Genomic DNA, 94,856 nt, shown 5'->3' on the forward strand with positions numbered 1-94,856 from the left:
GCACCGCCCGCTCTCGCACCTCCGCTGGATACCGTCCCGGTCGTGTCATGGCTTCCTCCCCTCAAGGATAATAGCCTCCACTTTTCCCGGGGCGGTTCATTATTTCTAGGGCTTGGTAGTTCCTTGTTTCTATGGGGGCGTTGCACTTTTCCTTGTAGGTCTTGTTGATCTTCTGTTTGCGTTAGCAGATTTAGACGGAGATTAGCTCAGACTGGGGACTTACCTTCCTTCGTCATGATTTTTTGCTATACTTTTTGCCTGTTTTCGACACATTCCCCACACCTATGCGTTATCGAAAAGTTACAGTTCGCGTGCCTGCGACCACGGCGAATCTCGGCCCTGGCTACGATTGCATGGGGATGGCGCTCGGCCTCGCCTCGACCTTCAGCATGGAGCGCGCAGGCGCTTTCTCGATAGAGATCACGGGCGCTGGGGCCAAGCGGCTGAGCCGCGGGCAGGACAACCTGGTCTGGACTTCCGCCCTGCGGCTCTACAAGGCCATCGGGGTGAAGGCCCCGGCGGTGCGCCTTCGCTGTGCCAACGCCATCCCCCTGAACCGGGGACTCGGCTCATCGTCTTCGGCCATCGTCGGCGGGCTCGTCGCCGCCAACGCGCTGGAAGGAGCGCCCCTGGACAGCGAGGCGCTCCTTCAACTGGCGACGGAGATCGAAGGGCATCCGGACAATGTGGCGCCTGCGCTCTTAGGCGGCCTGCAGATCGTGGTGACTGCAGAGTCACCCTCTCCTCTCGGGCTGCGCTCGAGTTCCTCTCCCATCGAGGGCGAGGAGACGCGGAAAAGCCGCTCACCCGAGCCTCGTTTCTCCCTCGGCGGGAGAGAAGCAAAGAGAGGCGGATCCGTTGTTTCAATCTCTTCACCTGTACGGAAGGGGCTGAAGGCCGTTCTCTTTATCCCTGACTTGGAAGTGCCGACGAAGAAGGCGCGGGCCATCCTGCCGCCGACGGTGAGCCGGGCCGACGCCGTCTTCAACGCAGGCAGAACGGCGCTCTTGGCCAGCGCCTTTGCCCAGGGCCGCTGGGAGCTTCTGCGCATCGCGACGCAGGACCGCCTGCACCAGCCCCAGCGCGCGGCGATCATCCCGGGGATGACGCCGCTCATCCAGGCCTCGCTTGAGGCTGGGGCGCACGGCGCATTCCTCTCCGGCGCGGGGCCCACCATCCTGGCCCTCGCCTCCGGCGAGACGAAGGGGATCGAAGCGGCGATGGCGAAGGCGGCGCGCGGGGAAGGCCTCGGCGGAAGCACGCGAACGGCCGCGATCGCGGTCCCAGGGGCCCGCGTGACCCAGAAGGAGTAAGGCTGTGGCAAGAATCGTGCAGAAGTACGGCGGCACCTCCGTCGGCGATGCCGACCGCATCAGGAGCGTCGCCCAGCGCATCCTCTCCACGCGGGCCAAGGGGAATGACGTGGTGGTGGTGGTCTCCGCCATGGGCGATACCACGGACCACCTGATAGACCTGGCGCACCAGATCACCAAAAATCCCGATGAGCGGGAGATGGACCTCCTGCTCTCCACCGGCGAGCTCGTCTCCAGCGCGCTCCTGGCGATGGCCTTGCGCAACGTGGGACAGGAGGCGGTGAGCCTCAGCGGCCTCCAGGCGGGCATCCGCACGGAGGCGCGGTTCGGCCGGGCGCGCATCACGGACATTGACCCCAAGCGCATCGTGAAGGAGCTGGACAAGGGGCGCGTCGTCATCGTCGCCGGCTTCCAGGGCTTCACCGATGAGCTGGATGTAACGACGCTCGGCAGAGGGGGCTCCGACACGACGGCCGTGGCCCTGGCGGCGAGCCTGAAGGCGGCGCGCTGCGAGCGCTTCACGGATGTGGAGGGCGTCTACACGGCGGACCCGCGCCTGGTGCCGGAGGCGCGGAAGCTGAAGGACATCAGCTACGACGAGATGCTGGAGCTGGCGAGCTACGGCGCGAAGGTCATGCACCCCAGGGCCGTGGAATTGGGCGGCGTCTACAATGTCCCCATCTTCGTCGCCTCCAGCTTCACCAGCGCCCCCGGCACGCTGATCCACGGCGACGCGCTGATGGAGCCGGGGAACAAGCTGCGGGGCATCGCGCACGATACCGATATGGCGAAGGTGACTATCCTGGGCGTGCCCGATAGGCCGGGAGTAGCCGCCGCCCTCTTCGAGCCGATCTGCACAACCCATATCCGCATTGACTCCATCGTGCAGAATACCAGCGCAGGCGGCGTGACGGACATGACCTTCACCGTGGCCCTGGGCGACCTGAACAAGGCGGTGCAGAAGATCGAGCCGGCCATCAAGAGCCTGGGAGCGAAGGGCTGGAGCGCCGATGAGAAGCTGGCGAAGATCAGCATCGTGGGCTCGGCGATGAAGAAGACGCCGGGCTATGCGGCGCGGGCCTTCCAGGCGCTCTACGAGGCGGGAATCAACATTGATATGCTGACAACCTCGGAGATCCGCATCACGGCGATCATCGAGAAGTCGCACTTGGCCGCTGCGGCGAGGGCGCTGCATAAGGCCTTCGGCCTGGACTCGCTCGACAAGGACCAGGGATAAGCTCTAGGATAGTCCCCCTCTCTTTTGTTCTCCCCCACCAGGGGAGAGAAGGGATAGGAGAGTCCTTGAGCCCTCCCTGCGAGGGAAGGGGCGCTTGGTTCTTTCCAAGTGAGACGTTTGCCCTTACCCTAGATGCCTTCCCGCTACCCAACAGGGAAGAGATGAACGGGAAAGACCAGAACGGCTTTGCAAGAGACTTTCCTCAGCATCGTGATACCGGCCTATAACGAGGAGCACCGCCTGCCCGGGAGCCTGAAGGCCATCCTGGACTACCTGGGACGGCAGAGCTACACCGCCGAGGTGATCGTGGCCGACGACGGCAGCGCCGACGGCACGGCGAAGGCGGCGGAGGCCTTTGCCGGAGGCGCGACGCCGGTACGGGTGCTGCGCCTGGCGCACCGGGGCAAGGGCCACGCGGTGAAGAAAGGGATGCTTGCCGCAAAGGGGCAGTGGCGCTTCCAGTGCGACGCCGACCTGGCGATTCCCATCGAGCAGGCGGCGCGCTTCCTGCCCCCGGCGCTGACGGATGCGGAGATCGGCGTCGGCTCGCGGGAGGCGCCTGGGGCGAAGCGCTACAACGAGCCGTGGCACCGGCACGCGATGGGGCGCATCTTCAACGGCGTCATCCGGCTGACGGCGGTGCCGAAGGTGCAGGATACGCAGTGCGGCTTCAAGATCTACAAAGGAGAGGCCGCCGAGCGGCTCTTCACACTCCAGCGGCTGGACGGCTTCGCCTTTGACGTGGAGATCCTTTACCTGGCGCGGAAGATGAAACTGCGCATGAAGGATGTGGCGATAGACTGGCGGCACAACCGGGATAGCCGCATCCGCGCGGTGCACGATACGCTGGGGATGCTGAGCGATATCGCGCGCATCAGGTGGAGCAGCCTGCGGGGGAGATACCGCATCAAAGGATAAGACGGCGAAGCGCCGGAGCAACCGAGGAGGAGCAGACCCTTCAGCCTCGGATAAAGACTCCGGGGCTTCAGGGTGACAATGCAGCTATGAAAAGTCCAGACCTGAAGAAGCTATTCAAAGAGAACAAGGTCATCGTAGTGGTGGGGCTTTCGCCGAACCCGGCGCGCGATAGCCACCGTGTAGCGCTCTATATGCAGCGGCAAGGCTACCGCATCATCCCGGTGAACCCAACGGTGGATGAAGTGCTGGGCGAAAGATCGTACCCCAATCTGACCGCCATCCCCGAGAAGGTGGATGTGGTGGACGTCTTCCGGCGGCCGGAGGAGGTTGTGCCCATCGCGAAGGAGGCCGTGGCAATCAAGGCGAAGGTGCTGTGGCTCCAGGACGGCGTGGTGAACCACGAGGCGGCGGCCATCGCGGAGCAGGGCGGCCTGGACGTGGTGATGGACGATTGCATGCTGCGGCAGCACGGGCGGCTGATGCGGGAAGAGTAGGAGCAAGGGTCAAGGAGCAAGGAGCATGGGTGGGCACAGCAATGAATCCCCCTCACTCCCTCGGATAACCTTGCTCCCCGAACCGTGCTCCTAGTACCGTACTCTCATGCAGACCACAGTCGTCATCCCCACGTATAACGAAGCGGCGAACCTGCCGGAGCTGGTGCATCGCATCATGGCGCAAGGCATCCCGGACCTGCGCATCCTTTTTGTGGACGATAGCTCGCCGGACGGCACGGCTGAGCTGGCGGAGCGGCTTTCCCAGAAGCATGGCGGGCGCATCGGCGTGCTAAAGCGACCAGGGAAACAGGGGCTGGGGACGGCCTACATCGCGGGTTTTCGCGAGGCGCTGAAGCAAGGGGCGGACTACATCATCGAGATGGACGCCGACCTTTCGCACGCGCCAGAGGAGCTGCCGCGGATGCTGGAGGCGATCAAGGCGTGCGATGTGGTGGTGGGCTCGCGGTGGACCAGGGGCGGCGGCGCGGACAAGAGCTGGGGCGTTGGACGGAGGTTCGTGAGCAAGGGCGGCTCGCTCTTTGCCCGGGTGGTGCTGGGCCTGCGGGTAAAGGACACCACCACCGGGTTCAAGTGCTTCCGCCGGGCGGCGCTGGAGGCGATCTCCTGGGAGAAGGTGAAGAGCCAAGGGTTCGCCTTCCAGGTAGAGGTGGCATATGCCTGTGAGCGGCGCGGCTTCAAGGTGGTGGAGCTGCCCATCACCTTCGCGAACCGGGCCAGAGGGAAGTCCAAGATGTCCATGGGGATCGTGGTGGAGGCGCTGCGGCGGGTGGTCGCGATACGGTTGAAGAGCCACGCATAGAGTCGGGAAGGTCTGATTTTCCTTCTGTTGCCCCTTTTGAACTCCCTTCAGACGGCTGCGCATCGCTCCATATTTTAAACTTAGTTCAAAATTCAACCAAAAACCTATTGCATTTTGGTTATTGACAATGCACAATTACGACAAGTAGATTCCAACAGGAGTGCGAAAGAGAGGGAAAGCCGCCCACCATACCGGATTGCGAAGGAATCCTAGCAACGGAATAGGCATCCTATCGTTATCTAGGCAGCAGGGGTACGTAACGAATACGTTAGGTCGGCGGACGATGGGGCTTGACGAATTCCGTCGCTGGCTTTACACTTCCGCACTCGGAGGATAGGTATCAGACATGGTTGCAGAAAGAACAGAAGAGAAGATTCGAGTCAAGCGAGAGCGGGCGAAGCAAGCCATTGACCTGGCGATGGCCAGCAAGTGGGATGAGGCCATCGCCGTGAATCGGGCGATCCTTTCCGACTTTCACGATGACATCGAGGCGCTGAACCGCCTGGGGAAGGCCCTGAGCGAGACGGGCAAGCTGGGCGAGGCGCGCGAGTGCTTCAACAAGGTGCTGGCGCACTCTCCCGGGAACAGCATCGCCAAGAAGAACCTTGAGCGGCTGGGCCTGGTGAAACAAAGCAAGGCCGTGGCGAAGACGCAGCAGACGCGGGTGCCCCCGAGCTTCTTCATCGAAGAGACGGGGAAGACGGGCGTGACGACGCTGATGGACAAGGCCGCCGCCGGCATCCTGGCGCAGATCTCCGCCGGGGAGCAGGTGACGCTGGAGCGCGACGGGAACCGCCTGACGGTGACGAACGCGAACGGCGAGTACCTGGGAACGGTGAACCCGAAGATCGGCCTGCGCCTGGTGAACATGATGAAGGGCGGGAACCGCTACGCCGCCGCCATCGCGGGGATCACGGGGCAGGAGATCAAGGTCTTCATCAAGGAGAGCTACCAGCACCCGAACCTGCGGGGGAAGCCTTCGTTCTCTCGCAAGGGGATGGAGGAGATCCGCCCGTTCATGCTGGAGAACGACAGCCGGAGCGACGAGGACGACGCGGCCGAGTTCGGCACGGCTGAGAACTGGAAGAGCGATCTGCGGGAAGAGATCGAAGAGGTGGCGGCCATCGCAAGGACGGCCCGCCGGATGCACGCGGACGACGAGACGGAATAACCCCGGCTCCCGGACCAACGCACGCTCGAGGCCCCGGCAGTCTTGCCGGGGCCTCTTTCATTTCCAGAGGTACGGATGCGCTATAATGCGCGGGCCATGGGCATCGTGACCAAGACGGGCGACACGGGCGAGACGGGGCTGCTCTACGGCGGCCGGGTGCCGAAGAGCGACCCGCGGCTGGAGGCGTACGGGACGATTGACGAGGCGGTTTCGGCGCTGGGGCTGGCGCGGGCCCTTTCGCGGTACGCAAAGGTAAAGGGGTGGATCCTGCGGCTCCAGAAGGAGCTCTTTGCCGTGGCGGCGGAGCTGGCGATTGACGTGAAGGAGTACGGGACGTTCGATAAGCACTTCAAGCGGGTGTCCAAGGAGATGGTGGAGGGCTTGGAGCGGCTCATCGAGGAGGTGGAGCAGGAGGTGGCGATGCCGCCGACCTTCATCGTGCCCGGGGCGACGGCGGCATCGGGCGCGTTAGACCTGGCGAGGACGATCGTGCGGCGGGCGGAGCGGCGGATCATCGAGCTGAAGGGACAGGGGCTCGTACAGAACCCGGAAATCATCCGGTACATCAACCGGCTTTCGGACACCATCTATGCGCTGGCACGCTATGAGAACAAAGAGACAGACCCGGAGATCCTTGTTGGACGCCGCTCGTAGGCGCCTCGTCATCCTGGCATCGCTGCTGGCGGCGCTGGCGCTGGCCGTGAGCGCGTGCTCTTCCGGCGGCGGGGGCGGGAGCTCGGGGCAGTCCATCTTCATCACCGCCGACGACGGGCTTGTGCTTCGGGGGAAGTATTACGCCAGCGGGCTGACGACGCACTCGATCATCCTGGCGCACGCGTATGACTCGAGCCAGAAATCATGGGGAGCGTTCAAGGACAGCCTAGTCGCGCGGGGGTACGCCGTCTTCGCGATAGATTTCCGTGGGCACGGCGATTCGCCTGGGAAGAAGGAGCCGGGGATCGCGGACGCGGACCTGACGGCGGCCTATCGCTATGTGCGCAGAATCACCAATAACCAAGGGAAGGTCTTCCTGATCGGCGCGAGTCTGGGCGGAACGGCGGCGCTGAAGGTGGCGGCGAGGGAGGAGACGCAGGGCGTCATCGCGCTTTCGGCGCCGACGACGATCCGCGGCCTGGAGGCAGGGGCGGACGTGCCGCGGATCGCGGAGGCGAAGCTCTTCATCGCGGCGCAGAGCGACGGCAGGTACGCCACGGACGCCCAGGCGATGTTCGACGCGGCGCGGGAGCCGAAGCAGATCCAACTGGTTTCCGGCAGCGCCCACGGGACGGACCTGCTGAAAGGCTCAAACGCCGACCGGGTGCGCAGCCTGATCTTCGATTTCCTCGACAAGAACAAGTAGCCCGCCATGGCAGCGCCAAGGATCGCCATTATTGATTATGGGGCGGGCAACCTTCGCAGCGTCGCCAAGGCGTTTGAGGCGGTAGGCTTCCCCGGCAAAGTGACCACGGACCCGGCAGAGGCGCTGAAGGCGGACGCTGTTGTGCTGCCCGGAGTGGGCGCCGCCGGGGATACGATGACGAGCCTTGGCGCGCGGGGGATGATTCCCGCCATTAAGGAGACCATCGCCAAGGGGAAGCCGTTCTTCGGCGTGTGCCTGGGCCTGCAGCTGCTCTTCGATAGCTCGGAAGAGGGGAGCACAGAGTGCCTGGGCGTCCTGCACGGCAGGGTGCGGCACTTCCCCAAGTCAGTGAAGGCGCCGCATATGGGGTGGAACCAGGTGCGGGTGAAGGGGTCGCAGGCGCTCTTTGAGGGCGTGCCGAACGATTCGAACTTCTATTTCGTCCACAGCTATTACGCGGAGCTGGCGGAGAAGAAGCATGTCATCGGAGAGACGGATTACGGGGTGACGTTCTGCAGCGTCTACGCCAAGGGCAACCTGGTGGCGACGCAGTTTCACCCGGAGAAGAGCGGCGGCCCTGGGGTGCGGCTCTACCGGAACTTCGTCACGAACATCGTGGGGGCGAAGGGAAGAGGCAGGGCCTAGGAGCAAGCAACAAGGGCCACGATGAGCTGCATCCAACCGCCCTTCGCCAAGGCCGGAAGTCCGCAACCAAGAGATGCCATCTGTGCCAGAGCGCCGAAAGCATGTTTGACGTTATCCCCGCAATAGATATCCGCGATGGGAAGGCTGTCCGCCTCTTCCAAGGAGACTTTGCCAAGGAGACGGTCTTTTCCGAGGACCCGGTGAGCGTCGCGCGTGGGTGGGAGGAGGCAGGGGCGCCGCGCATCCACGTGGTGGACCTAGACGGCGCAAAGAGCGGCCAGCCGGCGCATACGCGCCTCATCCGGGAGATCGTGCGCGGCGTGGGGCGGCCCGTCCAGGTGGGCGGGGGACTGCGCACCATCGAAGCGATGCGGGAACTCCTCGAGATCGGCGTGGCGCGCACCATCCTGGGGACGGCAGCGGCGGAGGACCCATCGCTGGTGAAGGAGGCGGTGGCGGCCTTCGGCGACGCGGTGGTGGTGGGCGTGGATGCGAAGGACGGCATCGTGGCGACCCACGGGTGGCGGCAGGCGCAACGGCTGACGGCAGTAAATCTTATCAAGTCCATGGACTGGCTTGGGGTGAAGCGCTTTGTCTATACGGATATCGCCAGGGACGGCGCGCTGACGGGGCCGAACTTCAAGGCGTTGGAAGAGATCCTCAGCATCACCAAGGCAAAGATCGTCGCGTCCGGGGGCGTTTCGTCCATCCACCAGCTGAAGCAGCTCGCTGAGATCGGGGCTGAGGGGGCCATCGTGGGGCGGGCGGTCTACACGGGCGAGGTGGACCTGCGCGCGGCGGTGCAGGCGATGGGAGAAGGGCACCATGGACATGGGAAGCGCCATTCGCACAAGTTCAAGCCGGAACGGATGGCAATCCTGACGGCTCCCGAGCGAAAGAGCTCGCTGGACCCGGAGCGCGTCCTTTCCCTGCTACCGCTGCACGAGCGGCAGACGATGGCGGACGTGGGCTGCGGGCCAGGGTATTTCACCATCCCCCTAGCCAGACGGCTAGTGAAGGGGAAGGTCTACGCCTTCGACGTGCAGGAGGCGATGCTGGAGGCGGCGCGGAAGAGCGTAGCGGCCGCAGGGGTGAAAAACGTCGAGGTGGCGCGGACGGAGGAGACGGAGCTTCCCGTGCCTTCGGAAAGCCTGGACGGGGCCTTCTTGGCCTTCATCCTGCACGAGGTGGAGGGCTCGCTGACGGACTATATGGCGATGCTGAAGCGAAAGGTGACGCCCGGCGGCTGGGTGGCCATCCTGGACTGGAAGAAGGAATCGATGGAGGATGGGCCGCCGCTTCATGAGCGGCTGACGGAGGCCGAGGTGCGCGCCCTGGGCGAGGCGGGCGGCCTGGGGTTCGCGCGAGAGGTCGCGGTGAACGCGAAGCAGTACCTCGTGCTCTTCACGAGGGCGTGATGGAGACGGAGACGCGACTGGCGCGGAAGCTGGGATTGCGGGAGGCGGTCTTCATCGGGCTTGGCTCGATGATCGGCGCGGGGATCTTCACGGCGCTCAACCCGGCAGCGGAGGCGGCAGGGGAGGGCCTGCTCATGGGACTTGGACTGGCGGGGATCGTGGCATTCTGCAATGCCAGCTCATCGGCGCAACTGGCGCGGCTGTATCCGAAATCGGGCGGCACGTATGTCTACGCCACCAGGCAGATCAACAGCTTCTCCGGGTGGATCGCCGGGTGGGCGTTCATCGTGGGGAAGCTGGCGAGCTGCGCCGCGGCAGCGCTGACGTTCGGGTATTACGTCCGGCAGGACCAGGCGCACCTCCTGGCGATGCTGACGGTGATCGCGCTGACGGCCATCACGTACCACAGCATCACGAAGACGGCGCTGGCAACGACAGTGATGGTGCTCATCGTGCTCGGGGCGCTGGGGGCCGTAGTCGTCACGGCGCTGGCGGGAGAGCGCCGGGCGGAGCTTGGGCCGCTGACGACGGAGCACGGCTGGTACGGCGTCTTGCAATCGGGAGGCATCCTCTTCTTCGCCTTCGCGGGCTATGCGCGCATAGGGACGCTGGGCGAAGAGGTGCGCGAGCCGAAGCGCTCCATCCCCCTGGCGATCATGATCGCATTCGGCATCACGTTCGCGGTCTACTTTGCCATCGCGATCAGCGGGCTGCTGGTGATCGGCGCGGAGGGGCTGGCGGCAACGAACGCTCCCCTGGTGGAGGTGGTGAAGGAGGCCGGGGGCTCAGGGGTCGCGCCGCTGGTCCGCATCGGCGCGGCGGTGGCGGCGCTGGGCGTACTGCTTTCGCTCATCGCGGGCATCAGCCGGACGACGTTCTCGATGGCCTCCGATGGGCGATTGCCGGGCAGGCTGGCGGCGGTCCATCCCCGGCACAAGGTGCCGCATGTCGCGGCCCTGGCGATCGGGGCGATCTTGCTGGTAGTGGTCAGCTTCGCCGACCTGCGCGGGGCGATCGGCTTCAGCGCGTTCACGGTGCTGTTGTACTACGCCATCACGAACGCCTCCGCCTTTACCCTGGAGCGGGAGCGGCGATTCTATCCAAGAGCCTTCCCGATCCTCGGCTTCATCGGGTGCGTTGTGCTGGCCTTCACCTTGCCGACGCAATCGCTCATCGTGGGAGGCGGCGTCATGATCGCCGGGGCGCTCGTCTACGCCCTCCAACGGCGCACACCGGCGAATCAGGCCGGGAACGTGCATAATTAGGGCCGGACTATGCTTACGAAACGCATCATCCCCTGTTTAGACGTTGACCGCGGGCGCGTGGTGAAGGGCGTCAGCTTTGTGAACCTGCGCGACGCGGGAGACCCTGCGGACCTGGCGGAGTTCTACAACCGCGAAGGGGCGGACGAGCTGGTCTTCCTGGATATCACGGCCAGCTCCGATAACCGGGAGACGATGGTGGATGTGGTGAAGCGCGTCTCCGAGAAGGTCTTTATCCCGCTGACCGTGGGCGGCGGGATACGGAGCGTGGAGGATATGCGGCGGATGCTGGAGTCCGGGGCGGACAAGGTCTCCGTCAACTCGGCGGCGGTGCAGCGGCCGGGGCTCATCAGCGAAGGGGCGAAGCGCTTCGGGAACCAGTGCATCGTGCTGGCGATAGATGCGAAGCGCATTGACCGAAAGCATCCCTCGGGCGTGAAGGGCGCGCCCGCGATCGGGCCGCAGTCCAAGTGGGAGGTCTACACACACGGGGGGCGGAAGCCGACGGGAATAGACGCGGTGCGATGGGCGAAGCTGGGAACGGAGCTTGGGGCAGGAGAAATCCTGTTGACGAGCATGGACGCCGACGGGCAGAAGACGGGCTACGACCTGGAGCTGACGCGGGCCGTTTCAGAGGCGGTGAATGTGCCGGTCATCGCGAGCGGCGGCGGGGGCGAGCTGGCGCACTTCTACGACGGGCTAACGACCGGCAAGGCCGACGCGGCCCTGGCGGCGAGCGTCTTCCACTACGGGACGTTCCGCATCAGCGAGGTGAAGCGGTACCTGGCGAAGCGGGGCGTGCCGGTGCGGATGACGGCAACGGAGCCGCCGAGGGGCAAGAGCGCCACAGCGGCCACGGCACGGAAGGCGCAGGCTTAACGCTTCCCGGCCGGGCGGAACTTCGGCACGGTCACCTCATCAGAGAGCTTCACGTAGGTGACTTCCACGGGCAAGCCGATCTTGATCTCGCTGTTCTTGCATTCGATCAAGTTCGTCTCCACTAGCGGGCCTTCCTCCAGCTTCACAACGGTGAGGTTATAGGGGACCTCCTTCGCGAAGGCAGGGTGGTAGACGTAGTGCATGAGTGCGAAGTTGTAGACCTCGCCTCTGCCGCTGGCCTGCTGCCAGACGAGGTTCGGCGAGAGGCAGTCGTCACAGTAGGTTCGCACGGGGTGATGCCAAGCGCCGCAGTTCTTACAGCGCTGCATCATGAGCCTGCCCTGCTTTGCGCCATCGAAGAAGGGCGCGGAGGAGGCATCGGGAACGGGGATGGGTCTCTGTTCTTGTTGGGTGGTCATTTTTTCACCTGGGCGACCATGCGGGGGCGCCCCTCCATCTTTGGTTAGTTGGCGTGGGGGCTGAGGACAAGGGTGGAATGGTGCTGCATCCAGCCGCCGTTGCCGGTGATGAGGACGACGTTGTGGTCCTTGACCTGGCGATCGCCGCCCTGGCCTCTGGCCTGGATGACGCCTTCCGAGAGGGGGGTGTGGCCGCGCATGTAGTAGCCGGAGAGCTCACCGCCGCCGGTGTTGGTGGGCAACCGGCCCCCCGGGCCCAGGCTTCCATCGGCAACGAAGGGGCCGCCCTCGCCTTTGCCGCAGAAGCCGTAGTCTTCCAGGGTGATGAGGACAGTGATGGTGTAGCAATCGTAGATCTGGGCGACATCCACATCTTCCACGGTGATGCCTGCCATGCGGAAGGCGGTCTCCTTGGAGCGGGCGCCTGGGGATTCGATGAAATCGCCGGGCATGGCGCGGGTGTTATCGCCACGGTGAGCCTGGCCCATGCCCCAGATGTAGGCCGGCGGCTGGCGCAGGGCGCGGGCGCGATCGGCGGTGGTGACGATAACGGCGACGCCGCCGTTGGAGACGAGGCAGCAATCGAGAAGGTGGAGGGGCTCGACGATGAATCGGGAGGCCTGGTGATCAGCGATGGTGATGGGCGATCGCATCTGGGCGAGGGGGTTCTTCACAGCCCACTGACGCTGGGAGACGGCGATAGCGCCGAGCTGTCGGCTGGTGGTGCCGTAGAGGTGGGCGTGGCGTTGCATGGCGAGGGCGTACCAGGTGTTGGCGCCGAAGAAGCCGTTGTGGAGCTTGAGGCCGAGCATACCGGGAGGCATGGGACGCCTGCCGCCGCCGAAGGAGGCGCCAGCCGAGACCTTGGGGTCGCGCAGGGGGGCATCGGCGAAGACGCAGGCGACGTAGTTGGCCATGCCGTTGGCGACGGCGAGGGCGGCGTACTGAACCATGCTGGAGGCGGTGGAGCCCATGCCATCCATGTAGGAGAAGAGGCGCAGGTTACGCAGGCCCATCTGATTCTGGATGAAGACGCTAGAGTAGTCGTTGGAGCCGCCGGTGGAGTTGCCCATATAGACGAGGAGGCCATCGAGCTCGTCCTTTGGGAGACCGGCGTCCTTGAGGGCCATGTCTATGGACTCAATGGCGAACTGGGTAGCAGTCCTGCCGTAGACCTTGCCCATCTCCGTGATGCCAAGGCCGCAGATAGCGGTTTTGCCTTTGACGGTCATGAAAGGACCTCCTAGGGATACGCGGGCTGGAAGCCGCGTCGAAAGTAGCACGCGCCCCGGGGAGTGTCAAGAATGAGCGGGGCGCGAAGTGCGGACAGTGTCACGCGGCATATCTGCTGGAAGAGACAGAGCTGCTGGAGCCCCGGCTCCTCTACTACGAACTTAGCAACGCCGCACAGAAAAAGGTCCTCAGAAAGCTTGGAGGCCTAGGGGAAGTCCTTGACGGCTTACGGCTCATCCGACAACTCAATATCAGGTGGATAGCACCTGACCGCACGGAATCACTTGCTTCACTTGCTCTCAAGCTCAACATCAGCGCGTATGACGCAAGTTACATCCAGGTGGCGCTGGCAATGGATGCAGAGCTGGTCACTTTTGATGAGCGGCTTGCCGCCGTCTACCGTGCTCTGAAGCGCTCCGGCTAATATTCCCCGAACTTGAGGAAGGTATCCGGGGTAAGGATACGCACTTTGAACTCAGCGCCGACCTCCGGAGCGACGAGGAGGAGGGGCTTGGACCAGGTGAGAAAGTAGTCGCGGCCCTGGATGGAGTGGACGTGGAGGAGGAGCCAATCGGCCGCGCGCAGGGGCTGGGCGGCGCCGCGATCCCTGGCAAGCTCGAGGGCCAGCGAAAAGTAGTCGAGAAAGGCGTCTTCCCCAGGAATCAGGCTGCCATTGGGAGTCAGCAGGCGCTGGAAGTCCGTCGTTTCAAGGGCGGGCCAGGCGCACAGGGCCTGGGTTAAGGGATCACGGGGAGACGCGGCATCGAATCGCTCTGAAAGAACACCTTCCACGTGCCGCTGGTTGACCGCCGCAGCGAGTCGCTCCAACGTTACCCGCTTGCGCGGCTCCTGGAGCGCCTGAGCAAGCGCAGTCGCATCCAGCGTCACCCGGACCAAGTCCACGATCAGGCCTTCCTCAGAGCAGGGACAAGGCTCCCGGCGATGAGGTCCATGGTCTGAATATAGCCCTCCACCCCTGGGCCCAACGCCCGGGGACTAAGGCAGAGATGGCCGACGCCGAGACGCTTGAAGGTGGTGTAATCGGCGGTGACCTGGGTGAGATCGCCAGCGATAGGACGAGCGCGCTCAGCCTGGGAGAGGGGCTTGTCCGTGATCTGCACCTGGGAGCGCAGGGAGATTGCCATTTCGCTCACGGGACGCCCCGTCTCCTTGCAGATGGCTTTGAAGAGGGCGATGTCCTGCTCAAGCTCGGCGGGGGTGCGATCTATGAAGTGGATGCCATCGCCCAGGATGGCGGCCCTGCGCATGGCGAGCCTGGTATTGCCGCCGATCCATAAGGGGATACGGCGCTGAACGGGCTTGGGCTGAACGCCCATGCCCGAGAGCCGATAGTAGTCGCCGGTGACGTTCGGATCGTCCTTGGACCAGACTTCGCGGAAGTAGCGGAGCTGTTCATCCGTCACCTTGCCGCGCGCGGCGAAGTCGGCGTCGAGGGCTTCGAACTCCTCCGGGATCCAACCGACGCCTGCGCCAAGGATGACGCGGCCGTTGGAGAGTTCGTCTATCGTGGCGAGGAGCTTGGCCGTGACCATAGGATGGCGATAGGGAAGGATGAGGACGCTGGTACCGATCTTGATGCGCTTGGTGCGAGCGGCGATAGCGGCCATGAGGGCGAGGGGATCGAGGATGGGCGTGTCTGCCTGAAGGTAGTGCGGCATGCCACGGGAATAGGGATAGGCGAGCTTCGGCTTTCTGGGCAGAGTCAGGTGGTCGCCGAACCAGAGGCTATCGAAGCCGAGGCGTTCGGCGGCATCGGCAATGGCGAACATCGCATCGCGGGTAGCCAGTGGGCCGATGTTGGGAAGGGCGATGCCGATTTCCAATGACCACCTCCTGAGAAAATCGCACAGGCAAGTCTACCGGGGGCGCGAAGAGGAGACAAGAGAAGGCGCTGCTTGGGTCAAAAAGAAATTTCCATAGGGAGGCGCATCGCGTCGCACTCTGGAGACCTCGGCAGGGCTCGGGCGGCCCCTTGGAAGATGCGACGCGCAGACCAAAGGCAGGCGAGGGCGTCGAGGATATCGTCAGGGAGGAGGCCAGGGTAATGAAGGGGCGCTTTCGCTGCAAAAGGGCCAAGATATCGGGCGAGAAGGGCGCGCCTCCGGCGCTCTCCGGAAGGGGTCCGCTTCGAGGAGACAAGGGGCACCCCGGCGTTCATCGCCACGAAGGCAAGCTCGGGGTGGCACTCGCGGATGGCGCAGGCGGGTCGGCTCAAAAGCACCGCTTCGACCTCGCGAATCTTGGGCATCAGAAAGAAGGCCTGTTTGGAGAGGCCCAGGCCGGACAACCGCCTACTCAACGCGTTGGCCTTGGCATAGTCGCCAAGGGCAACGACTTCGCGAAGAGGCGGGCTGAAGATGGAGGAGCGGCGAGGGCCGAGGAGCTTCCTGGCCTCGGCATCGCAGGCACGGCGAGGGGCGGAGACGGAGGGGAGGCCGATAGGCATATCCACCGCGATGACGGCGGGGCGATAGGAAGAGGAGACGATGGCGGCGAAGGCGGGATGGAGTTCCAGGCGAAGAGCGCCTGAGCGTGTGTTCAAGAGGGCGGCGACCCAGCCGGCCTTGCAGCCGTCCACACCAGCGAGCCAGGGCATGTGCCGCCTCCACGACGCACGGGATGCACTTGTCAGCGGGAAAATAGCATAGCTATACTCGCGGTGCATCCCTCCAGGAGCTACCGCCGTGGACTTTGCATGGACAGCAAAAGAGCAGGCCTTCCGCCAGGAGATCCGGGACTTCTTGAGAAAGGAGTTGCCCTCGGACTGGCTGCAGCGCGCCGGGGACGACGACGAGAGCGCGCGGGACGAGTTCGAGCGTGGGTTCGCGCAGAAGCTTGGGGAGCGCGGCTGGCTGACGTGCGCCTGGCCCAAGGAGTACGGCGGGCTAGGCTGGTCGCCGATGGAGCAGATGATCTTCAACGAGGAGATGGCGCTCCACAAGGCTCCGCGGAAGTACATGGGGAACGCCATCTCCCTGGCGGGGCCCGTAATCATGATCCACGGGACGGAGGAGCAGAAGCGGCGGCACCTGCCGAAGATCGCGCGGGCGGAGGTGATCTGGTGCCAGCTCTTCAGCGAGCCAAACGCGGGCTCGGACCTTGCCTCTTTGCAGACGTTCGCAGAGGACAAAGGCGACTATTTCCAGCTGAACGGGCAGAAGGTGTGGACGAGCCAGGGGATGGAGTCCCACTGGGGCATCCTGCTGGCGCGGACGGACAAGGACCTGCCCAAGCACAAGGGCATCAGCTATTTTCTGCTGGACCTAGCGCTGCCGGGGATCACGCGGCGGCCCATCGTGAACATGGCGGACGTGGTCCACTTCGGCGAGTTCTTCTTCGATAATGTGCGCGTGCCGAGGGACTGTCTAGTGGGCGAGAAGAACAAGGGCTGGTACCTGGCGACGACAACGCTGAACTTCGAGCGCTCCGGCATCAAGGTGACGGTGCCGGCGATGCAGCTCTTCGACGAGGTGCTGGGCCTGGCGAAGACGGGCATCAACGGCTATAGGCCGATCGAGCATAACCCCGCGCTGCGCATGAAGCTGGCGGATATGGCGATCCAGCTGCAAACTTCGCGGATGCTCTCCTACAAGGTGGGGTGGATGCAGAACGCCGGGAAGATCCCGAGCTACGAATCGTCCATCGCGCGGCTCTTCGCCACCGAGCTGACCCAGCGCCTTACGCAACTGTGCATGGAAGTGCTGGGGCACTGGGGCGAGTTGACACACGAGAGCAGGCTGACGGCGCTGCGGGGCAAGGTGCAAAAGCTCTACCGCGGCCAGCGAGCGATTACAATAGGGAGCGGCACTTCAGAGATCCAGCGCAACACCATCGCGATGCGAGGTCTAGGCCTGCCGCGAGGCTGAGAAAGAGCGACGGCACCCTGTGATCCCGCTTGCGGACGTCAACCACCGGAGCCGTGGAAAACCGTACGTCAACATCGGCCTCATCGCGATCAACACGGTCGTCTTTGTCTACACCCTCTTCCTGAACGACCTGGACCAGCAGCTCTTCTTTTTCAAGTTCGGGCTGATCCCGAAAGAACTGACGCAGGGCATCAACTACACTGACATCTCCACAGGCTTCGGAGATAGCCTGGACATTGACTCCCATATGCCCGCGTGGGGGACGGTGTTCACCTCCATGTTCATCCACGGCGGCGTGCTGCACTACCTGGGGAACATGGTCTTCCTGTGGGTCTTTGGCGATAACGTGGAGGACAAGCTAGGCCACGCCAAATACCTAGCTTTCTATCTGCTGGGAGGCATCGCAGCGGCGTGGACGCAGGTGGCGATCAACATAGATTCGGAGGTGCCGAACATCGGGGCGAGCGGCGCCATCGCGGGAGTGCTGGGAGCCTACCTGCTGCTCTACCCATTCCACCAGGTGCGGACGGCGGTCATCTTCTTTTTCATCGTCGTTGTCCGCATGCCGGCCATCTACCTGCTCGGCTTTTGGATCATCCTGCAGCTTTTCAGCGGCGTCGGCTCGCTGGATCCGTCCATCGAAAGCGGCGTGGCCTACTGGGCGCACATAGGGGGCTTTGCGGCGGGCTTTCTCGGCATCGCCCTGCTGAAGCTGCTCTACTGGAAGGAGCCGTTGTGGCGCAGGCCGAAACCGCCTTCCGACTTCTGGCAGGTCAGCCGCTGATGGACCCATCCACCCCTTGCAATGAGGGGTATACTATAGATGAAGAGTAGATGAAGGGAGGTCGGGAACCGATTAACAGAGGCAACGGCTCCTGGCCCTCCGGTTCGCGAGGCGCGGTGCGGGGAGTCGGGCGGGGTTCGGTGGAGCGCCAGGAGCACAGGAGTCCGCCCCGGTAGTTCGATGAAGGCGGGCGCAGGTTCCGCAGGGCGCGAGGCCCGGGAACGCACCCCTCCGGCTGGCAATGCCGGGACAAACGAACGGCCGAGGCGGATGTGATTTCCAGGCAACCCCGGGCAATGGCCTGGGGTTTTTGTTTGCCTTCGGCATGGTGACGGCCGTAGACAGCGATGAGATTAGACACGCCAGATTTGCCTCGCTATAATTTTGTGCCGGGTATAAAACCCTGAACGATAGAAAAGGCAGAGGCAGCATGGCCCACACCGTCGCGACGAGTTCCACCAAGCCTCTCTCGGTTGCGGAGCTGCAGGCGAAGGCCAAGGTCAACAGGCGACACATCGTGCAGATGACCCACTGGGCGGGCAGCGGCCACCCCGGCGGCTCCCTTTCCGCGATTGACATGATGACGGCGCTCTATTTCCGCATCCTGCGCCACAATAGCCAGGACCCGAAGTGGGCAGACCGCGACCGGTTCATCCTAAGCAAGGCGCACGATTGCCCGGCGCTCTATGCCTGTCTCGCAGAAGCGGGATATTTCCCCGTGGAAGAGCTGAAGACGTTCCGCAAGCTGAACAGCCGCATCCAGGGACATGCCCACATCAAGACGCCGGGCGTTGAGATGTCCGGCGGCTCCCTTGGGCAAGGGCTCTCCTTCGGCGTTGGGGTCGCGCTGGCGCTGCGGCTTGAGAAGCGCGAGAGCAAGGTCTATGTGATGGTAGGCGACGGCGAGTGCGATGAGGGCCAGGTGTGGGAGGCGGCAATGGCGGCGCGGCACTACAAGCTGAGCAATCTCATCGTGCTGCTGGACCGCAACCGCATCCAGAACGACCGCTCCACGAGCGAGGTGATGGAGCTGGAGCCGCTGCCGGACAAGTGGCGAGCCTTCGGCTTCTTGGTGCAGGAGATAGACGGCCACCATATGCAGGAAATCGTGGATGCGCTGGAGCGGGCGCGCGGCCTCACGGGGCCCATCGCCATCATCGCACATACGACCAAGGGCAAGGGCGTCAGCTTCATGGAGAACAACGCCGACTGGCACGGCAAGGCGCCGAACGCCGACCAACTGGCCCAGGCCCTGAAGGAGCTGGCATGACCACCACCATCGCAAAGGCGGCGATGCGGGACCGCTACGGAGAAGTCCTTGTCAAGCTGGGCGAGGAGAACCCGAACGTCGTCTTCGTGGGCGGCGACCTGAACAAGTCGGTGATGTCGGTGGCGTTCGGGAAGAAGTTCCCCGAGCGTTTCTTCGACCTGGGCGCCGCCGAGGCGAACATGATGAACGTGGCGGCGGGGCTCGCCGCCTCCGGCAAGATACCCTTTGTGAGCACGTTCGCCGTCTTCGCCACGGGGAACGCCTTCGAGCAGATTCGCGTGGGCATCGCGCAATCGAACCTCAACGTGAAGATCGTGGTGACACACGCCGGCATCGTGACCGGGGAGGACGGCATCTCGGCGCAGTCCATCGAAGATATCGCGCTGATGTGCTCTTTCCCCACATTCAATGTCGTGGTGCCGGCGGACGTGATCGAGACGGAGCAGGCGGTGCGCGCGGCGGCGAACACCCAGGGCCCCTTTTATATCCGGCTGGTGCGCCCGGCGACCAAGATCGTCCTGCCGCAGAGCTACCAGTTCCGCCTGGGCAAAGCGGCGACGCTGCGCGAGGGGAAAGACCTTACCATCATCGCCTGCGGCGTGATGGTGGCGGCGGCGCTGGAGGCAGCAGAGGCGCTGGCGAAGGCGGGCATCCAGGCGCGGGTGCTGAACATGGCCTCCCTGAGGCCGTTCGATGAGGCGGCGGTGCTGGCAGCGGCCAAGGAGACGGGAGCCATCGTGACGGCGGAAGAGCACCTGAAGCACGGCGGCCTCGGCGCGGCGGCTGCGCGGGCGCTGGCGGAGAAGGCGCCGACGCCGGTGGAGATGGTGGCGCTGCCGGACGGCTACTGCGAATCCGGGACACCGGACGAGCTGCTGGTAAAGTATCACCTGACGCCTGGAGACATCGAAGCGGCGGCGAAGCGGGCCATCGGGCGCAAAAGGTCCTAAGCCGTGGCCCGCAGCCCCCGGCAAGAGCAAGGCGGCTGGGCGTGAAGGGCAAGCGCTTCCTCTTTTCCGTTCTTCTTGCGGTGGCCGTGTACGTCGGCCTGTTTGCCTACGGCAACTTCTCCGATGTGGCGCACCAGTTGGGGGATTTCCGCTGGATCTTCCTGCCCGCGATCCTGGGTCTCACGCTCTTCAACTACGCCATGCGCTGGATGAAGTGGGAGTACTACCTCCGGGTGGCCAACGTCCGGGGCGTGCCGTGGAAGGAGAGCCTGAACATCTTCCTGGCTGGGCTGGCGATGACTCTGACGCCCGGGAAGGTGGGCGAGTGGATCAAGAGCTATTTCCTGAAGGAGTTTCACGGCGTCCCGGCAAGCAAATCGGCCCCCATCGTGCTAGCGGAGCGGGTGACGGACGCCTTCAGCATGGTGCTGCTCTCCCTGGGGGGGCTCTTCCTCTTCCGCCAGGAGTTCATCTATGTGATCGCCGTCGCGGTCTTCTTCTTGCTCTGCCTGGCGATGTTCCGCTTCAAGCCCGTCGCGACCTGGAGTGTTGCGCTGGCGCGCCGGATCCCGTTTCTGCACCGGCATGCCGAGTTCATCTACGAGTTCTATCAGAACGCGTACATCATCTTCTCACCCAAGGCGCTGCTGATCTCGATCGCGCTGGGCTTCATCTCATGGCTGGGCGAAGGGATCGCGATGTACTACGTGCTGTTGGGCCTAGGGGCGCAGAATTCGTGGGAGCTGGCGGTGCAGGGTGTCTTCATCCTCTCCATCGCCTCCCTGGCAGGGGCGGCGCTGCCGCTGCCAGGCGGCCTGGGCGCGGCGGAGGCAGTGACGTCCGGCCTCATCAAGGGGTTGGTGGGACTGCCGAAGGATGCGGCGGCGGCGGGGGTCCTGCTCATCCGCATCTGCACGCTCTGGTTCGGCGTGGCGATCGGCCTCATCTCGCTCTTCATCCTGACAAGGCGCGCGCAAAGGCGAACACCAGGAACAACGCGGGCAGCAGAGCCGGCCTGAGGCGAACGACTACCAGCCGGCCTTGCCTTCCGACTCTTCCTCTTCTTCCAGGTCCTGGGCGCTGAAGGTGCCGACTTCCCGGCCCTGGTAGACGACCACGACGAAGTCTTCGCAGGCGGCATCGGCCGACATCACCAGCTCTTCGTCGATGACCTCGATGAGGGACTTGATCTCTTCCTGGGTAATACTTTCGATAACAGTGAGCATGCCATGGACGACCGACGGCGTGAAATGCAGATCTATCCGGGCGACGGGCTGGTCGCCATCGAAGACCGCATAGGCCTCGGAGTGCGGGGTGCGGCACTCGCGCTCGAATCGGTAGTCGGCCATGGGGGCCTCCAGTGTCAACAAGGAGTACGGGATGAAGGACTGCTGGGGGAAGGTCGCGAAGTAGTATAGCAACCCGGTTGCGGGTTGCAATCGCGAGACTAGGGGCGCACCTGCCCATCGCCGAAGACGGTCCACTTGTAGGTGGTGATTTCACGCAGGCCCACAGGGCCGCGGGCGATGGTCTTTTGGGTGGAGTCAATGATTTCCGCGCCCAGGCCGAACTGCGCGCCATCCGTGAACTGGGTGGAGGCGTTGACATAGACGACTGCGGTGTCCACCTCATCCGTGAAGCGCGTGGCGGCGCTGTGGTCCTCGGTGATGATGGCGTCCGAATGGCCGGTGCCGTACTGGGCGATGTGGTCAAGGGCCTCATCCAGGGAGTTGACGACGCGGACGGCGGCCACCGGGGCAAGGAACTCCTTGCCGAAATCGCCCGGGGCGGCGGCAACGGCATTGACGCCCTGCTCTTTGGCGAGGGTGGCGCGGGCGCGCTCATCGCAGCGCAACTCGACGCCCTTTTCGGCAAGGGCGCGGCCGACGCGCGGCAGATAGGAGGCCGCGATGCTCTGATGGACAAGGAGCGTATCGAGGGCGTTGCAGATGGACCAGTTGCGCGTCTTAGCGTTGACGACGACGGCGACGGCCTTCTCCAGATCGGCCGAGGCGTCCACGTAGGTGTGGCAGACGCCGACGCCTCCGGTGAGGACGGGCATCTTGGCGTTTTCTGCGACGTTTCGGATCAGGTCAGCGCCGCCGCGCGGGACGACGATATCAATGTAGTCCTTGAGCGTGAGGAGATGGCCGATGAGAGCGCGATCCGTGTTGTCCACGAACTGCAAAGCCCCGGCAGGGACACCGGCCCTAGTCTCGGCCTCGGAGGCGACGCGGGCGAGGGCGGTATTGGAGTGTATCGCCTCCTTGCCGCCGCGAAGGATGCAGGCGTTGCCCGATTTGAGGCAGAGGGAGGCGATATCTATGGTGACGTTGGGGCGGCTTTCGAAGATGGCGGCGAGGACGCCGAGGGGAACGCGACGGCGGCTCACTTTGAGGCCGTTGGGAAGACGCCAGCCGTCTATGACCTCGCCGACGGGATCCGGGAGCATAGCGACTTTGCGAACATCGGCGGCGATGCCATCGAGCTTTTCAGGCGTCAGGCGCAGGCGGTTGAGGGGCGCATCGGCCAGGCCTGCGGCGCGCGCGGCTTCGATGTCCTTGGCGTTCGCCTCAAGGACTTCTTTCTCGTGACTCTTCAGCGCCCTGGCGATCTCCTCGAGGGCCTTGTTCTTGACCGTGGTGGAGAGGCCGGCAAGCTTGCGGGAAGCGGCCTTTGCCGCCTTAGCCTTCTTTTCTACGTCCTGCGCTGCGGATGTCATGGTTGCCATAGGCTCTTTCCTTGGTGGGGACTAACTCGCCTTCGCGCCGTCAACGAGGGCAAGGTCGTTCCGGTGCACGACTTCATCGCCGAAGCGATAGCCGAGGAGTTTCTGGACATCGGCGGAGCGCGCGCCTTTCACTTTATCGAGGTCGGCCGAGCTGTAGTTGGTGACGCCGCGAGCGATGCGGAGGCCACGGCCATCGCGGATGTCCACAAGGTCGCCTCGCTCGAACTTGCCTTCGACGGCGCGCACGCCAGCGGGGAGGAGGCTCTTGTTCTGGAGTGAGAGGGCCTTCGCCGCGCCATCATCCACAACGATGGCTCCCTTCGAACCGATGCCCGCGAGCATCCAACGATGTTTGCTATCAGCCCTGGCCGCAGCGGCGGCGAAGAGGGTGCCGACGGCTTCGCCGCGAACGAGCCTGGGGAGCACGTCCTTCTCATGACCATCGGCGATGATGACGGGAATGCCTGCGGCCGTGGCGACCTTGGCGGCTTGAATCTTGGTAATCATGCCGCCTCTGCCCCGGGCGCTCCCCGCGCCGCCGGCGAGATCTTCAATTGCGGCATCTATGCGCTCCACGCGAGGGAGGAGCTTGGCCTGGGCATCTTTGCGGGGGTCGGCGGTGTAGAGGCCAGCGATATCGGTGAGGATGACGAGCAGATCAGCGTGGACGACGGTGGCGACGACCGCCGAGAGGTTATCGTTATCGCCAAAGACGTCGTCGCGAATCTCCCGAACGTCCACCACGTCGTTCTCATTGATGATGGGAACGACGCCGAGGCTGACCAGGCCCTCTAAGGTGTTGCGAACGTTGAGGTAGCTTTCGCGGTTGTCCAAATCGCCCTTGGTGATAAGGGCCTGGGCCACGACGACTTTATGTCTATCAAACTGCTCCTGATAGCGGTGCATGAGCCTGCCCTGGCCGACGGCGGCCATCATCTGCTTTAGGGGGATGTCACGGCGGCTTTTGGGGAGGGCGAGGGCCTCCTGGCCTGCGGCGATGGCGCCGGAGGTAACTAGCAAAAGTTCGACGCCCTGCTTCCGCAGGCCCGCGATCTGGGCCACAAGGTCAGCAAGGAAGAAGGCGTCCAGCTTATCGCTGCCGCCTGTGAGGAGATTCGTGCCGACTTTGGCAACGACCCTCCGATATTTCAGAGAGACACCTGGTGCTGACATGGCTCTCCAACCCTGGCGGCAGGCATGCGCCGCATCTGAAAAGTATAGCACTTTCAGGGGTCGGCTCCGGCAGCAACCGCCTTGGTACAATGGTCTTACACGGGGTCGCTCGGCGAGCGAACCCCGGTTTCGTGTTGTCTTGAGGGATATGTCGAACCTTTTAGGGCTGCTGGATACGATCGGAGAGCTGCCCGGCTACCACGCCATGGAACAGGCGCTGGCGCGGCAGGGCGAGCCTGCTTCGGCCACAGTGATGGATGCGGCGAAGCCCTTCCTGCTGGCAGCGTTGTGGCGCAGGGGCCGCCGCCCCATGCTGGTGGTGACGGCACGGCCGGAGGCGGCGCGCGCGCTACAGGAGCAGGTGCTGAGCTATCTAGGTGAGATGGCTCCGGTCATCCTGCTCCCAGAGCCGGATGCGCTGCACTATGAGCGCCTGGCTTCAGAGCGGGTGACGATCCACCAGCGCCTGAGGGCCTTCAGCGCCCTGGCCGGGCTCACCATTGACGGCCCGCCGATGGTAATCGCTTCGGTATATGCGGCGGCAGTGCGCACGATCTCGCCAGGACTGCTCTGGGAGGCAACGCACCGCATCTCGCGCGGCTCCAAGGGAGACCCGGCGACGCTGATGCGCTCCTGGGCAGAGGCCGGGTACGTGACGGAGAGCGTGGCGGAGACGCCAGGCTCCATGAGCAAGCGCGGCGGCATCTTAGACATCTACCCGCCGACGAGCCCGCATCCTGTGCGGCTCGATTTCTTCGGGAACATCGTGGAGAGCATCCGCTACTTCGATCCGCTGACCCAGCGCTCCGAGGGCGAAGTGGAGGAGCTTGTCATCGGTCCGGCAACGGAGGTGCTTGCACCCCAGGGATGGAGAATGCCTTCGCTGAACGTCTCCGGGCTTAGCACGGCGGCGGCGGGTCGCCTGGCCGAGAGCCTTCGAAGGCTGGCAGAGCGCGAGCCGTTCGATGAATCGGAGATGTACCGAGGCCTGGTCAACGAGGCGATGGGCCTCGACTATCTCGGCGCTGAGGCCATCATTGTGGCGGACAATATCGCCAGGATGCACGAGGCGCTGGACGACATCGAATCCCAGGCGGCGGAGCTTCGCGAACGACTTATCAAGGACGGCGAACTGCCGCCGGATTTCCCACGCCCGTTTCCTACCTCCGCCGAGTTCACCCAGGCAGTGGAGAAGAGACGGCGGCGCTTGACGCTGGAACCCTTCGCCTCCACGGAAGCCTCGCTCCCGTTCACCACTGCGCCCGCTTACGCGGGGCGCAGCCGCGCCATGATGCAGGAGCTTGGCGTCATGGCGCGGAAGGGCGAGCGCATCGTGCTTGCGAGCCAGCAATCGCCGCGCCTGGCCGAGCTGTTGCAAGAGGCGGGCGTGCCGACAGCCACGGGACTCGATAGCGCCCCGGCGAAGGGTATCGTCTCCCTGGTACACACGAGCCTGGCGGAAGGCTGGTCGCTCGCCGAGGAGGGCATCACGCTCTTAACCGACGCGGAGATCTTCGGCATCGCGAAACAGCGGCGGTACATCCGACGCCGCCCGGTGCAGCGACAATCCATCATAACCGACCTAGCCGTGGGCGATCACGTGGTGCACATTGACTACGGCATCGGCAAGTTCATCGGCACGACGGTGCGGAAGGTGGACGACCGCGAGCGGGAATACCTCACGATCGAATATGCGGACGGCGACCGCTTGCTGACGCCGACGGACCAGCTGGACCGGCTCTCTCCCTACATCGGCGCGAGCGATAAGCCGCCGACGCTGACGCGGCTGGGCACGCAGGAGTGGACGCGCGCCAAGGAGCGGGTCAAAGAGTCGGCGGCAAAGGTGGCGAAGGAGCTGCTTGCCCTCTACGTAGCGCGGGAGATCGTGCAGGGGCATGCCTTCCCGCCGGACACGCCGTGGCAGAAGGAGATGGAGGCGGCCTTCCCCTACGTGGAGACGCCTGACCAGATGAAGGCCATCGTTGATGTGAAAAGCGATATGGAGAGGCCGAAGCCCATGGACCGCATCATCACGGGCGATGTGGGCTTTGGGAAGACAGAAGTGGCGATACGCGCCGCGTTCAAGACCGTCATGGACGGGATGCAGGCGGCGGTGCTGGTGCCGACGACGGTGCTGGCGCTCCAACACCTGGAGACCTTCCGCCAGCGCATGGCGGCCTTTCCCACGCGGATCGAGATGCTCTCGCGCTTCGTGAGCGACAAGCGGCAGACGGAGATCACGGATGACTTGGCGGAGGGCAAGATAGACATCGTCATCGGGACGCACCGCCTGCTGCAGAGGGATGTCTCGTTCAAGAACCTCGGCCTGGTGATCATTGACGAGGAGCAGCGCTTCGGCGTGGCCCACAAGGAGCGGCTGAAGGAGCTGCGGCGCGAGGTGGACGTTCTCTCCATGAGCGCGACGCCCATCCCGCGCACGCTCTACATGGCGCTGGCGGGGGTGCGCGACATGAGCGTGATGGAGACGCCGCCCGAAGAGCGCCAGCCCATCAAGACCTATGTGGCACAGTTCGACGAGCGGATGATCCGGGACGCGATTCTGCACGAGCTGGAGCGCGGCGGGCAGGTCTTCTTCGTCCACAACCGGGTCTACAACATCAGCGCCGTGGCCGAGCGCATCCAGCGGCTTGTCCCGGAGGCCCGCGTCATCGTGGGTCACGGCCAGATGCCCGAAGAGCTGCTGGAGCGGGTGATGCTGGACTTCCTGCAGGGCAAGGCCGACGTGCTGGTCTGCACCACCATCATCGAGTCGGGGCTGGATATGCCGAACGTGAACACGCTGATCGTGAACGACGCCGACCGGATGGGCCTTTCGCAACTGCACCAGCTGCGCGGGCGCGTGGGACGCTCGGCGAACCGGGCCTTCGCCTATTTCCTCTACAAGCCGGACCGCCAGCTGACGGAGACGGCGGAGAAGCGGCTGCGCACCATCATGACGGCGACGGAACTCGGCGCGGGCTTCAAGATTGCGCTGAAGGACCTGGAGATCCGCGGCGCAGGGAACCTCCTGGGCGTGGAACAGCACGGCTATATCAGCTCAGTGGGCTTTGAGCTGTACGTGCGGCTCCTGGGCGAAGCGGTGGAGGAGCTGAAGGCGCTGCGGGAAGACGACACGACAAAGCGGGAGCCGAAGCCGCCCGCGCCGATGATTGACCTGCCGGTGGCGGCGCACATCCCGGAGAGCTACATCGGCGATATGGGGACGCGGCTGACCATCTACACGCGCATGGCGCACCTGAAGGAGGCGACCGAGGTGGACGAAATCGCGGAGGAGCTGAAGGACCGCTTCGGCCCGTGGCCGGAATCGGTGGAGAATCTGCTCTTCATGCTGAAGGTGAAGCTGCTGGCGCAGAAGGCGGGCGTGCTGAACATCTCGACGGAGACGGGAGAGCTTGTCCTGACAGGCGACGAGAAGACATGGGCGAACCTGCTGGGCGTCCAGCGCCCCTACGGCGATGGGGTGCGGATCGGGCATACGCGGGTGCGGCTGGACATCAACAAGCTGGGCAGGCGCTGGCGCACGGTGCTGACGGCGATGCTGACGCAGGCGAAGGGGAGGGAGAAACAAAAATCGGCGGGAAACAGGCGGTGAGAAGCAGTCACCCTTGACAGAATTGTATCCTTCAGGATACAGTAAGCGCATGGCCGATATTCGCCAAACGGAGACCTACATCCGTTGGTTCTCACGACTCCGAGACGAGCAGGCACGGGCGAGGACCCTAGTGCGTATCCGGCGCCTTTCTCTCGGAAATCCAGGTGACGTCCGCCCAGTGGGAGAGGGCATCACTGAGATGCGGATTGATTATGGTCCCGGATACCGCATCTACTTCGTATACCGCGGGAACGAGGGCGCTATCTTACTTGCGGGCGGCGATAAGCGGACACAGGAAATGGATATCCGGGTTGCGCGTAATCTGGCAAGGAATCTCTAGTTAGAGGCATAGCACCAATGGCTAAGACACGAACCAAGCGCTGGGACCCTGCTACGTATCTCAAAAGTGATACCGCCGTGGCCGCCTATCTGCAAGCGGCCATCGAGGAAAGCGATCCCGCCCTGGTGACTGCGGCACTGGGCGATATCGCGCGCGCCAAAGGAATGACCGCCGTCGCCCGCCGAGCGGGACTTGGCCGCGAGAGCCTCTACAAGGCCCTCTCCCCAGGAGGGAATCCGGAATTCGCAACGGTCCTTAAGGTGGTAGAGGCGCTCGGCCTGAAGCTTCACGCAACGCCAAGGAAGCAGAAGCGGCAGCTAACCCCCGCTTAGGGCGCCGACGATCTGCACTTCGTCTTTCGGCTGAAGGGACAGGTTTAACGCGAAGGTCTGCTCGCCGTTCACGAAGATGCAAATGTGCTCGCGGATGCGGTCTTGCTCGTTGACGATGCGGAAGCGCAGGCCTGGGTAGCGCCTGTCCAGGTCGCGCAGGACGTCATCGAGCGTGGCGCCCGCCGCTTCGACGGACTTCACCTTGCCGGTGTAGGAGTGCAGCTGCGAAGGGATCAGGACTTTCATGGAGTCCCCGGGATGACCCTAGTTCATCCCCTACCGGGAGGGCCTACACTTCGGCGGTCTCTATCGCATAGACCTGGGGCAGGTTGCGGGCGATGCACTTCCACGCCTTGCCTTCGTTCACGCCGGCCCAGACTTCGCCTGTGGTGGTGCCGAAGTAGACGCCGACGCTGCTCTTTACGTCCGTCGCCATGGCCTGGCGGAAGACGGTCCACCAGGCTTTCTCCCTCGGCAGGCCGCTATCCTGCCGCTTCCAGGTCTTGCCTGCATTGCTCGTCATGTAGACGGCGGGCTTGCCATCGGGGCTGGTGCGCGGCCAGACGGAGGTGCCGTCCATCGGAAAGCCCCACGCCGTATCCGGGTCGCGCGGATGGACGGCGATGGGAAAGCCGATATCGCCGACGGCCTTGGGCATCTTGAGGCCGATGCGCTCCCAGCGGTCAGCGGGGCGATCAAGCTTATAGATGCCTGTGTGTGCCTGCATGTAGAGGCGGTCGGGCTTGGCCGGGTGCAGGACGACGCAGTGCGGGTCGTGGCTCGGGGCATCGTCGGCCTTGTCGTCCGGCAGGAAGGCGTGCTTCATGCCCTTGATGAGGGGCGACCATGTCTTGCCCTGGTCCTTCGTCTCGTGGACGCCGCCGCTGGACATGCCGATGTACATATGCCGCTTATCGCGCGGGTCAATGATGATGGAGTGCATCATCGGGCCATTTGGCGTCCCGTCCTGCGCGCCGCCGTTCCACCGACCCCAGCTCGGGTTGTCGTTGAAGCTGGGAAGGCCTTCCCAGGTGACGCCGCCGTCCTGAGAGCGGAAGATGCCCTGCGGCGATGTGCCTGCGTACCAGACGTCCGGCTCGCTGGAATGGCCGGGGGTAAGCCAAAAGGTGTGCTTCACAACATGCCCGGCAAAGCGGCACCACCACTGGTGGTCTATGCTGCCATCCTTCGGCTGGGCCAGGCAGGCCCCACACGGCTCCGTTGCGCGTTCGCCGCTCGCAACCTTCTTGAAGGCAGGCGGCTTGGCCGCCTCCTTCCACGTCTTGCCGCCATCCACGGAGCGGAAGACCGTGGGGCCCAGGTGGCCTGTGACGGCTGACATCAAAAGCGTCTTGCGATCACGGGGGTCCTGCACCATGTGATGGACGGTGGAGCCGAGCATGATAGGCCCGGTGAGTTTCCACGAGCGGCGAGCGTTATCGCCGCGGAGGATGAAGCCTCCCTTTTTGGTGCCGATGAGGAGGGAAGGGGAACCGCCGGAGGAGCTGCAAGGAGCTTTCTTTGCCATGTGCGACTCGTTTCTAGGCAGAGGCGTTGCTGCCAATGCTGGGGAGCATTGTACGCCGCAAGGCAAGTGAACGGAGGGCTACGGGCGGCTACTGCTCCGTGAGGCGCGGCAGCTCCGTGAGGGAGACGATGCGGTCAACATCCGTATGCTCGAGGAGCAAATGGTCACGATCCAGGAGGACGGGGCGGATGCCGACACCTCGGGCGCCCGCGACGTCACCGGCATACTGGTCGCCGACGTGCATCGCCTCATGGGGTTTCACACCGGCCTTGGCGAGGGCGGCAAGGAAGATTGGCGGGTGGGGCTTCTCCGCGCCAGCTGTCATGGAGCTGACGACGAAGTCCATGTACTGGGCGATGTCGAGGTCTTCGCAAAGCTGCTGGAGGTCGCGGTAGATGTTAGAGATAACGCCCAACTTGAGGCCGCGCGCGTCTAGAATCTCCAGGGTGGGAAGCACGTCGTCGTAGAGCGCCAGCTCGGAAGGAGCTTCGCGAACCTTGCGCCAGACCTTTTCCGCAACCTCCGCCGTGACCTCGATGCCCGCGCCTTTCAGGATGAGCCGCTCATATTCGGCGAAGAAGGCGTCGCGCTCCTCCTCGGATCGTTTCTGGACGTGGCGTATGGCGTTCTGCTCGGTCATAAACTTATCGGCGGCGTTGTAGCCCTTCACGATGCCATCCGGCGAAGGACGCAGGCCGAACTGGGCCGCCGCGGCGATCTGGATCTGCTCCCGCTGGGGGTAAAAGCGGCACAGGGTGTTATAGAGGTCGAAGAAGACGGCTTTAATCATGGGGTGCGGCGCTCGTGCTACGATGTCGCCGTTCATTCTAGCATAGGATTCCTGAGGTAGGAGGCGGCTGTGCCCTTCGCCCAAGCCATCACCCGGAGAGCGCGCGGCCTTCGGGAGCAGATGCTGGACTTTGTATTCACCCCCAGGTGCGTCCAGTGCGAGCGCGAGGGGTCGTACCTCTGCGCGCGCTGTCTCTCGCAGGCGCGCAGGCTTTCGGGCGCATATCAGCCCTCAGGCACGGTGACCACGGAGAGCGGCGCCTGCATCAGCGAGCGCATCGCCATCGAAGGGGTCTACGCCCCCTTCGCAATGGAGGGCGCGGTGCGCGAGGCGATCCACCAGCTGAAGTACAAGGGCCTGCGAGCCATCGCGCGGACGCTTGCAGAGCATATGGCGGAACATATGAAAAGTGAAGGTCTCACTGCTGACGCCATCATCCCTTTGCCATTGCATAAGCGCCGCTTCCGCGAGCGGGGCTATAACCAGGCGGAATTGCTTGCGGCTCACGTCTCACGCGCGAGCGGCATCCCATTGCGCACAGACCTTACAGCGCGCACGGCCTTCCTCGGCCCGCAGGCGCGCTCAGGCAGCCTGGCCGAGCGCTGGAGTCACGTTCACGGGGCCTTCACCGCGCGGCCGACGGCCTCCGGGCTGCGCATCCTCCTGGTGGACGATGTCTGCACCACCGGCGCGACGCTTAACGCCTGCGCCGCCGCCCTCAAGGAGGCCTGGGCGGCTTCTATCATCGGCCTCACGTGCGCGCGTGAAATCTAGGTTGCACGTCCTACAATAGAGACAGAGGCCGCCCCCTTATTACCTCACCTCTTCAGGAGGGTCTCATGGACATCCAGCTCGGCGCGAAGGGTTTCGAGCTTCGGGAGAACCTGGAAACGTACACCACGGAGAAGATCGAGCATCTCCAGAAATACCTGCCGGGCATCAGAACGGCCCGCGTAGAGCTGGTCAAAGAGAAGACCAGGGCCTCCGCCGACCAGAATATGGTGCAGGTGACGCTGAACGTCCAAGGGGCCACGCTCCGCGTGGAGGAGCGGGCCGCCACCTTCCAAGCGGCTGTGGATGCCGCGACGCTTGCCCTTCGCAAGCAGCTAGAGCGGTTCAAGGGCAAGGTCTACCGGGCTGAGCAGCGCGGGCGGCGCAAGATGAAGGAGGCGGGCCTGGTGATGGAGCGGGAGGAGAGGTCGCCCATCATGCGGAGGAAGAGCTTCTCCATGAAGCCGGTGACGCCGGAAGAGGCCATCGAAGAGATGGAGGGGCTGGATCACGCCTTCTACTTCTTCATGAACTTGGAGACGGGCACGTATAGCGTCGTCTATCGGCGTAAGGCTGGGGGATACGGGCTCATCGAACCGGCGAACCCGTGAAGGCCGTCTATAGGACCGGGGCAGATCTCGTTCTTTTTAGCCACTTTCTTTTTGCTCTGACTGCCGTTTTGGGCGGCTTCGGCGCCATCGCGGCCATCTGGTGGATGTGGATCCAGGTGCCGACGGTCATCTGGTCGTCCGCCATCAACCTCGTCGGATGGACCTGTCCGCTAACGCCTCTTGAAAAGCGGCTCCGCGTTGCGGGCGGAGGCGCCTCATACCAGGGAGGCTTCATCCACCACTACCTCGGCCCCCTGGTCTATCCTCGGGGCATGCCCCGCACGCTTTCCCTGGTGGCGGGGGTCTCCGTCCTCGTCGGAAACGCCATCGTCTACGGCATCGTCTTCCTGATTCGCTAAGGGAATCCGGCTCCTCTTGCCCCCTCTTGACCTGCCTGGTATAGTGATTCCGCTTAGACATCGACCCCTCGTGGCGATGAGCGAAGCAGCGGTCTAAACAGTAGTTTAGTAGTCGCTTGGATCGTGCAAACGACCGAGACGGCGGAAGCAATGGCTTGTTGCAAAGCCCTCTCGGTCTATGCGAGAGGGCTTTTTTCTTGCCCCCGCGAAGGCACATTACGAGAAGGATATGTGGAACGCCATCACGGACGTCGCAGGGATCCGGGTCGGGCACTGGACGGACGCCAAGGCGCTCACCGGCTGCACCGCAGTCCTCTGTGAACGGGGCGCAGTGGCGGGCGTAGACGTTCGCGGCGCCGCCCCAGGGACACGGGAGACCGACCTGATGCGACCGGGAACGCTCATCGAGCGCGTCCAGGGGATCCTCCTCACCGGCGGCAGCGCCTTCGGCCTGGATGCCGCAGGCGGCGTCATGGCATGGCTGGAGGAGCGCGGCGCCGGCTTTAAGATCGGCACGTGGAGCGTCCCGCTCGTCGGCGCGGCGGTCATCTTCGACCTCGCGCTGGGCGATGGCAGCGTCAGGCCGGGTGCAAAGCAAGGCTACGCAGCGGCCAAAGGGGCGAAGGACGGCCCGGTGGCCGAAGGAAACGTTGGCGCAGGGGCAGGAGCCACCGTGGCGAAGATGCTGGGGCCTGCTGCCCTGGTGAAGGGCGGCCTCGGAACGGCCAGCAAGCGGCTGGGCGACGGCACGGTAATCGGAGCGATCGTCGTGGTGAACGCAGGCGGCGAGATCGTTGACCCGAAGAGCGGGAAGACCGTCGCAGGGCCGCGGAAGGCGAAGAGCAAAGGGTTCGAAAGCACGATGGCGCTCCTGCAGGCGAAGCGGAGCGCCCCGCCCCCGGGCGGCAATACGACTATCGGAGTCATAGCAACAGACGCACAACTGACAAAAGAACAAGCGAATAAAGTAGCGCAGATGGCCCAGAACGGCCTTGCCATGGCGGTCCGCCCAGCCCACACGATGTTCGACGGCGACACCATCTTCGTGATGGCGACCGGGGAGCGGAAGCAGCGGACGAACCGCTCGGACGTCACGGTGATCGGCGCGACGGCCGCCGAAGTGACGGCTGAGGCAATCGTCAGAGCGGTTAAGGCTGCCAAATCGGTGCCCGGCGCGCCCGCGATACGGGACCTATAAAGAGCATATGCAGCAGTTCAACAACATAGGGTTCATCGGAGCAGGGAGGCTCGGCGGCACGCTGGCCGAGGCTCTTGCGCGGCGCGGTTATCGCATTGCGGCCGTCTCCTCACGCTCCCATGCCTCCGCCGCGCGCCTCGCCAACGGCACGGGTCAGGCGCCGCTCGTTTGCAACTCGCCCCAAGTCGTCGCAGATCGGTGCGACCTGGTCTTTATCACAACCCCGGATAACGTCATCAAGGAAGTCGCCGACTCCATCACCTGGCGCAAAGGTCAGAGCGTGGTGCATTGCAGCGGCGCATTGACCGTGCTCGCCCTGGATTCGGCGGCCCGCGCAGGCGCGAACGTCGCCGGCTTCCATCCCATGCAGACCTTCACCACGGCGAACCAGACCCTGGACGACGTTACCATCGCCATCGAAGGCGCAGACGAGATCGCCGGGGCGCTGGCCCGGGTGGCGCGGGACATCGGCTGCAAGCACGTTATCCTTGCATCGGGGGACAAGACCCTCTATCACATGAGCGGCGTCCTGGCGAGCAACTATGTGGTCACCCTCCTGAACCTCGCCGAAGAGCTCTGGGAGGCCCTTGGCATCTCCCGCGCAGCCGGACGGGAAGCCCTGCTGACTCTTCTCAAGGGAACCATCGCCAATATCGAGCAGGCCGGGAGCGTCCAGGCCCTCACCGGGCCCATAGCCCGGGGGGATGACGCCACCATCGCGGCGCACCTTGAGCGCCTTGCCACCGACGCCCCCGCACTGCTGGCCCTCTATCGAGAATTGGGCCAACTCACCATCCCCATCGCCCAGGCGAAGGGGACACTTGACGAACGAACCGCGCAAAGGCTGCGCGCTATCCTCAGCGGTCCGGACGACCGCTCTCTATCACCACGGAGCGCCACAGCTCCCAAGGAGGAACTGCGATGATGAGGAGAATGTTGAAGAGCAAGCTCCATCGCGGGACAGTAACCGAGGCGAACGTTGACTACGAAGGCAGTATCACGATTGATGCCGACCTTATGAAAAAGGCGGACATCCTGCCATACGAAGAGGTCCACGTCCTCAGTGTGGACAACGGCGCGCGCCTGACCACCTACGCCATCGAAGGGCCTCCCGGCTCCGGCGTCATCTGCGTCAATGGCGCGGCGGCGCGGCTCATCCACAAGGGCCACACGGTGATCATCCTCACCTACCAGACCTTGGGCGATCGGGACTCCCACGACATCCACCCGACGCTCTGCTACCTGGACAAGAAGAACCGCATCGAACGCATCGGCCATCAGGACCGCGCAACAGTCACGCTCGGAGTTTAGACAGCCGAGAATCCTCCAAGGAGGCAGACGATGCGCATCACCGTTGACCAGATCAAACAGATGAAGAAGAGCGGCGAGAAGATCGCCATGCTCACCGCCTACGACTATCCGACGGCCAAGCTCGCCGACGCTGCGGGCGTGCAGATGATCCTCGTCGGCGATAGCCTGGGCATGGTAGTCCTGGGGTACGAGTCAACGCTGCCAGTGACGATGGACGAGATGCTGCACCATGTCAAAGCAGTGGTCCGCGGCAGCAGCAAAGCGATGGTCGTCGGCGATATGCCCTTCATGTCGTACCAGGCCAGCCTGAGCGAAGCGATGCACAATGCAGGCCGCTTCCTCAAGGAGGCGAACTGCCAGGCGGTGAAGCTGGAGGGCGGCGAGCGGACGGCGGAGACGATCCGCCACATCGTGCAGGCGGGGATCCCCGTGGTGGGGCACATCGGCCTCACGCCGCAATCCGTCAACCAGCTGAGCGGCTACAAGCTCCAGGGCAAGACGCCCAAGGCCGCCGTCCAGCTCATCAAGGACGCCCACGCCCTAGAGGAGGCAGGCGCCTTCGCCATCGTGCTCGAGTCCATCCCTGCGCCCTTGGCGAAAGTCATCACCGAGCGCATCGGCATTCCCACCATCGGCATCGGCGCGGGCGTGGAGTGCGACGGCCAGGTGCAGGTCTTCCACGACATCATGGGCCTCTACCCCGATCTTTCGCCCAAGCACGCCAAGCGATACGCCTCCCTGGCGGGAGTGATGCAGAGCGCCATCGCCGCGTATGTGGATGAAGTGAAGCGGGGCACGTTCCCCACCGCCAAAGAGAGCTACGGCCTGGACAACACCGCGGTGCGCGAACTGACCGAGATCGCGGCGCGCTAACTTCGCCCGATGCACGTTGTTCACACCGTCGGCGAATGCCGGCGCATCCGCGCCATGCTCAAAGGCGGCCTGGGCTTTGTGCCCACCATGGGCTACCTCCACGAAGGGCACATGACCCTGGTGCGCCATGCCAGGGCTGCAAACGACCACGTGGCCGTCAGCATATTCGTCAACCCGGCGCAGTTCGGGCCGAACGAAGACTTCGCGGCCTACCCGCGCGACCTCAACCGCGACCTGGCAATGCTGGAGCAAGAGGGCGTGAGCTTCGTCTTCAACCCCTCGCCGGAGGTCGTCTATCCCAAGGGCTTCGAGACCTACATGGTCCCCGGCGAGGTGGCCGAGCCGCTAGAGGGGGCGCGACGGCCGGGCCACTTTCGCGGCGTGGACACCGTTGTGGCCAAGCTCTTCAACATCGTCCAGCCGCACCGCGCTTACTTTGGGGAGAAGGATGCCCAGCAGGTGCGGGTCATCAAGCGGATGGTGAAAGACCTGGACATCCCCGTGGAAATCGTCATCGTCCCCACCGTCCGAGAGCCGGACGGACTGGCGATGAGCAGCCGCAACATCTATCTGAACGAGCGCGAGCGCAAGGCCGCCCTCTGCCTCATCAAGGGGATGCGCCTCGCGCATTCCCACTGGCAGGAGGGGAAGCGCAACGCGGAGACCCTGCGCAAGCTGGTGGAAGAGACGATAGAGGCAGAGCCCCTTGCCGCGCTGGACTACGTCTCCCTGGCCGATTCCGAATCGCTCAACGAGCTGCACGGCACCGTTTCGGGCGCGGCGCTGCTCTCCCTCGCCGTCCGCATCGGCAAGACGCGTCTTATCGACAATATGACGCTGGAATAGCCGGGGCTCACGTGCGCTACAATGTCGTGAGCCCCTTGTCCCGGCATCGCGAGATTCCCAGGAGATGCGCGCTTGAACATCATCGTGACCAATGATGACGGCCTGCACACCCCAGGCATCTGGCACTTGGCCCAGGCCCTCACCGACCTGGGCAACGTCACCGTCGTCGCGCCCGATCGGGAACAGAGCGGCGTGGGCATGGGCATCACCTTCCATAATCCTGTCCGCATCTCAGAGGCGATGTCCCGGATTCCCGGCGTCAAGGCCTACATGGTTGAAGGCACCCCTGCAGACAGCGTTATCCTGGCTGTGCAGGCCGTGCCGCCGCTGCCGGTGGACCTGGTGGTCTCCGGCATCAACGAAGGGGCGAACACGGGGCACAACGTCCTGGTCTCGGGGACGGTGGGCGCCGCCTTTCAAGCCCACTTCTGGGACATCCCGTCCATCGCCGTCTCCGTAGCGGGGATCCGCGATTGGCGGTTCGATGTGGCGGCAAAGGCAGCGCAGACCCTCGCTAGGATGTTCAAGGACAAGACCCTCGCCGGGCCCATGGTGCTCAACGTCAATGTGCCGAACATCCCGATGGGCGACATCGAGGGCGTCAGCGTCACACGGCTGGCAAAGGGCCGTTTCACGGATACGCTCCAGCGCGTGGATAGCTTCAAGCAGGACGCATTCTATTTCTGGCTGGCGCGAGGCAAGGCTGAGTGGACGGAAGAACCGGATACGGACATCTGGGCCATCAAGAATAAACGGATCTCCATCAGCCCGCTGCACATTGATCTCTCGGCCGATGTCACCTCTCCCCTTCTGGCCGAATTCGCGCCCAGCATCTTCAGGGCGATCAAGCCGTAAGCGGCGATCATGGGCATCATGCAGAACATCCCGCTTTTCCCCCTGGGAACAGTCCTATTCCCCAAGCAATATCTGCCGCTCCACATCTTTGAGGAGCGCTACAACCTGATGATCGGCGAATGCCTCCGAGACAAATCGCACTTCGGCGTCGTCCTCATCCGTGCGGGGCGGGAAGCGGGCGGCCCGGCGATCCCCTTCGAGATGGGGACGACGGCGCGCATCGTGGACATGCAATCGCTGGAAGGCGGGCGCATGAACATCAAGACCATCGGCGAGCGCCCCTTCCGCATCACACGCATTACCCAGGAGCGTCCCTACATGCGTGCCGATGTGGAGTACATCGAATACACGGCCGGCGCCGCCAAAGACGTACAGGAGAGTGTCCGGGCGGTCCGTCAGGGCTTTGAGGTCCATCTGGACCTCCTTGCCGCACTCTCCAACCGGGAACGTGTGAACCTAGACCTGAACGTGGAGCCGGAGGGCCTTTCGCTGCTGGTCGCCAGCGTGATGGCCATTGACAACCAGGAGAAACAAGAGCTCTTGAAAATCACAAGCGCCGGGGAGCGCCTTACGAAAGAGGCGAGCATCCTGGCGAGAGAGAATCGCACCCTGCAGACCTTCCTCTTCCTCAAGCAGCGCGCCAAGAACGACAAGCCAAGCGACGGCGACACCACCATCCGCATCTCCCCGAACTAGGAGCGCACCGTGGCACAACGAGACATCATCCGCCTGGAAGGGCTCGTCTTCTTCGGCCGCCACGGCGCGCGCAGCGAAGAGCAGTCCCTGGGCCAGCAGTTCGAGGTGGACATCGAGATGCAGGCCGATCTCTCCAAAGCGCGCGCCTCCGACCGCCTGGCAGAGACGATTGACTACGGCAAGGTCTATGAGACGGTGCGCCAAATCATGGAAGGCCCCAGCCGCAACCTCCTTGAACGCTTAGCTGAAGAGGTCGCAACGACCATCATCGCCGCCTACAAGCCCGATGAGGTGAAGGTTGTCGTGCGCAAACCGCGCCTTCCCATCCTCAAAGGCGTGCTCAAGGGCGTTTCGGTAGAAGTGCGCAAGAGCCGGGCCTAAGCCCAGGCTGCGCAAGCTACTTGCTATTCGCTAGCCCCGCCTAGTATAGTGGCCCCATCGGGCGTTTCTTTTCCTGATACGGAGCCGATGTCGCGCCCCTCTTGCCGCCCGTCAGACCGATCGTAAACACAAGACGAGGTGTCCCCCATGCCAAAGACCTCTCGAGCGCGCACTCTTGGTGAACTGAAGAAATCAGGCTGGCAATCGCTGACCGTGAAGCAAGAGCTGCGCAGGAACCTCATCGAGAAGATGCGCAAGGGGCATGAGCTCTTCCCCGGCATCGTCGGCTATGAAGAGACTGTCATCCCGCAGATAGAGAACGCCATCATCGCGGGCCACGACCTCATCTTCCTTGGCGAGCGCGGCCAGGCAAAGTCGCGCCTCATCCGCGCCATGGTCAATCTCCTGGACGAATACATCCCGATGATTGACGGCAGCGAGGTGAACGATAACCCCCTGGCCCCCATCTCCAAGTCCGGGGCGGACATCATCAAGGAGAAAGGCGACGACACGCCGATCTCCTGGCTCAATCGGGAACTGCGCTACGCCGAGAAGCTCGCTACGCCCGATATCACCGTCGCGGACCTCATCGGAGAGATTGACCCCATCAAGGTGGCCCAAGGGCGCTACCTTTCGGACGAGCTGACCATCCACTACGGCATGATCCCCCGCAACAATCGCGGCATCTTCTGCATCAATGAACTGCCTGATCTCACGGAGCGCATCCAGGTGAGCCTCTTCAACCTCATGGAAGAGCGGGATATCCAGATCAAGGGCTATCGCGTGCGCCTCCCGCTGGACGTCTACGTGGTGGCCAGCGCCAACCCGGAGGACTACACCAACCGCGGGCGCATCATCACGCCGCTCAAGGACCGCTACGGCTCCCTGATCCGCACTCACTACCCTAAGCACATCGCCCATGAGATCGCCATCGTCGAGCAAGAGGCGCACACGACGGAGGACACGGGCATCAAGGTCTTTGCGCCCCGCTACATGAAGGAGGTCATCGCTGAACTGACCTCCCTGGCGCGGCGCAGCCCGGACATCAACCAGCGCTCGGGCGTCAGCGTCCGTGTCTCCATCTGCAATTACGAAAGCATGATCAGCAACGCCGTGCGCCGCGCCATCCGCGCCAAGGAAGGCATCGCCGTGCCGCGCGTCACCGATCTCCAATATCTCCTCGCCTCCACCAACGGCAAGATCGAGCTGGAGAGCGTGGAGGAGGGCCGCGAAGGCCGCCTCTTGGAAGAGCTCATCAAGAAGGCCGTCCTCAACGTCTTCAACAAGCGGTACACGATTCAAGACTTAGATAGCGTCATCGGGAAGTTCGATGGCGGGACGCAGGTGGAGGTCTCGGAGGTTCTGCCGTCTAGCGCCTACGTGAAAAAGCTCAACGATATCCCCGAGCTGCGCGAAGCGATGCGCAAGCTCGATATCCAGGAAGATGCTTCAAGCATCGCCTCCGCCATGGAGTTCATCCTGGAGGGCCTGCACCTCAACCGCAAGCTGAACCGGGATAAGGTCGAAGGAGCCTACCGCTACCGGGGCTAGGGTATGCCGCCCCTCTTTCGCTATAGCCGGTGGGACGGGGCGCAGCAGGCCCTCGCGCCTGATGAGAGCGCCGTCCTGGGCGAACTCTCCGACCAACTGCTGGCCCACGGCGACATCTCCAACGCCCTCCGCACGCTGACGCGCAAGGGACTCCCCACCGAGTTCTCCCACAGCCGCACCATGGGCACGCAGGAACTGCTGGAGCGGGTCCAGCAGCGGCGCCAGCAAGTGCTCTCTCAGCATGACCCCTCGTCCATCCTGCGCGATGTCCAGCAGAAGCTCGATGCCATCACCAGCCGGGAGCGCGCAGGGATCCAGCGCGAACTGCAGCGCGCCGTAGACGGCAAGGGAAATGACGGCTCAAGCGCAAAAGAGGAACTCGGGAAAGACCTCCAGGAAAAACTTCTGAAAGATCTGAAGCGGCGTGCCGAGCAGAACAGGGCGAAGCTAGAGGCCATCCCGAAGGACGACCCGGCAAGAGCCATCCAAGCCCTGCGCGATTATGAGTTCATGGATCCCCAGGCGAAGGCCGCCTTCGATGAGCTTTTGCGCTCGCTGGAGCAACAGGTGGCGCAGGCGCTCTTCAAGGATCTCACGCAGCACCTGAGCCGCATCACACCGGAACAGGTCAGGGCGATGAAAGAGATGCTCCGCGACCTGAACCGCCTTGCAGAGCAGAAGCTGCGCGGGGAGAAGCCGGACTTTGACGCCTTCGCCAAGCGCCACAGCGAGATGTTCGGCGATCGCCCGCCCGCAAGCCTGGACGACCTGCTGGCGCAGATGCAGCAGCAGATAGGCCAGATGCAGGCCCTGTTGAACAGCCTCCCGCCGGACCAGAGCAAACAGCTCCAAGAGCTGATGGACGGCGTCCTGGGCGACCCGGAGATGCAGCAGGAGCTTGCGCGGCTGGCCGCCAACCTGGAACAGCTACACCCATCGGCCTTTCAGTATGAAGAGCACACCTTCTACGGCGATCAAAAGCTCGATCTCCGCCACGCCCTCCAGTTCATGGACGACCTGCGGAAGATGGACACGCTGGAGCGGCAGCTCCGGCGCGCGCAGCAGGCGGGCGAGCCGAAGATGGTGGACCAGGAGATGGCGGGCGAGATCCTAGGCCCGGAGGCACGCAAAGCCCTGGAACAGCTTGCCAAGCTGACCGACCGCCTTGAGGAGGCGGGCTATATCCGCACTGTGAACGGGCGCATCGAGCTGACGCCGATGGGCATGCGCAAGATCGGCCAGCGCGCCATGCAGGAGATATTCGCCCTCATCAAGCGCGACCGCTCCGGCGGCCATAGCACCGATCAGCCCGGCCCAGGCGTGGACCTGGTGGAGGCCACAAAGCCCTACGAATTCGGAGACGCCTTTTCACCCCATCTCCAGCGGACGCTGATGAAGGCCGTGAAGCGCGGCGGGACGGGCGTTCCGGTGCGGCTGGAGGCCACAGATTTCGAAGTCCATCGCGCCGAGGAGTTGAGCCAATCGTCCACGGTCCTGATGCTCGATCTCAGCCTCTCCATGGCGATGCGCGGGAACTTCTCCGCCGCTAAGAAGGTGGCCCTGGCTCTGGACAACCTCATCCGGGCCAAGTTCCCTCGGGACAAGCTCTTTATGGTCGGCTTCTCCACCTACGCCCGCGAGGTAAAGGCGGATCGGCTGCCCTATCTCACCTGGGATGAGTTCGACCCATACACCAACATCCAGCACGGCCTGGCGCTCTCCCAGCGGCTCCTTTCCCGCATCAAGGTGGGAACGCGACAAATCATCATGATTTCCGATGGAGAACCCACGGCGCACATCGAAGGCGGTCAGCTCTTCCTGCAGTACCCACCGAGCCCGCGCACCTTGCGCTCCACCTTGGCAGAGGTGCGCCGATGCACGCAGCAAAACATCGTCATCAACACCTTCATGCTGGACCGCAACTCTCAGCTTGTGGACTTCGTCGAGCAGATGACACGGATCAACCGCGGGCGCGTCTTCTACACGACGGCAGATCGGCTGGGCCAGTACATCCTGGTGGACTATATGAACAGCCGTAAGCAGAAGATGCTTGCCTAGTTCGGAGCAGCCTTCGGCAAGATCCGGTAGGCGGGCCCTTCCAGTTGGAGGGTGAACTCCCCGCGCAAGAGCGGATCATAAATCAGCGTATATAGAGGCCGCGCACCGGCGTTGCGCTCCACAAAGCCGCGCAACACCGTTTGGAAATCACCCTCAAGCTCCTGCAATCCCAACTCCGGGTGACGCTCCCCAAAGGTCCTGCGATACCACTCAAATTGCAGGAGGTTCCGCGCGACGATGATACGCTCCGAATCCGGCTCCTCCACATATCGCTGGTACCAGAGCGTGAAGAGCCGCTGATCGCCATCTCCTAAGATGACGGCATCGGAGGGCGCCTGGGAAAAGACATGCTGCGGGTAATTCCGGGCAGCTACATCGCTGCGAAGGCTGTAGTCGTCAGCAAAGCGGATGAGGCTGAGCCCAGGGACAAGCAAAAAAGCGATAGAGGCCAAGACTGCGTCCGCTGCTATCCACCTACCTGTGTCTTGAACCAGCGCCTCCGCCTGTCGAAGAAGGAATTGGGCACCGAGGGCGATGCATAGCACCCCGATGACTACGCTGGGAATGAGAAAGACGTACGAATCAGCCGTTAGATAGAAGGTGGCGTAGATGGAGAGGACGATAAACGAAAGCGCCAAGGCTCCCGTGACCGCTCGATCGGCCCTCCAAAGGCGCCATAGGCCGATGAGGGTGAGCAGGACGCCGATGCCCTGGAACTGGTCAACCATCTGCTTGAACCAGTCAACAACCCGATCGCCGACGATGGAGGATTCAACGCCAAAGACGTAGCTCCGGTAGGGATTGCCGCTCACTTGCCACAGAAAGCCTGAAGCGGTGGAGGCGTCTCCCCAATTAATAGGCGGGTTCTGCGCCGCGGCGATGGGCAGATAGAGGTAGACGGCAAGGCCCAAGAGCAACGCTCCGGCCATGCTGCGCCAAGGGAGAGGCATAGGCCGTCGCTTTGTCCAAAGAACGACAGCGGCCACAGGCACCACAGCAATCGCCAGGGTGAAGTGGTTGCCCATCCCGAGGCCAAAGAGAAAGGCCGCGAAAAGCGGCTTGCGTGAGGGCGCGGTGCGGTGGATGTTCGGCTCCCAGAGCCAGGAGAGGAGCAGCCACAGGACGACTGTGACAAAGAAGGCGTTAAGTGTATAGACCTCGGGAACAAGGGCCTGGCCCCAGAAGATCGGTGAACAGCCCAGGGCGACCGCTCCGAGAATGGGGCCAAACTTTCTGCTGAGCCCTGCAAGCCGGAAGCCTCCACCGCCTTGAGTACGGGTCGTGTACCGCACCTCCCCTTTTTCAGGGAGCGAACAGAACAGGCGCCCCAAAAGGTAGGTTACGCTCACGGCGCAAGCGCCAAAGAAGGCCGACATCAAAGCCAGGCGATGGGCCGGGTCTCCTATTGGAACGAGTTCAAACACCTTTCCGAACAAGATATAAGTCGGGTAGCCGGAAGGGTGGGCAACCCCCCAGGTTCGGACCACCGTCGCCAACTCCGCACCATCGGCGGCGGCGTTGCTCCAGGTAATGCCAGGGGCGGCAAAGAAGGCGTACAGAGAGAAAAAGGTGACAAAAAGGAGGAGCACGCCCAGCCTTGGCGCAGAGCGCACTGACTGTAGAAGGCCGTTCATCGCCCTCTATCCTACCAGGAGCCGACAACAGATTGAAACCAGGAGGGCGCTCGTGGCTTCCTTGCGTCTGGCCCTGACTCATTGCTATAATGCCCCTGCTTAGCACGTTCCCGTGCGCACACGAAAGTGGGGTTCACCCCACTTTCTTTGTTCTCGGGGCATGGAAAGGTAGGTATAGCGGAGATGAAAAGCGAATTCATCATCGCCATCACGCAGCTCGCCGCCGAGCGCAACCTTCCCCGTGACGTTGTCTTGAACGCCGTTGAGGCGGCGCTGATCTCCGCCTTCAAGAAGGACTACCTGGCCGATATGGACCTGGCCGTGCGCATCTCCTTCACCACAGGAGAGGTGCATGTCTTTGCCAAACGCACCGTGGTGGCCGATGGCGCAGTGGAAGATGCCAACAGCCAGGTATCGCTGAGCGACGCACAGAAACTGAAGCCGGACGTCCAGTTGGGCTATGTCTTTGAAAAAGAGGTGACGCCCGCGAATGCCGGACGCATCGCCGCGCAAACAGCCAAGCAGGTCGTTATCCAGCGCCTTCGCGAGGCTGAGCGCGATATCGTCTTCTCCGAGTACGCCACCAAGGAGGGCGATGTTGTCTCCGCCGTCGTCCAGCGCTTCGATGGCCGCTCCGTCATCCTCGACCTAGGCCGCGCCGAGGCCGTGATGCCCCCAGCGGAGCAGACTCCTTCCGAGCGCTACCGACCCAGCCAGCGCCTCAAGGTCCTCATCCTCGAAGTCGGCAAATCCACCCGCGGGCCGCAAATCGTCGTCTCCCGCACCCATAAGAATCTCCTCAAGCGCCTTTTTGAGCTTGAGGTGCCGGAGGTCCTCAATAAGATCGTAGAGATCAAGGCCATCGCTCGCGAGCCAGGCTTCCGCTCCAAAGTCGCTGTCTCCTCCAACCAGGAGCGCGTGGACCCCGTGGGCGCCTGCGTGGGCCTTCGCGGTGTGCGAATCCAGAACATCGTGAACGAGCTCCACGGCGAGAAGATAGACGTTGTCGAATGGTCGGCGGATCCTGCCGCCTTCATCGCTCGCGCGCTGGCGCCTGCCCAGGTGATGCACGTTGCCGCCAAGCAGGGCGAAAATACGGCCATCGTCGTGGTGCCGGACAAGATGCTCTCCCTGGCCATCGGCCGAGAGGGGCAGAACGCGCGCCTAGCCGCCAAGCTCACCGGCTGGCGCATAGACATCAAGTCCGCCTCAGAGGCGGAGGCGCAGAAGATTGACCTCGGCAAGCCGCAAGCGCCGCCTGCGGAGATCGCAGAGCGCGCCAGAGCGGCCCAGCCAAAGCCGGTCCAACCGCCGCCCTCCGTTCCAACGTCCGTTACGGCCGAGGCTCCGCCCGTTCAGGCCGCAGCCCAAGCTACGCCTGCGGAGGCTCCCGCCTCTGCAGAGGCCCCTACGCTTGCCGAAGCGCTGGCCTCCGAGGCTACCTGGAAGGTGCCGCAGGCGGCTCCCTCCGCCTCCCAGATCCGCTTCGCGGAGGACATCGCCGAATTTCGCGGCGGCAAGGGCGGCAAAGGCGGCAAAAAGCGGGAAGGCGGGGACACCAAGCGCCGCAAGGGCGGCCGCATAGAAGACCTTGCCTACGAGGAAGAATAGCCCGTTCATCTTTGTCACAGAGGTGAGCGGCCATGCAGGCACCACGGCACGTTCCCCAGCGCCACTGCATCATCTGCGGTGAGCCCGGCGAAAAGAGAGGGTTGCTCCGCATCGTGCGCGAGCCTTCGGGCGCGGTAAGCGCAGACCCCACGGGCAAGCGCGCAGGACGCGGCGCGTATCTGTGCGAAAAGGCCTCCTGCCGGGAGGCAGTGCTGAAGAAGGGGAGACTGGAATCGGTATTGAAAGTGAAGCTTTCGCAGGAAGACATGACACGTTTAGCGGCCAGCCTGAGCCAAACGAGCGTCAGGTAGGAGACGACCGATGAGTCCACAACAGCGAAGGTTCGGCGGCAATGCTCCGCCACGTCCGCACGCGCCACCGCCTTCTCGAGCCAAGGCGCCTCCGCCTCAAGCCGCGCCGCCCGCCCAAGCTCCCACGGCTCCAGCGCCTGGAAGCCTTGGTCCTGTCCAGTTGCCTCAGACGATCACCGTTCAGGAGCTTGCGACACGCCTCAAGATCTCCGGCATAGACCTCATCAAGCAGCTCATGCGCATCGGCATCATGGCGAACCTCAGCCAAGCCGTGAACTTCGATACCGCCGCCACTATCGCCGCATCGCTCGGCTACCGGCCGATGCAGGAGACGGCCAAGGAGACGGCGACGGTACAAACAGCTTCCGGGGCGCAGGCCACCGGCAATCTACAGACCCGGCCGCCCATCGTCACGATCCTGGGCCACGTGGACCACGGCAAAACATCGCTCCTGGACGCCATCCGCAAGACCAAGGTCGCGGCATCAGAGGCGGGCGGCATCACCCAGCATATCGGCGCCTACCAGGTCGCGGCGCAGGGCAAGCCCATCACTTTCCTCGATACTCCGGGCCATGAGGCCTTCACCGCCATGCGCGCCCGCGGCGCAAAGGCCACTGACATCGCCATCCTCGTCGTCGCCGCGGACGATGGCGTCATGCCCCAAACCATTGAAGCGATGGACCACGCCAAAGCCGCCAACGTCCCTGTCATCGTCGCCATCAACAAGATCGACAAGCCGGAGGCCGACCCGAATCGCGTCAAGACGCAACTTTTGGAGAAGGGCCTGCTCCTTGAAGAGTTCGGCGGACAGGCCATCGGCGTTCCCGTCTCCGCCAAGACCGGCAAGGGCATCCAAGACCTGCTGGATACCATCCTCCTCGTCGCCGAAGTGGCCGATCTCAAGGCCGATCCGGACCAGCTCGCCACCGGTGTCATCATCGAAGCGCATGTGGACCGCTCGCGCGGCCCAGTCGCCTCCATCCTCGTGCAAAACGGCACCTTGAGCGTCGGCGACCCCGTTGTTGCCGGTGAAGCCAGCGGCAAGATCCGAGCCTTGCTGGATGATCAAGGCAAGCGCCTCAAATCGGCAGGGCCCTCCACCCCTGTGGAGGTTCTCGGCTTCACCTCCATCCCCAAAGCCGGCGACCCAGTGATTGCCTTTGCCTCTGACGCAGAGATGAAGGCCCACTTAGAGAAGCTTCAAGCCGGACGCAAACAGCCCATGCTCGCCAAAGGTCTCCTGCAAGAAGTGGGCGCGGGCACGACCCAGCACAAGGAGCTTCCGCTCATCATTAAGACGGATGTGCAAGGCTCGGTTGACCCAGTGCGCAACTCCGTTGAGCGCACATCCACGGAGAAGGCCAAGGTGCGCGTCCTGCACGCTGCCGCAGGCTCCATCAATGAGTCCGATGTCCTTCTGGCCGTCGCCTCAAAGGCCATGATCGTGGGCTTCAACAGCAAAGTGGAGCCTGGGGCCAAGCGCCTGGCGGAATCGGAAGGCGTCCCCGTCCGCACCTATGACATCATTTACACCATGGTTGAGGACATGAAAAAGGCTCTGGAAGGCATCCTGGAGCCGGTCTTCAAAGAGGTCATCGAAGGCCACGCCGAAGTTCGCGCCAGCTTCAAGGCACAGAAGCGTCTCATCGCCGGCTGCTACATCACAGACGGCAAGGCCGCTCGCGGCTCATCGGCCAAAGTTCTGCGCAAAAACAAAGTCATCGGCAAGGGAGCAATCGTCTCCCTGCGGCGCTTCAAGGATGACGTGCGCGAGGTGACCTCCGGCCTGGAATGCGGCGTCGGCGTAGAAGACATCCAGGATTTCCAAGAAGGCGACCGCCTGGAATTCTTCCGGCTCGAAAAGCAGGGCTAATCACTTCTCGCCTCCGCACGGGTGTGCGGAGGCTTGCATCCTACGGCCAGGAGCGCGCCTATGCCCAGCAGACGCCAGAGCCGCGTGAACGATTTGATCCGCGAAGAGCTGAGCGAACTCATCCGACGCGAGGTGCGGGACCCCCGCCTGGCCGAGGTCACCAGCATCACAGAAGTCGTCGTCAGCCCTGACCTTCTAAGCGCCCGCGTCTATGTCAGCGTTCTGGGCGATGAACAGCAGAAGAAACAGACCATCGAAGGCCTGCAAGCGGCGGCGGCCTTCCTCCACCACCGATTGAAAGACCGCCTCGTCATGCGCTACATCCCCAAACTGACCTTCGAGCGCGACGACTCCATCGAAGAGGGCGCGCGCCTCCTCTCTCTCATGAAGGAAGAGGCCGCCAATCTCAACACAGCTTCCAAGGGTCGCCGCAGGAAGTAGCCTTTCGCCCTTGGCATCGCCCATGGATGGCATCCTCAGCATCCTGAAGCCCGTCGGCCCCACCTCGCACGATATGGTGCGCCTGGTGAAGCGCCTCACCAACGCAGAGCGCGCCGGCCACGGCGGCACCCTCGATCCCCAGGCCTCAGGCGTCCTCCCCATCCTCCTCGGCCACGCCACCCGCGTCAGCGAATACCTGCTGGACGTGGCCAAGGTCTACCGAGCCACGATTTCCATGGGCGCCACCTCCAGCACCTATGACCGTGAGGGCGAAATCACGCCTGCAGGAGATGCTGGGCGCATAAGCCTGGAGGCGGTACGCGAGGCCCTGCCGCGCTTCCAGGGCTTCATCCTCCAGCGCCCGCCGATGTTCAGCGCCGTGAAACGCCACGGCCAGCCCCTCTACAAGATGGCGCGCGCCGGGAAAGAGGTTGAGCGCGCCGAGCGGACCGTTCACGTCAAGCGGATAGATCTGCTGGACTGGTCGCCGCCGCTTTTGACCCTGGACATCGAATGCGGGCGCGGGACCTACATCCGCTCCATCGCCCATGAGCTCGGCCAAGCGCTTGGCTGCGGCGCCTATCTCGCCTCCCTGGAACGCCGCCGGGTGGGACCTTTCTCGATTGAGGAAGCGCTCACCATCGAACAGCTCGAAGAGGCGGCCCGCGAAGGCTTCCTTGATCGACTCCTCTACCCCGCCGATCTCTTGCTTCTCCACCTCCCTGCCGCCATCGTCTCGGATGCCGATGTGCGCGCCATCGGGCAGGGGCAATACTTCCATAGCGTGGAGTTCGCGCCCACGTCGCACACCCAGTGCCGCGCCTATGACTTCGCAGGGGAGATGGTAGCCCTGCTCACTAAAGACAAGACGGGCGAAATGTGGAAGCCGTCAAAGGTTCTGCTCGGCTCCCGCATCGCGGAGACCCTTGGACCAGGGCCGGACCCCGAAGGCGTCATAGATGGATAAACTCCTCTTCCTCAAAACCCTGGTCTTCGCCGTGGGATGGCTTCCATCAGTCATCGGCTACCCCATCGCTCTCGCCTTCGGCCAGATCATGTACTGCTTCGGAGGGAAGAGCCGCCGCCTGGTCCGCGCCAACATGCGCCGCGCCCTTGGCCCCGCAGCGAGCGCCTCCCAGGTGGAGCGCGCCACCCGGCAGGCCTTTTGCTCCCTCACCGCCTACTACTATGACCTCGTCCGCATGCCGCGAACAAGCCCCGCCAAGCTCAACAAGCGCATCGTTTTAGAAGGCCTTCCCCATCTGGAGCAGGCCCTGCGGGAGGGTAAAGGAGTCGTGCTTGCCTCGGCGCATCTGGGGGTGCCGGACCTTGCCGCCCAACTCTCCCTTGCCCGCGGCGTCCCCCTCACCTTGATCGTAGAGCAGCTACAGCCGCCGCGCCTGCACGATTGGTTCACCCACAAACGCTCCATCCAGGGCCTTGCCATTGAAACGGCCACGTCCAGCGGCTTGCGCGCCGCCTTTCGCGCGCTGCAAAAAGGCGAAGCCGTCGCCGTCACCATAGATCGGGCTATCCAGGGCAACGGCATCGTCACCCCCCTCTTTGGAGAGCCCTCCCTGCTCCCCACCGGCGCGGCAGAGATGGCGCTACGAACGGGAGCCACCCTGCTCCCTGCCTACACCCTTCGCCGTGGGAGAAAGCGCTACAAGATCATCATAGAAGCCCCCATCGCCACGATGGCTGACGGCAAGCCGAAGGAGGCCCAAGCGGTCATAGCGGAGCTTGTGCCTTCCCTGGAGCGGCATATCCGCTCCCAGCCCGGCCAGTGGATGGCCTTTCACCCAATCTGGCTCTCTGACCTCCCTGAGAGGCCAGCGGCGATGCAACAGCAACCCGCCACGGAGAGCTTGAACGGCAAGCCTTGAATCTTTCCTCACGGTAGTCCATAGTTATCGAGTCCATATGAAAATCGCGCTCGTCTCTCCGTACGACTGGGCTTATCCCGGCGGCGTGAAGAACCACATCCGCTCCCTCTCCGATGAACTCCAGCGGATGGGCCACCGCACGACCATCGTTTCGCCGTCCTCTAAGCCTGCGCGGGAGTTGGCCACGCCCAACCTTGTCACCATCGGCAAGCCGATTCCCCTCCCTATCGCCGGCTCCATCGCCCGCCCTACCTTCTCTCTCCATCGCGGGCCCCAGGTGAGGGCGCTTCTGGAAGAGGAAGAGTTCGATGTTGTCCATCTGCACGAGCCCCTCGTCTCCGCTCTGACGATCTCCTTCCTCCGCAACTCTCATACCTTGAACGTCGGCACGTTCCACGCCTATGTTCCCCGCAGCAGGGGCTATCGCTCCGCCAAGCCCCTCATGAAACGCTGGTTCCGAAACCTTCACGGGAAGATCGCTGTCTCCCAAGCCGCCGCCGACCTTATCGGCAAGTACTTCCCCGGGTACTACAACATCATCCCTAACGGCATCAACCTCGATCATTTCCGGCCGGACGTTCAGCCCATCGAAAGCTATATGGATGGAAAGCTCAACATCGTCTTTGTCGGCCGGATGGAGAAGCGCAAAGGCCTCCGGTACCTCATCTCGGCCTACGGGCGTCTCAAGTGGGAGTACCCTCAGATCCGCCTCATCATCATCGGCCCCGGCAAGCTCGATCCCGCCTCTGAGCGCGTCCTTGGCGAGCGTGTGCTAGACGACATCGAAATCGTCGGCGGCGTTGACTATGCCGAGCTGCCGCGCTACTACCGCACCGCTGATATTTTCATCTCCCCCGCCACCGGCGGTGAAAGCTTTGGCATCGTCCTCCTGGAAGCAATGGCGACCGAGCGTCCCATCATCGCCTCCAACATCCCAGGCTATGCCGGCGTTATGCAGCACGGCGTTCAAGGCCTGCTGGTGGAGCCTCAGGATGACCAAGCGCTGGCCGCCGCCATCGTGGAACTGATGCAGAATCCTGACCAGCGCCGCGCTATGGGAGCTCGGGGACGCCTCCATGCGCAAGCCTACGGCTGGCCAAAGGTCGCACGCCAGGTCTACAACTATTACGAACGCCTCCTCGATGAGCGTGGCGCGCTCGATAGGATCGAAAAGAAGCCATGACCGCCGCACAAACGACGCTCTTCGAGCGCCTTCGCGGGCGGAGCCGCGCGATGCTCTCCGGCATCATTGACCCCATAGTCGGCATGCTGGATCGCATGGGCGTCACCCCGAATCAGATCACGATCCTGGGCTTGCTGGCCAGCATCGGCGCGGGCGCGCTTCTCTGGGCGGATCACCTGGTCTGGGGCGGCATCCTGATTCTGGCCGGCAGCGCCATTGACCTGCTGGATGGCGCCCTCGCCCGCCGCACCAACCGCGCCACAAAGCTTGGCGCATTCCTGGACTCCAACCTGGATCGCGTCTCGGAAGCGGCCATCTTCTTCGGCCTATTGGCCCACTTCCTGGGTACAGGCGAACATGAAGAGGCGATGCTCACCGTCGCGGTGCTGATCTGGACCTCCATGGTCAGCTACGTCAAAGCCCGCGCCGAAGGGTTGGACTATCCCTGCACCAGCGGCATCGTCACCAGGCCGGAGCGCATCATCCTCATCGGCATCGGCCTCATCTCCGGCTTCATGACGGCCTTCCTTTACATCACGGCCATCCTCAGCTTCGTGACTGCCTGCCAGCGCTTCCTGGAAGTCTGGCGTCAGGGAGAGCGCAAAGCCTAGGGCCTGGGAGCCTCCACTCGCACCTCCGGCGCATACTTGTTCGTTTGCCCCATGAGGGGAAACTTCGCCGTTGCCGCCCCGTCCACGATGAGCGTCTGCCCTGAGATGGCGCTTGAAAGCGGCGAGAGGAGAAACAAGATGCCAGCCGCGATCTCGTCCGGCTGGCAGACGCGCCCAATGGGGATGTTTCCCTTCGCCCGCTCGTCCATGTCCATGGCGCTGCCTGCCATCGCCCGCGGCGTCTTCACCGATCCCGGAGCAAGGGCGTTCGCCCGGATGCCGTAGGCCGACCACTCGATCGCCATGGAGCGCGTCAGCGCCATCAGCCCGGCCTTCGCCGCGCCGTACGGCGCATGGTAGGGCGCGCTCGCGATCCCGCTGACCGAGGCGACGCTGACCATCGTTCCCCTGATCTGCCGTTCGATCATGTGCTTGGCCACCGCCTGGCAGATGAGGAAGACATAGCGCAGGTTCAGGCTAATGACGTCGTCGAACTCCCGCTCTCCGTAGTCTTCCAGCCTGCCCCATTGCCCAGGCTGCATGCCGCCCGCCACGTTTGCGAGGCAATGCACGCCGCCGTAGCGCTGCACCGCTTGCGCGATGATGCGATCAACTTCGCTCTTCTTCCGAAGGTCGGCCTGGATGCCCAAGCACTCGCCGCCCATCGCGCGGAGCCTGCGTTCCGTGTCCTGCACGCGCTCGGCGGCGATGTCCACCGCGACCACCTTCGCCCCCGCCTCTGCAAGGGCGAGCGATGTCGCCGTGCCGATCCCTTCACCGCCCGCGCCGGAAACGATGGCCGTCTTGCCTCTAAGGCTCAATCGTTCGAGAATCATGCCGCCTCCTTTGGAAACCATCTGGAGGGCGGCAGTCTACGACCCACGACTGCGGCGCGTCAAGGAAATGGCGAAGAGTCCCGCTCAGCCTTACGCGGACTGTTCACAGCCCGACGATTACGGGCGCGGCGCTTCGCGGATGTTCGATCGTGAGGCGTGCTTGTCGTTGGGGCCGCCAAAGGCGAACTTGGAGGTCGCGCCGCCATCCACCACCAGCGTATGCCCTGATATAGCACTCGCCAGCGGCGAAAGGAGGAAGAGCAGACCTGCCGCGATCTCGTCCGGCTCGCACGCCCGTCCGATGGGAATGGTCGTCTTGGCGCGCGTATCCATGTCCACCGTGTTGCCGGCTACCGCGCGCGGCGTCTTCACCGCTCCAGGCGCAAGGGCGTTCACCCGGATCCCGTAAACCCCCCACTCCACTGCCATGGACTTGGTGATCGCGATAAGACCGGCCTTCGCCGCGCCGTAGGGGGCGTGATAGGCCGCGCCGCCCACGCCGCTCACTGAGGCCACGCTGGCCATGGTGCCGGGGATCGCCTTTTCGATCATGTGCTTCGCCACAGCCTGGTTCATCATGTAGATGTACTTCAGATTCATGGCCACCACATGGTCGAACTTGTCCTCGGGGAAGTTCTCCAGCTCGCCGCGCTCATCGGGCCGCATGCCGCCCGCGACGTTCGCCACACAGTGGATCGCGCCGAACTTCTTCACCCCTTGGGCCACGGCGTTCTGGATGTCGCTCCGCTTCGTCAGGTCCGCGATCACGCCCAAGCACTCGCGCCCCAGGGCCTTCACTCGCTGTTCCGTATCCTGCAGCCGGTCCTGAAAGATGTCCACCGCCACGATGTTCGCTCCGGCCTCCGCCAGGGCGAGGCACGTTGTCGTGCCGATGCCGCCGCCTCCGGCTCCAGAGACGATCGCCGTCTTCCCCTTGAGCGTCAGTCGTTCGAGAATCATTGCGGTCTCCTTGATAATGCCTCAGGCTTGCGGTTGGATGAGTCTACGGAACACAATGGGCCGAGTCAAGAAATCTGGCCCTGGAGGCCCGCATGGAACACGATGAGCGCACTCTTTTCGAGCGCTACCTTGAAGAGCTTGAGCCGGGCGACCGCTTTGTCCATTGGCCCGGGCGCACCATGACGGAATGGCAAAATGACTTCTTCAGCCTCGCGACAATGAATCACCAGCCGCTCCACATAGATAGGGCGTATTCCGCAGCGTCACAGCACGGCCAGCGGCTGGTCAACGGCCTGCTGGTGCTCAGCACAGCCGTCGGCATGAGCATCCCCAACCTCAGCGGCGCCGTCATCGCCAATCTGGCATACGAACGCGTGGCCCATCACGCCCCCGTCTTCATCGGCGATACTATCTACGCCGAGACGGTCGTGCTGGATATCCGCCCCTCCCGTAGCAAGCCGGATAGGGGCATCGTCCACGTTGAGACGCGCGTCACCAACCAGAACCAGGAGCTGGTGCTGACCTATGAGCGACGCTTCATGCTGCCGCGCAGGCCCTCGCGGAGTACAATCGGATAAGCGCACTTCAAGGCAGCAGCGTGGTCAGACTCGAACAACTCGATAAAGTCGCCAGGAAGATATGGGTCGGCTACCCGGGAGCAGTGGCGACTGTCGCCGTCACCAGCCTCCTCGTCGCCTTCGCGAAAAGCCGCCTGGGCATTCCGAATATCGAGGTCATCTACCTCGTCGGCGTCATCGTCGCCGCTGTCGCCTTCGGCAGCGGCCCGGCCGTCCTCGCCGCCCTCCTCTCCATCTTCACCTTCGATTCCTTCTTCTCTGAAAACGAGCCTGTCCTCTTCGAGTTCGGCGGCGATGACTGGACAGCCCTGATGATCTTCCTCCTCACGGCCCTCGTCACGGGCCAACTCGCCGCCCGCCAGCGCAGCAAGGCCCAGGAGGCCAAGGAGCGCGAGCGCGAAGCCTCCCTGCTCTACGACCTCGTCCGCCTCATGAGCGAATACGACCTCCGCGAGACCCTGCAGATCATGGCGGAGCGCCTGCACACCGAGCTCCAGCTCGGCGCTGTCCTCATCGAAATCTCGGCTGGGGACGAGCAGAGCGCCACGGCGCAGGTCGGCGATCCGGAATCCCTGGAGATGGCCCATTCGGCCGACCGCACGCCCGTGGACATCCTTGCGGAGGGCCCGGCGCCCACCGGAGGGCAGCGCGGGCTCCCGGGCACATGGATACCCGTCGTCCTTCAGCCGGCCCAAGTCTTCAGCCGCAAGCTCGTGCAGGACTGGATACCCTCAGTCCCCATTCCGGCCACCACCATCCGCCGCACTGTCATCTTCTCCCGTCTCCCGGCGGTGCCCGTGCCCATCCCCATCCTCCGCCCCTTTATCCGAAAGACCGTCAACCGGCTCAGCGTTGTGCCGGTGCGCGTCCACGGACAGCCTGCGGGCGTTCTGGTTCTGGTGCTCCGTCCGGACGCGCCAGGCCTCACCGAGCCGGATGCGCGCCTTCTCTCAGCCATAGCCAAACAGCTTGGCTTGGGCATAGAGCGCCAGCGGCTCCAGAAAGAGGCCACGGAGGTGGAAATCCTCCGCCGCGCCGACGACCTCAAAACCGCCCTCATCAACGCCGTCTCCCACGATCTGCGCACCCCCCTAGCCTCCATCATGACCTCCGCAGGCAGCATGCGCCAAGCCGATGTCCGTTGGTCAGACCAGGAGCTGGCGGACTTTGCAGAGGCGATCGAAGAAGAGGCAAAGCGCCTCAACCGCATCGTCCAAAACCTCCTAGACCTCTCCCGCATCGAAGGCGGCATCCTCCGTCCGGACAAGACGCCCACCTCGGTCCGGGCGGCCGTTGATGCCGTGGTGGAACGCCTCCAGAGCGCCGCGGCCGACCATCGCATCACCACTGCGATCCCGGACAATCTCCCGCTGGTCCCTTTGGATCCGGTGGAGATTGATCAAGTCCTCACGAATCTCATCGAGAACGCCGTCAAATACACGCCGCCCGGCACCGTGATTACCATCTCCGCGAGGGTGGCCGATGGACAGGTCGCCATCCAGGTGGCCGATAACGGCCCCGGCATAGCGCCGGCCTCCCTCCCCCGCGTCTTCGAGGCCTTCTACCGGGATCCGGAGCAGGGCAAAAAGACCGGCGGCAGCGGCCTCGGCCTAGCCGTCGTCAAAGGCCTGGTGGAGGCCCACGGCGGGACCATCAAGGCGGAGAACAGGCCGGAAGGCGGCGCACGTTTCGTCTTTACCCTTCCATTAGGCGAGCATAAGGGCTCGCTCCGGCAGGTAAGGCCGGTGTGACACATCCAGCACCAGTTGACAGACATCCGTTAGCACTCGAAGATAGTGGGCGACTTCGTGAATCAAGGCTGGTCGCAATCGCGCGGGAGCAGGTCATGTACCGCCGCATCCTGATTGTGGAAGACGAGCCGATCCTACGGCGGCTCATCGTTCGGAATCTCACCGGCAGAGGCCACGAAGTGCATGAGGCCGCAACAGCCGCCGAGGCCCGCGCTTCCCTAAACAGAGCCCTTCCTGATCTGATGCTGCTCGATGTCAGTCTCCCGGACGGCAGCGGCCTCGATGTCCTCCGGGACCTCCAGCAACAAGGGAGGTCCGTTCCTACCATCGTCGTCTCCGCTGTGCGCATCCCGAGAACACGATTGGAGGAGTTGAAGCCGATCGCCTACCTGCCCAAGCCTTTCCCCCTTGAAGCGCTCCTCCGCCTCGTCGCCGGTGATAGCGACCCGGCGCGCAGCACACCGGCATAACAACGCTATGCGCTACCGCATCACAAGGGTGCCCGCTCCTTGAGCGACCTCATCGCTGTCCTCTTCTTCGCCGCGCTCTTCGCCTCGGTGCTCATCCCCCTACTCCTCTTCCTCCGCGCATCGGGAGACTCCTGATGGCCGCCGATCACATCGCCTTCCTCCTCATCGGCATCGTGCTTATCATCTATCTCATCGTGGTCCTCGTGAAACCCGAATGGTTCTAGCGGTGCTGCGATGACTTCACCCGCCGTTGTCACCGCCTTCGTCCTCCTTGGCACGGCGATCCTGCTGACCAAGCCCCTGGGCCTCTATATGACCAGGGTCTTTCAAGGCGAGCGCACCTTCTTGAGCCGCCTCCTCCAGCCGGTGGAGAGCCTCATCTACGGCGCCTGCCGCATAGACCCGGATGAAGAACAGCACTGGGCAAGCTACGCCATCGGGCTCCTTGTCTTTGGTTTCGCTTGCGCCCTCTTCCTCTTCGTCCTCTTCCGGCTTCAGGGCGTTCTGCCGTTGAACCCGCAAGGTTTCGATGGCATCCCCGCGCCTCTCGCCTTCAACATGGCCCTCAGCTTCATCAGCCCCACCAATTGGCAGGCCCTCAGTCCCGAGCAGGGCGTGAGCCACTTGAGCCAGATGATCGGCGTGGCCGTCCAGAACTTCGCTGCCGCCGCGGTCGGCACAAGCGTTGCGATCGCCCTCATCCGAGGTCTCACGCGACGCACCTCCGCCACCATCGGCAACTGCTGGGTAGACCTCACCCGCGCCACACTGTACATCTTCCTGCCGATCGCCGCCCTCATCGCCCTCTTCTTCATCTGGCAAGGCGTTCCTCAAAACCTTCGAGCCGCCGTGGACATCACCACCCTGGAGGGAGGCGCCCAGTCCATCGCTCAAGGCCCGGTCGCCTCCCAGGAGGCTATCAAGACCTTCGGGACGAACGGCGGCGGCTTCTTCAACGCTAACTCCGCCCATCCTTACGAGAATCCGAACCACTGGACCAACCTCATCCAGATGATCGCGATGCTCGCCGTCCCATCTGCCATGACTTATGTCTTCGGGAAGTACGCCGGAGAAACAAAAAAGGGATGGGCGCTGCTCGCCGTCATGGTCATCCTCTTTGCAAGCTGCCTCGCCGTCACCCAGATATTCGAGCAGGATGGCAACCCCCGCTTCGAGGCTGTCGGCATCAGCCAGGAGGCGACTTCTGAGCAGGCGGGCGGGAACATGGAAGGGAAGGAGACCAGATTCGGCATCGTCCAGACCTCCGCCTTCACCAACGCCAGCGTCGCCTCCTCAACGGGAGCCACGAGCAGCGCCATGAGCAGCATGATGCCCATCGCCTCCATCGTTCCCATCTTCTATATGGTGACGGGGCAGGCCGTCTTTGGCGGGACGGGCGTCGGGCTCGTGAGCATGATGATCTTTGCCCTCATGGCCGTCTTCGTCGGGGGGCTCATGGCTGGCCGCACCCCGGAATACCTCGGCAAAAAGCTCGAGCCCTTCGAGATGAAGATGCTCATGGCCGGGATGCTTGCGCTCACTATCTCCATCCTAGTCTTCACCGGCATAGCCGCGGCGAGCCGCGCCGGGACGGAGAGCATCCTCAACCCCGGCCCTCATGGACTGACGGAGATCTTCTTCGCGTACAGCTCCGCAGGCTCCAACAACGGCGCGGCCTTCAGCGGTCTGAACTCCAACACGGATTTCTATAACTACACCATAGGCATCGCTATCTTTGCGGGCCGCTATCTCGTCCTCTTCCCCATGCTCGCCGTCGGGGGCTCCATGGCCAGGAAAGAGCGCCTTCCTGCCACCCTCGGCACCCTGCCGACCGATGGCCCCCTCTATATCGCCCTCGTGATCGGCATCATCCTCGTCGTCGGCGCGTTGAGCTTCTTCCCCGCCCTCGCTTTAGGCCCCATCGTTGAGCACTTGCTGCTCTGAAGCGCCTATGAACCAGCCCCCTGCCAACCTTCGTCCGGATCCAACAGGCCCCGCCGCCGCCTTGGCGCGCACCTCGCCCACGGCTCGCGAGATGAAGTCCCTTGCCGCCGCGCGGAAGGCGGGCGTGCGATTGTGGACGTGGTCGCTGATGCGCCGCGCCGCCCTGGACGCCTTTCGCAAGCTGGACCCGCGCACCCTGCTGCGCAACCCGATGATGCTCCTGGTGGAAATCTCAGCCCTCATGGTCAGCGGCTTCCTGATCCAAAACGTCGTCAGCGGCGAAAGCTTCCGCTTCTCCCTGCAGATAGCCATCTGGCTTTGGCTGACGGCCCTCTTCGGCAACTTCTCCGAATCCCTCGCCGAAGCTCGAGGCCGCGCGCAGGCGGAAACCCTCCGCGCCACCAGGAAAGACGTTCCCGCCCGGCGGCTGCGCGGCCTCCGTGAGGAGAGCGTTCCCTCGTCCAGCCTTCGCAGCGGCGATTACATCGTCATCGGCGAAGGTGAAATTATCCCTGCTGATGGCGAAGTTATCGGCGGTGCTGCCTTCGTGAACGAGGCGGCCATCACCGGCGAATCCGCTCCCGTCCTCAAGGAGCCGGGGACCGATGTCCGCTCCACCGTCACCGGCGGAACCCTCCTCGCCTCGGGCTCCCTTCGCGTCCGCGTCTCCGCTGATCCCGGCGGCACCTTCCTCGATAAGATGATCGCCCTCGTGGAAGGCGCCCACCGCCGCAAAACGCCGAACGAAATCTCCCTCACCATCCTCATCGCCGGCCTCACCATCATCTTCACCCTCTCCGTCATCACCATCCAGCCCCTCCTCGATTACTCGGACACGGAAGTCTCCGTCGTCGTGCTCCTCTCCGCCCTCGTCGTCCTTGTCACCACCACCATAGGCGGCCTCGCCTCCGCCATCGGCATCGCCGGGATGGATCGCCTTACGCGCTTCAATGTCCTCGCCCTCTCCGGCCGAGCCATTGAGGCGGCGGGCGATGTGGATACCCTCCTCCTGGACAAAACCGGCACCATCACCTATGGCAACCGCCTCGCCGCGGAGATCCATCCTGTCGGCGGCAATCAGAAACTGGTGGCCCTCATTGCCGCTCGCATGTCCAGCCTTGCCGATGAGACGCCCGAGGGCAAAAGCCTCCTGGCCCTCGCCGAACAGATGGGCGCTCCCGCCGAACGCAGCCTCAGCGCCACGGCCGAGATCATCAAGTTCGATCCCCGCACCCGTATCAGCGGCGTTATCCAGGACGGGCGCTACTACGTTAAAGGCGCGGTGGACGCCGTCATCGCCCTCTCCCCCGATCGCGCCCCGGACGATCTCCAGCAGATCGTGGCCCGCATCTCCGGCGAAGGCGGCACCCCTCTCGCCCTTGCCATAGATAAGAGGATCGTCGGCGTCGCCTATCTCAAGGACACCGTGAAGCCCGGCATGCGCGAGCGCTTTGAGGAGTTCCGCAAGATGGGCATCAAGACCATCATGATCACGGGCGATAACACCCTTACCGCCGCCACCATCGCCAAAGAGGCCGGGGTGGACAGCTATGTGGCCGAAGCGAAGCCGGAAGACAAGATCCGCATCATCCGCGATCAACAGCGCCAGGGGCGCATGGTTGCCATGACCGGCGATGGCACGAACGATGCCCCTGCACTCGCCCAGGCCGATGTGGGCCTGGCCATGAACTCGGGGACCGCCGCGGCCAAAGAGGCCGCGAACATGATTGACCTCGATTCCAATCCCTCCAAGCTCATAGAGGTCGTCAGCATCGGCAAGCAGATCCTCATCACCCGCGGCGCCATCACCACCTACTCCGTTGGGACGGACCTGGCCAAATACTTCGCCATCATCCCTGCCGCCTTCGTCGGCGCCTACCCCGCCTTCAGCAAGCTCGATGTCATGCATCTCCATTCCCCGGAAAGCGCCGTCCTCTCCGCCGTCATCTTCAACGCCTCCATCATCCCCACCCTGGTGCCGCTGGCCATCAAGGGGGCCCCGTACCGTCCCGCCCCGGCGAGCAAGCTCCTGGCGCGCAACCTCCTCGTGTACGGCGTCGGCGGCATCGTGACCCCCTTCTTCGGCATCAAGCTCATTGATATGCTCATCACAGCCATAGGGCTCATCTAGATGTTCACCTACCTGAAAGAACAGGCCCGCGCCGCCGTAGTCCTCCTCGCCGTTCTCGTCGTGATAACCGGCGTCGCCTACCCGTTCGTCATCATGGGCATAGGTCAAAGTGCCTTCGGCAAGCAGGCCGATGGCAGCCTCGTGCGCGATGCCGACGGCCGGATCGTCGGCTCGTCCCTCATCGGACAGAACTTCATCGGCCCCCGCTACTTTCACCCGCGTCCCTCCGCCGCAGGAGAGGATGGGTACGATGCGCGCGCCTCCTCCGCATCGAACTTCGGCCCGATTAATGAGACATTCCTCACGGCGGTCGGAGCGCGAGCCGATGCCTACCGCAGGGCCAATGGCCTCTCGCAGGACGCCCAGGTTCCCGTGGACGCCGTCACCGCCTCCGCCTCCGGCCTCGACCCCCACATCAGCCCCGCCAACGCCTACCTGCAGGCGGCTCGAGTGGCAAAGGCGCGCGGCATGGCCGAAAATACCGTCATGGATTTAGTGCATGCGCATATTGACGATCGCTCCCTCGGCTTTCTCGGCGAAGCGCGCGTCAACGTCCTTCTCCTCAACCTCGCCTTGGATGAGCGCTCCGGCAGAGAGCCGGGGAACCCATGACCCAGCGCCACGATGATAGCCGTCCCTCGCCGGAAAAGTTCCTCAGCCGCCTCCTCAGGGAGGAGCAGCAGGGAAAACGCGGCCGCCTGCGCATCTACCTCGGCATGGCGCCGGGCGTCGGCAAGACCTACGCCATGCTCATGGAGGCCCATCGCCGCAAGGCCCAAGGCGTGGACGTCGTCATCGGCCTCGTCGAGACCTACGGCCGCGCAAAGACCCAGGAGGCCATCGGCGATCTGCCTATCATCCCTAGGAAACAGGTCACCTACCAAGGCGTCACCCTGGAAGAGATGGATACGGAAGCCGTCATCGCGCGTCGTCCTCAACTCGTCCTCGTTGACGAGCTAGCCCACACCAATGTGCCCGGGTCCAAATGGGAGAAGCGCTGGATGGATGTGGAGGAGATCCTCAAGACGGGCCTCTCCGTCTTCACCACCGTCAACATCCAGCACCTGGAAAGCCTGGCCGATGTCGTCGAAAGCATCACCGGCGCACCCGTCCGGGAGCGGCTCCCTGACCACGTTGTGGACAAGGCCGATGAGATCCAGCTTGTGGATATGGCCCCCGGCGCATTGCGCCAGCGCATCCAGGAAGGCAGCGTCTACCCTGGCGAGCGCGCCCAGCAGGCCCTGCGCCAGTTCTTCCGCGAAGGCAACCTCACCGCGCTCCGCGAGCTCTCCCTCCGCCGCGTCGCCACCACTGCGGAAAAAGACCTCGAACAGTACATGCGCGATCACCAGGTGGAGGCCGTCTGGCCCGCCGGCGATCGCGTCCTCGTCTGTATTGACCCGCACGCCCACGGCCAGCACCTGTTGCGGCGCGGCTGGCAGATGGCCAAGGGCTTCCAGAGCGACCTCATCGCTCTCTTTGTAGAAGAGCCCTCCTGGGCCAAGGCAAGCCCGGAAGAGCGCCGCGTCCTTGCCGAAAATCTGCGCTTTGCGGAGGACCTCGGCGCTCGCGTCCTGCGCGTCCAGGGCTCGGATGTCGCCGCCACGATCACCAAGGTAGCCCGCGAAGAGAACATCGGGAACATCGTCATCGGCTTCGGCCAGAAGAGCAGTCTCCTGGACATGACCAAGACCTCCACCCTGCAGAAGCTCCTTCGCTTGGCCACAGATATAGACATCCACGCCGTGCCGCTGAAGCGCCAGGATTAGCCGAGCCGCTCTGAAAGGCCCTCCGTGATCAAGCGCGAACTGCAGATCACCAAGCTCCCGCTCTTCCCCCGCATGACCGTCGGCGTCATGGGCTCCGCGGGCGGGCGCATCCCCGAATACGCCAAGCAGAAGGTGTTCCAGCTTGGCGCTGAAGCGGCCCGCCGCGGCTACGTCCTTGTCACCGGCGCTTGCCCCGGACTCCCGCACGAAGCCGTTCGCGGCGCAAGCTCCCAGGGCGGCATCGTTGTCGGCGTCTCACCCGCGCTGAACCTGGAAGAGCACATCGGCAAGTACCACTCGCCCACCCAAGGCTACAACGCCATCATCTATACCGGCAGCGGCCTCATGGGACGCGAGATCGAGAACATCCGCAGCTGCGATGTCGTCGTCTTCGCCGGGGGACGCTCAGGCACGCTCGGCGAGTTTGCCATCGCCTACGATGAAGGCAAGGTCATTGGCGTTATCCTGAAAACGGGCGGCATCAGCCGCCACATCAAGTCCATCGTCAAGATGGTGAAGAAAAAGACGGACGCCCTCATCATCGTAGACGCCGACCCTGTCCGGCTCTTGGATAAGCTGGAGCGAGTCTATAAGAAGCGCATCTATACCCACTACCTGCAAGTCCTGGAAGGCCATGCAGGCAAAGGGACCGGCGCAGGCTAGGCCGTCGCCTTCGCCCGCTGGCGCATCGCCTCGTACATCACCAGCGCCCCCGCCACAGAGGCGTTCAGCGAAGCGACCTCTCCCCGCATCGGGATGGAGACCAGCACCTCGCACTTCTCCCGCACCAGGTGCGAAAGGCCGCGCCCCTCCGCGCCGATGATCAGCGACACGCCCTGCCGGTAGTCCGCCTCCGCATAGCTCTTGGGCCCCGTGGGATCCACGCCCACCGTCCACACGCCCTCTTTGTTCAGTCGCTCCATCGCCTGAGCGATATTCGTGACCCGCGCCACCTGCATATACTCCAGCGCCCCGGCTGACGCCCGCGAGACCGCCGCCGTCAGCCCCGCCGCGCGGCGGGTGGGGATGATGACGCCGTGGACGCCTGCCGCGTGGGCCGTGCGAATGATCGCCCCAAGGTTCTGCGGGTCTTCGATCCCGTCCAGCAGCACATAGAACGGCCTCTCGCCTTTCTCCTTGCTGATGCGGAAAAGGTCGTCCAGCTCCACCGTCGCCTTTGCCGCCGCGACGGCGATGACTCCCTGGCTGCGCCCCGTCTGGCTCAGGCGGGAGAGCGCCCGCTGGTCCGTGTATTCCACCGGGATGCCGGCTTCCTTCGCCAGCCCCACCACCTGCCCCAGCGGCCCGCGGCGGTCAAAATCATGCGAAACGAATATCTTGTGGATAGGCCGCTTGGCCTTGATAGCTTCCAGGACCGGGTTGCGTCCTTCGATCTGCTCTTCCACGGCCGCTCCTCAGAGAGAATCCTGACATGCTATCATGTTCAGGCCGCCGCTGGCTCCTCTCGCCAGGGGAAAGCCGCCCGGCGGTCACCTCGGAGGCGCCTATGCAGCTCAACCTCAATGAACAGGGCCTGATCCCGGCCATCGCCCAGGACGAAAAGACGGGCGAAGTGCTAATGCTGGCCTACATGAGCCCTGAATCGCTCAAACGCACCATGGAAAGCGGCCAGGCCTGGTTCTACAGCCGCAGCCGCCGGGAGCTCTGGCACAAAGGCGCAACCTCCGGCAACTACATCAAGGTGAACAAGGTTATCGCCGATTGCGAGAACAACTCCCTGCTCCTCAAGAGCACGCCCACCGGCCCCGCCTGCCACACCGGCAAGCCCAACTGCTTCTTCCAAGAGGTCAAGAAGGGCGAAATCTCCTTCCAGCAGAAACCCGGCAACATGATGGAAGAGCTCTTCTCCGTCATCGAATCCCGGAAGAAGGAGAAGCCCGAAGGCAGCTATGTCGCCAAGCTCATGAGCCAGGGTGTGGATCGTATCGGCAAAAAGGTCATCGAGGAGGCGGGCGAATCCGTCATCGCCGCCAAGAATGGCGTCCGCGAAGAGGTCGTCCATGAAGTCGCCGACCTCTGGTTCCACAGCCTCGTCCTCCTCTCCTCCGCGGGCCTCACGCCCAAGGACATCTGGCAAGAGCTCGAAAAGCGAAGGAAATAGCCATGCACCAGCCCAAGACCGTCGCCATCCTTCCGGACGGCATCCACATCACCTGGGACGATGGCAAAGACTGCGCCTACGCTCATCGCGACCTCCGGGGCGAGTGCCCCTGCGCCCACTGCGTCCACGAAATCACCGGCAAGCGCATGGTCGGCCGCGACCAGGTCACCCCGACCGTCGAAGCACTCGATTGGATGACCATCGGCCGCTACGCTATCCAGTTCCTCTGGAGCGATGGCCACCAGACCGGCCTCTACCCCTACAACCTCCTGCGCGAACTCTGCGCCCGTGAGACCCGCGACGGGGCAAAGGCGGAGAAGCGCGCCTCGTGAACTTCGGCATCCACACCGGCCAGCAGAACGCGCCCTACCAAGACTTCGTCAAGGCTTGGAAGATGGCCGATGCCGCAGGCTTCAACTGGATATCCGTCTGGGACCATTTCTACGAAGCGCCCGATCGCGGCGGCGATGGCCCCACCTATGAGACTGTCGCCATGATGACCGCCGCCGCTGCCGCCACCACCCGCGCCAGGATCGGCGTCCTCGTCATGTCTGCCGGCTATCGCCCACCGGCCCTCCTCGCCAAAATGATCGCCACCCTGGACCACATCAGCAACGGACGCGCCAACCTCGGCATCGGGGCCGGTTGGCACCAGGCCGAATACGAAGCCTACGGCTACACCTTCCCCAGCCTCAAAGCGCGCATGGACATGCTGGAGGAGAGCGTCCAGATCATCCAGTCCATGCTTGCCAACGATACGACCACCTTCGAAGGCGCGCACTACCGCGTACGCGAGGCGAAGCTCTACCCAAAGCCCGTCCAGGCCAAGCTCCCCGTCTGGGTCGGCGGCGGCGGTGAGAAGCGCACCATCCCCATCGCCGCCAAGCACGCCGATGGCTGGAACATCGCCTACGTCCCGCCGGAGGTCTACCGGCGCAAGATCGCCGTCCTGGACCAGTGGTGCGAAAAGTTCAACCGCGACCCGCAAACTATCATGCGAAGCATCAATACCGGCTTCTATCTGGGAACTGACAAGAAATCAGCCGCGCGAGGCCTCCAGCAGATGGCGCAGGACGGCTTCAACGTGGAGCGCACAGGCCCCGGCATGTTGCGCGGCCTGGTGAGCGAGGCTGTGGAGCAGATCCGCGCCTTCGAACGCGCCGGCGCCACCCAGATGAATATCGCCTTCCGCCCGCCCTTCGATTTCGAGGCCTTTCAGGCCTTCATTGAAGAGGCCGTCCCCAGATTCAGGTGACCTTGTCCGGTAGGGGGTGCGGCTAAGCCACGCCGAGGTTAGCGCCCCTTCCACTGAGGCTTCCGCTTCTCCGCAAAGGCCCGTGGGCCTTCCTTAAAGTCTTCCGTCTTGCTCAACTCGTCCACCAGGCCCTCCGCCATCTTCCACGAGACCTCCAGCGGCTGGTCCCGATAGCTCATCACTACATTCTTGATCGCCTTCACCGCCAGGGGCGCGCATAACAGCACCGAACTGGCGATCTTCTCCGCCTCCGCCATCAACTGCTCCTCCGGCACGATCTTCTGGATCAGGCCGATCTGATAGGCCCGCTCCGCCCCGATACGCTCTCCCGTCAGCTGGATGTACAGCGCCTCGCCCAGAGGAATCATGCGCGAGAGATTGTGCAGGCCGTACCCCGCAGGCAGGCTCCATCGCGGCTCCGGCATGCCGAAGACCGACTTCGGCGTGGCGATGCGTATATCGCACTGGAGCGCAAGCTCCAGCCCGCCGCCCAGGCAGAAGCCGTTGATCGCGGCGATGACCGGCTTCTGCATCAGCCGGGGCCGCTTGCCTCCCGGCTTCCTCTCAACGATGGTCTTTCCCGCCTCAGCGCCGCTCTCTCCAGGCGCAGGCTTCGTGGCGCCAGCGCGCTCCTTTAGGTCGGCTCCCACGCTGAACGCCTTCCCTCCCGCTCCCGTCACTATGCCCACCAGCGGCTCCGGGTTGCTATTCATGTCCTGCACGATGAAGCCCCACCGGCGCAGGAACTCCAGGTTCATGGCATTCAACTGGTCCGGTCTATTGAGCGTGATATGAGCGATGCGATCCTTGATTTCATACAGGATAGTGTCGGACATTGTTGCTCCTAACCCTGGGCTTCAGCCTCGCGTATTTGCGCCTCCAGGCTCTCCACCGCACGGTAGTCCTCGTCGCACAACTTGTAACAGCGGTTCAGGTGCAGCTCCAAGAGCCTTCGGCCCAGGTCGCCGGGCCGCTTCGCCGCCGCGATCGCCGCCTCCGCATAGTACTTCCCGGGCATATGCTTCGCCACGGTCTCCGCCTCCGCCGTGGCATCGCCCATCAGCAGCATATCCTTGGAATCAACGGCGTACCGAAGTTTCCCTAGCAGCTTTGCTAGTTCACTCAGCTTGTCCCGATCGCTCATCAGGCTGACCAGCACATCCTCAACCGTATCGTCGCCCGCCGCAGGCCTCTCATCCAGCGCATCCACAACCTTCGGCTGGGCGCCTACAAAGGCCTGATAGGCCCGCAGGTACTCCTGCGCCGCCTCCGTCGTCACGCCCAGCATCGTCTGCGGGTCGCTTGGATCGCTTACCCCAAGGGCAATGACATCGTCATCCCGGCTCTCAGCCAGCTGCTTCAGATAGGCTAGACTCGGCACCTTCTCCGGCACCGGCGGCAACGGGATAGCCGAGACCGTCTCCATCTCCGCTAGGGAAAACTTCCCGGCGAACATCGGCGGCATGTACTTCGTCAGGTCTATCGAGATCGGCGGCACGATGAGGTACGTCGCGTAGACCCCGTCCGGGTTCGAGACGCTCCGCAGGTACGCGATGGCATGGCCTCTCGGCTTCGCCTGGCTCCCTCGCTCAAAGTTCAACAACATGGCTGCTCACAACACATGGAATGTGCAAATCATAGCATCAGCTCCCGGTGATTATCCCCCTCCTTCAGCGCTTTCACTATCCTCAATGGGTCACCTTCTCGTCCGAAACCCTACCCCTTGAACCTCTGCACCCATCTGCGCTCCCTGCGGTATCTGCGGACAATGCTCCTTATCTCTGTGCTTTCTGTGGATGGACCCTCTCCCTCACTCCGCCACCGCTACCGCCTGTATCTCCAACTTATACTTCGGGCTCCCCAGGCTCTTCACCACAACGGCCGTCACCGCAGGCTTCGCCCCTGGAAATGTCTCCGCGATGAGCGGATACAGCGTCGCCCCAAGCTCCATCTCCACCAGGTAGCACGTCAGTGAGACGATATTCGCCATCTTCCCGCCGCCGCCCTCCACGACCCTCCGCACATTCTCCAGCGCTTGCCTCGCCTCTGCCTTAAAATCGCTCCCTCCGCCTGAAACCTGCCCATTGAGCGCGCCAACCTGGCCCGATACGTAAATCGTCTTCCCCGCCTTCACCCCCTGCGAATAGAAAGAAGCCTTAAACAGTCCCTCCGGGTTGATCGCCTGCATCGCTCCTCCTAATAGACAACCTGTTCCTGCATCAGTCGCTCCACCTCGCCCTCGGCCATGCCCAACATGCCGCACAAGATGCCCTTGTTGTCCTGGCCCAGCCCGTGCGCCAAACTGCGGATGGCGCCCGGCGTCTTGCTCAGGTGCCACGGGATGCCGTAGATCACGTCGTTCCTCTCCAAGCGCCCGTCCTCGATCACCAAATCTTGGCGGCGGAACTGGTCGTGCGGGTCCAAGTAGACATCCTCCAGCGAGGCGACGATGGAGGCCGCCACCCCGTGCGATTGCAGGTGGTGCATCGCCTCGTAGCGCTCCTGTCTCCGCGTCCACTGCGCCACGCACGTATCTAACTCCTCCCGGTGCTGCAGGCGCGCATAGACATCGGCGAAGCGCTCATCCTCCGTCCACTCCTGCTCGCCCACGGCCTTGCAGAATGCCCGCCACTCATTCTGTCCGCTCACCGCGATGGCGAGCCACTTGTCCTTCCCTTTGCACGGGTAGACGCCGTGCGGGACCATCATCGGATGGCGATTCCCCAGCGGCACGGCCACCCGCCTGTTCATCGAATAGTCCATAACGCTCTCGCCCAGCAGCGAAGTGAGCCCCTCGAAGAACGAAAGATCAATATATTGCCCAGCGCCTGTGCTCTCTCGGTGGTGCAACGCCGAAAGAACGGCGAAGGCCCCCATCGTCGCCATCGTCGGGTCCGCGTCCCACGCATTCACCATCAGCCGGTTATCGCCGAAGTAGCCCACGTGGCTGTCATACCCGGAGACCGAGTTAATGGACGGCCCGTAGCCCATCAGGTCGCGGAACGGCCCGCTCTGTCCGGCGGCAGACATGGAGAGCATCACGATATCCGGCCTTGCCTTGCGCAGCGCCGGATAGTCCAAGCCGAACTTCGCCAGGACCCGGGGCGAAAAGTTTTCGATGACGATGTCGCAGTGGCTCACGATCTCCTTCGTCATCTCCACCGCCCTCGCCTTGGTGAAGTTCAGCGTCACGCTGAGCCGGTTGCGAAACACGAAGTTCGCATCCAGCATCTTCCGTATCTCCGATGGCTCCTTCGCGATCTCCCGCATCTTGTCCGACCCTGCCGACGACTCGATGCGGATGACCTCAGCCCCCATATCCGCCAGGTAATGGCCCAGCACAGGCCCTGCCCACACCTGACCCAGGTCCGCAACGCGATAGCCCTCTAGCGGCAACGTCATCAGATGATCCCCGTCCGTCGCATATCCACCAAGTCCACGCCGCTATAGCCCAAGAGTCCGCACAACACCTCGCGGTTGTGCTCCCCGAGGCGCGGCGCGGGCCGGTTCAGCCTCCACGGCGACTCCGAGAGCTTGTACGGCGCGCCCGGGTAGCGCAGGCGTCCCGCATCGGGGTGTTCCATATCCACCCAGTAATCGCGCGCATGCAGATGCGGCGACTGCGCCACATCTGCCATCGTCTGCATCGCGTGGAACGGGATCTTGTTCTCCCGGCACAGCGCCCACAGCTCCGCCTTTGTCTTGGACATCAGGAACGGCTTGATGCGCTCATCAACCTCTTCCGGATACAGCTTCCCCATCGCATCCCTATCCTTATACCTCGCCTCCTTCGACCACTCCGGGGCCCCCATCAGTTCAACGAAGCGCTGCCAGTGCCTCTCCTGGATCGTGATGAGCGTGAAGAAGCCGTCCTTGCACGGCAGGACCGTCCAGGGATAGGCGATCATCTTCAGCCGGCTGCCGTACCGAGACGGCACAAAGCCCACATCAACGAAGTCCATCACGTTCAGCGAGCTGATGAGCGTGGACATGCACTCCGCGCTCGAGACATCCACATGCTGCCCCTCGCCCGTCCGCCGCCGCGCGAAAAGCGCCGTCATGGTCGCCGCCGCCGCGCTGATCGCCCCCCAGTAGTCGCCCCGCGAAAGCGGCGTCGTCAGCGGCTCCCGCTCCGGGTCGCCGATGCGCGAGGCCACGCCGGAAAGCGCCGTCGCATTGATCGCCTGTCCCTTGTACTCCTTGTACGGCCCCTTCCGCCCGAACGCCGTCACCGATGTGACGATGAGCCGCGGGTTCGCCCTCGCGAACGCCTCGTAGTCCAGTCCCAGCGCTCGCACCTGCTCCGGCTGCATGTTCTCGACGACCACATCCGCCTGGCGGCAAAGCTCAAGCAGCGTGTCGCGCCCTGTCTTCGTCTCCAGGTTCAGCGTGATGCCGCGCTTGTTCGAGTTCAGATAGAGAAAGAGGCCGCTCTTCTCCCTGTGCGGCATATCACCGGGGAACGGGCCGTGCCTGCGCGCGCTATCGCCCCGTTGCGGCGCTTCCACTTTGATCACGTCCGCGCCAAGATCGGCCATCATCTTCGCCGTGAACGGCGCGGAGATGAGATCGCCGACTTCGATGACGCGGATATCTGAAAGGGCGGCGCGGTCGCTGGGCAAGATGCTGCTCCTGAAAAGCTGGCGTAGTATAGGCGGCGCGAAATGCCCCTGTCCACAGAAACGCATCGCGCCGCGCACCTGCTATCATACGCAGACCTCGCCACCCGGCATCGGAGGGGATATGGATAGGTCAATCGCTTCGCTCGATGGGCGCACCGCTATCGTCACGGGAGGCGCCAACGGCATCGGCAAGGGCATCGCCATGGGCCTCGCCGCCTTCGGCGCAAACGTCGTGATCGCCGATAAGGATGGCCCCGCCGCTCAGCAGACCGCCGCCGAGATCGCCAAGAAGGGCGTTCGCACGCTCTCATACGCCGTAGACGTCCGCGAATTCGACCAGGTCAAAGCCATGACCAAGGCAACCCTGGACACCTTCGGCAAAATCAACATCCTCGTGAACAACGTCGGCGGCACCTTCAAATCCAACTTCCTCGATGTCGCCGAAAAGGGCTGGGATGCCCTCATCCGCATCAACCTCAAATCCGCCCTCTATTGCACCAAGTCCGTCGCCGATGAGATGATCCGTCTCAAGACCGGCGGCGCGATCATCCAGGTCACCAGCATCGAAGCCTGGCGCGCGGCCCCAGGCTACGCAGTCTACTCCGCCTGCAAGGCCGCCCTGGAAAACTTCACCTGGACCATGGCCCTGGAGCTGGCCCAGCACAACATCCGCGTCAACTCCATCGCGCCCGATGTTATCCTCACCCCAGGCGTCCCTCTCGGCACGAAGCCGGAAGACCGCGAGCGCTACAACCGCACGATCCCCCTCAAGCGCGTCGGCACCATCGAAGACTGCGCAGGTGCCGCCGTCTACCTCGCCTCCGATATGTCCTCCTTCGTCACCGGCCAGACGATCCATGTGGATGGCGGCAACTACGCCTCCAAAGGCTGGATCCGCGACCCGAGCGGGACCTGGGTGACTGGACACTAGCCGATGACCGATATCGCCTCTGCCGAAAATTTCTCCCAGCGCTTCACCGATATCTACCGCCCCGTGGAGCACGAAGTAGCCGGCCTTACCGCCGCTCAGCTCGATTTCACTTCGCCCAAATGGGACTGGGCCTCCTGGAGCATCCGCAAGAACCTGAACCACATGTCCTTCGTCGCCTGGGCTTGGTTCAATGATCGCTGGAAGCTGCACCTCCCCACCAACAGCGCCGTCGCCTATTTCCAAGACCTCACAGCCAAGAGCATGGACGAGCAGCGCGACATCCTGAACTGGCTCGACGCCGCAGGCGTCCTCGATAGATTCAGGAAGTCCACCGTCGTCGTCCTCACCGTTCTCTCGAAGGAGACCCCCGCCTCCATGCGCGCGAAGTGGCTCCCTGCCGCCAATTCAGGCTTCATGGCCCAGGTCGCCGCGGCGCACCCAACCGGCTATGAAGCCGATCCACAGGCCCCTGGGCACTACCGCATCTCCTTTGAGGCTACGTTCCGTCACATCTACTATGAGCTGACCACCCACCTCTACAACATCCAGCGCATCAAGCGCGCCCAGGGCCTCAAGACGGTCACGAAAACCCCCGTTGAGGGCTACCACACCCTGCCCCACTGGGACCGCAGCGAACCGTAGCCTCGCCGCCTCTGCTCCCTTCGCTGACCAAGACGTCACATACCTAAATCCATCTTCTCCAGGGCTGACGATGCCTGCCTCCTGGTCACGGGTGCTATCATGGCATCATCACAGCAAGAGGGTGCGCCCGTGTTCGCGAAACCCCGCATCGAAATCCTCTACTGCAACGAGTGAGGCTATCTGCCGGACGCCGTCAGTTTGGCGGAGAAGCTCCTGCAGGAATTCCACTCGCGGCTCAGCGGTGTCTCTATCGCTGTAGGCCCGCGCTCGTCCTTTGAAGTCTCTATAGACGGCAAGCTCGCCTTCTCAAAGCTCAAAGAACATCGCCTGCCTGAGACCAAGGAGATACGCGAGAAAGTCCGTGCCGCCCTCTCGGCGTGAGGGCCCTCTCCTCATCTCCCCTGTGGCCGCGCCCACCGGCTCTCCGGCTCCGCCTGCTTCGTCAGCGCCCCGTCGTGCAGTTCCAGCACCCGGTGCGCCACCTCCATCACCGCCCTATCGTGCGTCGCCACGATCACCGTCACCCGGTCCCGGCGCACAATCTCCCCCAGCAGGCCGAAGACCGTCTTCGCATTCGCCGAATCCAGCTCCGCGGTCGGCTCGTCTGCCAGGATGACCGATGGCTTGTGGACCATCGCCCGCGCAATCGCCACTCGCTGCTGTTCGCCGCCCGAAAGCTCATACGGCCTGTGCTTCAACCGGTGCGCCAGGCCCACCTCGCTCAATGTCTCCTTCGCTCGCGCCTCGCGCTCCTGCCGTCCAAGCCCCCCGATGCGCAGCGGCAGCTCCACGTTCTCATGGGCCGAAAGGAGCGGCAGCAGGCCGAAACTTTGGAAGACAAAGCCGAACGTCTTCCTCCGCAGCGTCGCCATCTCCGCCGCATTGATCTTCGCCATATCCCGCCCCTGGAAGAGCACTGCTCCGCTGCTCGGCATGTCCAACCCGCCCAGCAGGTTCAACAGCGTCGTCTTCCCCGAACCGGACCTGCCCAACAGGGCGATGAAATCCCCCTGCTCCACGCGCATCGTGACGTTGCGCACCGCGTGGATGGCGCGCCCGCCCACCGAAAATTCCCTAGTAACGTCCTCGGCGGCAAGCAGAGGCCCTTGGTACTCTGTCGTCATGGGCCCTCCGTCCGTATCTCGATGTGGTCTCCCTCAAGGCTCACCCGTACGTGCTCCGGCCTCCCCAACCGCTCCAAGGCCTGCTTCGGCAGCTGCAGCCGCCCCGTCCCGTCCACGATGGAAAGCTCCTCCATCGCCGTCTCTCCCGCCGCCTGCCGCTGGTAGCTCCGCCGTCGCACCACCTCCGTGCTCGTCTTCCCGTCCGAGATCGCGATCACCCGGTCCACCTGCTCCGCCACCTCCATATCGTGCGTCACGATCACCACCGTCGTCCCATACGTCGTATTTGCCGCTCTTAGGAGATTGAATATCTCCTGTCCCGTCTTGGTATCCAGCTCTCCTGTCGGCTCGTCGCACAGGAGGAGCGGCGGGTTGTTCGCCATCGCCACCGCCACGCTGACGCGCTGCTGCTCGCCGCCGGAGAGCCTGTCCACCGTGTGGTTCAGCCGCTCCTCCAGCCCTGCGAACTTCAACAGCTCCACTGCCCGCTCCGTCCGCTGCCGCTTGGTGCGGCTGTCCAGGAGCATCGGCAGCTCCACGTTCTGCTTCGCGGTCAGGTACGGGACCAGGTTCCGGCTCACCTGCTGCCACACGAAGCCGATCCCCTTGCGGCGGTAGTCCACCAGCTCCCCGGGGCCCGCCTTCAGGAGGTTGCGACCGCCCACGCTCACCGCGCCCGCCGATGGTGTCTCGTATCCGGCCAGGATGTGCAGCAGCGTGCTCTTCCCGCTCCCGCTCGGCCCTACGATCGCCACCATCTCGCCTTTGTTCACTCGCAGGTCCAGCCCCCGCAGCGCCACCACCTCCAGGTCCGCGACCTTGTGGATCTTGAACAAGTCCTGGCAGTGGATATACGTCTCTTGCTGCGGCTGGGCCTTACGTTGCCATTGCATCACGAATCTCCAAAGCGCATCGCGCGCGGGATGGCGAAGCGGGAATAATAGAGCGCCAGCGCGCCCGTCACCACCAGGAAAACGCCTGCCATGATGGCATATGTCGCGATTATAGCAGTCCAGTTCATTTCAGTGACGAAGGGCGGCAGCACCCGCGCGCCCTCTTCCGTGAGGCCCAAGTACGGCATCAAGAGCGAGGTCAGTTCGTAGCCGATCCACCCTCCCAAACCCAGGCCGATCACCACCACCACCGCCTGCTCCAGTAAGACCACGCTCGCCAGCGCGATAGGCGAAAGCCCCATGCTGCTCAACAGCCCAAACTCCATCCGCCGCTGCTGCGCCAGCATATACGCATAGACGCCGAACCCTAGGAGGCTTGTGATCAGCACCGCCACAAAAGCGATGTTCAGCGCGCCGCGCCACCCGGCGGAGATGAACGGATCCGCCCGGAAGTCCCTCTGCAGCGCCTGCCGGTCGCTCACCCGGCCGTTGGACTCCCGCTGCAGCGTCGTCACCAGCCGCTCCCGCTCCGCCCCCAGCGCCTTCGATGTCACCCAGAACTCGTTCGGCAATATCTCGAACGCGCTATCCGCGGCGTTTAGCCGCTGCGTCAGCGCTGGCAGGTTCACCACGATGAACCCATCGTCATACGGGTCCATCGTCGGGAAGAAATCCACTACTTCAGAGACGTGCGCCGTCACGATATGCCCCGCGATGGAGAGCCGCAGCCTATCGCCCTTCGCCAGCCCCGTATCGTCCAGCGCCTTCCGCGAGACGATGGCCTCCAGCGGCGCGCGGGCCTTCGTCTCCACCCCCAGCAGGAACCCCCGCGTCGAGGCGAGCGGGTTTGGCCCCCAGATGAACGCCAGCGACCTGCCTCCCGACTCGCGCGAGACTGTGCTGCTCACCTCGATGCCGTCCGTAGCCGCTCCCATCGAATCGTTGATCACCGCCAAGCGCCTATCTTCCGCAAATGTCTCGATCGTCTGCCGTCCCGCGGGCGTAGTCGCCGTCACCTCATCGAAGTAGACCGCTCCCGGCGGGAAGGTCGCCGACGTGGAGCGGACGCTCAGCGAGACGAGGCGCAGAGGCGCTTGAAGCTGCAGCGCCCGCGGGCCCGTCGCCTGCACCGGCGTCTCGAAGTACTGCCAGTCCGTCCCTGTGATCCGTCCCATCTCGTAGTCCCGGTAGCGTCGGTTCGCGTCGCCGATCCGGGCCCGAACCGCCAGGTTGCGCTGCGCGGTCGCCGGGCGCACCCACACGCCGAAGGCCGTGGCTCCTTGCGGCAGCGCCAGTCCCTCTTCTCTCACCACATCGGCCGCGATAACCTCCATCAGCCCGTCCAGCGACCGCCCGGAGAAATCGTCCCGGAAGTACGAAGTCTTGCCGAAGCTGGCAGGGTCAACCGCCAGCAGGCTGAAATCCGAGGAGGAAAAGAGCGCCTGGCCGAAGAAGGCCTGCCCGCGATAGGCCGGCGCCATCGTCTCCGTCCCTGCGATGCTCCCGAACCGCCCTTCGAAGGAGACCGAAGCGCCGCTCGCGGGGAGAAAGGCGTTCTTCACCAGGATATCGCCGCCCGAGGCGTAGGCCGCCCGGTCACGGTAGCTCCGCTCCAGCGTCGCTCCAAAGTTCGCCGCGAACATCGCCACGCTTGCCGCGAACATCAGCAGCAGCGCCAGGCGTACGTACGGGGTCGGGTTCCGCGCCAGTGTGGAAAAGCCCAGCACCGGCCACGCCGCGCGTAGCGCCGTCACCAGCGCCATCGCCCCGCGCATCGCCAGCGGGAAGAACCGCAGCAGCAGCAGGCCGATGGCGAAGAGGAAGAGCGCCGGCGCCGCCAGGAGCGCCTTGTCCACGTTCCGCTCCCCGATGAACGTCGTCGTCACCAGGCTCCCCCGCTGCGTCAGCTCCCAATAGAGCAGCGCCGCCAGGATGCCTAAGAAGATATCAATGTAATAGCGCGTGAAGAATGAAGCCGCGGGCCGCGTCAGGCTCGCCTTGTAGCGGAGCGGGTTCAGCCACGTCGCCGAAACTGTGGGGAAAAGCAGCGCCGCAAAGGAAATCGCCGCCCCGAGGAGCGACATCCCGTACGCGCTCGCCGCGATCGAGACAGGCAGCGACCCGCCGTCTGTCACCTCTGAAAAGACCGGCGTATAGCCGATGACCTTCGTCGCCACGTACGCGATCAGCGGCCCCAGGAAAAAGGCCGCAACCGCCACCAGCGCCGATCCCCCCACATAGAGCGTCATCACCTGGGAACCGTCCGCCCCCCGGCTCGTCAGCAGCGCGATTTCTCCCCGGTTCTTGTCCACGATCACATTCGCGATCATGATCAAGTAGTAGAAGACGATGCCCAGGATGAGCGCCGTCACGATGAGCAGCGGGATCCGTCCGAACAAGTCCTTCGTCTCGAACTCGCTCAGCACCCTGCCCAGGCGCGTCTGGTCGTTGTAGTTCTTCAGGCGGCTCCGTAGCTGGCTCGTCATCCGCTCCAGCCCGAACTTCGCCGTACTTGCGTTGTTCGCGTCAATCTTCGTCGGGTCCACCGTCAGCGCCCACGAATAGTCCGTCAGCATCCGGGGGAAGATGCGCGCCACTCCCCCGGTGAACGTCTCCTCAGGCACGTAGACCGGCGTGAAGTTGTCCCCCTGGCTCTTTGCCACATAGGAAAACGTCTTCGTCTGCCAGTAGCGCTCCTTCGGGTCCGTCCGCCGCACGATCGCCGTGATCCGCGCCACCGCGTGCGGCGAGACATCGTCCCAGTGCGGCACGATCAGCATCCGGTCGCCCACCGCCAGCTGCCGCGCCGCCGCCGTCTCATCGAAGATCGCGACAGGGATCTCCGGGGTCGAAGCCGGTCGGCTCTGGCCATCCCCCTGCACCGTCAAAGCCCGGGGCCGCTCCCCCGCCACCACCGTCGTCTTCCGCTCGAACTCCGTCGCGTTGAAGAAGAACGTCCGTGGCCGCGCCGATAGCTTCGCCTGCTCCGTCCCCTTGATGGTCTCCTCGGAGATCACCGGTCCCTGTCCTCCGCGCCCGAAGCCGTTCACATAGAACGTCGCTCCCTCCATCGCTCGCGTGCGCCCCTGGACGAACCACGCCACGTTGCGCTCGATCGCCGTGTCCACTTCCGCCCGGATCGTCGCGTACGAAGCTGCGTCCGGCGGCGCGTAGTAGCTCACCAGCGAGATATCCAGGTCCTCCGGCCTCGCCTCGCTGAACTGCCGCTCCAGCCCAAGCTCCCGCACCGAATCGCCGTAGATGAAAACGCTCGACATCAGCGCCGAAGCCAGCAGCGCGCCGATGAGCACCGGCACAAAGAGCCGCCATCGCCATCGCAGGCGGCGCAATGCAAGGGGCCAGAGCGAAAGGAAGCCCGGCAGCATCAGCCCTCACCTCGCCGCAGCATCCGCCAGATGGGCGCGCGCCCGAACTGCACCGCCGTCCAGGCCACCACCAGTGCCATAGCGACCCCGCTCGCCAGCAGCACGATGCCCAGGCCGCTCCAGTCCGTCACCCGCGCGAAGGGCAGCTGCACCTCTCGCCCCTCCGTCGTGTGATTCAGGAACGTCACCATCGTCCCGTGGGCCCGCGACCCCACGATCGCCCCCAAAAGAACAGCCGAAATCACAGTCGTCGCGTGGACGAAAATCTGGAAGGCCACCAGCCCCCGCTGCGTCACGCCCAGCGCGCGCAGCACGGCGTGCTCCAGCGGCAGGCGGTACGCCCCCACATAGGAATAGCCCAGGTATCCGCCCACCGCGATGATGACTAGGATCAGCAGCACCGTGAAGACCACCCCCTCGCTCGCCGCTCCCACCAGTGGGTCCTTGTTCAGCAGGTCCAGCTCCGTCCCCCTGTCCAAAACAAGGAAGCTATCCCAGCCGTCGCGGCGCAGGCTCTCCTGAAAGGCCTCCCGCTCATCCCTATCGTTGGTCAGCCGTAGCCACATCTCGTTCGGGAAGGCCATGGCCATCCCCTTGAAGAGATTGGCGTAGTGCAGCGTTGTCTCCAGGTTCCCGATGATGAAGGGGCGCGCCGGGTCCATCGTCGGGAAAAAGTCCACCCTGTCCGCGATCTTCACCGGCATCGGCACGCCCGCCACGTTGATGTCCAGCACATCGCCCACGCGCTTCCCCGTCGTTCCCAGGAAGGCTCCGCTTGCGATGATCGGCAGCGGCTCCCGCAGGTCGCTCGGATAGATGCCGCGCAGCCCCACGCCCGAGGTCGGCTTCCACGCAAGCTCCAGCGTCGGCCGGTTCAGCCGCTGCACCCGTGTCGAAGCCTCCACCGTCTCCGGCAGGAGCGCGTTCGTCGCCATCGTCGCCCATCCCTCGCGGCGGTCCAATCGGTCCACCACCGTCTCCTGCCCGTTCGGAAGCCTCGCCGTCAGCGCGCTGAGGTTGATCTGGCCGGAGCTCGTATAGCCGGTTGCCAGCTGGTCCAGCGGGAACGGCTCCTGGGGGAAATCCAGCTCCCACACATAGAGGGAAAGAAGCGTCAGCGGCCCCTCGGGGCGGTCGCCGAAGAAGGAGACGAAGTCCGCCTGCATATAGCGCCAGTCGGAAAAATCCAGGCGGCCCAGCCGGAACCGCCACGGGTCGCCCTTCGCGTCGCGGATGCGCACCCACAGCGACATATTCTGGTACGCCTGCGACGGCCTCACCCAGATGCCGATGCCCGTCGTGTTCGGCGGCAGGTCTTTTCCACGGAGGATCGCCCTCCCCGTGTCCAGCTTCCGCAGCAGCGTGAATAGGTCCTGCTGGGAGAAGTCGTCCCGGAACCACGCCACCTGGTCAAACTTGATCGAGTCCACCAGTAGCAGTGGGTAGCTCGTCCGAACGTCCCCGCTGAACGTGTCCGGATCGAAGCGGTAGGCCGCCCGCGCCAGCTCAACTGCCGGACGCTTCGCGAACTCCGCCTCCAACGATTCGGTGCTCCCGCTCGCGTACCTAGGGATATTCACCAGCCGCGCGTCGCTCCCGGAGGTATACAGCCCCCGGTCGCTATAACTGCGCTGCACCGTCTGGTTGTAGCTCGCCGCGAAGACCGCCATCGCCGAAACGAGCATCAGCAAGAGCGCCGGCCGGAGGTACTGCACTGGGTTGCGGCTAAGGTTCCACAGCCCAAGCGCCAGCCATGTCCGCGAAGTGAACGAGGCGATGACCCCTAGCAGCCGCAAGACCAGCGGGATCGCCCGCAGGATCAAGAGTGAGAACGAGACCATGAGCAGCAGCGGCGCCACCAGCAACAGCTTGTTCACCGAGTCGCTGCCGAAGAGCCGCGTCGTCACCAAAGAGCCGCGCTGCGTCAGCTCCCAATAGGCAAAGCCCGCCAGCGCCAGCAGAAAGAGGTCCAGATAATAGCGGTGGAAGAGCAAAAGCCGCGCCGGGCGCGCCATGGCCGCGCGCACGTTCAACAGGTTGAACCGCGCCCCGCGTAACGCCGGGAGGCTCAACGCCGCGAAGCAAAGCGCCGCGCCCAGAAGCGCGGCAAGGATGGCCGTACCCGTTAGCTCCACCGGCAGCAGCGCACCGTTGTTCACATCGCTGAAGGCGGGCGTCTTGCCGAAGAGCGGCACAAAGATGAGCGCGAGGATGGGCCCTAAGACAAAGGCCGCGCCGCACAGCGCCAGCGCCTCCAGCAGATAGACGCCCATCATCTGCCCGGTGTCCGCTCCCCGCGAGCGGAAGAGCGCGATCTCCAAAAGGTGCCGCTCCACCACGATGTCCGCCGCCATCACGATGAAGTAGAGCGTCACCGCAACCACCAGCAGCAGCAGCACCAGGATCGGAATGCGGCTGAAGAAGATCTTGCTCTCGTAGTCCTTCAGCGTCTCCCCCAGGCCGGAGAAAACCTGGGAGCCCGGGAAGTCCAGCGGCACCTGTCGCTCAAGCTCCTGGATCCCCTCCCGCGCCTCGCCGATCGTGTTCGCCTTGAGCCGCCCCGGGTCCAGCAGCAGGTACCACCAATAGTCCACGCGCATCCCGGGATACCGGCTCGCCGCCACTCCCAGGTACTGCTCCTCGGAGATCAGCATCGGTAGCATCGGGATCTCATCGCCCGTCGGCGTATAGTCGCTCTGCGGCGAGAATGGGTCCAACGGGAAACCCCAGTACGCGCTCTCCGGGTCTGCGATCTCCAAAATGCCGCTCACCACCGCCGTCACCGGCCGTCCGCCCTCGGGCGTCGCCGTGATCCGGTCCCCCACCCTTAGGCTGAACCGCTGGGCGGAGGCCCGCCCGATCCCCACCTCGATGTCGCCGCCCCGCGCCCCCGCCGGATAGGCCCCCTCCACCAGGCGGCTATGATCTTCATAGCCCGCGAATGATTGCAGCGACGCCCTGTATCGTGCCTGCGATGGCGCAGCTCCCGTGCGCGTGAAATCCATCCCCGGCGTGCGGATATGCGTGAACTGTTGCTCCACGAACGGGCGGATCGTCTCATCGCCCAGGCTCGTGATCTTCGCATCCGCCTGCCCGAACCCGGAAGGGTCAAGCGGGCGGTTCTGCACCGTGATGGCCGTGTCCAGCACCCCTGCGCGCTCGTACTTCAGCGCATGGCGCAGGCCCAGCTCCTTCACGGAGGTGAGGAAAAGCGGCGCTCCCGAAAGCACCGTCGTCGCCAGCAAGATCCCGGCGAACAGCACCAAGAGCAGCCGCCAGTTGGCCCTGACCCGCCGCCACATCAAGACCAACGGTGCGGTGATGGAGCTCATCGTCTCGCTTCTATCGCCTGCCGGGCGTCACAGGTGCGCGCAAGTGTGCGGGAGTATACCAGCTTTGTCCCTCTCTGGTTCCCTCCCTTAGATGAACGCTCTCCGCCTTCCAAAGGATGTCCAAATCTCGCTTCGGGTTGCCCTACAACCCCTTTTCCTCATCGGGCGCATCACTGCGCCCTTACCCTCTCCCGGCTCCGATTCATCGGAGCGGCCGGGAGAGGACCATTCGTATGGCGTGTGCTCCTTCCTAGGAACTGTGCTAGTCCTCTAGCAACGAGAGAGCCAGGGTGAGGTGTGGTCTCCTCTCTTTATTGACTCCCCTTCTGCGGCTCCCTATACTTCGCCCCACTTCCCGCTCCGGAGGTCCCCCATGAACGGCCGTGTGGCCATCTTCAAAGGCCCCCACAAGCCCTTTGACCTCCGCGAATTCCCCCTGCCCCAAGTCGCCCCCGGCGACCTCCTGGTCAAAGTCACCATGAGCATGATCTGCGGCTCCGACCTCCACTACTGGCGCGGCGATATCCCCTCCGGCATGGTCGCCAGACACGGCGAAGCCGTCATGGGCCATGAGATGGTCGGCCGCGTCTACGCCAAGGGTCCCGGCGTCGTCACCGATTCCAACGGCACCCCCCTCAAGGAAGGCGACCGCGTCGTCTTCACCTACTTCGCTGGCTGCATGGCCTGCCCCCGCTGCCTCCGTGGCGAAACCGCCTCCTGCCCCAACAAAAAGATGTTCATCCACCACCAGGTGGGCCAGCCGCCCTACTTCACCGGCGGCTTCGCCGAATACTTCTACCTCGGCAAAGGCAACTACTTCTTCAAAGTCCCGGACACCATCCCGGATGCCATGGTCGCTCCCATCAACTGCTCCTTCAGCCAGGTCATGTTCGGCCTCCACCTGGCCGATCTGCGCGTCGGCGAAAGCGTCGTCATCCAGGGCGCGGGCGGCCTCGGCCTCTACGCCGCCGCCATCGCCAAGGAGCGCGGCGCGAATCCCATCATCGTCATAGACGGCATCCAGGGCCGCCTTCGCCTAGCCCAGGAGTTCGGCGCCACCCACACCATAGACCTCGCCCAGCACAAGACTCCCGCCGAGCGCGTCGCCCGGGTCAAGGAGATCGTCGGCGCTCCGGGTGCCGATGTCGTCGTCGAAGTCGTCGGCCTTCCCTCCGCCGTCGTCGAAGGCCTCCAGATGACCCGCATGGGCGGCCGCTATGCCGTCCTCGGCCAGGTCAGCGCCGGCGAACCCGGTACCATCCAGTTCATGCCCTCCATGCTCCTCGGCAAAAACATCGTCTCCGCCGCCTGTTACGATGGCTGGGTCCTCCCCAAAGCCATCGAATTCCTAGCGCGCGCCCAGCACCGCTATCCCTTTGAAAAGATGGTCTCCCACTCCTTCCCTCTCGCCGAAATCACCAAAGCCTTTCAGTCCTCCGAATGGTCCCGGCCGGACGCCCACTCCCTCGCCGTCACCCGCACCGCCCTCGTCCCCTGACGCCTACTCGACCTGACCTCCTGCTCCCTGCATATCGCTCCTCGCTCTTCCCTTGACTTCTCCCCATAAGGGAATAAGATTCCTTCACGTCACCGCCATGGACTTCCGCTTCACCCCAGAGCAAGAGGCCTTCCAGAAGGAAGTCCGCGCCTTCTTCAAGGAGCTTGTCGCTCCCGAAAAGACCGCCGGCCAAGAGGACTTTACCGAGCTTTACGGCCTCAAACAGCCCTTCGAGCGCTCCCTTCGCAAGGCCGCAGGCGATGCCGGCTATCTCGGCGTCGCATGGCCCAAGGAGTACGGCGGCCAGGAGAAGGGCATGCTCTACCAGGCCATCGTCGCCTACGAGGCCGCCTATGCCCGCGCGCCCGTCATTGACATCTCCGTCGCCATGGTCGCCGCGCCCCTCATGATCTTCGGCACGCCTGAGCAAAAGGCCTTTTTTCTCCCCAAGATCCTTCGTGGCGAGCTAAACATCTGCCTCGGCTACTCCGAGCCCAACGCCGGAAGCGACCTGGCGAATCTGGAGACCAAGGCCGTTGCCGATGGCAACGATTTCGTCATCAGCGGCAGGAAGATCTTCACCACCGGCGCCCACAAGGCCGATTACTGCTGGCTCGCCGCCCGCACCGACCCGAACGCGCCCAAGCACAAGGGCATCAGCATCTTCCTTCTCGATATGAAGACGCCGGGCATCAAGGTGGAGCCTGTGGAGACCATCGCAGGTTGGACCCACTACCGCGTCTTCTTCCACTACGTCCGCATCCCCAAGTCCGCCCTCATCGGCGAACTTCACCGTGGCTGGTATCAGGTCGCCACCGCCCTGGATTTCGAGCGCTCCAATTTCTCCACCTATGGGACGGCCCAGCGCCTCTTCGAAGAGCTGGTGCACTATTGCCGCATCCACTGGCGAAACGGCAGGCCCCTCAACAAGATCCCTGAGGTGCGGCAGAAGCTTGCCCGGCTTTCCATGGACATCGCCACCGGCCTCCGCTTCACCAAGCGCGTCGCCGCGATGCAGGCGGCAGGCAAGGTCCCGAACTACGAAGCCTCCATGAACAAGATCTGGGGCTCCGAGCTCATCCAGCGCATCGCCCTCACCGGGACGCAGATCATGGGTCTCTATGGCGGCCTGGAACGCGGCTCGCCACACGCCCCGGAGAAGGGGCACTTCTCCTACGAGTATCTCCACGGCATCGTCGGCACTATCGGCGCGGGCTCCAACGAGATCCAGCGCAACGTCATCGCCCAACGCGGCTTGGGCATGCCCCGGTAGGCCGCCATGGACATCTCCTTCACTCCAGAGCAAGAGGCCTTCTGCAAAGCGGTTCGCGGATTCCTGGCGGCCCACTGCGACCGCACCGTGGTGCGGCAGCTTGAGGCCGGCGACCTGGGCTATTCGCAGGACCACTGGCGCGCCATGGCCCAGATGGGATGGCTCGGTCTCGCCTTCCCCGCTGCCTACGGCGGCCAAGGCAAAGGCTTCACTGAACTCGCCATTCTCCTAGAGGAATTCGGCCGCCATCCCTTCCCTACGCCCTATCAGAACGCCGCCCTCCAAAGCGCCCTCGCCATCCTCCATCTGGGAAGCGAATCGCAGAAGAAGGCCCACCTCTCAAAACTCTTCGACGGCTCGTCGCGCTACGCCTTCTGCCTCACAGAGGCCAGCGCCTCCTACGACCCCTGGGGCGTCAACGTCCGCGCCATCATGCGCGGTCCCGAGTACGCCATCAACGGCGCCAAGCTCTTCATCCAGTACGGCGCATCGGCCGATCACTACATCGTCGTCGCCCGCACCCGCGATACCGAGGACCACGCCGACGGCATCACCGTCTTCCTGGTGGAGGCCAATGCCAAAGGTATCACCAAGACACCTCTGAAGAGTATGGCCGACGACAAGCAGTGCGAGATCGTCTTTAACCAGGTGATGGTCTCTCGGCAGAACATCCTCGGCACGCTGCACAAAGCCTGGCCTGCCCTGCAGAAGGTCATCACCCTCTCCACCATCGCCGCGAGCGCAGAGCTGGCCGGGTGCGCCCGCGCCGCCCTGGAGCACGCTGTTGACTATGCCAAGCATCGCGTCCAGTTCGGCAAGCCCATCGGCAGCTTCCAGGCCGTCCAGCACTACGCCGCCGATATGCTCACCGCTGCCGATGCCGCAACTCTCGCCGTCTACGATGCCGCATCGCGCGTGGACCAAGGCCTCTCCCATGTGATAGAGGCCTCCCAGGCAAAGGCCGTCTCAAGCGATGCCGCGCTCCGCGTCACCGCTAAGGGCCACCAGATCATGGGAGGCATCGGCGTCTACAAGGAGCGCGATATGCAGCTCTGGTACCGCCGCGCCAAGGTGATGGAACAGCTCTTCGGCGACGCCCAGTACCACCGGGAGAAAGTCGCCCAGTTGATGATGCTCTAGGAGGCTCGCGATGACACTGCCACGGCCCACCTGGTCGAAAGTCAAAGCTAAAACCGTCGAGAACCTCACCGCGGGCTGCATTGACATGCACGCCCACTTCGGGCCCGATAGCAAGCTCGAGCGCAGCGTAGATCTCTTCACCCTGCTGGAGACGGCCTCCGACCTCAAGCTCCGCGGCATCGCCCTCAAGAGCAAGGACTATCCAACCGGCGCGCTCGCCCAGGTGGGGAAGCGCCTCTACCCCAACATCGAGCCCATCGGCGCCATCTGCCTTGACCACGATGTGGGCGGCCTCAACGCGGAGGCCGTCAGCACCCTCGGCGGCATCGGCGGCCGCATCGTCTGGCTTCCCACCTTCTCCTCCGTCGGCGATATGGACAGGTTCTTCAAGCGCCCCGACCTCGGCATCTCCTGCCTGGATAAGAGCGGCAACCTGAACCAACCGGTACTGGACGTCCTCGAGCAGGTGAAGAAGCACGACCTGGTTCTCGCCACGGGCCACATCAGCAATGAAGAGACGATGGCCGTGGTGAAGAAGGCCCACACCATCGGCATCAAGCGCATCATCATCACCCATCCCATCACCGCGAACCTCGGCGGCACGCCGACGATGGAGATGATGAAGGAGTACGTCCGCATGGGCGCCTATCTGGAGCACGCCCTCATCGGCCTCACCGGGCGCACCCAGGTCATCACCTGGGAGGCCCTCATCGAAAATATCAGGGCCATCGGCCCGGAGCACTGCATCCTCAGCAGCGATTTCGGCCAGATCTCAAACCCGCCTCCGGCCTACGGCATGAAGACTTTCATCGCCAACCTCCTCACCTTGGGTCTCAAGGATGAAGAGGTGGAGGTCATGGTGAAGACCAACCCGGCCAAGCTCTCGGGGATCTAACCGTCCCAGACGGTTTTTCACCTTCTGCCTCCCTTGTCATTTAGTACATAATCGGCGGCATCTATGCCGTTCAGGTTGATGTCCCAGGCGTCGGCCTGCCGTAGCTATCTCGCCCGGGCCTTCGGCTCCAGCTTTGTGTTGACCACTGGCACCGTGTAGCCGGGCCGCTGCGCCGCCTTCACCTTGGGGCACAGCCCCTTGCCGGAATCGCAGCTGAAGCAGAACCACTGCTCTTCCCCTGGTTTGCGCCACAATACGTTGCCGCAGGCGGCGCAGCGCTCCTTCAGCTCACTGCACTCCCAGTCCTTCATGGCAGACTTGGCGTTCAGCGGGCAGCCCCGCCCGTGGCAGATGATCGAATCCGGGTCCTGGTGGATGCAGTCCACCGGGCAGTTCTTCACGCAGACCCCGCAATCGAAGCAGAGCATGGGGTCAATCACAAACGTTCCCCGGTAGGTATCCTCCCGGCGCTTGATGGCCAGCGTATCGCAGGGGAACTCGCACGCCCCGCAGCTGATGCAAACGCTGTCCGCGATGTAGTAGCTCATCCGATGGCCGCCTTCACCCGTTCTGCCAGGGAGCGCGTCATCCCCATCACCGCCGCCACCTCGTCCACCGGCGCCTCGCGTATCCCTTGCACCGAACCGAATCGCAACATCAGCGCCTTCTTCTTCCTGGGGCCGATCCCCGGTATCTCGTCCATCACGGAGCGCGCGCTCCGCTTCGAACGCAGGGTGCGATGATACGTGATCGCGAACCGGTGCGCCTCATCCCGCATCCGCTGCACCAGATAGAGCGATTGCGAGTTGCGCGGCAGAACGATCGGCTCGGCGCTGTCCGGGATGAAGATCTCCTCCTCCCGCTTTGCGATGCTCGCCAGAGGGATGTTCGCCTTCCCGATCTCCAGCATCACCTCCAGCGCCGCGTTCAGGTGCCCCTTGCCCCCGTCAATGATAACCAAGTCCGGGGCCGCGCCCCATCCCCTGCCGCTATCCTGCTCTTTAGCCTTCTCGCCTCTCCCAAAGCGGCGTCTCAACATCTCCTTCATCATGGCGTAGTCGTTCGAGCCTTCCACCGTCCGTATCTTAAACCGGCGGTACAGCGATGACTTCGCCTGCCCCTCCTCAAAGACCACCATGCTGCCCACTGCCGAAGTTCCCTGGATATTCGAGATATCGTACGTCTCGATCCGCCGGGGGATTCCAGGCAGGCTCAGCGCCTCCTGCAGCTCCTCCAGCGCCGCCCCCACCTTCTCCCGGTCCGCCATCCACTTCACCCGGCGCTGCTCCAGCCCCTCCTTCGCATTGCGCGCCACCAGTTCCATCAGCCTTCGCGAAGCGCCGCGCTCCGGCACCTTGATGCGCGCAGGCTTTCCCCGCCTCCGGCTGATGAGCGCCTCCAACTCGCGGACCTCGGGCGGCGTATGCTGCAGCAGCACTTCCGGCGGCACGAAGGAGGCCGAGGGGTAGAACTGCGTCACGAAGGCCGCCAGGACCTCCCCCGGCGATTCGCTCTTCGTCCCCTCCATAATGAAGCTGTCGCGGCCGCTCAGCTTCCCCTGGCGGATGAAAAAGACCTCCACCCATGCCTCGTCGTCGCCCGCCGCCACGGCCAGGATATCCTTGTCCTGCCGCTCCAGGGAAACGGCCTTCTGCTCTTCGGAGACGCGCTCCACAGCCTTGATCTGGTCTCGTAGCGCCGCGGCACGCTCGAACTTTAGGCTCTCCGCCGCCTGCTCCATCTCCCCCTTCAGCTGCTCCAGCACCGATTCGTGCCTCCCGTCAAGGAACAGCATCGTCTGATTGATGACCTGGGCGTACTGCTCCTTGTTCACCAGCCCCACGCACGGCGCGACGCACCGGTGGATGTAATACTCCAGGCATGGCCGGGCATCCTTCCCCGTGATCGCCTTCGTGCAGGTGCGGTAGGGAAAGAGCCGCTTCAGCATCGCCATCGTCTTTCGCATGGAGCTCGCGCTTGCGAAGGGGCCGAAGTAGCGATTGCCGTCGCTCGCCACCCGCCGCGTCACTTCAAGCCTGGGAAAATCCTCCGCCAGCGTCACCTTGATATAGGGATAGGTCTTATCGTCCTTCAGGCGGATATTGAAGCGCGGCTTGTGCTTCTTGATCAGCGTGTTCTCGAGCAGCAGCGCCTCCGCCTCCGAGTCCGTCACGATGTACTCAAAGTCCTCTACCCGGGGCATCAGCTCGGCGATCTTCAGCGAGAACTCGCCCGGGTTGCCGAAATAGGAGCGCAGGCGGTTCCGCAGGTTCGCCGCCTTGCCCACATAGAGCACCTGCGCCTTGGCGTCCTTCATCAAGTAAACGCCGGGCTTCGTGGGCGTGGCCGCAAGGAGGCGCACTGACTTTTCCGGTTCCATGAAAGCGATTCTACAAGAATTGAAGCAGAGAAAGCAGGCAAACGTGCTATCAGACAGCGATGGGCTGATGGACCGCGTGAGTACGAACGGACTAGCTGACGGTTACTTGATGACGAAGGCCAGGACGATGAGGACGGCCAGCATCAAGACGGAAAGCGCGCCGATGAGTCTAACGTCTTGCATGAAATAGACGTTCGCCGCCACCGGCTTGGAGGAGAACGGCCGCCCGGCCGCCTGCCCTCTGCCGCGGGCTCTGAACTCCGGCAGCGCGCCCGGCTGCGCCGTCGCCGCCTCCTCGGAGGCTTGCGCCGATGCCGCAACCGGCTCGCCCTGCGCCTCGCCAAGTTCAGGCTCGGGGGCCTCCTGCGGCGCGTGGCCATGGCGCCTCTTCCGGCGGGCAAGCTCGGCCTGGCGTGCGGCGATGCGCCTGGAGGAATGCTTAGACATGGTCTTCCTATCTGGGAACAGGGGTGAAGCTATTATAGGGCCGCCCGAAAGAGGCCGCAAGGAAAGCGGCCTTCACCGGGGGCGCCCTAGCTCACCCGAGCCACCGGCCGCTCCATCTCCTTCGCCGCCTCCGCGATGATCCGGGCGCAGTGCTCCTCGCCCAGCTTATCCGTGTTCAGGTACATGTGATAGTAGGCCGGGTCCTCCGGGCGGGCCCTGAAGAACTTCTTGTAATAGTTCTCCCGCCCGGCATCGGACTCCTTCAGGAACTTGACCGCCGCCTCCCGGCTGAGCTTATCCCGGGCCATGATCATCGCGATCCGGCTCTCCTCCCCGGCCACTAGTTGCACATGGACCGCGTTCGGCAGATCCTTCAGGATGATATTCCCGCCCCTGCCGATGATGACCGCATTCCCCGTCTTCGCCTCGTCCTGGATCACGGATGTCAGCACCTGGATGAACCGGGAATCGTTCAGCTGCTCAGCTGGCGTCTGGGGCGTCTGGGCCGCCTCCGTCAGGCTCTTGTTCATCAGCACCTCAACGCCGCTCGGCCCCAGGAATGGGTCCCCTGCCGAGCCTGCCGCCGCTGACTTCTCCAGGAAGTTGTTGAAGAACCGCGCAAGACGCTCACGCCCTCGCGCCGCCCGCTCGTCCTTCAGCACCACCGCCTCCACGGACGTCCCCGTGCGCCGCGCCGCCTCCGCGATGATCTGGTAGTCCACATAGTCGGCGCTGAGGAGCCGCGCCACGTCCAGGCCCACGGCTCGCATGAGCGTGCCCGTCCTGCCGTTGATCGTGACTACTGGCATGCCGCACCTCCGCTCCAGGCTCGCGCTCGTTTTCCATGCGGCGGAGAAGCCGTTCCGAGATCCCCCGCCGGAAGAGGTTCGCTAGTGTATAGCACAGGCCAGGGGCAGGCACAAGATGTTTTGAGGGGGCTTTCCCTAGTTCTTTACGCGCCGCCCTTCGCCGAGTCCATCCGCTTCACCCGCGCGATGTTCGCCGCCTCGCTCGCCTCAGGCCCCGTCGCGAACCAGGCCTCCAGCATCTCCTTCGCCACCGCCGGCGAGGTGCGCCGAAGGCTCATGCACAGGATATTGGCGTCGTTCCACTTCCGTGCCCCGCGGGCCGTCTCCGCGTCTGCGCAGAGCGCCGCCCGCGCGCCGGGGACCTTGTTCGCTGCCATGCTCACCCCGGTGCCCGTCCAGCAGAATAGGATGCCCTGCTCCGCCTTCTTTGAGGCCACCCGCTCCGCCACCGCCTTGGCGACGACGGGCCAGTTCGGGTCGTCATCCATCAGCGCCCCATGGAGCGAAAGGTCATGCCCCCGCCTCCGCAGCTCCTCGATGACGGCATCCGTCAGCGCCGACCGCTCGTCGCTCCCAATGGCGATGCGCTGCTTCCGCTTAGCCACGCCGCCCTCCCAGAAAGGACCTAAACCGGCGCGCACACGCCGGGTGACACGCCTCTCCATTGAGGGGAGAGGAACTCGAGCGTAGCCCGAGAGGAGAGGGTGATTCTCCCGCTGGCTTCAGCCAACGGGCCTCCCACGGCTAGACCGCCCGAGGGTGCGCCTTCTCGTACTGCTCCCGCAGGTGGTCGCTCGTCAGATGCGTGTAGACCTGCGTCGTGGAGATGTTGGCATGCCCCAGCAGCTCCTGGACGTTCCTGAGCGGCGCGCCGTTGCGAAGCATATGCGTCGCGAAGCTATGCCGCAGGATATGCGGCGTGATCTTGGACTTCACCCCGGCGTCCTTGGCGTACTGCTTCAGGATGAGCCAGAAGCCCTGGCGCGTCAGCCGCTGGCCCCGTTGGTTCACAAAGAGCGCCCGCTCCGTGCTCCCGCGCACCAGCGTGGGACGGCCCATCTCCAGGTAGGCGCGCACGGCGTCCACCGCCTGGCTGTGCATCGGGATGATGCGCTCCTTGCCGCCCTTGCCCATGCACCGCACCAGCGCCCCCTCCATGTTGAGCGACGTCACATCCAGGGAGACGAGCTCGCTCACGCGCATGCCCGTCGCGTAGACCAGTTGCAGGAGCGCCCGGTCGCGGAGGGCCTCAGGCGTCGCCCCCTTCTTGGTGGGTTGCGCCATCAGCAGCTCGATCTCGGGGAAGCCGATGTACTTCGGCAGGGGCCTGCCCACTTTCGGCGAGGCCAAGTCTTCCGTGGGGTCCTCTTTCACCACGCCCTCATCGGAGAGGAATCCGAAGAACGACTTGATGGCGGCGATCTTCCTGGCCACCGTTGTCGGCGCATAGTCGCGGTCGCGCATGGAGAGCACATATTCGGAGAGCAGTCCGCGATTGACGCCGGGCCAGCCGCCGCCGTTCATCTTGGGTTCGATGAACTCGCGGAACTGGGAGAGGTCGTTCTGGTAGGCGGCGCGCGTGTTCTTGGAAAAGCGCTTTTCGGCCGTCACGAACTCGAGAAATTGGCTTACCTGCTGCTGCATACTTCTCACTCCGTCAATTTTGAACTAAGTTCAATGTTACCATAACGACCGGCCGTTTGTGGAGTCCCTTTTGGCCCAATTTCCGACCAATTTTTCTCCCCCGGCGTCCCGTCTCACCCTTGACATCACACCTGGGCCATAGCACTCTTACGACACCTAATCGGGGCCTGCCCGGTCCCTTGAGGAGTTTCTTATGTCAGTGAAGTTCGGCATCCAGATCCCCTCCTTCACCTATCCCAACCACCCCAATGAGAACGTCTACGCCGTGGCCCAGCGGATCGCCAAGACGGCGGAAGATTCCGGGTATGACTCCGTCTGGCTCATGGACCACCTCTACCAGATCGTCTCTGTGGCCCCTGAGGGAGACCCTATCCTGGAGTGCTGGACCACGCTGGCCGCCCTGGCCGCCGTCACCAAGCGCGTCAAGCTCGGCACCATGGTCACCGCGGCGGGCTTCCGGCCGCCCTCGGTGCTGGCCAAGATGACGGCCACCATAGACACCATCAGCAACGGGCGGCTCATCTGCGGCATCGGCGCCGGCTGGTGCGACTACGAGCACAAGGGGTACGGCCTCTATTTCCCCGCCGTCGGCGAGCGCATGAAACGGCTGGAAGAGGCGATCAACGTCCTCAAGGCCATGTGGACCCAGGACCGCGCCACCTACATCGGCCAGCACTTCCGGGTGGAGAACGCCGTCTGCTTCCCCAAGCCGGTGCAGAAGCCGCACATCCCCATCCTCATCGGCGGCAGCGGCGAGAAGGTCACCCTCCGCCTGACGGCGCAGTATGCCCAGGCCCACAACATCGGCGGCGGACTTCCCGAGGCGAACGCCAAAGTCCTGGAGAACCTCAAGCGCCACTGCGAAGCCCTGGGCACCAACTATGACGCCATCCTCAAGACGCGCCTCACGCCCATCATGTTCGCCGCCAACAAGGCCGAACTGGAGCGCAAGATCAAGCGCTGGAAGCCCGCCGGCATCAGCGACGAGCATTTCACTGCGCGCACCCTGGTGGGCACGCCCAACGAAGTGGCGGAGAAGCTGCGGGGCTATGTAAAGGTCGGCATCAACTACTTCATCGTCAGCTTCTGGGACGTGGACGAGTTCGAGCCCATCAAGACGCTGACGCGCGATGTGCTGCCGCAGCTGAGCTAGAGTCCTTTTCGCCCCGCAGCGGCTTGCCTTTCCTGCCGTGCGCCCCCGGTGCATAATCGTGGCCCAAGTATCCCCATTGAGCGCGGGCGGCGAAGAGAAGCGCTCTTCATCCGCCCGTCCCCAAGGGAAGACAAAGGAGGCCCGCTATGGACGGACGACGCCCCACCGGGCTGATGTACACGAATACGGACGTGAGCGACCCGGCCAAGGCCGCCGAGTACAACAATTGGTACCAGGCCGTCCACTTCCCGGACGTCTGCCAGCCGGGCATCTTTGTGAACGCGACGATGTTCCACAACACGAACCCCAGGCCGTCCCACAGCGAAGGGCAGTTCCTGGCGATGTACGAGACCTTCTGGCCCGATCCCGACGCCGCCTACCGCGAGTTCACCAAGACGGTGGCGAAGCTCCGGGCAGAGAAGCGCATCCACGCCGGGACGCGCAAGGCCTACTTCGCCATCTACACCCTCCTCTCCACCGTCTTCAGCACGGAGCGCCGCAAGCGCACCCAGAGCCTCATGTGCATCCTGCTGGATAGCTCCGACCCGGGGAAAACGGGCGAGCTGAAGCGGCTCTACTTAGAGGAGCGCATGCCGCGCGTGGTGAACCTGGGGCTCTTCCACACCGGCTCCTTCGGCGAAATCATCACCGGGGAGCCTTTCCGCTCCACCATGGACAAGAACTCGCCGCGCTTCCTCCTCTTCTACGAGTCGGACATCGGCGATCCGGTCTTCCTGCGGGATGAAGTGGCGAAGGCAATCCCGCCGGAGACGCTTCCGCTTTTCGCGGCCATCCGCCGCGTCTCCACCTTCTACCGCGCCTCGCCGTAGGGCGGGCAGGCTGTCTCTCCACCCCAGAGCCCACCTGGGGCGGCTGTACCGCTATAATTGAGGAAGGCTGGAGACTCGATGAAATACACCGTCATCATTGAAAAAGGCCGCGAGTCCGGCTACATCGCCTACGCCCCCGCCTTGAAGGGCTGTGTCTCCCAAGGGCCGACAAAAGCAGCCGCCCGGCGAAACATCCGCGAAGCCATCGAGGCCTACATCGAAGCCCTCATCGCTGACGGTCTGCCCGTTCCTCAGGAAAACAAGGTGCCGACTTTGATGACCGTCAAGGTCTAGCCGATCTTTCGCGCCCTCGAGGCCGCCGATCTCGCCTCTGCCATCAGAACCTGTCCTTGAGTTGTCGAAGGGGCAACTAGTACCACACCGTCCGGGAAAAACCGAGACCGACGCGGCAGGGGCACCCTCTTTCTCTGACATTGCCACCTTGCCTCCTTGGGTAATGTTGCAGTAGCCTAAGCACGCTTTTAGATATACCCTCTGTCTTTTGCATATTGGACAAAGCATTTCCCTCATGAAAGTTAGCCAGAAAAGCCTGTTCGAGAAGCTACTCAGCGTCCAAGCTGAGGAAATTGAGTTCGAATTACACGGCCATCATCCGGTGGCCTGGTGCGAATTTTGGTTGAACCCACGTCGCCTGAGAGGCAGCGACTTTCTTATGCGCTGGTCGCAGGGCCATTGGAGTGAGGAACGCCTTATCGAAGCCGTAAATAACACTTCCCGATTCTTTGCCGTCCCATACGGCCCGAGCGGTGTCGCTCCGGATGATGTTCGCGAATTTGAATTGTATTTCGAACGACTAGATGCCGCAGGTCTTGGCAATGCAAAACGTCCTGACCTCTTAGTCTTCAAGAAATCAGACCAATCGAAGGTAAAAGAAGCCATAGCTGAGCTCGGCGGCCTCACCGAACTGCCGTTTTCGTCCGAAGAAGCGCCGCCAATGAAACTACTGCTATCTCACGCCGTCATCGCTGTTGAATGCGAGAACAGCTTATGGATCGCTAAGAAAATGCCCGATTACGGAACAACCCTGACACCCCAAAAGCGTCTCGGTGGCAGAAATGGACTTAAGAAAACCGCCGTCGTTCCTACGATCATTATCAAAGATGAGGACATCGAAGCACTCAGCAGTTGGCAGAAGCGTGCTGGGGTACCTAGAGGTGGTTCCGGAAAACTAGACAGCGGGGATAAGTGGAATCGCTGCCTGAAGATGGCATGATGAGGCCATCGGAACAAGGAGCGAGAGATGAGCAGACGTCCCCGTCGGAACCATTCGGCAGAGTTCAAGGCGAGGGTGGCGCTGGCGGCGGTCCGCGGCGAGAAGACCCTGGCGGAGCTGGCAACCCAGTTCGACGTGCACCCGAACCAGATCACCCAGTGGAAGGCGCAGCTGCTGGAGCGGGCGGCGGAGGTGTTCGGCGATGGGCCAGGGCCGAAGGAGAAGCCCGTGGACCTGAAGGCGCTGCACGCCAAGATCGGTGAGCTGGCGCTGGAGAACGATTTTTTAGGAGCCGCGCTCAGCAAGGCCGGCCTGCTGGACGCACGGCGATGATTGACCGTACCCACGCCCTGCCCGTCGTCCGCCAGGCGAGATCCCTCGGCATCAGCCGCGCCTGCGTCTACTACCGGCCCCGGCCGGTGAGCGCTGCCGATCTCGGCCTCATGCGCCGCATGGACGAACTGCACCTGGAACACCCCTTTGCGGGCAGCAGGATGCTGCGCGACATGCTGCGGCGGGAGGGCCTGCGCCCTGGACGCAGGCATGTTGCCTCGCTGATGCGCCGCATGGGCATCGAGGCGCTCTAACGGAGGCCCGCCACCAGCCGGCGGCACCCCAGCCATCCCGTCCATCCCTACCTCCTCAGAGGACTGGCCGTGACCCGGCCGAACCAGGTGTGGGCTATGGACATCACGTACATCCCGATGGCCAGGGGCTACGTCTACCTGACGGCGGTGGTGGACTGGCACAGTCGCCGGGTGCTGGCCTGGAGGGTGTCGATCACGATGGACGTGAGCTTCTGTCGGGAGGCGGTCGAAGAGGCTCTGGAGCGCCACGGCGCTCCAGAGATCTTCAACACGGACCAAGGCAGCCAGTTCACCAGCGAGGCCTTCACCGGCCTGCTGCAGGACCACGGCATCGCCATCAGCATGGACGGCGGGGGGAGCTGGAAGGACAACATCTTCGTCGAGCGGCTATGGAAGAGCGTCAAATACGAGGAGGTGTACCTGAGAGCCTACGGATCGGTGTCGGAAGCCAGGGCCGCGCTCTGCCGGTACTTCGTGTTCTACAATAGCCGGCGGCCCCATTCGAGTCTCGGCGGGATGACCCCGGACGAGCGCTATGCGAGGTCGTTGCCGGCGCCCGCGGCAACCCACAACACCGCAGCATGATTCCACTT

95 protein-coding genes and 1 pseudogene are annotated in these 94,856 nt (G+C 63.7%); 66 read left to right on the plus strand and 30 right to left on the minus strand.

Going from position 1 to position 94,856, the window contains the following annotated elements:
* Positions 1–200 precede the first annotated feature (200 nt).
* The 12 genes from FJ039_02710 (at position 201) to hisF (ending at position 11,517) form a co-directional block, all read left to right on the plus strand.
* Complete coding sequence (locus FJ039_02710) at positions 201–1,313, plus strand: homoserine kinase (GenBank protein MBM4405078.1); 1,113 nt, start codon at positions 201–203, stop codon at positions 1,311–1,313.
* A gap of 4 nt (positions 1,314–1,317) precedes the next feature.
* Positions 1,318–2,550, plus strand: coding sequence for an aspartate kinase (locus tag FJ039_02715; protein ID MBM4405079.1), 1,233 nt, complete (start codon positions 1,318–1,320; stop codon positions 2,548–2,550).
* A gap of 186 nt (positions 2,551–2,736) precedes the next feature.
* Positions 2,737–3,468, plus strand: a complete 732-nt coding sequence (locus FJ039_02720) for a glycosyltransferase family 2 protein (protein ID MBM4405080.1) — start codon at positions 2,737–2,739, stop codon at positions 3,466–3,468.
* Between the two features lie 86 nt (positions 3,469–3,554).
* The gene (locus FJ039_02725) at positions 3,555–3,962 is read left to right on the plus strand and encodes a CoA-binding protein (GenBank protein MBM4405081.1); all 408 of its coding nucleotides are present in this window, start codon (positions 3,555–3,557) and stop codon (positions 3,960–3,962) included.
* Positions 3,963–4,068: 106 nt separating this feature from the next.
* Positions 4,069–4,782, plus strand: coding sequence for a polyprenol monophosphomannose synthase (locus FJ039_02730; protein MBM4405082.1), 714 nt, complete (start codon positions 4,069–4,071; stop codon positions 4,780–4,782).
* 346 nt (positions 4,783–5,128) lie between these two features.
* A complete protein-coding gene (locus tag FJ039_02735; protein ID MBM4405083.1) occupies positions 5,129–5,953 on the plus strand; it encodes a tetratricopeptide repeat protein in 825 nt (274 codons plus the stop codon).
* 96 nt (positions 5,954–6,049) lie between these two features.
* The gene (locus tag FJ039_02740) at positions 6,050–6,607 is read left to right on the plus strand and encodes a cob(I)yrinic acid a,c-diamide adenosyltransferase (protein ID MBM4405084.1); all 558 of its coding nucleotides are present in this window, start codon (positions 6,050–6,052) and stop codon (positions 6,605–6,607) included.
* A complete protein-coding gene (locus FJ039_02745) occupies positions 6,543–7,313 on the plus strand; it encodes an alpha/beta hydrolase (GenBank protein MBM4405085.1) in 771 nt (256 codons plus the stop codon). The genes FJ039_02740 and FJ039_02745 overlap by 65 nt, the downstream gene beginning before the upstream one ends.
* Before the next feature lie 6 nt (positions 7,314–7,319).
* Positions 7,320–7,958 (plus strand): imidazole glycerol phosphate synthase subunit HisH, encoded by a 639-nt coding sequence (hisH, locus tag FJ039_02750; GenBank protein MBM4405086.1) that lies wholly within the window; start codon positions 7,320–7,322, stop codon positions 7,956–7,958.
* Positions 7,959–8,059: 101 nt separating this feature from the next.
* Positions 8,060–9,376, plus strand: coding sequence for a 1-(5-phosphoribosyl)-5-[(5-phosphoribosylamino)methylideneamino]imidazole-4-carboxamide isomerase (gene hisA, locus FJ039_02755; GenBank protein ID MBM4405087.1), 1,317 nt, complete (start codon positions 8,060–8,062; stop codon positions 9,374–9,376).
* Positions 9,373–10,641, plus strand: a complete 1,269-nt coding sequence (locus FJ039_02760) for an amino acid permease (protein MBM4405088.1) — start codon at positions 9,373–9,375, stop codon at positions 10,639–10,641. Before hisA ends, FJ039_02760 begins: the two co-directional genes overlap by 4 nt.
* 9 nt (positions 10,642–10,650) lie before the next feature.
* Entirely contained in the window at positions 10,651–11,517 is an 867-nt protein-coding gene (gene hisF / locus FJ039_02765; protein MBM4405089.1) for an imidazole glycerol phosphate synthase subunit HisF, read from the plus strand.
* Here the strand turns inward: hisF and FJ039_02770 are convergent.
* A complete protein-coding gene (locus tag FJ039_02770; GenBank protein MBM4405090.1) occupies positions 11,514–11,936 on the minus strand; it encodes a Zn-ribbon domain-containing OB-fold protein in 423 nt (140 codons plus the stop codon). The two genes, hisF and FJ039_02770, sit on opposite strands and share 4 nt — an antisense overlap.
* A 44-nt stretch (positions 11,937–11,980) precedes the next feature.
* Positions 11,981–13,168, minus strand: coding sequence for a thiolase family protein (locus FJ039_02775; protein ID MBM4405091.1), 1,188 nt, complete (start codon positions 13,166–13,168; stop codon positions 11,981–11,983).
* 17 nt (positions 13,169–13,185) lie between these two features.
* On the opposite strand from FJ039_02775, the gene FJ039_02780 reads away from it, so the two are divergent.
* Entirely contained in the window at positions 13,186–13,593 is a 408-nt protein-coding gene (locus FJ039_02780; protein MBM4405092.1) for a type II toxin-antitoxin system VapC family toxin, read from the plus strand.
* Here the strand turns inward: FJ039_02780 and FJ039_02785 are convergent.
* From FJ039_02785 to FJ039_02795, 3 genes are all read right to left on the minus strand, one after another.
* A complete protein-coding gene (locus FJ039_02785) occupies positions 13,590–14,072 on the minus strand; it encodes a hypothetical protein (GenBank protein MBM4405093.1) in 483 nt (160 codons plus the stop codon). The genes FJ039_02780 and FJ039_02785 overlap by 4 nt on opposite strands.
* 2 nt (positions 14,073–14,074) lie before the next feature.
* Complete coding sequence (locus FJ039_02790; protein MBM4405094.1) at positions 14,075–15,013, minus strand: LLM class F420-dependent oxidoreductase; 939 nt, start codon at positions 15,011–15,013, stop codon at positions 14,075–14,077.
* A 77-nt stretch (positions 15,014–15,090) separates the two neighbouring features.
* On the minus strand, positions 15,091–15,855 hold the full coding sequence (locus FJ039_02795; protein ID MBM4405095.1) for a DUF429 domain-containing protein: 765 nt from the start codon (positions 15,853–15,855) through the stop codon (positions 15,091–15,093).
* A gap of 19 nt (positions 15,856–15,874) precedes the next feature.
* Between FJ039_02795 and FJ039_02800 the strand changes: the two genes are divergently transcribed.
* From FJ039_02800 to FJ039_02820, 5 genes are all read left to right on the plus strand, one after another.
* Complete coding sequence (locus FJ039_02800) at positions 15,875–17,056, plus strand: acyl-CoA dehydrogenase (GenBank protein ID MBM4405096.1); 1,182 nt, start codon at positions 15,875–15,877, stop codon at positions 17,054–17,056.
* A 19-nt stretch (positions 17,057–17,075) separates the two neighbouring features.
* Complete coding sequence (locus tag FJ039_02805; GenBank protein ID MBM4405097.1) at positions 17,076–17,840, plus strand: rhomboid family intramembrane serine protease; 765 nt, start codon at positions 17,076–17,078, stop codon at positions 17,838–17,840.
* A gap of 430 nt (positions 17,841–18,270) precedes the next feature.
* The gene (locus tag FJ039_02810; GenBank protein ID MBM4405098.1) at positions 18,271–19,110 is read left to right on the plus strand and encodes a transketolase; all 840 of its coding nucleotides are present in this window, start codon (positions 18,271–18,273) and stop codon (positions 19,108–19,110) included.
* Positions 19,111–19,118: 8 nt separating this feature from the next.
* Positions 19,119–20,060 carry a transketolase family protein gene (locus tag FJ039_02815; protein ID MBM4405099.1) on the plus strand — a complete coding sequence of 314 codons (942 nt, stop codon included), beginning with the start codon at positions 19,119–19,121 and terminating at the stop codon, positions 20,058–20,060.
* Positions 19,958–21,079, plus strand: coding sequence for a flippase-like domain-containing protein (locus FJ039_02820; protein ID MBM4405100.1), 1,122 nt, complete (start codon positions 19,958–19,960; stop codon positions 21,077–21,079). Before FJ039_02815 ends, FJ039_02820 begins: the two co-directional genes overlap by 103 nt.
* A 9-nt stretch (positions 21,080–21,088) precedes the next feature.
* Here FJ039_02820 and FJ039_02825 read toward each other — a convergent pair whose 3' ends face one another.
* From FJ039_02825 to proB, 3 genes are all read right to left on the minus strand, one after another.
* Positions 21,089–21,409 (minus strand): hypothetical protein, encoded by a 321-nt coding sequence (locus FJ039_02825; protein MBM4405101.1) that lies wholly within the window; start codon positions 21,407–21,409, stop codon positions 21,089–21,091.
* A gap of 98 nt (positions 21,410–21,507) precedes the next feature.
* Entirely contained in the window at positions 21,508–22,782 is a 1,275-nt protein-coding gene (locus FJ039_02830) for a glutamate-5-semialdehyde dehydrogenase (protein MBM4405102.1), read from the minus strand.
* Between the two features lie 30 nt (positions 22,783–22,812).
* On the minus strand, positions 22,813–23,964 hold the full coding sequence (proB, locus tag FJ039_02835) for a glutamate 5-kinase (GenBank protein MBM4405103.1): 1,152 nt from the start codon (positions 23,962–23,964) through the stop codon (positions 22,813–22,815).
* Here proB and mfd point away from each other — a divergent pair.
* The 3 genes from mfd to FJ039_02850 are packed head-to-tail and all read left to right on the plus strand — an operon-like array spanning position 23,963 to position 28,249.
* Positions 23,963–27,577 (plus strand): transcription-repair coupling factor, encoded by a 3,615-nt coding sequence (gene mfd / locus FJ039_02840; GenBank protein MBM4405104.1) that lies wholly within the window; start codon positions 23,963–23,965, stop codon positions 27,575–27,577. The two genes, proB and mfd, sit on opposite strands and share 2 nt — an antisense overlap.
* Before the next feature lie 49 nt (positions 27,578–27,626).
* Positions 27,627–27,917, plus strand: a complete 291-nt coding sequence (locus tag FJ039_02845) for a type II toxin-antitoxin system RelE/ParE family toxin (protein MBM4405105.1) — start codon at positions 27,627–27,629, stop codon at positions 27,915–27,917.
* A gap of 17 nt (positions 27,918–27,934) precedes the next feature.
* A complete protein-coding gene (locus tag FJ039_02850) occupies positions 27,935–28,249 on the plus strand; it encodes a putative addiction module antidote protein (GenBank protein MBM4405106.1) in 315 nt (104 codons plus the stop codon).
* Here the strand turns inward: FJ039_02850 and FJ039_02855 are convergent.
* The 3 genes from FJ039_02855 to FJ039_02865 form a co-directional block, all read right to left on the minus strand.
* Positions 28,235–28,495 carry a MoaD/ThiS family protein gene (locus FJ039_02855; GenBank protein MBM4405107.1) on the minus strand — a complete coding sequence of 87 codons (261 nt, stop codon included), beginning with the start codon at positions 28,493–28,495 and terminating at the stop codon, positions 28,235–28,237. The genes FJ039_02850 and FJ039_02855 overlap by 15 nt on opposite strands.
* A 43-nt stretch (positions 28,496–28,538) precedes the next feature.
* Positions 28,539–29,777, minus strand: a complete 1,239-nt coding sequence (locus FJ039_02860) for a glycosyl hydrolase (protein ID MBM4405108.1) — start codon at positions 29,775–29,777, stop codon at positions 28,539–28,541.
* A gap of 88 nt (positions 29,778–29,865) precedes the next feature.
* Positions 29,866–30,603 (minus strand): HAD-IA family hydrolase, encoded by a 738-nt coding sequence (locus FJ039_02865; protein MBM4405109.1) that lies wholly within the window; start codon positions 30,601–30,603, stop codon positions 29,866–29,868.
* Between the two features lie 33 nt (positions 30,604–30,636).
* On the opposite strand from FJ039_02865, the gene FJ039_02870 reads away from it, so the two are divergent.
* The 13 genes from FJ039_02870 to FJ039_02930 all read left to right on the plus strand — a co-directional run bounded on the left by FJ039_02870 (position 30,637) and on the right by FJ039_02930 (position 42,077).
* Complete coding sequence (locus tag FJ039_02870; protein ID MBM4405110.1) at positions 30,637–31,341, plus strand: ComF family protein; 705 nt, start codon at positions 30,637–30,639, stop codon at positions 31,339–31,341.
* 65 nt (positions 31,342–31,406) lie between these two features.
* Complete coding sequence (raiA, locus tag FJ039_02875) at positions 31,407–31,949, plus strand: ribosome-associated translation inhibitor RaiA (protein ID MBM4405111.1); 543 nt, start codon at positions 31,407–31,409, stop codon at positions 31,947–31,949.
* Entirely contained in the window at positions 31,946–32,308 is a 363-nt protein-coding gene (locus FJ039_02880; GenBank protein ID MBM4405112.1) for a DUF2784 domain-containing protein, read from the plus strand. The genes raiA and FJ039_02880 overlap by 4 nt, the downstream gene beginning before the upstream one ends.
* Before the next feature lie 229 nt (positions 32,309–32,537).
* Positions 32,538–33,506: a P1 family peptidase gene (locus FJ039_02885; GenBank protein ID MBM4405113.1), complete on the plus strand. Its 969-nt coding sequence runs from the start codon at positions 32,538–32,540 to the stop codon at positions 33,504–33,506.
* A 7-nt stretch (positions 33,507–33,513) separates the two neighbouring features.
* The gene (locus tag FJ039_02890; GenBank protein MBM4405114.1) at positions 33,514–34,431 is read left to right on the plus strand and encodes a DUF2520 domain-containing protein; all 918 of its coding nucleotides are present in this window, start codon (positions 33,514–33,516) and stop codon (positions 34,429–34,431) included.
* Complete coding sequence (locus FJ039_02895) at positions 34,431–34,817, plus strand: aspartate 1-decarboxylase (GenBank protein MBM4405115.1); 387 nt, start codon at positions 34,431–34,433, stop codon at positions 34,815–34,817. Before FJ039_02890 ends, FJ039_02895 begins: the two co-directional genes overlap by 1 nt.
* A gap of 30 nt (positions 34,818–34,847) precedes the next feature.
* Positions 34,848–35,690: a 3-methyl-2-oxobutanoate hydroxymethyltransferase gene (gene panB / locus FJ039_02900; protein ID MBM4405116.1), complete on the plus strand. Its 843-nt coding sequence runs from the start codon at positions 34,848–34,850 to the stop codon at positions 35,688–35,690.
* A 9-nt stretch (positions 35,691–35,699) separates the two neighbouring features.
* On the plus strand, positions 35,700–36,536 hold the full coding sequence (locus tag FJ039_02905) for a pantoate--beta-alanine ligase (GenBank protein MBM4405117.1): 837 nt from the start codon (positions 35,700–35,702) through the stop codon (positions 36,534–36,536).
* A 45-nt stretch (positions 36,537–36,581) separates the two neighbouring features.
* Positions 36,582–37,391, plus strand: coding sequence for a 5'/3'-nucleotidase SurE (surE, locus tag FJ039_02910; protein ID MBM4405118.1), 810 nt, complete (start codon positions 36,582–36,584; stop codon positions 37,389–37,391).
* A 9-nt stretch (positions 37,392–37,400) separates the two neighbouring features.
* On the plus strand, positions 37,401–38,087 hold the full coding sequence (locus FJ039_02915; GenBank protein ID MBM4405119.1) for a hypothetical protein: 687 nt from the start codon (positions 37,401–37,403) through the stop codon (positions 38,085–38,087).
* 9 nt (positions 38,088–38,096) lie between these two features.
* Positions 38,097–38,468, plus strand: coding sequence for a dihydroneopterin aldolase (gene folB / locus FJ039_02920; GenBank protein MBM4405120.1), 372 nt, complete (start codon positions 38,097–38,099; stop codon positions 38,466–38,468).
* 147 nt (positions 38,469–38,615) lie between these two features.
* A complete protein-coding gene (locus FJ039_02925) occupies positions 38,616–40,019 on the plus strand; it encodes a magnesium chelatase (protein MBM4405121.1) in 1,404 nt (467 codons plus the stop codon).
* A 3-nt stretch (positions 40,020–40,022) separates the two neighbouring features.
* Positions 40,023–42,077: a VWA domain-containing protein gene (locus FJ039_02930; protein ID MBM4405122.1), complete on the plus strand. Its 2,055-nt coding sequence runs from the start codon at positions 40,023–40,025 to the stop codon at positions 42,075–42,077.
* Here FJ039_02930 and FJ039_02935 read toward each other — a convergent pair.
* Positions 42,074–43,711: a DUF2723 domain-containing protein gene (locus FJ039_02935; protein MBM4405123.1), complete on the minus strand. Its 1,638-nt coding sequence runs from the start codon at positions 43,709–43,711 to the stop codon at positions 42,074–42,076. The two genes, FJ039_02930 and FJ039_02935, sit on opposite strands and share 4 nt — an antisense overlap.
* A 183-nt stretch (positions 43,712–43,894) precedes the next feature.
* On the opposite strand from FJ039_02935, the gene nusA reads away from it, so the two are divergent.
* The 8 genes from nusA to FJ039_02975 are packed head-to-tail and all read left to right on the plus strand — an operon-like array spanning position 43,895 to position 51,627.
* Positions 43,895–45,322: a transcription termination/antitermination protein NusA gene (gene nusA, locus FJ039_02940; GenBank protein ID MBM4405124.1), complete on the plus strand. Its 1,428-nt coding sequence runs from the start codon at positions 43,895–43,897 to the stop codon at positions 45,320–45,322.
* 32 nt (positions 45,323–45,354) lie between these two features.
* Positions 45,355–45,633, plus strand: coding sequence for a YlxR family protein (locus FJ039_02945; GenBank protein MBM4405125.1), 279 nt, complete (start codon positions 45,355–45,357; stop codon positions 45,631–45,633).
* Between the two features lie 10 nt (positions 45,634–45,643).
* Complete coding sequence (infB, locus tag FJ039_02950; protein MBM4405126.1) at positions 45,644–47,506, plus strand: translation initiation factor IF-2; 1,863 nt, start codon at positions 45,644–45,646, stop codon at positions 47,504–47,506.
* A 60-nt stretch (positions 47,507–47,566) separates the two neighbouring features.
* Positions 47,567–47,947 carry a 30S ribosome-binding factor RbfA gene (gene rbfA, locus FJ039_02955; GenBank protein ID MBM4405127.1) on the plus strand — a complete coding sequence of 127 codons (381 nt, stop codon included), beginning with the start codon at positions 47,567–47,569 and terminating at the stop codon, positions 47,945–47,947.
* Between the two features lie 10 nt (positions 47,948–47,957).
* Positions 47,958–48,914 carry a tRNA pseudouridine(55) synthase TruB gene (gene truB, locus FJ039_02960; protein MBM4405128.1) on the plus strand — a complete coding sequence of 319 codons (957 nt, stop codon included), beginning with the start codon at positions 47,958–47,960 and terminating at the stop codon, positions 48,912–48,914.
* Positions 48,907–49,833, plus strand: a complete 927-nt coding sequence (locus FJ039_02965; protein MBM4405129.1) for a hypothetical protein — start codon at positions 48,907–48,909, stop codon at positions 49,831–49,833. The genes truB and FJ039_02965 overlap by 8 nt, the downstream gene beginning before the upstream one ends.
* A 37-nt stretch (positions 49,834–49,870) precedes the next feature.
* A complete protein-coding gene (locus FJ039_02970) occupies positions 49,871–51,016 on the plus strand; it encodes a glycosyltransferase family 4 protein (GenBank protein MBM4405130.1) in 1,146 nt (381 codons plus the stop codon).
* The gene (locus FJ039_02975) at positions 51,013–51,627 is read left to right on the plus strand and encodes a CDP-alcohol phosphatidyltransferase family protein (GenBank protein MBM4405131.1); all 615 of its coding nucleotides are present in this window, start codon (positions 51,013–51,015) and stop codon (positions 51,625–51,627) included. Before FJ039_02970 ends, FJ039_02975 begins: the two co-directional genes overlap by 4 nt.
* Here the strand turns inward: FJ039_02975 and FJ039_02980 are convergent.
* Positions 51,624–52,484 carry an SDR family oxidoreductase gene (locus FJ039_02980; GenBank protein ID MBM4405132.1) on the minus strand — a complete coding sequence of 287 codons (861 nt, stop codon included), beginning with the start codon at positions 52,482–52,484 and terminating at the stop codon, positions 51,624–51,626. The genes FJ039_02975 and FJ039_02980 overlap by 4 nt on opposite strands.
* A 96-nt stretch (positions 52,485–52,580) precedes the next feature.
* Positions 52,581–53,423, minus strand: coding sequence for an SDR family oxidoreductase (locus FJ039_02985; protein MBM4405133.1), 843 nt, complete (start codon positions 53,421–53,423; stop codon positions 52,581–52,583).
* 92 nt (positions 53,424–53,515) lie between these two features.
* Between FJ039_02985 and FJ039_02990 the strand changes: the two genes are divergently transcribed.
* From FJ039_02990 to FJ039_03030, 9 genes are all read left to right on the plus strand, one after another.
* Positions 53,516–54,001 carry a MaoC family dehydratase gene (locus tag FJ039_02990; GenBank protein ID MBM4405134.1) on the plus strand — a complete coding sequence of 162 codons (486 nt, stop codon included), beginning with the start codon at positions 53,516–53,518 and terminating at the stop codon, positions 53,999–54,001.
* Between the two features lie 20 nt (positions 54,002–54,021).
* A complete protein-coding gene (locus tag FJ039_02995) occupies positions 54,022–55,752 on the plus strand; it encodes a DUF4118 domain-containing protein (protein ID MBM4405135.1) in 1,731 nt (576 codons plus the stop codon).
* Between the two features lie 95 nt (positions 55,753–55,847).
* Positions 55,848–56,222 (plus strand): response regulator, encoded by a 375-nt coding sequence (locus FJ039_03000; protein MBM4405136.1) that lies wholly within the window; start codon positions 55,848–55,850, stop codon positions 56,220–56,222.
* Positions 56,223–56,356: 134 nt separating this feature from the next.
* A complete protein-coding gene (locus FJ039_03005; GenBank protein MBM4405137.1) occupies positions 56,357–56,446 on the plus strand; it encodes a potassium-transporting ATPase subunit F in 90 nt (29 codons plus the stop codon).
* A 10-nt stretch (positions 56,447–56,456) separates the two neighbouring features.
* Positions 56,457–58,166 carry a potassium-transporting ATPase subunit KdpA gene (gene kdpA, locus FJ039_03010; protein MBM4405138.1) on the plus strand — a complete coding sequence of 570 codons (1,710 nt, stop codon included), beginning with the start codon at positions 56,457–56,459 and terminating at the stop codon, positions 58,164–58,166.
* A gap of 7 nt (positions 58,167–58,173) precedes the next feature.
* The gene (gene kdpB / locus FJ039_03015) at positions 58,174–60,297 is read left to right on the plus strand and encodes a potassium-transporting ATPase subunit KdpB (GenBank protein MBM4405139.1); all 2,124 of its coding nucleotides are present in this window, start codon (positions 58,174–58,176) and stop codon (positions 60,295–60,297) included.
* Positions 60,298–60,909: a K(+)-transporting ATPase subunit C gene (gene kdpC / locus FJ039_03020; GenBank protein ID MBM4405140.1), complete on the plus strand. Its 612-nt coding sequence runs from the start codon at positions 60,298–60,300 to the stop codon at positions 60,907–60,909.
* Positions 60,906–62,066, plus strand: a complete 1,161-nt coding sequence (locus FJ039_03025; GenBank protein MBM4405141.1) for a sensor histidine kinase KdpD — start codon at positions 60,906–60,908, stop codon at positions 62,064–62,066. Before kdpC ends, FJ039_03025 begins: the two co-directional genes overlap by 4 nt.
* Before the next feature lie 72 nt (positions 62,067–62,138).
* Complete coding sequence (locus FJ039_03030) at positions 62,139–62,729, plus strand: hypothetical protein (protein ID MBM4405142.1); 591 nt, start codon at positions 62,139–62,141, stop codon at positions 62,727–62,729.
* On the opposite strand, the gene rlmB is transcribed toward FJ039_03030, so the two are convergent.
* Positions 62,726–63,472 (minus strand): 23S rRNA (guanosine(2251)-2'-O)-methyltransferase RlmB, encoded by a 747-nt coding sequence (gene rlmB / locus FJ039_03035; GenBank protein MBM4405143.1) that lies wholly within the window; start codon positions 63,470–63,472, stop codon positions 62,726–62,728. The two genes, FJ039_03030 and rlmB, sit on opposite strands and share 4 nt — an antisense overlap.
* Before the next feature lie 101 nt (positions 63,473–63,573).
* Here rlmB and FJ039_03040 point away from each other — a divergent pair, with 101 nt between their 5' ends.
* Genes FJ039_03040 through FJ039_03050 form a run of 3 tightly spaced genes read left to right on the plus strand, consistent with a single transcriptional unit; the run spans position 63,574 to position 65,443 of the window.
* Positions 63,574–64,188 carry a bifunctional phosphoribosyl-AMP cyclohydrolase/phosphoribosyl-ATP diphosphatase HisIE gene (locus FJ039_03040; GenBank protein MBM4405144.1) on the plus strand — a complete coding sequence of 205 codons (615 nt, stop codon included), beginning with the start codon at positions 63,574–63,576 and terminating at the stop codon, positions 64,186–64,188.
* A gap of 2 nt (positions 64,189–64,190) precedes the next feature.
* Positions 64,191–64,520, plus strand: coding sequence for a DUF971 domain-containing protein (locus FJ039_03045; GenBank protein MBM4405145.1), 330 nt, complete (start codon positions 64,191–64,193; stop codon positions 64,518–64,520).
* Complete coding sequence (locus tag FJ039_03050) at positions 64,517–65,443, plus strand: TIGR03560 family F420-dependent LLM class oxidoreductase (protein MBM4405146.1); 927 nt, start codon at positions 64,517–64,519, stop codon at positions 65,441–65,443. Before FJ039_03045 ends, FJ039_03050 begins: the two co-directional genes overlap by 4 nt.
* A gap of 38 nt (positions 65,444–65,481) precedes the next feature.
* Here FJ039_03050 and FJ039_03055 read toward each other — a convergent pair whose 3' ends face one another.
* The 5 genes from FJ039_03055 to FJ039_03075 form a co-directional block, all read right to left on the minus strand.
* On the minus strand, positions 65,482–66,279 hold the full coding sequence (locus FJ039_03055; GenBank protein MBM4405147.1) for an enoyl-CoA hydratase: 798 nt from the start codon (positions 66,277–66,279) through the stop codon (positions 65,482–65,484).
* An 8-nt stretch (positions 66,280–66,287) separates the two neighbouring features.
* Positions 66,288–67,043: a hypothetical protein gene (locus FJ039_03060; GenBank protein MBM4405148.1), complete on the minus strand. Its 756-nt coding sequence runs from the start codon at positions 67,041–67,043 to the stop codon at positions 66,288–66,290.
* Between the two features lie 210 nt (positions 67,044–67,253).
* Positions 67,254–67,631 carry a RidA family protein gene (locus FJ039_03065; GenBank protein MBM4405149.1) on the minus strand — a complete coding sequence of 126 codons (378 nt, stop codon included), beginning with the start codon at positions 67,629–67,631 and terminating at the stop codon, positions 67,254–67,256.
* Positions 67,632–67,639: 8 nt separating this feature from the next.
* Positions 67,640–68,845, minus strand: a complete 1,206-nt coding sequence (locus FJ039_03070; protein MBM4405150.1) for a CoA transferase — start codon at positions 68,843–68,845, stop codon at positions 67,640–67,642.
* Entirely contained in the window at positions 68,845–70,131 is a 1,287-nt protein-coding gene (locus FJ039_03075) for a CoA transferase (GenBank protein ID MBM4405151.1), read from the minus strand. The genes FJ039_03070 and FJ039_03075 overlap by 1 nt, the downstream gene beginning before the upstream one ends.
* 55 nt (positions 70,132–70,186) lie before the next feature.
* Between FJ039_03075 and FJ039_03080 the strand changes: the two genes are divergently transcribed.
* The 3 genes from FJ039_03080 to FJ039_03090 all read left to right on the plus strand — a co-directional run bounded on the left by FJ039_03080 (position 70,187) and on the right by FJ039_03090 (position 72,019).
* Positions 70,187–70,996: an SDR family oxidoreductase gene (locus tag FJ039_03080; protein ID MBM4405152.1), complete on the plus strand. Its 810-nt coding sequence runs from the start codon at positions 70,187–70,189 to the stop codon at positions 70,994–70,996.
* 3 nt (positions 70,997–70,999) lie between these two features.
* Positions 71,000–71,638: a hypothetical protein gene (locus FJ039_03085; protein MBM4405153.1), complete on the plus strand. Its 639-nt coding sequence runs from the start codon at positions 71,000–71,002 to the stop codon at positions 71,636–71,638.
* Positions 71,639–71,818: 180 nt separating this feature from the next.
* Positions 71,819–72,019: a SelT/SelW/SelH family protein gene (locus tag FJ039_03090; protein MBM4405154.1), complete on the plus strand. Its 201-nt coding sequence runs from the start codon at positions 71,819–71,821 to the stop codon at positions 72,017–72,019.
* Positions 72,020–72,030: 11 nt separating this feature from the next.
* On the opposite strand, the gene FJ039_03095 is transcribed toward FJ039_03090, so the two are convergent.
* From FJ039_03095 to FJ039_03110, 4 genes are read right to left on the minus strand one after another with little or no spacing between them, the layout of a single operon-like run.
* Positions 72,031–72,762, minus strand: a complete 732-nt coding sequence (locus FJ039_03095; protein MBM4405155.1) for an ABC transporter ATP-binding protein — start codon at positions 72,760–72,762, stop codon at positions 72,031–72,033.
* Positions 72,759–73,655, minus strand: a complete 897-nt coding sequence (locus tag FJ039_03100; GenBank protein MBM4405156.1) for an ABC transporter ATP-binding protein — start codon at positions 73,653–73,655, stop codon at positions 72,759–72,761. Before FJ039_03100 ends, FJ039_03095 begins: the two co-directional genes overlap by 4 nt.
* Positions 73,655–77,041, minus strand: a complete 3,387-nt coding sequence (locus tag FJ039_03105) for an FtsX-like permease family protein (GenBank protein MBM4405157.1) — start codon at positions 77,039–77,041, stop codon at positions 73,655–73,657. The genes FJ039_03100 and FJ039_03105 overlap by 1 nt, the downstream gene beginning before the upstream one ends.
* Entirely contained in the window at positions 77,041–80,373 is a 3,333-nt protein-coding gene (locus tag FJ039_03110; protein MBM4405158.1) for an ABC transporter permease, read from the minus strand. The genes FJ039_03105 and FJ039_03110 overlap by 1 nt, the downstream gene beginning before the upstream one ends.
* Positions 80,374–80,746: 373 nt before the next feature.
* On the opposite strand from FJ039_03110, the gene FJ039_03115 reads away from it, so the two are divergent.
* The 4 genes from FJ039_03115 (at position 80,747) to FJ039_03130 (ending at position 85,179) form a co-directional block, all read left to right on the plus strand.
* Positions 80,747–81,871 (plus strand): zinc-binding dehydrogenase, encoded by a 1,125-nt coding sequence (locus tag FJ039_03115; GenBank protein MBM4405159.1) that lies wholly within the window; start codon positions 80,747–80,749, stop codon positions 81,869–81,871.
* 97 nt (positions 81,872–81,968) lie between these two features.
* Positions 81,969–83,144 carry an acyl-CoA dehydrogenase gene (locus tag FJ039_03120; GenBank protein MBM4405160.1) on the plus strand — a complete coding sequence of 392 codons (1,176 nt, stop codon included), beginning with the start codon at positions 81,969–81,971 and terminating at the stop codon, positions 83,142–83,144.
* Positions 83,145–83,150: 6 nt separating this feature from the next.
* A complete protein-coding gene (locus FJ039_03125) occupies positions 83,151–84,284 on the plus strand; it encodes an acyl-CoA dehydrogenase (protein MBM4405161.1) in 1,134 nt (377 codons plus the stop codon).
* A 10-nt stretch (positions 84,285–84,294) separates the two neighbouring features.
* Positions 84,295–85,179, plus strand: coding sequence for a hypothetical protein (locus tag FJ039_03130; GenBank protein ID MBM4405162.1), 885 nt, complete (start codon positions 84,295–84,297; stop codon positions 85,177–85,179).
* Between the two features lie 104 nt (positions 85,180–85,283).
* Here FJ039_03130 and FJ039_03135 read toward each other — a convergent pair whose 3' ends face one another.
* The 6 genes from FJ039_03135 to xerD form a co-directional block, all read right to left on the minus strand.
* Positions 85,284–85,727, minus strand: a complete 444-nt coding sequence (locus FJ039_03135) for a 4Fe-4S dicluster domain-containing protein (GenBank protein ID MBM4405163.1) — start codon at positions 85,725–85,727, stop codon at positions 85,284–85,286.
* A complete protein-coding gene (uvrC, locus tag FJ039_03140; GenBank protein ID MBM4405164.1) occupies positions 85,724–87,559 on the minus strand; it encodes an excinuclease ABC subunit UvrC in 1,836 nt (611 codons plus the stop codon). The genes FJ039_03135 and uvrC overlap by 4 nt, the downstream gene beginning before the upstream one ends.
* A 102-nt stretch (positions 87,560–87,661) precedes the next feature.
* A complete protein-coding gene (locus tag FJ039_03145; protein ID MBM4405165.1) occupies positions 87,662–88,006 on the minus strand; it encodes a hypothetical protein in 345 nt (114 codons plus the stop codon).
* An 86-nt stretch (positions 88,007–88,092) separates the two neighbouring features.
* Positions 88,093–88,815, minus strand: coding sequence for a cytidylate kinase-like family protein (locus FJ039_03150; protein MBM4405166.1), 723 nt, complete (start codon positions 88,813–88,815; stop codon positions 88,093–88,095).
* A 143-nt stretch (positions 88,816–88,958) separates the two neighbouring features.
* Positions 88,959–89,480 carry an RpiB/LacA/LacB family sugar-phosphate isomerase gene (locus FJ039_03155; protein MBM4405167.1) on the minus strand — a complete coding sequence of 174 codons (522 nt, stop codon included), beginning with the start codon at positions 89,478–89,480 and terminating at the stop codon, positions 88,959–88,961.
* Positions 89,481–89,559: 79 nt separating this feature from the next.
* Positions 89,560–90,459 (minus strand): site-specific tyrosine recombinase XerD, encoded by a 900-nt coding sequence (gene xerD, locus FJ039_03160; protein ID MBM4405168.1) that lies wholly within the window; start codon positions 90,457–90,459, stop codon positions 89,560–89,562.
* Positions 90,460–90,652: 193 nt separating this feature from the next.
* Between xerD and FJ039_03165 the strand changes: the two genes are divergently transcribed.
* The 5 genes and pseudogenes from FJ039_03165 to FJ039_03185 all read left to right on the plus strand — a co-directional run bounded on the left by FJ039_03165 (position 90,653) and on the right by FJ039_03185 (position 94,848).
* On the plus strand, positions 90,653–91,612 hold the full coding sequence (locus FJ039_03165; GenBank protein ID MBM4405169.1) for an LLM class F420-dependent oxidoreductase: 960 nt from the start codon (positions 90,653–90,655) through the stop codon (positions 91,610–91,612).
* Between the two features lie 146 nt (positions 91,613–91,758).
* On the plus strand, positions 91,759–92,442 hold the full coding sequence (locus tag FJ039_03170) for a hypothetical protein (protein ID MBM4405170.1): 684 nt from the start codon (positions 91,759–91,761) through the stop codon (positions 92,440–92,442).
* Positions 92,443–92,520: 78 nt separating this feature from the next.
* Positions 92,521–92,736, plus strand: a complete 216-nt coding sequence (locus FJ039_03175; GenBank protein ID MBM4405171.1) for a type II toxin-antitoxin system HicB family antitoxin — start codon at positions 92,521–92,523, stop codon at positions 92,734–92,736.
* A 235-nt stretch (positions 92,737–92,971) separates the two neighbouring features.
* Complete coding sequence (locus FJ039_03180; protein ID MBM4405172.1) at positions 92,972–93,676, plus strand: AccI family restriction endonuclease; 705 nt, start codon at positions 92,972–92,974, stop codon at positions 93,674–93,676.
* Between the two features lie 27 nt (positions 93,677–93,703).
* Positions 93,704–94,848: pseudogene (locus FJ039_03185) on the plus strand (IS3 family transposase).
* The last annotated feature ends 8 nt before the right edge of the window (positions 94,849–94,856 follow it).

This window comes from Chloroflexota bacterium (assembly GCA_016875535.1).
Classification (GTDB): domain Bacteria; phylum Chloroflexota; class Dehalococcoidia; order SHYB01; family SHYB01; genus VGPF01.

What these genes read in the sequence shown, in the direction of transcription:
- FJ039_02845 (MBM4405105.1), top strand. Translation starts at nt 27,627, where the DNA reads ATGGCCGATATTCGCCAAACGGAGACCTACATCCGTTGGTTCTCACGA.
- FJ039_02855 (MBM4405107.1), bottom strand. Translation starts at nt 28,495, where the DNA reads ATGAAAGTCCTGATCCCTTCGCAGCTGCACTCCTACACCGGCAAGGTG.
- FJ039_03070 (MBM4405150.1), bottom strand. Translation starts at nt 68,845, where the DNA reads ATGACGTTGCCGCTAGAGGGCTATCGCGTTGCGGACCTGGGTCAGGTG.
- FJ039_03040 (MBM4405144.1), top strand. Translation starts at nt 63,574, where the DNA reads ATGCAGCTCAACCTCAATGAACAGGGCCTGATCCCGGCCATCGCCCAG.
- FJ039_03130 (MBM4405162.1), top strand. Translation starts at nt 84,295, where the DNA reads ATGACACTGCCACGGCCCACCTGGTCGAAAGTCAAAGCTAAAACCGTC.
- panB (MBM4405116.1), top strand. Translation starts at nt 34,848, where the DNA reads ATGCGCATCACCGTTGACCAGATCAAACAGATGAAGAAGAGCGGCGAG.
- FJ039_03165 (MBM4405169.1), top strand. Translation starts at nt 90,653, where the DNA reads ATGTCAGTGAAGTTCGGCATCCAGATCCCCTCCTTCACCTATCCCAAC.
- FJ039_02860 (MBM4405108.1), bottom strand. Translation starts at nt 29,777, where the DNA reads ATGGCAAAGAAAGCTCCTTGCAGCTCCTCCGGCGGTTCCCCTTCCCTC.
- FJ039_03065 (MBM4405149.1), bottom strand. Translation starts at nt 67,631, where the DNA reads ATGCAGGCGATCAACCCGGAGGGACTGTTTAAGGCTTCTTTCTATTCG.
- hisF (MBM4405089.1), top strand. Translation starts at nt 10,651, where the DNA reads ATGCTTACGAAACGCATCATCCCCTGTTTAGACGTTGACCGCGGGCGC.
- FJ039_03120 (MBM4405160.1), top strand. Translation starts at nt 81,969, where the DNA reads ATGGACTTCCGCTTCACCCCAGAGCAAGAGGCCTTCCAGAAGGAAGTC.
- FJ039_03135 (MBM4405163.1), bottom strand. Translation starts at nt 85,727, where the DNA reads ATGAGCTACTACATCGCGGACAGCGTTTGCATCAGCTGCGGGGCGTGC.
- FJ039_03105 (MBM4405157.1), bottom strand. Translation starts at nt 77,041, where the DNA reads ATGCTGCCGGGCTTCCTTTCGCTCTGGCCCCTTGCATTGCGCCGCCTG.
- nusA (MBM4405124.1), top strand. Translation starts at nt 43,895, where the DNA reads ATGAAAAGCGAATTCATCATCGCCATCACGCAGCTCGCCGCCGAGCGC.
- FJ039_02825 (MBM4405101.1), bottom strand. Translation starts at nt 21,409, where the DNA reads ATGGCCGACTACCGATTCGAGCGCGAGTGCCGCACCCCGCACTCCGAG.
- FJ039_03125 (MBM4405161.1), top strand. Translation starts at nt 83,151, where the DNA reads ATGGACATCTCCTTCACTCCAGAGCAAGAGGCCTTCTGCAAAGCGGTT.
- FJ039_02945 (MBM4405125.1), top strand. Translation starts at nt 45,355, where the DNA reads ATGCAGGCACCACGGCACGTTCCCCAGCGCCACTGCATCATCTGCGGT.
- FJ039_02970 (MBM4405130.1), top strand. Translation starts at nt 49,871, where the DNA reads ATGAAAATCGCGCTCGTCTCTCCGTACGACTGGGCTTATCCCGGCGGC.
- uvrC (MBM4405164.1), bottom strand. Translation starts at nt 87,559, where the DNA reads ATGGAACCGGAAAAGTCAGTGCGCCTCCTTGCGGCCACGCCCACGAAG.
- FJ039_03075 (MBM4405151.1), bottom strand. Translation starts at nt 70,131, where the DNA reads ATGCGTTTCTGTGGACAGGGGCATTTCGCGCCGCCTATACTACGCCAG.
- FJ039_03055 (MBM4405147.1), bottom strand. Translation starts at nt 66,279, where the DNA reads ATGTCCGACACTATCCTGTATGAAATCAAGGATCGCATCGCTCATATC.
- hisH (MBM4405086.1), top strand. Translation starts at nt 7,320, where the DNA reads ATGGCAGCGCCAAGGATCGCCATTATTGATTATGGGGCGGGCAACCTT.
- FJ039_02850 (MBM4405106.1), top strand. Translation starts at nt 27,935, where the DNA reads ATGGCTAAGACACGAACCAAGCGCTGGGACCCTGCTACGTATCTCAAA.
- FJ039_02770 (MBM4405090.1), bottom strand. Translation starts at nt 11,936, where the DNA reads ATGACCACCCAACAAGAACAGAGACCCATCCCCGTTCCCGATGCCTCC.
- FJ039_02795 (MBM4405095.1), bottom strand. Translation starts at nt 15,855, where the DNA reads ATGCACCGCGAGTATAGCTATGCTATTTTCCCGCTGACAAGTGCATCC.
- FJ039_02775 (MBM4405091.1), bottom strand. Translation starts at nt 13,168, where the DNA reads ATGACCGTCAAAGGCAAAACCGCTATCTGCGGCCTTGGCATCACGGAG.
- FJ039_02905 (MBM4405117.1), top strand. Translation starts at nt 35,700, where the DNA reads ATGCACGTTGTTCACACCGTCGGCGAATGCCGGCGCATCCGCGCCATG.
- FJ039_03080 (MBM4405152.1), top strand. Translation starts at nt 70,187, where the DNA reads ATGGATAGGTCAATCGCTTCGCTCGATGGGCGCACCGCTATCGTCACG.
- FJ039_02935 (MBM4405123.1), bottom strand. Translation starts at nt 43,711, where the DNA reads ATGAACGGCCTTCTACAGTCAGTGCGCTCTGCGCCAAGGCTGGGCGTG.
- FJ039_02830 (MBM4405102.1), bottom strand. Translation starts at nt 22,782, where the DNA reads ATGACATCCGCAGCGCAGGACGTAGAAAAGAAGGCTAAGGCGGCAAAG.
- FJ039_03155 (MBM4405167.1), bottom strand. Translation starts at nt 89,480, where the DNA reads ATGGAGAGGCGTGTCACCCGGCGTGTGCGCGCCGGTTTAGGTCCTTTC.
- FJ039_02890 (MBM4405114.1), top strand. Translation starts at nt 33,514, where the DNA reads ATGCAGCAGTTCAACAACATAGGGTTCATCGGAGCAGGGAGGCTCGGC.
- FJ039_02990 (MBM4405134.1), top strand. Translation starts at nt 53,516, where the DNA reads ATGGAACACGATGAGCGCACTCTTTTCGAGCGCTACCTTGAAGAGCTT.
- FJ039_03145 (MBM4405165.1), bottom strand. Translation starts at nt 88,006, where the DNA reads ATGTCTAAGCATTCCTCCAGGCGCATCGCCGCACGCCAGGCCGAGCTT.
- FJ039_03045 (MBM4405145.1), top strand. Translation starts at nt 64,191, where the DNA reads ATGCACCAGCCCAAGACCGTCGCCATCCTTCCGGACGGCATCCACATC.
- infB (MBM4405126.1), top strand. Translation starts at nt 45,644, where the DNA reads ATGAGTCCACAACAGCGAAGGTTCGGCGGCAATGCTCCGCCACGTCCG.
- FJ039_02975 (MBM4405131.1), top strand. Translation starts at nt 51,013, where the DNA reads ATGACCGCCGCACAAACGACGCTCTTCGAGCGCCTTCGCGGGCGGAGC.
- FJ039_03000 (MBM4405136.1), top strand. Translation starts at nt 55,848, where the DNA reads ATGTACCGCCGCATCCTGATTGTGGAAGACGAGCCGATCCTACGGCGG.
- xerD (MBM4405168.1), bottom strand. Translation starts at nt 90,459, where the DNA reads ATGCAGCAGCAGGTAAGCCAATTTCTCGAGTTCGTGACGGCCGAAAAG.
- FJ039_02725 (MBM4405081.1), top strand. Translation starts at nt 3,555, where the DNA reads ATGAAAAGTCCAGACCTGAAGAAGCTATTCAAAGAGAACAAGGTCATC.
- FJ039_02895 (MBM4405115.1), top strand. Translation starts at nt 34,431, where the DNA reads ATGAGGAGAATGTTGAAGAGCAAGCTCCATCGCGGGACAGTAACCGAG.
- proB (MBM4405103.1), bottom strand. Translation starts at nt 23,964, where the DNA reads ATGTCAGCACCAGGTGTCTCTCTGAAATATCGGAGGGTCGTTGCCAAA.
- FJ039_03150 (MBM4405166.1), bottom strand. Translation starts at nt 88,815, where the DNA reads ATGCCAGTAGTCACGATCAACGGCAGGACGGGCACGCTCATGCGAGCC.
- FJ039_03095 (MBM4405155.1), bottom strand. Translation starts at nt 72,762, where the DNA reads ATGACGACAGAGTACCAAGGGCCTCTGCTTGCCGCCGAGGACGTTACT.
- FJ039_02885 (MBM4405113.1), top strand. Translation starts at nt 32,538, where the DNA reads ATGTGGAACGCCATCACGGACGTCGCAGGGATCCGGGTCGGGCACTGG.
- FJ039_03100 (MBM4405156.1), bottom strand. Translation starts at nt 73,655, where the DNA reads ATGCAATGGCAACGTAAGGCCCAGCCGCAGCAAGAGACGTATATCCAC.
- FJ039_02915 (MBM4405119.1), top strand. Translation starts at nt 37,401, where the DNA reads ATGGGCATCATGCAGAACATCCCGCTTTTCCCCCTGGGAACAGTCCTA.
- mfd (MBM4405104.1), top strand. Translation starts at nt 23,963, where the DNA reads ATGGCTCTCCAACCCTGGCGGCAGGCATGCGCCGCATCTGAAAAGTAT.
- FJ039_03025 (MBM4405141.1), top strand. Translation starts at nt 60,906, where the DNA reads ATGACCCAGCGCCACGATGATAGCCGTCCCTCGCCGGAAAAGTTCCTC.
- FJ039_02735 (MBM4405083.1), top strand. Translation starts at nt 5,129, where the DNA reads ATGGTTGCAGAAAGAACAGAAGAGAAGATTCGAGTCAAGCGAGAGCGG.
- FJ039_02810 (MBM4405098.1), top strand. Translation starts at nt 18,271, where the DNA reads ATGGCCCACACCGTCGCGACGAGTTCCACCAAGCCTCTCTCGGTTGCG.
- FJ039_02865 (MBM4405109.1), bottom strand. Translation starts at nt 30,603, where the DNA reads ATGAACGGCGACATCGTAGCACGAGCGCCGCACCCCATGATTAAAGCC.
- kdpC (MBM4405140.1), top strand. Translation starts at nt 60,298, where the DNA reads ATGTTCACCTACCTGAAAGAACAGGCCCGCGCCGCCGTAGTCCTCCTC.
- FJ039_03030 (MBM4405142.1), top strand. Translation starts at nt 62,139, where the DNA reads ATGACCGTCGGCGTCATGGGCTCCGCGGGCGGGCGCATCCCCGAATAC.
- FJ039_03005 (MBM4405137.1), top strand. Translation starts at nt 56,357, where the DNA reads ATGGCCGCCGATCACATCGCCTTCCTCCTCATCGGCATCGTGCTTATC.
- FJ039_03170 (MBM4405170.1), top strand. Translation starts at nt 91,759, where the DNA reads ATGGACGGACGACGCCCCACCGGGCTGATGTACACGAATACGGACGTG.
- FJ039_02925 (MBM4405121.1), top strand. Translation starts at nt 38,616, where the DNA reads ATGCCAAAGACCTCTCGAGCGCGCACTCTTGGTGAACTGAAGAAATCA.
- rbfA (MBM4405127.1), top strand. Translation starts at nt 47,567, where the DNA reads ATGCCCAGCAGACGCCAGAGCCGCGTGAACGATTTGATCCGCGAAGAG.
- FJ039_03115 (MBM4405159.1), top strand. Translation starts at nt 80,747, where the DNA reads ATGAACGGCCGTGTGGCCATCTTCAAAGGCCCCCACAAGCCCTTTGAC.
- FJ039_02965 (MBM4405129.1), top strand. Translation starts at nt 48,907, where the DNA reads ATGGATAAACTCCTCTTCCTCAAAACCCTGGTCTTCGCCGTGGGATGG.
- FJ039_03175 (MBM4405171.1), top strand. Translation starts at nt 92,521, where the DNA reads ATGAAATACACCGTCATCATTGAAAAAGGCCGCGAGTCCGGCTACATC.
- kdpA (MBM4405138.1), top strand. Translation starts at nt 56,457, where the DNA reads ATGACTTCACCCGCCGTTGTCACCGCCTTCGTCCTCCTTGGCACGGCG.
- FJ039_02930 (MBM4405122.1), top strand. Translation starts at nt 40,023, where the DNA reads ATGCCGCCCCTCTTTCGCTATAGCCGGTGGGACGGGGCGCAGCAGGCC.
- FJ039_03180 (MBM4405172.1), top strand. Translation starts at nt 92,972, where the DNA reads ATGAAAGTTAGCCAGAAAAGCCTGTTCGAGAAGCTACTCAGCGTCCAA.
- FJ039_02745 (MBM4405085.1), top strand. Translation starts at nt 6,543, where the DNA reads ATGCGCTGGCACGCTATGAGAACAAAGAGACAGACCCGGAGATCCTTG.
- FJ039_02985 (MBM4405133.1), bottom strand. Translation starts at nt 53,423, where the DNA reads ATGATTCTCGAACGACTGACGCTCAAGGGGAAGACGGCGATCGTCTCT.
- hisA (MBM4405087.1), top strand. Translation starts at nt 8,060, where the DNA reads ATGTTTGACGTTATCCCCGCAATAGATATCCGCGATGGGAAGGCTGTC.
- kdpB (MBM4405139.1), top strand. Translation starts at nt 58,174, where the DNA reads ATGAACCAGCCCCCTGCCAACCTTCGTCCGGATCCAACAGGCCCCGCC.
- FJ039_02730 (MBM4405082.1), top strand. Translation starts at nt 4,069, where the DNA reads ATGCAGACCACAGTCGTCATCCCCACGTATAACGAAGCGGCGAACCTG.
- FJ039_02980 (MBM4405132.1), bottom strand. Translation starts at nt 52,484, where the DNA reads ATGGTTTCCAAAGGAGGCGGCATGATTCTCGAACGATTGAGCCTTAGA.
- FJ039_03110 (MBM4405158.1), bottom strand. Translation starts at nt 80,373, where the DNA reads ATGAGCTCCATCACCGCACCGTTGGTCTTGATGTGGCGGCGGGTCAGG.
- raiA (MBM4405111.1), top strand. Translation starts at nt 31,407, where the DNA reads ATGGACATCCAGCTCGGCGCGAAGGGTTTCGAGCTTCGGGAGAACCTG.
- FJ039_02740 (MBM4405084.1), top strand. Translation starts at nt 6,050, where the DNA reads ATGGGCATCGTGACCAAGACGGGCGACACGGGCGAGACGGGGCTGCTC.
- FJ039_03085 (MBM4405153.1), top strand. Translation starts at nt 71,000, where the DNA reads ATGACCGATATCGCCTCTGCCGAAAATTTCTCCCAGCGCTTCACCGAT.